Origin of the sequence: Carnimonas bestiolae (genome assembly GCF_051251145.1) — a bacterium.
GTDB lineage: Bacteria > Pseudomonadota > Gammaproteobacteria > Pseudomonadales > Halomonadaceae > Carnimonas > Carnimonas bestiolae.
Genome location: NZ_JBPCZK010000010.1, coordinates 1 through 93,996 on the forward strand (window position 1 = coordinate 1; position 93,996 = coordinate 93,996).

Here is a 93,996-nt window from a genome sequence, read left to right on the forward strand (position 1 = left end):
GCCCACGCCCACGCCCACGCCCACGCCCACGCCCACGCCCACGCCCACGCCCACGCCCACGCCCACGCCCACGCCCACGCCCACGCCCACGCCCACGCCCACGCCCACGCCTACGCCCACGCCCACGCCCACGCCCACGCCCACGCCTACGCCCACGCCTACGCCCACGCCTACGCCCACGCCTACGCCCACGCACACCTTTGAGCGTGGCGGTGGGGAGCGTATCTACCTGAACTCTATTTGCTGCGTCGCCTCGATAGTTGGAGCCGGCATATCGAGCCAGATTTACGTCATCCCAAATTTAAAAATTTTTCGGTACGGAGGGAGTTTCCTGCCGTTTTTTTATGTATGCGTTTCTCTCGTTTTCCGGAAAAAATCGCTGCTCAGTTGAGCGATGGGACGAGAACAGGCCCAAATACTAATATTACGTAACATATTATGCGTTGTTATGATTAATTACACGTTTGCTATTAGCGGGTAAGTATGATGAGCTGGTAGTGTGATTGGCTATTTTTTGACCAGTAGAGATTGAGTGAATTTCCTTGGTATCTTGAGAATATCAGTGACAAAAGTGATGTTGTTGCGTTCTTCGCTATAAATGCCGCTATTTGGCGCTATTTCTACTGCTATTTCAGGTGTTTTTGTAGGGCGGTTTCGTCTGGGCGTGATTTTTACCCTGATTTTTAGGCTGTATTTTGATCATTTTTTGATCGCCATTCGGTTTTCCTCCGGCTATTTTAGACGGATTTTTGACGAAATTTACTGTTCAAATATTAACCTGTAGATATTCAATACATAATATTACGTATCATTGACGTAATTTGAGTATTTCCCCGTAATGATGTGCCACGCGGGCGTGCATTCCGTGGTGGGAATGGCTAAAAGCAAAGGCGAGCGGGTTCTTCCGTGCCGAGATGACGTCTTCTCTGAGCGTCTCCTGCGAATGCCGTGGGTGATCGCGGTTGTTGGCAGAAATATCGGGCCGGTTAGCCCGCTTCGCCGTTAGCGCGTTTCAGCGGTAAATGGCGGAGGGTTCGCGTGCTGCCCGATAGCGGCGGTACTATCACAGTGGGTTTCTCTGGCGACCAGCGGGAATCCGGGGCAAGGTGAGCAAGCGCAGGCGTCGATCAGCACAAAACGTGGAAATACCGCTGATGCCGTCCAACGTCATCCTTCTGGCTGCAAAAGGTGTTAACAGTAGTGCGGCTTTATTTGGGGAAGGGGGCGCGTGACGCTGCAATCGAACGTGCAGAGCCCAGAGAGAAGAGTGTGCATGACGAGCACGTGGGAGTGCGGGTGGCGAGAGTGCGTATTAGGAGTCAGCGTGGCGCGTTGTTCCGCTCAGTGCTAGCAACTTAGCAACGCTGGTGGGGTGAACGATACGCCGTTAACCGTTCGGGTATCGACTAAAACGCCCCATGCGCTTTCCGTACAGGTTGGAAAAGCATCGGGCGTATAGTGCCCACAACAACGGGCTTTCAGTCAGTAGTTAGTGCTTACTTTGACTTGCGCAGGAAGTCCGCCACTACACTGATATCCTTTTCACCCAGGCCATCGTCGGTAGCTTGTTGCCATACCTCTGCTACGCGCTTCAGGCTAGGCAACTGGTCGGCGTTTGCTTCATCGAGCGCTAATAGGGCATCTTTCAGCCCCCACTCCAACGCCATTTCGGTGGAATAGTCATCGCTACCAATTTTCGCGAGCTTCGGCTTCATATAAGGCACCGCCAGCGGGCCGCCTTCCAGCACTGACCAAAGATCGTCGTTCGAGAAGCCAAAATGATCGGCCAAAATGGATGATTCGTTAATCGCTTGCATCAGCATAATCAGCCACGCGTTAACTACCAGCTTCATGCGGCTGCCTGCACCGATTGGCCCTAGCCATTTGGTGCCTTTGCCAATCGCGTCGAATGCCGGCTGGGCGACCTTGCCACGTTCTTCATCGCCGCTGGCCAAAACCAGTACCTGTGCTTTTTCAGCGGGTACCTTACTGCCAGATACCGGCGCGTCGAGCCATACCACCGCTGGGTATTCCTGCTTGGCTTTCTCGGCCAGACGCAGCGTTGCCTCTTCGCCGATAGTGCCCATCTGTGCCAATACGGCGTTTTGCTGCATGGCCGCCAGTGCGCCCTGATCGCCGAATAGTACCGCTTCGGTGACTTCTGGCGTGGACAGCATGCTGATCACCACTTCGGCAGAAGCGACTGCGGCGGCAGGAGAGTCTGCGCGCGTCGCGCCTTGCGCTACCAGATCCTCGTCTTTGCCTGGGGAGCGATTCCATACATGAACATCGAAACCCTTGGCGACCAGGTTCGCTGCAAACGGATGGCCCATCGTGCCGAGACCAAGTACCGCGACTGTTTGTGAAGTGGACATAAGACGGCTCTCTCTACGTAAGTAAGTATTTGCTAACCACGCCGCTGCAGGAGCGTAGCGGCTTGTCTGCTGGGATAGCGATGCGCATGGCGAGCAGAACATTAGGCTGCTGTAGGATAGATTGACGAGCCTGCGCGTGTTATCTCTGTTATAGGAACCTTTGCGTCGAATGGAAGGGCTTTCAAGTCCAGAGAGAAAATTTCCTCTGCTGGTGCAAGGGAGCGATCACTAGACCCGCCTATGAGGAGCGGGGTGGGAAGCAACGCAAGGTAATAAGAAGAAGCAATGACATCGACCGGCTAGCGCATCCATGAATGCTGACCTCTCTACCAATGGGTAGAGGCGGCCGCCTGTATTGATTAGCTTGCCGTTAATAACATCTGCTATAACAACGTAGCGTATAAATTCCAAAAAATATGGAGGGCCCGTGAGCGATAACCTCAACGACCCAAGTAGCACATCAGCTGAATCTTCGAGAGACGCATCTTCATTTGGTGCAGAAGTCTACCTGCTCAGCACCGCAGGAATTGCAGCAATCGCCGGTTTTCTTTACGGCTATGACACCGGCATCATTTCGGGTGCGCTGCTGCAAATCTCCAATGAATTCAATCTTTCTCATAACGTCCAAGAGATGGTCACCAGCGCGATTCTGGTCGGTGCCGTTGTCGGCGCGCTGGGTAGCGGTAAGCTGGCCGGCATTGTTGGACGCCGCTACACCATCATGGCAGTCGCCGTTATTTTCGTGGCCGGTGTGCTGTGCTGCGGATTTTCGGTATCGGCATTCTGGCTAGGCATGTCACGCCTGCTGCTGGGGGCCGCGGTGGGCGGTGCCTCGCAGATAGTGCCGGTATATATCGCTGAATTGGCGCCGCCCGAAAAGCGTGGTCGTCTGGTGACCTACTTCAATATATCGATTGGGGTTGGCATTTTAGCGGCAGGTTTGGTTGGCGCCTTCCTGCAAGATGTATGGAGCTGGCGCACCATGATTATGGTGGCGGCTATCCCGGCGGCGATTCTGGCAGTCGGCATGATCAAACTGCCGGAAAGTCCGCGTTGGTTGGTGGGGCAAAAGCGTATTAAAGATGCCCGTCGCGCGCTGGGACTGGTGCGAGAATCCAACCGTGAGGTCATGAGTGAGCTGCGCTCAATAGAGAAAACGCGTAAGGCTTCCTCCAAGGCGCAGCGCGCAGGCTGGAGTGAAGTGCGCAAGCCGTGGGTGCGGCCTGCATTGGTGGCCGGGCTTGGGGTGGCGGCATTCACTCAGCTTTCCGGTATCGAAATGATGATTTATTACACCCCCACGTTTTTGTCGGATGCGGGCTTCAGCCACACGGCCGCGCTCTACTCTGCGTTGGGTGTTGCGGTGATTTATCTGGTAATGACGATTCTCGGCAAATTGATTGTTGACCACGTAGGTCGCCGCAAGCTGGCGCTTATCATGATGCCCCCTGCGGCACTGTCGCTATTTGGACTGGGCGCTGTATGGCTTTCAGGCATGGATGGCCCCAGTACCTCATGGCTGATCGTTGGCTTCCTGTTCGCCTTCATGGTGTTCAACGCGGGCGGCATTCAGGTCATCGGCTGGCTGATGGGCTCCGAGCTCTATCCAGTGGCCATTCGTGAGAAGGCAACCAGTCTTCACGCGGCTACGCTGTGGGGTTCCAACTTGATTCTGACCGGCACAGCGCTCTCGATGGTGCACCTGCTGACGATTGGCGGGGCTATGTGGTTCTACGCGCTGCTGAACGTGCTGGGCTTCCTGTTTATTCTGTTTCTGGTGCCTGAAACCAAAGGCAAAAGTCTCGAGCAGATTGAAGCTGATCTTCAGGAAGGCAACTTTACGCCACTACAGAAAAAGCGCCACGCAGCTAGCGGTAACTGAATGTGGCCGGCTGAAGGTGAGCAGCACGACGCGCTGTGTAGCACTGGTGTCGTGCTGGCAATCTTAATGCGAGGCGTCGTTAGCACTATCGGTACGCGTTGGGTGCTTCGCCTGTCAGCCGCTTGTTGACGCTTGCTGAATGGCAGGCCGCCGCCCGACCACGCTGTGTCAGCGGCCTCTCGAACAGCAACACGCAAAAAACTGCCCCCGACGATTGGAGCATATCCGGTCGTCGGGGGCAGTTTTTTTAGCGCAGCACAGTAGCGCTTAGCGCTGTAGCATTACTCTGGACGTTTACGCAGCGTCGTCGTCAGAGTAGAGCACTCGGGTGCGCAATGTCGCATCGACTTCGCGCAGTGCTGCTAGCGCTTCGCGTCCGTAGGCTTTATCGACATCAATAACGACATAGCCGACATCTGCGTTGGTTTGCAGGTATTGGCCTGAGATATTGATGTTGTGCTCGCCCAGCACGCGGTTGATCTCCGACATTACGCCCGGCACGTTCTTGTGAATGTGCAGTAGACGGTGCTTGTTGGGGTGCGACGGCAGCTGTACTTCGGGGAAGTTGACCGAAGTGATGGTGGTGCCGTTGTCGGAATAGGTGATCAGCTTGTCAGCAACTTCAATACCGATGTTCTGCTGGGCTTCTTCGGTAGAGCCCCCAACATGTGGCGTCAGGATCACGTTATCCAGGCCGCGCAGCGGTGATTCGAACTCTTCACCATTGCCTTTCGGCTCTTTCGGGAACACGTCGATAGCAGCGCCGCGCAGATGGCCGTCTTCCATCGCTTCGGCAAGATCGTCGATACGCACGACGTTGCCGCGCGACGCATTGATCAAAATCGCGTCTTCTTTCATCAACGCGATCTGCTCGCCGCCAATCATCCACTCGGTCGAAGGCAGCTGCGGCACGTGCAGGCTGACGATGTCTGCAGTGGTGAGCAACTCATCGAGCGAGTTGGCCTGATGGGCGTTACCCATGTCGAGTTTGGTGACGACGTCGTAGTAAATAACGCGCATGCCGAGACTTTCAGCAAGTACCGACAGCTGCTTGCCAATGTTGCCGTAGCCTACGATACCGAGTGTTTTACCGCGTACTTCGTTGGCACCTGCGGCTGTTTTCGACCATCCGCCTTGATGCGCACTGCGGCTCTTCTCGGGAATGCGGCGCATCAGCATGATGATTTCGCCGATCACCAGCTCTGCTACCGAGCGAGTGTTGGAGTAGGGCGCGTTGAACACTGGAATGCCGCGCGCTAGCGCTGCGTTGAGGTCTACCTGGTTGGTACCGATGCAGAAACACCCAACGGCGGTCAGCTTCTCGGCCGCCTCGAAAACGCGCTCGGTCAACTGAGTGCGCGAACGAATGCCAATGAAGTGAACATCTTTGATTTTTTCGACCAACTCGTCTTCGGACAGCGAGGTCTTGAGACGCTCGATGTTGGTGTAGCCGGACGCTAACAGATGATCAACAGCGGTTTGGTGAATGCCCTCAAGCAGCAAAATCTTGATCTTGCTCTTGTCCAGGGACGTTTTTGCCATCGTTGCCATAACCTCACGAGATGAGTGGGCGCGTCGGGGTTGTTGCCGGGGCAGTGCAGCACCAAGTACCGGAAAGGCGCTTGATAGCACCAATGCCATGGCTGAACCGGCCACCAGCAAGGGCGGTTGCACGCTTCCGACGCCAAGAGAATTGTCGCCACCAATCCTACCATAGGGTGAAGGCAATCGGCGCGGCTAGCGTGTTCAGGCTGATGGTGAATCTCGCTCAATCAGAGCGCTGGCTGGGGACGGCATTGTCAGCTGTGCCATAATAGGGGCTTAGGGCTGCCTCCCGCGTTCACTAAAGGGTTTCAACGTATGGCTGATCACCACTCCGATGCGCCGAATCAACGTGCGCCGCAGGACGATACTTCGCAAAACTTCGGCACCAAGCTCAAGCAGCTTGAAGCCATCGTCGAACGGCTGGAAGGCGGCGATCTTGAGCTTGAGGAGTCGCTGGCTTCTTTCGAGCAAGGAGTGCGTTTAACGCGCGAAGCACGCAGTCGTCTCGATGCCGCGGAGTTGAAAATCAAGACCTTGCTGGAGCGCGATGATAACGCCTCCACAGCGCCCGATAACGGAGCCAGCAATGAGTGAGCAGACGCTGGTTAACGCAGCGCAGCAGCGCGTCAATGCGGAGCTGGAGCGCGCATTTTCTGCTGCCCCGGGGGCTGAAGCGACACTCGATGAAGCCATGCGCTACGCGGTAATGGGCGGCGGCAAGCGGCTGCGCCCAACGCTCGCCTATGCGACCGGCAAGGTGCTGGGTATCGACGCACAGCGCATTGATGCTGGGGCGGCTGCCGTCGAGCTGATTCACGCTTATTCGCTGGTGCATGACGACCTGCCGGCAATGGACGATGATGATTTGCGCCGCGGCCGTCCGACCGTGCATTGCGCCTTCGATGAAGCAACGGCGGTATTGGCGGGCGATGCGCTGCAAACGCTGGCCTTCGAGCTGCTGGCAACGTCGCCGGAGCCGCGGGCGGTGGCGCAGGTTGCCGCTTTGGCAAAGGCTTCTGGGCAGCGCGGCATGGCGGGCGGTCAGGCGCTTGACCTGGCGGCAGTGGGGCAGTCCATCTCGCTCGAGCAACTCATGCGCATTCATCGCCATAAAACGGGTTCCTTGATTATCGCGGCGATCGAAATGGCGGCCTTGCTTGAGCTTCAGGAAGGTGATGAGCGGTTGGATGCGTTGCGTCGCTATGGTGCCGCTATCGGCCTTGCGTTCCAGATTCACGACGATGTGCTCGATGTCGTTGGTGATACCAGCGTGATAGGCAAGCATCAGGGCGCTGATGCCGAGCATAACAAGCCCACCTATCCCGTGCTGCTGGGGCTTGAGCAAGCCTCTGAGCGAGCCGCGTCATTGGTAGATGAAGCGTGTGAAGCGGTGTCGATTTTCGGCAGCGCCGCCGAACCGCTGCAAACATTGGCTCGCTACATGGTAAGCCGCGACCATTAATGCGCTGGCCCCGCGCCTCGAGTGGCAAGGTAAGCCTCCTGCAACTCTTCCCGCCGCAAATGCACTTATCGCTCGCAGTGAAACGGGTGCTGTCGGGGGAAGGTGTTTCGATACAGTGTTGGCACGCAATTCCGCCCAAACGCGACGAGGGGCGTCGGTGCCGAAGCCTTGCCTCTGCGCTTGGTGCGATGCCTGCAGCGAGTGCTTACCGTAAGACTAATGGCAAGCAGGGCCGGTAGCATGGCGCACAAGCGATGTTAGGCGTACTCTGGGGGCCTTAGAAGAAGCGTCCCGCCTTCTTGTGCGGCGTCGGGCCAGCGTTTGCTGCGTGCGCAGCCGCTCGATGTCCTCCTCCTTCCGCGATTCGAGTTGTGGTATGCAACACTTTTCTCAATTTCCCGAGCAGGCTCCTGCCACGCCACTATTGGACGGTATTGACTCGCCGGTTGCATTGCGTCGCCTCGCACCTTCCCAGTTGGAGCCGTTGGCCGATCAGCTGCGGGCGCAGCTGCTGTTCGATATTGGGCGTCACGGTGGTCATTTGGGCGCTGGGCTTGGCGTCATCGAGCTGACGCTGGCCCTGCACTTCGTTCTCGACACGCCTCACGATCGGCTGGTGTGGGATGTTGGGCATCAGGCGTATCCGCACAAGATACTGACCGGCCGCCGAGCCGCACTCGCTAGCATTCGTCATCTCAATGGTCTGGCCCCGTTCCCCACGCGGAGTGAGTCCGAGTGGGACTGTTTCGGCGTTGGGCACGCGGGTACGGCAATCTCTGCGGCGACCGGTATGGCTTTGGCAGCGCAGCGTCAGGGGCAGACCAGGCAAGTGTGCGCAGTGGTCGGCGACGGCGCACTGAGCAGTGGGATGAGCCTCGAGGCGCTGGCGCACGCCGGTGGTGCGAACGCTAATCTGCTGGTGGTGCTGAACGACAACGGCATGTCGATTTCTCCCCATGTGGGCGCGCTGGCGGACCGTTTTCCCAGCGCAGCGCAGCCACTCGCGGCGAATATTGCCGAATTCTTCGAAACCTTTGGTTTCCGCTACACGGGGCCGATTGATGGGCATGATCTGCCCAGTTTAGTGGCAGCGCTAAGCGAGTCGAGCCAGCAATCAGGCCCCAGGCTTTTGCATGTCGTTACGCGCAAGGGCGCGGGCTTCATTCCTGCAGAGGCAGATGCGTTAAGCCGCGGCCATGCTCACTCTCCCGCTTCTGCTCCGGCAAAAAAGGCTGCGCCGGCCTGTCATCGGGTGTTCGGTGAATGGGCCTGCAATACCGCGGCGAAGGACCCACAGCTGATGGCGGTTACTCCTGCCATGCGTGAAGGCTCCGGACTCACGCAGTTTGCCGAACACTGGCCCGAGCGTTTTTTCGATGTCGGTATTGCCGAACAGCATGCCGTAACCCTGGCGGCCGGCATGGCCTGCGAGGGCGCACGTCCGGTGGTGGCGCTCTATTCGACCTTTTTACAGCGCGCGGTTGACCAAATTATTCATGATGTTGCGGTGCAGCGGTTGCCGGTAACGCTGGCTGTGGATAGAGCGGGGCTGGTCGGCGAGGATGGCGTTACGCATCACGGTATTTTCGATATCGCATTGTTGCGCTCCATTCCTGATGCGGTGCTGATGGCGCCATCGACTGAACCAGAGCTTAAGGAGATGTTAGACGCTGCGTATCGTTATCCGGGCTTGGCAGCGGTACGCTATCCTCGCGGCTCGCTAGCTTCTGAGCCATCGGGCGCGCCGAAGGTTGAGTGGGGCCGCGGGCGCTGGCTGCGGCGCGGCAATAGCGGGGTGGCGCTGTTAAACGTCGGTGCATTGCTCGACGCGGTATTGAGCGCTGCTGAACAGTTGGATGCGTCAGTCATTGATCTGCGCTTCGTAAAGCCGCTGGATAGCGCGCTGGTGTTGAAGGCAGCGGCGGACCATCGCTGGCTGGTCTCGATCGAGGATCACGCGGTGGAAGGCGGTGCGGGAAGTGCCGTCGCGGAGTTGCTGGCGCAGCAGCGCATGGACGTGCCGCTATTGCGGCTGGGAGTGCCCGATCACTTTGTCGAGCATGGTCAGCGCGGGGAATTGCTAGCGCTGTGTGAGCTCGATGCGGCGGGCATAACACGTCAGGTTGAGACATTCGTCGCAGAGCGCTGAGCCCGCGGATACCCAATACTATATGCATAAGTATCCAGCGGTAAGCGCTATCAAGAAGCTGCACGCACCGCTTTTTCAGGGAATACAAGTGTGACCATTATCCATTTCTTCATTGATTTCATTCTGCATATCGACACCCATTTGGCGCAGCTAGTGGCCGATTATGGGAACTGGGTGTATGCCTTTCTGTTTGTGATCGTGTTTTGTGAAACCGGACTGGTTGTTACGCCGTTTTTACCCGGCGACTCAATGCTGTTCGTGGGTGGAGCGCTAGCGGCGCTGCCAAGCAACAGCCTGAATGTGCATCTGTTTGCGTTACTGCTGACGGTGGCCGCCATATTGGGCGATGCGGTCAACTATTCCATTGGCAGGCTATTTGGCGAAGCGCTATTTGCTAATCCTCGCTCCCGGTTGTTTCGACGCAGCTACCTCGACAAAACCCATCAGTTTTTCGACCGGCACGGCGGTAAAGCCATCGTGCTGGCGCGTTTTATTCCGATTATTCGCACCTTTGCGCCCTTTGTTGCCGGTGCGGCGAAAATGCCATACCGCCAGTTTGGATTATTCAACGTGCTGGGTGCAGTGCTGTGGGTGGTGCTGTTTACCTATGCCGGCTTTATCTTTGGGGATCTGCCGGTCGTTAAAGAGAATCTGAAATTGCTGATCCTGGCGATCATCGTGATCTCTATTCTCCCGCCCGTGATCGAGCTACTGCGCCATCGTTGGCGTCGCAAGGAAGAGCAGTAAGCATCCTGTGCTGCGGGGCAGGTAATGTAAAAAGGCGAGGCCGGCGTTGGCCTCGCCTTTTTTGCGTGCGGTTAGCCCTTGATGTCGGGCTCTTCGTTGGTGGGGCTGTCATGGCGCAGCGTCGCGCCAAGAAAGAAGGCCGGCGCACTTAGCTGAGACATCAGCATCAGTGCTAATCCCAGCAGCGAGATGAAGAACGCGATCACGAATACCAGGCCGATTCCCGCCACTTCTGAGCCACTGCCGAAGTCAGGGTTCCAGCTATCGACAGCGGTCTGAATGAAGATCACCGTCAGTACCACACCCCCCACAAAGGGGCAGACGCCGCGCAGAATCAGGTGTCTGATGCTGGTGAAGAGCGACGCGCGGAAATACCAAACGCAGGCAAAGGCCGTCAGCGAATAGTAAAAGCAAATCATCATGCCCAGCGCGGTAATGGTGTCGTTAAGCACATTGTCGCTGAGCACGCGCATTACCGCGTAAAAAATACCTGCCGCGACCCCAGCGCTGATGGTCGCAAAGCGTGGCGTACGATGGTGCGGATGAATATCCGCAAAGCGTTTGGGCACGGCCCCGTAGTAGCCCATCGCCAGCAGCGTGCGCGCAGGCGAAACAAAGGTTGATTGCAGTGAGGCAGCGGTGCTCGCAAGAACGGCGATCGACATCGTAATGGCTAGCGGCCCCATCACCGGCCCTGCCAGTTGCGCGAAGACGTTGGATTGCACGGCGCTGCTGCCAAGGCCGTAGCCGTTAGTACCGATGCCCGCGAAACACAGCGTAGCGACGGCGGTAAACAGATACAGCGCCAGAATGATCAGTACCGTCAGGGTGGCCGCGATGCCGGGCGTGCGGTCGCTGCCCACCGACTCCTCATTCACCGTCAGGCAGACGTCCCATCCCCAGAAGATAAAAATGGAAAGCGATAGTCCGGCGGTAAATGCTGAGAAGCTGCTAACCCCAAACGGATTGAACCATTCGAGGCTGAAATTCGCCGTGGGGGCCAGCGAGGCCTTATGGAAGGCGGTCACTGCGAAGGCAATCAGTACCACCAATTGGAGCGCTACCAATACGTACTGCACGCTTTTGGTGGTGGTAATTCCCCGACAGCACATCCACACCGCAATGGCGATAAAGCACAGGCAGGTAATGATGTTCACCGTCAGGTTACTGCTCAGCGCTTCTATCTCAGGGTGGCCGCTTACCTGGGCTATAAAAAGGTAGAAAAAGTCTACCGCCACGCCAGCCAGGTTGGAGAGTACGACGGTGGTGGCGGTAACTAACCCCCAGCCGCCAATCCAGCCGATTTTGGGGCCGAAGGCGCGTGTTGACCAGGTAAAGGATGTGCCGCTGTCAGGAACGTGCGAGTTGAGCTCACGATAGCCAAAGGCCACCAACAGCATGGGAATGAAGCCGACGATAAAAATGGCCGGCAAGTGAACACCCACTTCGCGCACGGTGGGCCCCAGTGCGCCAGTTAGCGTATACACGGGAGCAATGCAGGAGATGCCCAGCACAATGCAGCCCAGCAGAGTCATTCGGCCTTTGGCCAAGCCTTTGTCTGACGTGGATTCAGGCTGGGTATCGGAGCCGCTGGAATCGGAGTGGTTCATAGGCGTATGTCATCTTGTGGGTTGTAATCGACATGTGGTGCGGTACCCGTGCGTGTCGAGAGCAGTAGCGTGCCCTCCGCACGTGCGCGTGATGAACCATAAGGTGAGTGGTTATATTCATATGGCTCAGTAGTTTGGAATATATATCTTACAAATAACGTCCGTCCAAGGTTTTGTTACCCCCTCTTTGGTTGTATGGCTCTCGCTTGTTTTTGTGTGTGAATGTGTGCTTCTATCTCATTTAATCAGCAAAATGCAGGCAAAGGCGGATAATAATAATGGAAGAAATTTCAGCCGTTCCCCTTATCGGTGTCGTCGCGGACAGTGGCCTTCATGGCGGACAGCATAGCCAAAATGTGAAGGATAAGTATCTTCATGCGCTAGCGTTGGCAGGCGCTGCCCCTGTCATCCTGCCACAGGGGTTAATCGCCGCGCCGGAACAGTTGGACCGCGCGCTCAGCGTTCTGGATGGAATTTTTCTGACCGGCAGCGCCAGTAATATCGAGCCCCATCATTATCTCAGCGCAGAGCAGGGTGAGGATCTATCGCCCGAAGCTCACCCCGATGCCGGTCGCGATCAACTCGCTTTCGCCTTGATTGATCATGCACTCGAGCGTTCGATGCCGCTGCTGACCGTGTGTCGCGGTACTCAGGAATTGGTGGTTCGAACCGGTGGCAAGCTGTTTCGGCGGCTATGGGAGCAGCCCGGTTTGATTGAGCATCGCGAAGACACCAGTGCCGATCTGGCTACCCAATACGCACCTGCGCACGGTTTTTCCATTGCAGCGGGTCACCACTTGAGCGAGTTAATGGGCGACACCACCGAGTGGCGCGTTAATTCCCTACATGGTCAGGGGATCGCGACGCTAGGTGATCGTCTCGATGTCGAGGGGCGTGCTGAGGACGGCTTGATTGAGGCTGTCTCTGTTGCAGGGCATCCCTTCGCGCTAGGGGTGCAATGGCATCCCGAGTGGAATAGCCGCGACGACGCGCTATCTTGTCGGTTATTCGATGCCTTCATCGCGCAGGCCCAACGCTTTCATGCACGCACTCACTCCAATGGAGAAGCAGTATGACCTCATCTTCTTATCCCTCGCAGTATGTCTCCAGTTATTACGCGGCCAGCGCAAATCAGCATACCCCGTTTACCGAGCTGGATGAGTCGGTCAGCTGCGATGTGTGTGTGGTGGGAGGAGGCTTTACCGGGCTTTCCAGCGCACTGTTTTTGAGTGAAGCAGGCTACGACGTGGTGCTGTTGGAAGGATCGCGTATCGGTTACGGTGCCAGCGGCCGCAATGGTGGTCAGTTGGTGAATTCATACAGCCGTGACGTTGACGTTATCGAAAAACAGTACGGCACTGATACCGCCAATATGCTGGGCAGCATGATTTTCGAAGGCGGTCAGATTATTCGCGATCGTATCAAGCAGTACGATATCAAATGCGACCTTCGCGACGGCGGTGTGTTCGCGGCGCTTAATGCCCGCCAGCAGAAAGCGCTGGAAGAGCAGCAGCAGTTGTGGGAGCGGTTAGGCAATCAGCAGCTCGAGCTATTGGATAAGCAGCGCATCGCTGAGGAAGTCGGTAGCGACCGCTATGTGGGCGGCCTACTCGATCGCAGCGGTGGTCATATCCACCCGCTCAATATGGCGTTGGGAGAAGCCGACGCGATTCGCCGTAACGGTGGGCGAGTATTCGAGCAATCGCCCGCGCTCTCGATTCGTCACAGTGATCCCGCGGTGGTGAAAACGCCCAAGGGGCAAGTGACTGCGCGCTATGTGCTGGTGGCGGGCAATGCGTACCTGAACGACGTCGAACCTGAGCTGAAGAAGCGCAGCATGCCGTGCGGCACTCAAATTATCACCACTGAGCCGCTCAGCGATGAGCAGCGAGCAACGCTGTTGAAAAGCAATTTCTGTGTCGAGGACTGTAATTATCTGCTCGATTATTTCCGCCTGACCGGCGATAACCGACTGCTTTATGGCGGCGGTGTGGTGTACGGTGCACGCGATCCAGCGGACGTGAAGTCGCTGATTTTGCCGAAGCTTGTGAAAACCTTCCCGCAATTGAAGGGTATCAATATTGACTTCAGCTGGACCGGTAACTTCCTGATGACGCTGTCACGCTTGCCGCAGTTCGGGCGGCTAGAGAACAACGTCTATTATATGCAGGGGTACAGCGGGCACGGTGTTACCACTACGCACTTGGCAGGCAAGCTGTTCGCTGAAGTTATCAAGGGGCAGTCGGAACGCTTCGATGCCTTCGCGAAGCTGCCGCACACGCCAATGCCTGGCGGTCGTCGCTTCGCCGCGCCGCTGTCAGCGATAGGCGCCTCTTACTATTCACTGCGTGACCGGCTGGGCATTTAACACACGAGGGAAACCTGTGGCGTGGGGCTTCTTCAATCGCGCAGTGGTTATCCTTTAGCGCCATTTGGCGTATTGGTCACAACTCTATCAGTCGCCGGGCGGGCGCTCTCATGAGGGCTCGCTACGTTCGCTTCCAAGCGGCCTGGTCGCGGGATACGACGAAAGCGACATATTGCATCATTTGTCAGGTGCTGTAGGTTGAAAGAAGTCGTTGAAGCTTTCTGACCGCTTTCACCTAATGGAGGGTGCTATGGCAGCCCGACGAGCCGTTGCGATTTTCCTACTGACCGTTGCTTCCTTCAGCAGTGCCTGCGCAGCAGAGAGCATTAACGCGGGACACCTCGACGCTAGCGACTCACTTCCCTTTGATATCAAACCTCTTGCCGACTTCGATACGCCTTGGGCGCTGGCCTTCCTGCCGAATGGCAGCGCGCTGATTACCGAGAAGCCTGGGCATATGTGGTTAGTCGACCAGCAAGGCCACAAGCAGGCCGTTAGCGGTGTGCCTGATGTCGCCACTGGTGGTCAGAATGGCCTGCTGGATATTGCGCTGGCGCCCGATTTCAAGGCTTCGAAGCGGGTGTATTTCAGCTATAACGCGCCCGCCGAAGGCGGCAGCAAGGTCACGTTGATGACAGCGACGCTGGCCGATCAGGGGGAATCGCTAGCGCTCACCGATAAAAAAGTGGTGTGGCAACAGTCGGTGGCAGCGACCGGTGGGCAGCCGGGCGGCATCATTGCGTTCTCGCCCGATCACCGCTACCTGTTCTTCACCGTCGGCGATCGTATGGCGCCGGATTCCGCTCAGGACCCCGAGCATCCTTCCGGTAAAATCTTCAGGCTCACGCTTGCAGGCGAAACGCCCGATTCAAATCCTCATGCCGAGCAAGGCGGGGTGCGTGCCCAAACCTGGTCGATCGGGCATCGCACGCCTTACGGCTTGGCCTTTTCGTCCAACGGCACCCTATGGGAAACCGAGATGGGGCCAATGGGCGGTGACGAACTGAACCTGATCAAAGCCGACGGCAACTATGGCTGGGGAGATGTCTCCAATGGCGACAACTATGATGGTTCGCCGATTCCCGATCACGCCACACGCCCTGATTACGACGCGCCCGCCGTTTATTGGACGCCGGTCATTTCCCCGGGTGGCATTGCGGTGTACAACGGCAGCGAATTTCCGGGCTGGAAAGAAAGCCTGCTGATCAATTCGCTGAGCGGGCAGGGATTAGTACGCGTGGGCATCAAACACGACAATCGGATAGGCAAGATCGAACGCTGGAATCTGAACAAGCGGATTCGCGAGGTCGCCGTCGCGCCGGACGGTTCGATCTGGCTGCTCGAAGACGCCAACCCCGGTCAACTGCTGCGTTTAACGCCGAAGGCGTCGTGATAGGGCTACCTTGCAGAGAGGCTTCAGCCGGGGGCGTGAGCGCCTTTAGCGGGAGATGTCAGCGCTCTGGCATTAGCGTCGGAAGGGCTAGGCGACGCGTCGAACGTGCCCTTTAGCGATAAAGCCTAGCGTTTGCTGCGGTGCTTTCCGCTGGCTGTCGGCGGCGCGTCGTTGTAGAGCTTAATGATGCGCAGTTTCCATCAGTGCGCTAGCGGGGCAATCTTACAGGGTGAGCGGGGTGTGGGCGCTAATGAGTCGCGCAGACACATCGCCTTTGTTGGAGAAGGTGTGGGGGATCGCATTATCAATAATGTAGCTTTGTCCTGCGTTCACCGTGTAGGTCTCGCCGCCGTAGCTAATCTCGATGCTGCCCTCCAGTACGGTGCCAACTTCCTCACCACTGTGGCTTAGCCGATCACCGGTGGAGCTGCCAGGCGCATAGGTTTCGATCAGCATGCCGAGCGTGGCCCCTTCCTGCTTGCCGTGTATCAGTTCCAGCGACACGCCTTGTGAGCCCAGCTGTATACGTTCTGAGGGTTCGATCACGATAGAGGGGTGTGCGGGCGCTGCTTCCTGTTCAGCGAAAAATTCAGCCAACGAAAGGCCATAAACGCCCAGCAGTTTATGCAGGGTACTGATCGACGGCGACACCTTGTTCTGCTCAACCGTGCTGACGGCGCTATGCGTCAGGCCGGCTAATTCCGCCACTTTGCGCTGGGAGTACTGGTGTTGCTTGCGCAGTTCGGCCAGACGCTCCCCGATTGCATTCCAATCCGCTCTGCTCATCGACTGCCCCTCTCAACGTCGTGGTCGCCGCATGGTACGCGCGGCGCTAAAAAGGCCGCTATGATGGAGCCTATCCGTCGCGGCGTCTATCATGGTCAGCGTAAAAAGCTGCAGTGGCCTGTTGCTTGCCAGGATTCGGCAAGTAAAAGTTACCTGCAGCGCGATGCCTACAATCAAAACACTAACGTGCATATATGAGGAAGGTAATGCAGAAGCTGATACCAGAATGGCCGCTTTTAACGAGCATTATTGCTGTTGTGGCAGGGTACTCGCTCGAACATCTGTGGCTGGGCAATGGCCAACTGCTGGCTGGATTAGTTACCGTTGCGCTGGTGCTCATCATTATTGGAGCCGCCATGCGCGTCGCCAATCATGCTGAAGTGCTGGCAGAGAAAGTCGGCGACCCCTACGGCACGATGATATTAACGCTGTCGGCGGTGCTGGTTGAGGTGATGATTCTAATCATCATGATGAACAACGAACACTCACCCACCCTGGGGCGCGATACCATCTATTCGGCGGTAATGCTCGATATGAACGGTATTATCGGGCTAGCGGCACTGCTGGGCGGTTTCAAGCACGGCGAACAGGTCTACAACGACGACTCCAGCAAAAGCTATGTGGTAATGATCCTTACCGCGATGGGCGTCACCATGGTATTGCCACGGATGCTTCCCGAAACCAATTGGGTGGAGTTTTCGATATTCAATATCGCAGCGATGGTGGTGCTTTACGGCGTATTCCTGCGCATGCAAACCGGCCCGCATAGCTACTTCTTCGCCTATAACTATCCTGACAAGCGCAAACCGAAACAGAAGAAACTCGATCAGCAGGGCGGCGCAGCAGGCGCAGAGCCTCACCATCAAGCGCCCGCCAACCTGTGGTGGTCGATTATCGTATTGATAGTCGGCGTGGTACTGACGGGGCTGTTGGCTGAAGTGATGTCGACGGGGATGTCAGTTTCCACCAAAGGCTTGCCGCTACCGCCGCTGTTCGTGGCCGTTGTCGTGGCGCTCATCTCTGCCAGCCCGGAAATACTGACCGCACTGCGAGCCGCCTTGGCTAACCGCATGCAATCGGTTATCAACATTGCGCTGGGTGCCTCGCTTTCTACGGTGGTGTTGACGGTGCCGGTCATCGAGCTTATCTCGTTGATTCAAGGCGAGCGCATCGTCATGGCGCTGGATCCGCTCCAAATGACGATGGTCGGGCTAACGCTGATAGTCGCCGCCATCAACCTGAACGATGGTGAGACCAACGCCATAGAAGGCATGACGCACTTCGTGCTCTTCGCCACCTTTGTGATGCTTGCAGTAATGGGCGTCTAGCTTCTGGAAGTGATAGGACGCAGGTGACTGCTGCTTCACCGTTCCTCGGTTATGCAAACGGCCTTGCTCTATAAGGGAGCAAGGCCGTTTTGGCGGGTAAATAGCCGTAAAAGACACCGTGGGATACTGCCCGCTAAGTATTGGGGCATCTACCCGAGCATAGCGCTACTAAATGGCAGTACCGAGAAGTAGATGGCGAGGAAGTGGCAGGTGCTGCCGCCAATCACGAATAGGTGCCAAATGGCGTGGTTGAACGGCAGCTTTTCGACAGCGTAAAAGAGCACCCCAACGGTGTAGGTAATGCCCCCTGCCAGCAGCAGGTCGCGTGCTATGGGCGACAGTTTGGCGACCATCTCTCCCGGGAACAGCACCATCAGCCAGCCCATCACGATATAGATGCACACGTGCAGCGCGTGGAAGCGTTGAGGCCACAGCAGTTTGCTGCCAATCCCGAGAATGGCCAGCGACCACGTCAGTCCGAATAGTATCCAGCCAACTTCCCCCCTCATGTTCACCAACACAAAAGGTGTGTAAGTGCCCGCTATCAGCAGGAAGATGGCGCAGTGGTCCAACTGCTGCAAAAGCCTGCGGCGGGAGAAGTTGCGTGAAGCATGATACAGGCACGAGACGAGATAAAGCGTCGTCAGGCAGGCGCCATACACACTAACGCTAGCAATTTTCCACGGATCCACCGCAAGGCTGGCCAACACAATCAGCAGTGTCATGCCGGCTACGCTGAGTACGGCACCCAACCCATGACTGGCGCTATTAAACCACTCCTCTACAGCCGCTCGCCCACGAAAAAACAGCGTGTCGTGGTGAAGCTCAATAGCGGGTGCAATAGCTGACATGCTCGGCCTCCTTTACCGTGGCATCGACTGTTTTATCGGGGTTCGAATGGGCGGCACTGAAGGGAGTGTTAGTGGCTCTCGCTGGGTGCCTCGGCGCGTGTCACCCAGTGAAAACCGCTGAGTAGCACGCACCACCCTATGGTATCAGAGTGGTGCAGTCGGAAAATGGTTCCCGCATTAAGACAGGCAGCCTTAATGCTCGTCCAAGGGAGTGTAATCGCTGAGGCGCATCATATGGCCGAGCTTGCTGGCCTTGGTGGATAGATAGCGCTCATTGTAGGCATTCAGGCCGGTAGTGAGCGGCTGGCGTTCTACCACTTCAACGCCTACTTGCGTTAATGCGTCCACCTTGCGCGGATTATTGGTCATCAGCTTGAGCGCCTTGATACCCAGATGTTCAAGCATGGGTGCGCACATCTCGTAGGTGCGCAGATCCGCAGCAAATCCAAGCTGATGATTGGCCTCTACCGTGTCGAGACCTTGGTCCTGTAATTGGTACGCCTTGATTTTGTTGATCAGGCCTATGCCGCGTCCTTCCTGGCGTAGATACAGGAGTACGCCGCGTCCTTCCGCAGCAATTCGCTTTAGTGCTTCTTCAAGCTGAAAGCCGCAGTCACAGCGACGCGAAAACAGCGCATCACCCGTCAAGCATTCGGAGTGCACGCGTCCTAGTACAGGATCGCCGTTAGCGATATCGCCGAGCGTCAGCGCGATATGCTGCTGTCCGGTTTCATCATCCTCGAAGCCATGCATGGTAAATTCAGCAATCGCATTAGGCAGCAGGCAGTGGGATACGTAGCGCAGTGTCACAGGTTCCTCGCAGTGGGGTAGCGGCCGCTATCTGCGGCATGGCGCGCCCCCTTCCTTAGTAAATTTAATTGGTAGGCACTTTAGCACCGGTCGATGCCAACGTCTTATAAACGCTGGTTATATATTGCATTGGAAAACGGCGATGATCGTGCTCGTTGACGTCTCAGTCAGATGCATCGGCATCCAGCGATATATCCGCTAGAATGTTTTCCACCGCACCAAGCGTGAGCTTCCTGATGAAGCGCATTTTGCCATCCGCATGAGAATCTCCGATGACCTTGAAAAACGACCGTTTCCTTCGCGCGCTTACTCGGCAAGCCGTCGATCGCACACCCGTCTGGATGATGCGTCAGGCGGGGCGATATCTGCCTGAATATCGAGAAACACGTGCTCAGGCAGGGGATTTCATGTCGCTGTGTCGCAACACTCAGCTTGCCTGTGAAGTAACGCTGCAGCCGCTGCGTCGCTACGCGCTGGATGCCGCGATACTGTTTTCCGACATTCTTACCATTCCTGATGCAATGGGGCTGGGGCTGCACTTTGTGCCTGGCGAAGGGCCGCATTTCTCGCACCCTGTGCGCGACCGAGAAGCGATAGCGAAGCTTGCAAAGCCCGACGTGAAGCGTGATCTGCGCTATGTAACGGATGCGGTCAGTGTGATTCGTCGCGAGCTCAACGATAGCGTGCCGCTGATCGGATTCTCCGGTAGCCCATGGACACTTGCGACCTATATGGTCGAAGGCGGCCCGAGCAAAGACTTCCGCCATATCAAGGCATTGATGTATTCCGATCCCGAGGCGCTACACGCGCTGCTGGCGCTGCTTGCGGATGCCGTCACCGAATACTTGAATGCACAAATTCTTGCTGGGGCGCAGGCGGTGCAGATCTTCGACACCTGGGGCGGAGTGCTCACCACGCCGGCCTACTCGGCTTTCTCGCTCGATTATATGCAGCGTATCGTTAGCGGCCTGATTCGAGAGCACGATGGTCGCCAAGTGCCGGTTATCCTGTTTACCAAACAAGGCGGTCAGTGGCTTGAAAGTATCGCTGATAGTGGCTGCGATGCCGTGGGGCTCGATTGGGGCATAGAGCTTGGAAATGCACGCGCTCGCATTGGTGAGCGCGTTGCACTGCAAGGAAATCTGGATCCCAATGTACTGTTTGGTTCGGCCGACACGATCCGTCAGGAGGTAGCTCGCACGCTTGAATCATTTGGGCAGGGCGAAGGGCATATTTTCAATCTGGGGCATGGTATTTCCCAATATACGCCGGCAGATAATGTAAACATCATGCTCAACGCCCTTCACGAGTTGAGCCCGCGGTACCACCTGTAATAAAGCCTTGTGGTACAAGCGAAAAGCCAGACATGATGTCTGGCTTTGTCTTTTTAGTGGCTGCCGCGTTAAACCATAATAATGTCGTTCGCGATGTCGACTTGCCCAACGACGTTGATAAGCATGGAGGTTTGGTCATCTACATCCACGGTGACCCTGGTAAAATTGTTACCCTCGTCGTAAACGGAATTAACGACCCCATCGCACTTGATCGCAATGCCGCTCAAATCGATTTTATCCACATGGGTTTGGAAGTCGAGAATGCAATCAGGTGCATCAGGCGTTGAGTCGGAAAGCTGTGTATAAACGAACACATTGTGCCCCGGCCCACCTTCCAATACGTCTGCTCCCCGGCCGCCGTAGATAATATCGTTGCCTGCACCGCCCGAAATGTAGTTGCTGTTATCGTTTCCGATCAATATGTCGTTTCCAGATCCCGATATAATGTTATCGACGGTTGCACCGTAAGCGATGGAGACGTTCATCTTGAGGCCCCCAACGTTCGAGAATGACCCGGGCTGGAGATTGATAAGCTGATCGTTCGAATACTGGCTGAAGTTAAAGGTGTTTTCACCGCTACTGTTCCAAACCGTGAAAACAGGCTTGTCCTGGTCAGACGTTAGGGTATAGCGTTCCCTGTCGGTGTTTGAATCGAACCCGTAGATGGTATCGCCGAGAAAGGATGAAGTATTAGGGCCATATAGTGTCTGAATGGCGGTAATATCGTCGATCATCGGCCCAGTAAGGTTTTGTCCTTCGAAATCTGCCCCGACGTTGTTTTCTGTCCAATAGCTCATGATAGTGTAAGGAGTTGCGTCCTCGAGATATGCTGCGTTTCGCGCATAGCTAAGATTAAAGATGTCACCCTCTTGTGCGTCGTAGTCACCGGGATGCGCAAGCCCAAGAGCATGCCCGATCTCGTGAGTCAGAGCCTGATATTCGTAGTTGCCGGGGGAAGGGGCGTTAGGAAACGGTTTCATCCATACGTGAGCTCGCACCAGATCTCGGTCAGAGACGGAGTATGGCCACGTAATACCGCTGGACTCATCATTGTTTGTTCCAATGGCGAACATGATGTCTGCGCTACCGTCAGTCTCGAAAAACTGAATATTGGCCACATCGCTCCAGGATTGCAGGGCAGTGCGCGCGCTAGCCTTCTGTGGCTCTGAAAACTCTTGGAAGGTGGTAAATCCTGGGTCGAACCCTGGAAAGTTATCTCGATTCATGAACGAATAAGTGATCGTATTAGGAGAATATATTTTCTCAGGCCACCGATAGTCGATTCGCAGCAATGCAGCTGCTGCGTCGTTGGTAGTAAAGGATGGTAGTCCATTGAAACAAAAGTCACCGCGCTGATTGTCGCGTAGAATTTGCTCGACAGTATTATAATATGTTGACATTTTTAATGTGCCTTAGCGATTAATGTGGTGTGTAAGATAATTACTCTGCGAATATCGATACTGGCGAACTAACGGAACATTGGTTATTGGTAAATAATGTCGTTAAGAGGATCGACTTCCCCAACAACGTTGATAACAAAATCTTGGCCGTCGGCAGTGATCGACGATAGCTTGGAGCGATTGAACTGCTCGTCGTAGGCAACTTGAATGGGCGTTATAAGCGAATCTGCCATGGCGCTTATATCGATCTGGTCGATGCCCGTCTTAAAACCGAGAATGCAGTCTGGTTCTGCACGGGTAGATTCGGAGGGATCAAGATAGACAAAAACGTCGTGGCCACTTCCCCCGCGGAGCGTATCCGAGCCTCCGCCGCCATAGAAGATGTTGTCGCCGTCGCCGCCGTCAATGCTGTTGTTGCCGGCATTGCCGATGAGGATATCGTTGCCAGATCCGGAGATGAGGTTCTCGATGTTGGTGCCCAACGCGATCGAGATATTGTGCGAATAGCCGCCGACGCTTGAAAATGCGCCTTGGTTGAGATTGATGATTTGATCGTGGGGATAGCCGCTAAAATCAAACGTATCTTCGCCACCGGCGTCCCACACGGAGAAAACGATGCGGTCCGACGGTGCCGATACGCTGAACATTTGCCGATCCGTATTGGAGTCGAAACCGTAGATGGTATTGCCCGCGAAGGCGGTTGGGTTGTAGCCGTAAATCTGCTGAACTGCGTAGATGTCATCCAGCATCGGGCCACTTTCATAAGTGCCGTAAAAGTCGCCGTTGGTTTCGTGCTCGGCCCAGTAGCTCATCACGGAGTACATACGTGAGTCTTCAACGTAGGGCGCATTCGCCGCGTAGTTAATGCTGTCTCCTTGTATGGCGTCGTAGTCGCCTGGATGCTCCAGGCCCAGCGCATGGCCAATTTCGTGAACAAGCGTTTCAAACTCGTAGGACTCGAAGGTGGGGTCAGGCATGCCAGCTTTTACCCACACATTTGCGGCGGCCAGATGTTCGCCATTGTGGGCGGCACTGGTGATACCACCGTCATCAAGACCTTTTCCAACGTTACCAAAGCGGATATCTCCCAACATGTCGGGCTGCTCCACAAACTTTATGTTGGCTACATCCGACCAGGAGCGCAGCGCGAGCCGAGTCGCTTCTTTTTGGCCAAGCGAGAACTCGGAGAATTCATCCATCTGGTCGTTGTAGCCAGGAAACAGCTCGTTAGTCATGAACGTGTAGGTAATGACGGTCGGGCCGGAGTCGCTTACTGGCCAGAAATACCCACCTCGTAACAGCTGCTCAGATGCTTGCTCTACGCTGTAGGAGGGCTTACCGGAAATACTGTTGTCGCCCCGTTCACTATCCATTAACTGAAACCTGATAATATCTGAATATGCAGACATGACATTGCTCTCGGTGATCTAATAATTCGGCTAATTAATAATTATTAGTAAAGCAGGTCAATTATTTTTTAATATCTTCAGAATATAAATGGTATGTTTGTTAGAGTGCTTATATTTTCGCTAGAGACGTGGCGTAATAATCAATGTTTTTTAAAAAATTAGGAATTTAGACTGAATTTTTAGGATGTGCGATTTATCGATGTATCGAATTCCTCATTCTCGCACTGAAATTGATATTCCATCTCATTTGTGGTCTAGTTGCAGGTTGAAAATACGCTTAAGGCAAGGGGCGGCGACTCACCGCTGAAAGGTGCGTCACGCCGCTGTCTGGGAGAGATCAACATGCCGGTTTCTATCTGCTCGCGGGCCTTCGTTCGGGCTCTATTAGTGCTGGGAGCATGCATTGCGCTGATGGTAAGCGTGGTGAATGTAAGCCACGCGCAATCTCAGCGCAGCGTGGCGACCGCACATGGCGATATTGCGGTGCCCGAGCATCCGAAACGTGTCGTCACGCTTTACGAAGCGGCCCTCGATACCTCTATCGCGGTGGGCGTCAAGCCGTTGGGAGCCGTGTATACGCGCGGTGGCTCCAGCGTAGCTGATTACATCAAGGACCAGGCGCAAGGGGTCGATATCGTCGGCGGTCCGCGCGATGTTAATTTCGAGAAGGTACTGAGCGAGCGCCCTGACCTGATTCTGGCGAGCCCGTTCACGCCTGATTCGGTGTATCAGCGCCTGAGCCAGATTGCGCCGACCATCGTTCCCAAGCACGACCGACAGAACCCTTTCCCCGAAAATTATTGGCAGAATGAAAGCCGGCTGTTCGCTCAGGCGCTGGGCAAAGAGCAGGAAATCAACGGCGTGTACGCCAAGCTCGATAAACGCATCGATCAGATCGGTAAAGCCATCAATCCCAAGCGCGACCAGCACTTGGCATTGGTGCGCTGGAACCCGCAAGGCCCAATCGTGATGTCCGAGCGGGTCTTCGCTGACGACCTGCTGCGGCGTTTAGGATTTATCGCCCCGAAGATTTCCAGTCAGTTGACCAAGCGCCCGCACTCGGACGTGCTGAGCCTTGAAAATCTCGATCAGATTGACGGCGATTGGCTGCTACTGGCAACGCTGAATGGCGAGGGCCGCGAGGCGCTGGCGGCGGCAGAAAAACAGCCGGCCTTCCAGCGGTTGAAGGTAGCGCAAAACAAACGCGTGATTGCAGTCGACGGCTCGCTGTGGACCAGTGCCGCTGGCCCCATTGCAGCGAACCAGGTGCTTGATCAAATAGAGCAGAAGCTAAAGGCCGCTCACCCGTAGATAGGCTAGTGCATTGATGAATGCTGTATCCCCCCGCGCACGCTTTGTGCGCGGTTTCGTGTTGTCGATACTGGCGCTTGGAATTGCTCTGAGCGCCAGCCTTTTATTGGGCGCAGGCGATGTCTCCGCTGTGCAGGCTGCCAAGGCGCTGTTTGGCAATGATGATTCGCATGCTTGGTTCGTGGTTTCGGAACTAAGATTCCCGCGAACCTGTGTCGGTATTGTCGTCGGCGCGCTGTTGGGAATTGCCGGTAACCTGCTGCAAACGGTGACGCGCAATCCGTTGGCCGAGCCGGATTTGCTGGGCATCAGTGCTTCTGCCACTGCAGCGGTCGCGATAGCGCTGCTCATGGGCGCCGACCTGGTGGCGATCCAAGTGTGGGTGGCGGTTGCCGGCGCGCTGTGTGGATGCGCACTGGTATTGGCAGCAGCGCGCATCAAGGGCGTGGGCAATGATCCGGTGCGGCTAGTGCTGGCAGGGGCGGCGCTCAAAGGTCTGCTGGTATCGTTGGTGTCACTGATTCTGCTGATTGATCAACGTACCGCTGATGAAATTCGCTTTTGGACGATTGGCGCCCTGGCAGGGCGTGGCTTCGATCAACTGGCGAGCGTGCAGGTGCCGCTGCTGTTGGGGCTGGTGCTCACCGTCATCATCGCCAAGCCGCTGGCAACACTGGCGCTGGGAGAAAGCGTGGCGAGCTCGTTGGGACAGCGTCCGCGCTTGACTCGCTGGCTAACGCTTATCGCGGTGGCACTGCTATCGGGAGTGGCGGTCGCGCTGGCGGGTCCGGTTGCCTTCCTCGGGCTAATCGTACCAACGCTGGCGCGCGGCATGGTCGGGCCAGATATCAGGCGCTCGCTGCCGCTGTGTGCACTGCTGGGCCCCGCGATTATCCTGCTATCCGATGTTATTGCGCGCTTGGTCGTTCCTCCTTCAGAGCTGCCGCTCGGGGTGGTTACTGCCTTCATGGGCGCCCCCATTCTGGTCGCGGTAGTGCGCTTGCGACGCACTCCATCCGGACAGGCGAAAGGTTGAGTCAATGAATAGCCGCATGAAAGGGAATAATGCGACCGCGCTAAACGCTCCCCGCGACACCTTGGTGTGGCGCTGGCAGACGTTCAGCGTCACCTTTCCCAAGCGTTCGCTGAAAGGGGGCGCGGTGCTTGCTGGTGCGCTGGTGGTGGCCGTGATTTTATCGCTGGGTATCGGTACCATCATGCTGTCGCCGGCGCAGGTGATAACCGCGCTACTGGGCAACGGTGACCCCATCAATGTGTATCTGATCTATCAACTGCGGCTCGAGCGTGTCGGGGCGGCGTTGGCCAGCGGGGCAGGGTTCGCATTGGCCGGATGTTTGCTGCAAACCCTTACCCGTAACCGCTTGGCGATGCCCGATATCATCGGTATCAACAATGGCGCCACTGGGCTTGCTGTTGCCTCTATTGTGGCGCTACCGATGGGGCTGGCACCGCCGCTATGGGCGCTGGTGGGCGCAGTTACAGCAACGGCGCTGACGTTCGCCTTGGCGGGTGGTGTCGGCACGCGTGGCTACCGTTTTATCATCGTTGGGGTGGGGGTAGGGGCGCTGTTCGGTGCGCTGACCAATCTGATGCTGGCGCGTAGCAGTCTTGATGAAGCCAACGCAGCCTTCGCCTGGACCGTTGGCTCGCTTAACAGCACTGGCAGCGGTGCTCAGTGGATGATGTGGCTAGGATTGCTGGTGTGCCTGCCAGCGGCCTTGTGCTGCGCGCGCCAGTTCTCGGGGCTGCGTTTCGCGGAAGCAGTGGCGCAAGGATGGGGGCTTCGCCCGGTTAGATTGCGCGTGCTGGCACTGGCATTGGCGGTCGTCTGCGCAGCGTTGGCAGTGGCGCTGGCGGGCCCTGTCGGCATGATCGCATTAGCGGGGCCTGAGTGCGCGCGCTGGCTATCCAGCAAGCGCAGTGTGCCGGTGGTGAATTCTGCAATGGCTGGGGCCGTACTGATGGCGCTGGCCGATCTGTTGGGACGGACGCTGTTTTCACCGGTCGAAATTCCCGTTGGTATCGTGACATCGTTGTTGGGCAGCCCGCTGTTGATCTGGATGCTGCTGCGCGGACGTATTTCCACCACGCTCTAACGCCCGTTACCGTCTACAAGCGAGCATCTACGCCGGCACCGAAACGATGCTCTGATTCAAGTTCACTACGCACACGCTGCGGCAGGTTGAGGTATGGACGAACTTTTACACGCAGCTCATCGTTCTGCGCAGTTGAGCGCGCATAATGTCGTGCTGGGGTATGGTAATCGCACGGTTATCGATGGGCTCAGCGTAGCGCTGCCAGAAGGCAAGATCACCGCTATTGTGGGGCCTAATGGCTGCGGAAAATCGACGCTGCTATCAGCGCTGGCGCGACTGCTTCCACCGCGTTCTGGTGAAGTACGCCTGAACCAACGGTCGGTGTATTCAATGGCGCCGCGCGAAGTGGCAACGCTGCTGGCGCTGCTGCCGCAGCAGGCCACTGCGCCTGAAGGGCTGACGGTCTCCGAACTGGTACAGTTTGGTCGCCAGCCGCATCAAAGCTGGTTTCAGCAATGGTCACGTGACGATCAGCGTATTTTAGAGGCTGCCTTGCAGGCCGCTGATCTCGACGCGCTGGCTGATCGACCGCTGGAGTCGATGTCGGGTGGGCAGCGTCAGCGTGCCTGGCTGGCGATGACCATCGCTCAGGCGACGCCTTTACTGCTGCTTGATGAGCCCACCTCAGCGTTGGATTTAGGTCATCAAATCGAAGTGTTTGAGCTTATTCGCTGGCTGTCGGTAGAAGGAGGCAAAACCATCGCGATGGTGGTGCACGATCTGGTGAGCGCGTGTCGCTATGCTGATCATCTGATAGCGATGAAGGACGGTGCTATCGTGGCAGAAGGCGTGCCTTCCGAGATTGTGACGCGTGATTTGGTGCGGGAGCTTTACAACATTGAGTGTGAATTGATTATCGATCCGCTTTCCAACAGTCCGGTGTTAACGCAAATTCGCCGCGCCCAGTAGCGGTCTGCAAGGTTGGCTAGCGGGGTAAAGAATGCCCCAGCGTGCCGCCGTCCGATGCTTCAACGGCTGTATGAAGAGGGCACGCATTGCGTCGGCGAGTAGATTGCTCGCACAAACACTTTTCAGGCAGAGTCTGATGACGGCACCAGCGTAGTACGCCACCGAACTCTGTTATTCATCGAATGGCTCGAGAGGCTTCCAAGTGAGTAAGTTTTCAAGCGAAGAAGTGCTGACCGTCAAGCACTGGAACGACACGTTATTCAGCTTCACATGCACAAGAGAGCGCGGCCTACGCTTCAAGAATGGTCAATTCGTCATGATTGGGCTAGAAGTCGAAGGTCGGCCGCTGGTAAGAGCGTATTCCATCGCTAGCCCCAACTATGCCGATGAGCTTGAGTTCTTCTCGATCAAGGTGCCAGACGGCCCATTAACATCGCGGTTACAGCATCTCAAAGTGGGCGACAAGGTGCTGGTGAGTCGCAAACCTACCGGTACGCTGGTGCTCGACGATTTGCGGGAAGGACGCCATCTGTATTTGCTATCCACTGGTACCGGATTAGCGCCGTTCATTAGCCTGATTCAGGACCCTGAAACCTACGAGCGATTCGAACGCATCGTGTTAGTACACGGCGTACGCTGGACCAGCGAACTGGCCTATCGTGAATTTATTTCCAGTGAGTTGCTTGAGCACGAGTACCTGGCTGAAGAAGTACGTGAGAAGCTGATCTACTACCCCACGGTGACACGGGATGAGTTCGCCACCCAAGGGCGCCTGACCGATCATATCCGGAGCGGCAAGTTGGCTAACGACATTGGTCTGCCGCAGCTGGACCCCGCTGTCGACCGCGCGATGATTTGCGGTGGCCCGGCAATGCTGGAAGAAACGTCGCAGGTGCTTGATGAGCTTGGCTTCAAGGTGTCGCCGCGGATGGGAGAAGCGGGCGACTACGTGATTGAACGCGCCTTCGTCGAGAAATAGGCGCGTACGTCATCTACTTGCTATCCACAACGGCGCTCAATTGAGCGCCGTTGTGGTTATACCGCGTCCGGGCCTGTTTCGCCGGTACGGATGCGGATCACCTGCTCAAGCGGGGCAACAAAAATCTTGCCGTCGCCAATCTTGCCGGTATTGGCAACAGACGTAATGGCTTCGATCACCTGATCGACCATGGCATCATCAACTGCCGCTTCCAGCTTCACTTTCGGCAGAAAATCGACCACGTATTCAGCGCCGCGATACAGCTCGGTGTGGCCCTTCTGGCGTCCGAATCCTTTTACTTCAGTGACGGTAATGCCCTGTATGCCGATTTCCGAGAGTGCTTCGCGCACATCGTCCAGCTTGAACGGTTTGATGATGGCGGATACCAGTTTCATTGTCAGTTTTCCTTGGTTATGCAGTTGTCGGTCGCGTTGTTAGGAGTATGACGCCATAACGTGCGGCCGTCGTCGAGTGTCGGCACAGGTGCTTTTAGCATAAATCAATTTGGCGTTTTTTCATCCTGTTCGCCATTGGCGAATCGGGCAATCTATTGATCAGTAACCGTTATCCCTTGCGGAATAAACGCCCGTCCCACGTTCGTCAAAACGTTGCGATCCGTGCATTAAAACGCTGCAATTCGTGCATTGATTGACGCTTCGACCGCTCCTTTTGAAGGGATGCCGTGTTCCTCTGCGTCTTTCGATATGCTGCCGCGCCCGGTTGTATGATTGTCTGACGTTAATAATTAACGGCAGACATCGTGCCATTCCTGATAATTGATCATTAAAATCATTGAGTTATCGCATGGTTTCGGCGTGTGCCTGGGCCTTGGTAAGCGCTGTCTAGAGCCGGCAATCGTTCAGTGCGCCATAATGGTGCGGCAGCGTGCAATGCATTTCTGCTTTGCACTGTTTCGCTTCACGCGGCGCTATAGTTGCTGGTGGACGGTTCGGCAGCGGTATGCGGATGGTGCAGCGACGCGATTGGCACTGGAATTTCCGGTCAATAGTGTGGAAGATGTGTGGTTAACGGTGCATTGCACCAGCAAGAGCGTTATTCGACGCTCTCTCGCGTTTCAGGCAAGGAGTAGGACACTATGTCCAATAACGATATTTTCGGTCGCATCGCGCAGAATATTGGCGATAAGCTTTCCAATGTTTCGCAAGGCCCGGAAGAGTTACAGCGCACCGTGCAAGGCGCTATGAAAAGTGCCTTCGACCGACTCGATCTAGTGTCGCGAGAAGACTTCGACATCATGATGGACGTGCTGACTCGCACTCGCTCTCGTGTGGAATCACTCGAGTCTCGCCTCGCCGAGCTGGAGTCCCAACTGGCTGCTGGTCAGCCGTCTGCGAGCAGTGAGTCCGGCTCGGCCGACCATTCGAACGACGAATAGTAATAAATTGCGTACGTGCTAACGTGCGCTTTAATGCTGTCGTCTGCGTGGCTTCCCGCTTTTTGCGAAGGCATCCTCTGCCGGTAGCGGGCCTCCACAGCGCACCAGCCGACGGCAGCTCGCTTTTGAGTCAATGGCGATGAGCGCTGGCGTACCAGTAAAGCGCCGATGCCTTCCGACCACTGGCTACGCGCGGCTAGCGGGGCATCTCGCTAGCCGCGGCCTCAGTGTAGTAGATGCGCTGACCAGTCGAAGTAATCCTATAAATATACAAGAAAGCCTCACATTGAAGGGGCGAATAGCTGTGGAGCTTGAATGTCTTCCTCACCCTCACCTGTAGAACTGACGCTTAGAGGTGTCATCCTCGGGGCCGTCATCACGCTGCTGTTCACAGCGGCCAATATATATCTGGGGCTAAAGGTCGGGCTGACCTTCGCTTCCTCGATTCCCGCTGCCGTTATTTCGATGGCAGTTCTGCGCTGTTTCAAGAGCTCCAGTATTCTTGAAAATAATATGGTGCAAACGCAGGCGTCTGCCGCCGGCACGCTCTCCTCCGTCATTTTTATTTTGCCCGGCCTGCTGATGATGGGCTATTGGAGCGGCTTCCCGTTTTGGCAGACCTCCGCGATCTGCGCCATCGGTGGCGTTCTCGGGGTGCTGTTTACCATTCCGCTGCGGCGGGTAATGGTGGTGCACAGCACCTTGCCGTATCCCGAGGGAGTGGCGGCGGCAGAAATCCTGCGCGTCGGTAGCCCTGGTGAGGATTATGCTGAAGCGCCCGTCGCACGGCCCAAGGTGGTTGAGGATGGGCGTGCAGCGCCCGGTGGGCGCGAGCTGCTAATCGGCAGCGTTATCTCAGCCTTGTTTGCGCTCTGTACCACTGGATTCAAGGTGCTGGCTGACTCCGCAACGCTATGGCTGAACGCCGGCCGAAGCGCCTTCCTGATACAGCCCGGTTTCTCCCTGGCGATGGTGGGGGCGGGTTACCTGATGGGCGTTAGCGGTGGTATCGCGCTCTTCATTGGTATCGCGCTGTGTTGGGGCGTGTTCGTGCCGCTGGGCATGCTGTGGGCGGATCATCCTGCCGGTGTTGCCTTGGGCGATATCGGGATGAACGTGTGGTCGTCCCAAGTACGCTTTCTGGGGGCTGGGGTTATCGGGGTCGCAGCGGTGTGGACACTGATTACCTTGCTGAAGCCAATGGTGAAGGGGGTGATGGCCTCGCTGCGTGAAGCAGGCCACTTCGCCGCCGAGAAGGATCGGCGCGATCGTGACATTCCGATCAGCATCCAACTGCTGCTTAGTGGCCTGATGCTAGTGGCACTGCTGGTGGTGTTCTATCAGTTCCTGCATTCAGCGGCTCCGATGCTTTCCGCGGGAGCACTGTGGGCAGCCATTATCGGGTGCTCGCTGTTTTCGTTTATTTTTGGCTTTTTGGTCGCGGCGGCGTGCGGTTACATGGCGGGCCTGATTGGCTCTTCCAGCAGCCCCATTTCCGGTATCGGTATTATCGCGGTGGTGCTGGTATCGCTGCTTATTGTTGCCCTTGAAAGTGTGGTGGGCGGGCTGACAAGCCACGGTGGGCAGTTGGCGATTGCGCTGACGCTATTCACTGCCTCGATCGTTATCGCCATGGCTGCCATTTCTAATGACAACCTGCAGGATTTGAAGGCAGGGCTAATGGTTGGTGCCACTCCCTACAAGCAGCAGGTGGCGCTGATTATTGGCTGCGTGGTGGGGGCGCTGATCATACCGCCCGTACTGGAGCTTTTGTACCACGCCTATGGTTTTGCGGGCGCACTGCCGCGGCCGGGCATGGATGAAACGCAGGCGCTGGGCGCGCCGCAGGCAACCCTGATGACGGCGATTGCCCAAGGCGTGTTCAAGCACCAGTTGGACTGGTCGATGCTGCTTTCCGGCGTGGGTGTCGGCATCGTACTGATCGTTATCGACACTGTGCTGCGCCGCACCACGCGCTCGCTCAGCATGCCGGTGATCGCGGTAGGAATGGGCATCTACCTTCCTTCCAGCGTTAACGGGGCACTGATTTTCGGCGCTATCGTATGCTGGTTCGTTAATCGCTATTTCTCGCGTCGTGCACAACTTAGCGGCAACACGCTCGAGGCCGAGCTTGATCGCCCTAGGCGTCGCGGAGTATTGCTGGCGTCAGGGCTTATTGTGGGCGAAAGCTTGATTGGTATCCTGGTGGCGGCGCTGATCGGTGCCACCGGCAACGATACGCCGTTGGCGCTGGTGGGCAGTGATTTCGCGAACATCGCACAATGGCTATCGCTCGCTGCATTTATCGCCTTTTGCGTGTGGTTCTACCGCTATTTGATCAAACAGCGCCGCTCAATCTAACGAAAATGACAAAAAGCGCGTAAACGGCGCGCTTTTATTGCCGATATGACAGTCACTTGGCCATTATGCTGGAGGGCAGTCATGTCGTTTTCGGTAGTTCGCAGTCGCGCACTGGTGGGGCTCGATGCTCTGCCGGTGCAGGTAGAAGTGCATATTTCTAGCGGATTGCCGGGCCTTGCCATCGTGGGTATGCCGGAAACCGGCGTGCGCGAGAGTCGCGAGCGGGTGCGCAGCGCATTAATCAATGCCGGTGCTGATTATCCCAGCCGCCGCACAACGCTGAATCTTGCCCCGGCCGATTTGCCCAAGGAAGGCGGGCGTTTCGATCTGCCCATTGCGCTGGCGATTATGGTGGCCTCGGGGCAAATCGATGCTTCGTCGCTGGAAGGCGTCGAGTGTGTTGGTGAACTGGCGCTCGATGGTTCTTTACGATCAGTTGGGGCCATCTTGCCGGTCGCACTGGCCGCACGCGACTATGGCGCTGCGCTCATTGTTGCCGCGGGCGATGCCAGCGAAGCCGCGCTGGTCGATGGTCTTAAGGTGTATGCCGCCGCTCATTTGCGTGATGTTATTGCTCATTTGAGAAACGAGCAGCGCATTGAGTGCGTTGGGCATATGCAGCCCGCTGAATACAAAAATGAATTACCTGACCTTGCTGATGTCAGAGGACAGTATCAGGCACGACGTGCGCTAGAGATCGCTGCAGCCGGTGGGCACAACGTACTGTTAGCGGGGCCTCCCGGCTCGGGTAAAACCATGTTGGCCGAGCGTCTGCCCGGGCTTTTACCACCGCTTGACTGGGAGCAGCGGCTAGCCGTCGCGACCATTCGCTCTCGCAGTGGTTATCCGCCATTGGCGAATTGGGGGCGTAGGCCCTTTCGGCTGCCGCACCATGGCGCCAGCCCCGGGGCATTGATTGGCGGTGGTAATCCGCCAATCCCGGGCGAAATTACCTTGGCTCATCACGGTGTTCTGTTCCTGGATGAGCTGCCAGAGTTTGATCGCCGCGCGCTGGAAGGGCTGCGCGAGCCGCTCGAATCGGGCGTAGTGTCGATTTCGCGGGTAGGGCGCCAAGCGGTGTTTCCGGCGGCCTTCCAACTGATAGCGGCAATGAATCCTTGCCCTTGCGGTTATTTGGGGGATGCTCGCCGGCAGTGCCGTTGCAGTGTGGCTCAAGTTCAGCGTTACCGGTCGCGTATTTCTGGCCCATTATTGGATCGCATTGATCTACAGGTAGAGGTTAATGCGGTGTCCACCGACGAGCTGGCTCAGCAAAGCTGCGGTGAGTCTTCTCATCAGGTGAGGGCAAGAGTGGCCAAGGCGCGAGAGCGTCAGGCGCAGCGCGGCGCGCTGAATGCAAGGCTGCCGGTAGCTCAGTTGGAGGCGGCGTGCAGTCTGCATGAGTCGGAGCGTAGTTGGTTCGCCCATGCGCTCGATCGACTAGGGTATTCGGCCCGTAGCTATCACCGAGTGCTGCGTGTTGCTCTGTCCATCGCCGACTTGGAACAAAGCTCTACCTTAACGCGTCACCATTTGATGGAAGCAGTCGGATATCGTCAACTTGATCGAATGTTGCGTGGAGAAGCGCGTTAGTTCTTGTATAAATTGCAATAGTGTCTTATCTCTTTACATACGGTTACCCATTTTTCTTTCGTTTATCGCCAGCTTATGAAAACACCATTCGTCATCGCCGTTTCTTTGTTCGCTATGTTGGTGTCGCTGACTCAAGTAAGCGCTGCTGTTTATCCACCTTTTCAACGTGTCCAGGAAAGCCCTGGCGCCAGTCCTTCGCCGCGAGTAACTGCCAAAGAACTGGCGCGTACGGCACCGGGAGCCGACCCTGAAGTCATTGCGATGGGATTGGCTGCAATGCGCTGCGCGCAGGCCAATGGGCAAGGGGTAGATGCCACCCGTTTGGGTATCATTGATTACAGCATGTCTTCTCGTACCCCGCGTTTGTGGGTGTTTGATCTTCCTCACCGGCGTTTGCTTTTTCATGAACTGGTCGCTCATGGTTCAGGCTCGGGCGGTGATGTCCCCACGCGCTTTTCGAACCTGAATAACACCCACGCTTCCAGTATCGGTCTCTATCTCACGCAGCAAACCTACCAGGGTGCCAACGGCTACTCCCTGCGCATGGCGGGGCTCGATAAAGGATTCAACGATGCCGCCATGGATCGAGCCATCGTGCTGCACGGTGCCACGTACGTGAACAACGACATCGGCAAGCAGCTTGGTCGTCTGGGCCGTAGCTGGGGATGTCCGGCATTGCCCAAGAGCAAAAGCAGGCCAATCATCAATGTGATGAAAGATGGACAGTTTCTGTTTGCGTACTATCCCGATAAGCGTTGGCTTACGCAGTCCTCGCTGGCGCAGTGCGCAGTGGCGCGTTTGGGCAATGCTAATGCGGTAAAAAATCTGGCCAGCGCGCGTTAGTCGAAGCGGCAGGCAGGCTTTGTAAGCAGCGCTATTTGAAAATACCCTGAAGGTGGGAGAAATATCCCACCTTCAGGGTATTTTCGTATCAAAGGTAGCGCGATAGCTGACCGCACATATGGCGTGCAGCGATGGGGACTATTCGGCTGCGCCAATAACGTCGAAAAGTGCGTCCAGCCTGCCTGGCTGTAACGCATCAGCGACAGTAGTAATGCGCAGTATATGGCCCAACGCGGGATGCGGTGGGCGATGAACGATAACGTCCTGGTCCAGCAGCGCTTGCTGAGCAGCGGCGGCCTGAGCGGCGTTTTCCAGTCTGAGCGCCACGAAGTTAGTAACGCTGGGGAAGACGGTCAGGCCTTTTGAGCTCAATAGCTGTGTGAGCTTCTCACGCTGCGCCACTACCTGATCGATATGTGTCTGAACTTCTTGCTGTTGGGTCAGCAGGAATTCGGCTGCCGCCAGCGATACCGATGCCACCGCGTAATGAATGCGTGCCTTCAGCATCACCTCAATCAGATCTTTTTCGGCGATTGCGTAGCCTACCCGCAAGCCCGCCAGCCCGTAGGCCTTCGAAAAGGTACGTAGCCGTATCACGCCTTCCAATGGCTGGCTGTCTTCTTCGGCGCTGAATTCGTAATAGGCTTCGTCGAGCAACAGCGAGCACTGCTCAGGAAGGCTGTCGCGCAACGTGACGATATCGGCGTGAGAATAGGTGTATCCACTGGGATTGTCTGGGTTGGCAAGATAAACCAAACGCGCGTGATGAAGGTGCGCAGCCTCGTTTAGCGCTGCGAGATCTGGCGCCAGCGTGTCGTGTGTATCGATATAGCGTGGCTCGATCAATCGACAGCCGTTGCTTTGCGCAAAGTAGCTGAAGGTGGGATAGGTGCCAGCGCTGCAGACCACCGTGGTGCCTGGCTCGCAAAGAGCGCGTAGCGATAGCGCGAGGAGGCTGTCAGCGCCTGCATCGACGACAATTTCATCGTTGTCGATGTTGAGGTGAGCAGCCAGCAGCCTGCGCAATTCGTAGCACTCTGCATCGGAATAACGGCGCGCCAACGCCGCGACCTGATCACCAAACTGGGCTTGTAACGCATGATGCGCCATATCAAGCCCTTCGTTCGAGCCTAACTGGTGATGCAGTTTGCGGCCGGTTTTTCGCTCTGCCGCGGCAAGGCCCGGAAAGGGATTATTAGGTCCTTCGCGACGAAGGTGAGCAGCGATGGTGCGCATTCAAGCCTCCAAAATGCGTCGAGAATTCAGTAAAGGGCGGATTGATCGAAGTAAGCGATGGCCCTATATACGCGCGGTAGCGCTGGTTTTGGGTAGTGAAACGCTCAGGGATGCGCGCTTTTGGGCACCGACGTTCCGTCGAAGGCGCCCTGGGTAACCATCGAAAGAGGGCGCTTGTCGTTATGCCCAATCCGCAGCTCGAGGCGGTAAGGGTAGAGCGTTCGGTCGCTTAACGGCAGCGGCGTGCTATTGAGCAATCGTGCATCGAGTATCCATAGTGAGTCAGGCAACTCACCCGTTGATGACGGGGCCCAGGACACTACGCGGGGCGGATTCTTGAGGCTGAGTAGCCCTCTGGTGAGCGCGTCGCGCAGTTCGCGCGGTGTCACGTGAAGCACGTCCTGGTTGTTTTCTTCGCTGTACACCGCGGGCTGGCTGATTAGGATGATCTGTTGCGGAGTGCGATCGTTCCAGTGTGCCTCTTTCACCAGGAATTCGGCGGCATCCCTGCCAAGACGCGAGACCGCATTTTTTTGCTGCTGTTGTGGGCTGACCTGATTGCTGCCACACCCTGACAGCACTGTCGCGGTCACAGCGACCGCGATTAAATGCCTAGCGATGCGCAGCATAGCGCCACCCCGCAATTGCCAAGGCTAGCCAGCCAATAATGAGCAACGTTCCGCCGATGGGGGTAACAAAGGCGACGGGTGTTAGCCCCGAGATCGCCAATATATAAAGTGAGCCTGAAAACAGTACAGTGCCGCCTATCCAGCAGTAGAGCGTTACGCGGGGAAGAGAGGTTCGCCAGCCGCCTAGCAGCGCCATCAGCGCGATGGTGTGCCACATCTGGTAGGTAACGCCGGTATGAAAGGCGTCGAGCATTCTGGGCGACAGGTAGTGGCTGAGCGAGTGAGCACCGAAAGCGCCCAGTGCGATAGTAAGCGCACCGCTGGCGGCACAAACAACCCATAAGCGTTGGTGAAAGGTGGTGGACACATCAACCTCGGTTAGCTGCTCTCGCCGTGGCGAGGATCGAATCAGAGTCAATATAGCGGTATCATAGCGGTTTTCGAAGATGGAGCCGAATGCTCCGTGCGTTGGCAGGACACTCATCATGCAGCTCTATTTGAATGGCGAAGCGCAAGAGTTCAACGTAACCACCGTTGCTGAGCTAGTCGCTGCGCTAAAGCTTACCGGAAAGCGTATTGCCGTCGAGCGCAACGAACAGATCGTTCCGCGTTCCCGCCATGCTGAAACAGCACTTGCCGAGTTTGATCGTATCGAGATCGTGCATGCGATAGGTGGCGGCTAGACGCATCTCGCCCGTTTTCAGCGCCATGCGCGTTTTTTCCCTATTCAGGAGATGTTCATGACTTCAGCTCAAGCCTCCGCGTCATCAGTAGACCAGGCGTGGCAAATTGCCGGTCGCACCTTTCATTCGCGGCTGCTGGTAGGCACCGGCAAGTACAAGGATTTCACCGAGACTGGCGAGGCCATCCAGGCCAGCGGTGCCGAGATTGTTACCTTCGCAGTGCGCCGTGCCAACATCGGCCAAAACGCTGATGCGCCCAACTTGTTGGACGTAGTTAGCCCCGACCGTTATACGCTGTTGCCGAACACCGCGGGCTGCTACAACGCACGCGATGCGGTGCGCACCTGCCAACTGGCACGTGAACTTCTTGATGGCCATTCGCTGGTCAAGCTTGAGGTGCTGGGTGACGAAAGCACTCTTTATCCCAACGTGGTCGAAACGCTGAAGGCGGCACGCGAGCTGATCGACGACGGTTTCGATGTGATGGTCTATACCAGCGATGACCCGATCGTTGCGGCCGAGCTCGAGTCGATGGGGGCCTGTGCGGTAATGCCACTTGGCTCTTTGATTGGCTCGGGGCACGGCATTCTCAATCCATACAACCTCAGCCTGATTGTTGAAAACGCGAAGGTGCCGGTACTGGTGGACGCTGGCATTGGCACCGCGTCGGACGCAGCGCTTGCCATGGAAATGGGCTGTGCCGGTGTGCTGATGAATTCGGCGATTGCCCACGCTCGTCAGCCGGTGCTGATGGCGCAGGCCATGCGCAAGGCCATTGAGGCAGGGCGCGAAGCCTTTTTGGCGGGCCGCATGCCGCGCAAACTGCAAGGCGAGGCTTCCTCTCCCAACGAAGGACGAATTCAAGCGTGACCAGTAGTAGCGACGATACCTCAACGGTAGACGCCCAAGCGGCGGATAACAGCGACACCGCCCACCATCGCGCGGTACGCAGCTATGTATTGCGTGCTGGAAGAATGACGCAAGCGCAGTCCCGCGGGCTCGAGGAAGTATTCCCGCGCCTGGGTCTAACGCTCGATCAGGGGCGTCTTGATCTCGACCAAGTGTTTGGGCGCAAGGCCCCGCGTGTTGTCGAAATTGGGTTCGGTATGGGCGGTTCCTTGCTCGAGCAGGCGCGTAGTCAGCCGGAGGTCGATTTCATTGGCATCGAAGTGCACCCTCCCGGTGTTGGCAAGTTGCTCGATGAGCTCGATAAAGCCGGCCTGACCAACGTGCGCGTCTTCCGCGAAGACGCCATCAAGGTGCTCGACGATTCTCTTCCTGAGCAGTCGCTGTCGTTGCTACAGCTGTTCTTCCCTGATCCTTGGCCGAAGAAGAAGCATCATAAACGCCGCATCGTACAGGCTGATTTTGTGCAGCGCGTGGCGCGTGTGCTCGAGCAAGGCGGCAAGCTGCACATGGCTACCGATTGGGAGGCTTACGCTGAGCATATGGTCGAGGTGATGGAGCAGCAGCAGGCGCTGTTTGAAAACACCGCCTCATCAGGCGCCTATGTGCCGCGTCCCGAAGCTAGACCGCTCACCAAATTCGAAGCGCGTGGTGAGCGTTTGGGGCACGGTGTGTGGGATCTGGTTTACCGACGCCGGTAGACGATTCAGCGGCGGCCACCCGCTCGCGTCCGGCTGAATATCGGTCGGTCGCCACGCGGTGGCGCTTTCGCAGAAGCTTTCAAGGAGATCAAGATGCCCGAGGTATCCGCTGAAACCGAAGTGGATGCGCGGCCGCCCTTGCTTAATTGGCTGATCGTGGTAACGCTGGTCACGATTGTGGCGTCCTGCCTGTATCTTGGTAACTACTACCTTGGGGAAACCCCTAGCAGCAAACCTGTGTGGTATTCGTTGCCGCTGTTCTGTTCGCCGCTCGCTGAGTCGTGCTCAACGCGCACGAGTGCGGGTGCTTCCATTGGTATGCGCCTTGAGTCGGGCGAGAAAGGCACGCTGCTGGCGACGCCACGTATTTCTGGTATGGCGCCTTCGCGCATCATGTTTCGTGTGATCAATCTTGATGATCGGGGAACGCAGCGACGGGACGTGGTTGCTACTCGCTCAGCGGCCCCTGTCCAGCTGAATACCCGCACTGAGTCTTGTTCCAGTTCGCGCAACAATTGGCGCATCGAGCTGGTTGTGACAACGCCATCTCGAACGCAAGGAACGTGGAGCGATGTATCGCTGCCATGCGTGCAGGCACAGCTCGCTCAGCCGAACTAACGTCTTAAAACAGGGCAACTTCTGCGCTGAAAGTCGCCGGGCTTATACGAATGTCCACAGTTGACATAAATTCTTCTTATTAAGGTGTGAATAAATTTGGTCGCTGTGAAGCGATCCCTAGTGCCTGCGTTCAAAAAATAAAAACATATATTTTTCATACAGTTGAGTATTTTGTGCGCTTCTTTACCAAAAACTGTATGAATCATCAGTTGATTTTTTTCGTAGTGGCTATTCGTGATGAACGTGCATCGTGTGAAAGTGTCCACCAAGTTATCCACAGGTGGCTGTGACTATTCTGTCAGTTAGCGTGTGAATAACTTTTATCGCCGTTAACCTTGCCGTAACAAAAAAGCCGACGCTGCATGCGTCGGCTTTCTCATTTCCAATCCAACGACCTGTTGTTACTTGTCGGAAGGATTGATATCCATCAGGTTAACTTTGAAGATCAAGGTTGCGTTGGGACCGATGGGACCAACGCCTGCCGGGCCATAGGCGAGTTTGGCAGGAATATAGACTTCCCACTCGTCGCCGGGCTGCATGAGTTTAAGCGCTTCCTGCCAGCCAGGAATCACTTCTTTTACCTTGAAGGTGACCGGCTCGCCCTTTTCATAGGAGCTGTCGAACACTTTGCCGTCGAGCTGTTTGCCTTCGTAGTTTACGCGAACAGTATCGTTGGCTTCAGGATGCTGACCGCCTTTACCGCTCTTAAGCACTTTGTACTGAAGACCGGAAGCGGTGGTTTTAACGCCATCCTTTTTAGCGTTGTCCTTCAGGAAGGCGTCGCCTTGCTTGGCGTTGTCCTTGCCTTCCTGCTCCTGCTCATTTTTCTGCTTCTCAAGCTGCTGCTTCTGGAAGTTCATCAGGATTTGCTGAGCGTCTTCCTGAGACAGCTTGGGATCGCGATCGGAGTAAACATCGTCGAGCGCTTCCTTGAAAGAACTAAGCTTCAGCTCAGGATCAATCTGCTTAAGGCTTTGCGCAACGTTCATGCCGATGCTGTAGGCCACTTTCTGTTCGTCGGACTGGGGACCCTTGCCGTTATCGCCGTTGTCGTCCGACGAATTCGAGCAGCCCGCCAGGGCAATTACTACGGCGCCTACTGTAGCGGCGCTCACTAGCTTGTTCATGAAAACTCCTTGAGTGAAGAACGGCCCCGCGAGGCCGCCGCAAAATGTCCGAAGCGCAATGTATCAGATGCGCAGGGGGTTATTCGAGGGTAATACGTTGGGCCGCCTGGCGAACCTTCAAGATGATGGCGCCATGATGTGCAGTTATTTTTCCGTGCCACAGCTGCCACGCTTGCTCGCTGGGAGCATTCTCATCGCGCTCGAGAAGTGCCAGACGGCGCAGCGTTTCGCGCTCAGACTCAAGCTCGGCGCTCTTGATCGCATTGCGCATGGTGGCTAGCGGCGGAGAGCGTTCAAGCAGCGGCTTCAGCTCTCTGCGCATTAAGCGCAACGGCACGGTAAAGCGCTGCTGCCAGCGACGAATTTCCTCAAGCTGAGCGGGCGTCCTCAAATGCTCGTGGCGACGCTCCAGCCAGCAGTAAAACAGCAGCTCTGGGATATCGATACCAGCATTATCCTGAAGCTCAAGCATCTGTTGTTCCTGACCGGGAAGGGCGTGCAACGCGACCGCAAATGTCCATAGCGAGTGCGTCGCGTGTTGCTGAATATCGATCAAGGCGAAACTCCGCTGTGCAATGAAGAATGAGGCAAGCAAGTGATAGAATGCGCGCATTCTGTCTTGTTTCTCAAGAAGGCGCAGCCGCCTTCTTCCATCACGCTGGCGGCTCAACGATCGCTGGTTAAGAGGTAACCCATGATTGCATTCCGCCAGCTTGCGCTCGTGCGCGGTGGTGAGCCTTTGATCGAACCCTCCGATCTGATCATCAATGATGGTGAGAAAGTGGGGATTGTTGGGACTAACGGCGCGGGTAAGTCCAGCCTGTTTGCCCTGATGCTGGGCGAACTGGCCGCTGATCGCGGTGAGCTTGCCATTACCAATGGTGCGCGTATCGCGCACATGGCGCAGGAAATCGATGCGCGCGATCGTACCATCACCGATTATGTGCTGGATGGCGATCATGCGCTGCGAGCGGTTGAACATCAGATCGATGCAGCACAGCAGGCCGGTGATGATATGCGCTACGCCGAGCTCCTCGGCGAACTTGAGCATCACGACGGCTATACGGCGCGACCGCGTGCCGAGCAACTGCTGGTGGGGCTTGGCTTCGCTCAGCACGAACTCGACCAACCGCTGAGTGCCTTCTCCGGTGGATGGCGGATGCGTGCCAACCTTGCCCGCACGCTGTTTACGCCTTCCGACATTTTGCTGCTCGATGAGCCCACCAACCACCTGGATCTGGACGCGCTGTTCTGGCTGGAGCAGTGGCTGGTGCGCTACCCCGGAACGCTGTTGCTGATTTCCCACGACCGCGACTTTCTCGACGGCGTGTGCAACCGCATTCTGCATTTCGATCAGCGTCAGTTGGTGCTATACACCGCTAATTACTCTTCGTTTGAGCGGATGCGTGCCGAGCGACTGGCGAGCCGAGAGGCTGAACGTGTGAAGCAAGAGGCGCGGCGCGCCGAGCTCGAGGACTTCGTGCGGCGCTTTCGCGCCAAGGCGACCAAGGCTCGGCAGGCGCAAAGTCGCCTGAAAATGCTCGAGCGTATGGGGGAGATCGCCCCGCTGCGCGCCGAGTCGCCTTTCACCTTTTCTATCGAGGCGTGGGACAAGATTTCCTTCCCGCTGCTCTCTCTCGATCAAGCCAATATTGGCTATGCTGAGCCGCCCGTGCTTAAACATGTGCGCTTATCGTTAGCGCCGGGTGATCGTATCGGCTTGCTGGGGCCCAACGGCGCCGGTAAATCAACGCTGATCAAAGCGCTAACCGGCGATTTGCCCCTGCTGAGCGGTGAGCGGGTTGAAGGTGAGCACTTGAAGCTCGGCTATTTTGCGCAGCATCAGGTAGATGCGCTCGACCTGGATGCTTCTGCCTATCTGCATATCCAGCGCATGTCGCCGCAAAGCTCCGAGCAGGAGATTCGCAACTTTCTGGGCGGCTTCGATTTTCGCGGCGATGATGCCTTCGCCGCGGTAGGGCAGTTTTCCGGTGGCGAGAAAGCGCGTGTCGCCTTGGCGTTGATTGCATGGCAGAAGCCGAACCTGCTGCTGCTCGATGAGCCGACCAACCACCTTGATCTCGAAATGCGAGAGGCGCTTACCGACGCGCTGGCACGTTTTGAGGGCGCGGTGGTGATCGTCTCGCACGACCGTCACCTGATGCGCGCCAGTGTCGATCGCTTTTGGTGTGTTGCCGACGGTCAGGTGGCACCTTTCGACGGTGATCTCGACGATTATCAACGCTGGCTTAAGGAGCGCGGTACGTCATCGGGCAAAGCAAAGGTTGCGCCGGAAATTGAGCAAAGCGCTGCCGAGCCTGAGGTCGAGAGCCCCGCCAGTACGCAAGCAGACAAGCGCCAGCAGCGGAAGCAGTCGGCCGCCCAGCGCGAACAGCTTAAACCGTTGAAGAAAGCGCGCGATGCGGCAGAGAAAAAAATGTCGTCATTGCAGAAAGAGATGGCGGTAATCGAAGAGCGACTGGGCGATCAAACGCTTTACAGCGATGAAAACAAGGCAAAACTGCTACAGTTGACTCAGCAACGCGGCGAACTTGGCACGGCGTTGGAAGATGCCGAGCAGCAGTGGTTGGAAGCCGAAGAAGCGCTTGAGGCCGCACAGCGATAATGCGCTGCGAAAGCTCCGGCGGTTAATGAGTCTCTTACGGTAGGAGGTTGCATGAACAAGATAACGATCCCGCTAGGCGTGGTGTTGGCCTGTGCCTTAGGGGTTGTGGGATGCTCGAAAGCGGAGCACGACGGCAACCATGAAAACGCTCAGCCTTCAGCGCAGCAGCTGAGTGCGTGTTCGCCGGGGCAACTGGAAGTAGCGGAAGCCGGAGGCGACGCCGGGGCGGGCTCTGTCTATTTAAGCTACACCTTCACCAATACGGGGGACGCGGCCTGTACGCTCAATGGCACTCCCGGGGTGCAGCGTATCAGTGCCGACCATGGCGAGATTCCGCCAACGGTAGCGCCACAGGCGGGCGAGCACAGCATCACGCTTAAGCCTCACGATCACGCTTATCTCTCGATCGGCCTCACTAATATGGGACGTGACGGTTCGCCGTACGATACCGATGAGTGCAAGCCGGTAGCGCTGCAAGGATTAGCGATAACGCTGGATAAAGGCGTGCAGCCGATCAAGGTGGCTCACCAAGGCTACGGCTGCTCAACGGGCATCGATAAGCTGGAAGTGCAGCCATTCTCGGCCACTGATCCGGGCGCTTCATAACGCACGTTCGCATTAGCGGCGGTGTAGCGCTCGCAGGTACTTCTCTATTTCATTGGGGAAGGTGTACAGCAACGCGATAAGCGCTATCGCCGCACCGCTTGGGCGACGATAGCGATGCTCCCAGTCACGAATGTCCTCTGGTGTCACGCGCATTAGCGTGGCCATGTCGTCCATGCCCAACCCCAATTTGATCCGCGCGATCTTGAGCTGATTGGTTGTATCGACCGATACCAGCCGCTTGATGGATGTCCAGTCATCGACATCATGTGCCGGTGGTGTTGCCCTCAAGCTAGTGTCCATAGCGTTGTTCCTCGTTGTCAGTGGCCTTGCGCACCGCAAGAGCGCGAATGGTATCCGCGTGCGTGCGCCAAACGGCTACATGTAACTGCTGGCCAACATAACCGAAAGTAACCAGGTGCTCTTCACCCTGTTGTGAGGCTGCGCACTGGAAAGAGCAGCGCTCGTGCTCGATGATTTCAAGCGTGAGCCACAGCGGTAGATGGTAGCGATCCATATTGATGGCATTGCTGATTGGATCGATTTCAAAATGGTAAGGCATGATAACTATCCGCAGATATGAAGGCTGAGTCGGTCAGCTATGCTGAGCTTCCCTTTGGGATGTTTTGCAGAATAGCAACGCATCCTGGTGGTTATCGGCGGGCAGCGGAGAGAATTTAGCGCGGAATTTTAAGCGCCGCGCTGGGGGCAATCAGAAAGGCAAAGGTGCGCGCAGTTACACTTCTAGCATGAAGGTGACGGGGCCGTCGTTAACCAGCGCTATCTGCATATCGGCCCCAAATTGGCCGCTTTGGGTCGCTGGCAATCGCTGCCTCGCGGCATCGAGCAAACGATCAAATATGGCGCGACCGTGTTCGGGCGATGCACCCTGAGAGAAGCCCGGACGCAGCCCTTTCGCGGTGTCTGCCACCAGCGTAAATTGTGATACCAGCAGCAACTCTCCACCGCTTGCCTCAAGCCCCAGATTCATCTTGCCGTTGTCATCGGAGAAAATGCGGTAGTTAAGCAATTTATGCAGCATCTTCTCTATCTGCGCGTCGCCATCTTCCTTCTCAACGCCAATTAACGCGAGCAACCCCGGACCAATCTGGCCGATGGTGTGATTGTCCACGGTAACGGATGCCTGGGTAACTCGCTGGATAAGGGCTTTCATGGGGTGGCTCTTGGATTGTCTGAAGGTCGTATGGATGCTTTGCCGTTGGCGCTGCTGGCGCGGTCGTTCGAAAAGGTTACCACCATTGCCAAAAATGATGCGCGGGGCCGTTGCCTTTACCCACGTTGAGTCGCGAGGATTCTTCCAGTGCGCGGGTCATGTAGTGCTTGGCTTCGTGCACTGCTGCTGAGAGCGAGGCACGTTGGGGAAGCAGGGCGGTAATCGCGGAGGCGAGGGTGCAGCCGCTGCCATGCAGGTTGCGGGTATCGATGCGCGGGGCGTCGAGTTGTTCGATAGCGCCGTTGTGATACAGCAGGTCGGCGCTATGCGGGGCATCAAGGTGGCCGCCTTTCAATAAGATGGCCGAAGGGCCGAGAGCGCTCAGTGCGGGAAGCAGTTGCTGCATATCATCGAGCGAAGCGGGCAGCGGGCAATCCAGCAGTGCGGCGGCTTCGGGTAAATTGGGCGTAATGACATCAGCAATGGGTACTAACACGTCGCGTACGGCTGCGATGCCAGCGCTATCGACAAGCGTATCGCCGCTTTTGGCGACCATCACCGGGTCGAGCACGACGTAGCGTGGGCGGTAATGCTCGATCGCGCGGCGCAGGGTAACGGCGGTGGCGCGATCGGCCACCATCCCTATCTTGACCGCATCTATAGTGATATCGCTGAAGACGCTATGCAGCTGTTGCTCAATAAGCTCGATGGGCATCGGCAGCACCTGCTGAACGCCCTGCGTATTCTGTGCCAGCACCGCCGTGATAACGCTAGTGCCGAAACCGCCCAATGCCGAGAAGGTTTTAATATCGGCCATTTGTCCGGCGCCGCCGCTAGGGTCAGTGCCAGCGATGCTCAGCAGGTGGGGAGGTGTCATACGTTTCTCGCTGCAATGCTGTCGGTCAGTGGTACAGGGTGTAAGTAGCCTGCACAGTAGGGCATGACCAGCCACTAAAGGTAAAGTGAGCGACATCACTTCCCACGCTGATTTATCAAATCATTAGCCCGCGAAGGTTTGATAACTCGATTGTATTGGTGATTGACCAAGAGTAGGCGTATAAGGTGTGTGGTCTTTACAACGTCGCGGTGAATAAGCGCCCCCAGGCGCGATACGCAAAATTCCTCCGCGGCCTGTAGCAGCATGCCCTCGCCGGTGTTCAACGATTTTGTTGGCTGGCACTGCATCGTTCAAAAATGTAGGAAAATTAGGAAAGTTTTTTCCAGACATTCGGGTTTGCGGTACACTTTAGGGTGTGACATTTCGCCGCGCTTAATAGATTTCAACATCACGCGGTCGATAACGGCGGGTAACACCGCTTTGGCAATATCGATAATTAGGCAATTAGCGGGCTGTCGGTATATCCGATTCAGCGCGCGCAAGGTCGAACATACGACCATAGGTACACGGCAAGTACCTCGACTTGATGAGTGAACAACGATGATAGCGCAATACTGGGCAGTGACTGTCTTTGTACTCGCAACTCTCGCGCTGCTGGCCTTCATGGTCGGTGCTGCCAGCGTTCTAGGTGGACGCGCTTGGGGACACGAGAAAAACATTCCTTTCGAATCCGGCATCCTGGGTGCTGGTTCCGCTCACGTTCGGTTTTCGGCGAAATTTTATCTGGTCGCCATGCTGTTCGTTATCTTTGATATCGAAGCCCTCTACATGTTTGCCTGGGCTGTGTCGGTACGTGAAGTGGGCTGGACTGGTCTCATCGGCGCCGCCGTCTTCATCTTCATTCTTCTTGCAGGTCTTGTGTTTGATGCGCGCATGGGCGCCCTAGACTGGGTGCCGAAAAAACGCGAGCACACCGCAGAACAGGCACGACACGAATCCTTTTAAATTCGCAGCATCCATTTCGATGGGTGCTGCGTTTTGCGTTTATTCAACGTCTGCGGCAGTTGCGCTGCCGCGACAGATCCAAGCTCTACGAGGCGATCTCCATGTCGTACAAGTTGACGCGCATCGACCCGAACACCCCTACCAATGCTAAATATCCCATTGGCAATCAGGGCGAAGTCGGCGATCCGATGGAGCAGCAGGCTCACAAGAATATTTTCATGGGCAAGCTTGAAGATGTACTGAGCTCGGCAGTGAACTGGGGCCGTAGCAACTCCTTGTGGCCATACAACTTTGGCCTCTCCTGCTGTTACGTGGAAATGACCACGGCCTTCACCGCGCCTCACGACGTGGCGCGCTTCGGCTCTGAGGTGCTGCGTGCTTCGCCGCGTCAGGCCGACTTCATGGTGGTGGCAGGTACCTGTTTTATCAAAATGGCACCGGTTATCCAGCAGCTCTATGACCAGATGCTCGAGCCGAAATGGGTTATCTCGATGGGGTCCTGTGCTAACTCGGGCGGCATGTACGACATCTACTCAGTGGTGCAGGGCGTCGATAAGTTTCTGCCGGTAGATGTCTACATTCCCGGCTGTCCGCCGCGCCCTGAAGCGTTCTTGCAGGGGCTTCAGCTGTTGCAGGAGTCGGTGCGTGAAGAGCGTCGTCCGTTGTCGTGGGTGGTGGGCGATCAAGGGGTTTATCGCAAGGAGATGCCGTCGCAGAAAGAGAAGCTTCGCGACCAGCGTATTGCGGTAACCGAACTGCGTACACCTGACGAAGTTTAAGTCCCGGCGGAAGACGACATTCAATGAGCGAACATCCTTTCTCTACTTCCCGCGGGCCTGATATGCCAACCGGCCTGGATCAGGCACCCGTCGTACAGGCGCTGTACAAGGCCTTTGGCGCGGACCGCTTTCATTTCCAGAACACCCTTACCGGCATGCCGGTGCTTTGGGTTGCGCGGGAAGACCTGCTCGACGTAATGAAGTTTTTGCGTCAGGGCGATAATGCGTTCGAAATGCTGTACGACCTGCATGGCGTCGATGAACGCCTGCGTGCTCACCGCGAAGGTCTGCCGGACGCTGAATTTACCGTATTTTATATTCTTGCCGACCTGTCCGGTGGCAAGGATCTAATGATTAAGGTGCCGCTGTTCGAAAACGACCTGCGGCTGCCGACGGTTACCTCTATTTGGCCTGTCGCCGATTGGTACGAGCGCGAAACCTGGGACATGTTCGGCATTGAGTTTGTCGGCCACCCGAATCTCAAGCGCATTCTTATGCCGCCTACCTGGCGCGGCCATCCGCTGCGCAAGGACTACAACGCGCGCGCTACCGAATACGATCCCTACACCATGACCATGGAAGACCAGGATCGTGAGCAGGAAGCGCTCGAGTTTGTGCCGGAGGAATGGGGCATGACGCGCGGCAAGGACGACCGCGATTACATGTTCCTGAACTTTGGCCCTAACCACCCGGCGGCGCACGGTGCCTTCCGTATCGTGCTGCAGCTCGATGGCGAGGAAGTGGTCGATTGCGTGCCTGATATCGGCTATCACCATCGCGGCGCTGAAAAGATGGGCGAGCGCCAGTCCTGGCACAGCTATATTCCTTACACCGACCGCATCGATTACTGCGGCGGAGTAATGAATAACCTGCCCTACGTGCTGGCGGTCGAAAAGCTGGCGGGCATCAAGGTGCCGGCGCGTGCTGAAACCATTCGCGTGATGATGGCGGAGTTCTTCCGCATCACCTCTCACCTGCTGTTCCTCGGTACTTATTATCAGGATATCGGCGCCATGACGCCGGTATTCTTCACCTTTACCGATCGTCAGAAGGCCTACGAAGTTATCGAGGCCATTACCGGCTTCCGTATGCACCCTGCCTGGTATCGCATTGGCGGTACAGCGCACGACCTGCCCAAGGGGTGGGATGGTCTGGTCAGGAAATTCCTCGACTGGATGCCCAAGCGGTTGCGCGAGTACGAGAAGTGCATGCACGAAAATGCGGTGTTCCGCGACCGTACCAAGGGTGTGGCTGCCTACGACACCAAGGAAGCGTTGGAGTGGGGCATTTCCGGCCCGAACCTTAGGGCGACCGGCTTCAACTTCGATGCACGTAAGCAGCGTCCCTACTCAGGCTATGAAAACTTCGACTTCGAAGTACCGCTGTGTGCCAACGGCGACATCTTTGACCGCGGCACCATGCGTATCGAAGAGATGCGTCAAAGCCTGCGCATTATCGAACAGTGCCTGAACAACATGCCGGCCGGCGACTTCAAGGCGGATCACCCGCTCACCACGCCACCGCCGCGCGAGCGTATGAAAGAGCACATCGAAACGCTGATCACCCACTTCCTGCAAGTGTCGTGGGGGCCGGTGCTCAAGCCTAACGAATCGTTCCAGATGATCGAGGCAACCAAAGGCCTGAACAGCTATTACCTGACCTCGGACGGCAGCACCATGAGCTACCGCACCCGTATTCGCACGCCGAGCTATCCGCATTTGCAGCATATTCCCACGCTGATGCGCGGCGGTTTCGTTCCTGATTTGATTGCCCACGTAGCCAGTATCGACTTCGTGATGGCCGATGTGGACCGTTAAGGGAAGGAGCTACGCATCATGAGCAGTCTTTACTCTGACCTGATTACCAGTGATCGCGCTGAAGCGCTCAAGTATGAGCTAACAGAAGAAGAGCGCACCGAAATCATTGACGAAATCGGCCATTACGAAAATCCGCGTGCGGCCTCCATCGAAGCGCTGAAAATCGTTCAGAAACGCCAGGGCTGGGTACCGGATGAAGCGATTCCTGCAATCGCCGAGGTGCTGGGCATTCCTGCCAGCGATGTAGAAGGCGTCGCGACGTTTTACAGCCAGATATTCCGGCAGCCGGTAGGTCGTCACATCATTCGTCTGTGCGACAACATGGTGTGTTTTATCAATGGTTACGAAACGCTGCGCGGCAAGATCAAAAGCGAACTGGGCATCGATGTAGGTCAGACCACCTCTGACGATCGCTTCACCCTTATTCCTGTGGTGTGTTTGGGTAACTGCGACAAATCACCGGCGATGATGGTGGATGACGATACCTACAGCAATGTCAGCCCTGACAACCTGATGAGCGTGCTGGAGGCGTACAAATGAGTTCGATTACTCCTGTGACCAGCGGCCTTACGTCGCTGGGTACCTGCAACAGCACGCCGCGGGCGGCTGAAACTCATCCGTTGACCTGGCGCATGAACGACGACGCCAGCCCGGTGTTCCTTGACGAGTATCGTGCCAAAGACGGCTACGCGGGCGCCAAGCGCGCGCTCACCGAGCTGACGCCTGATCAGGTAGCGGCCGAAGTCAAGGAAGCGGGTATCAAGGGTCGTGGCGGTGCGGGCTTCCCGGCGGGTGTAAAGTGGAGCCTGACCATGAAAGGTGAGGGCATTCCTCGCGGCTACCTGCTGTGCAACGCCGACGAAATGGAGCCCAACACCTACAAGGACCGCATGCTGATGGAGCAGCAGCCACACCTGCTGATCGAAGGCATGATCATTGCGGCCTACGCCAATAACTCCTATCGCGGCTATATCTTCCTGCGCGGTGAATATGTGCACGCGGCGGCCAACTTGCGTTACGCGGTCGAAGAAGCGCGCGCAGCGGGGCTGCTGGGCAAGGATATTTTCGGCACTGGGTTCGATTTCGAGCTGTTCGTCCACACCGGGGCCGGTCGCTATATCTGCGGTGAAGAAACCGCACTGATCAATTCGCTGGAAGGCAAACGTGCCAACCCGCGCGCCAAACCGCCGTTCCCGGGGCAGTCCGGGGCGTGGGGCAAGCCGACCGTTGTTAACAACGTTGAAACGCTGTGTAACGTGCCCGCCGTGATGGCGAACGGCGTCGAATGGTTCCACGGCCTGTGCCGCGAAGGTTCGGAAGACCACGGCACCAAGCTGATGGGCTTTACCGGCAAGGTTAGAAATCCCGGATTATGGGAGCTGCCCTTCGGCATTACCGCGCGGGAAGTGCTGGAAGACTACGCCGGCGGCATGCGTGACGGCCTGAAGCTGAAAGCCTTCCAGCCGGGCGGAGCGGGCACCGACTTCCTCCCTGCCAGCAACATCGATATCCAAATGTGCTCCAACGGCTTCGGTGCCATAGGTTCACGTATGGGAACGGCGCTGGCGCTGGCGATGGACGAAACCTGCAGCATCGTGTCGGTTATTCGCAATATCGAAGAGTTCATGGCGCATGAGTCGTGTGGCTGGTGTACACCGTGCCGCGACGGCTTGCCGTGGTCAGTGAAGCTGCTGCGCGCCATTGAAGCCGGTGAAGGAAGGCCGGGAGATATCGAACTGCTAGAAGATATCGTGCACAACGCAGGCCCTGGCAACACCTTCTGTGCGCTGGCGCCCGGTGCAATCAGCCCGCTTGGCAGCGCCATTCGATACTTCCGTGACGAATTCGAGGCAGGTCTTCGCTCTTCGTCGGTTCAGGCCTCGCCTGCAGCGGCTCAACCCTCGTTGGGTACCGCCTGAACCTAGCAGCATGTATTTCAGGGGTCGCAGGGTGAAGCCCACGACCACAGGTTTATAAAAGATTCGGCGCGATTGTTAAGGCTGAATCAGGACCGGAAAGACTAGCCCATGGCCACTATCCATATAGACGGCAAGGAATATGAAGTTGACGGCGCTGACAACCTGCTTCAGGCATGTTTGTCGCTAGGGCTTGATGTTCCCTATTTCTGCTGGCATCCGTCGCTCGGCAGCGTCGGTTCATGTCGCCAGTGCGCGGTCAAGCAATTCAAGGACAAGGACGACACCCGTGGTCGTTTGGTGATGTCCTGCATGACCGGTATTCAGGACGACAGCTACATCTCGATCGAAGATGACGAGGCGGTAAAATTCCGCGCCAGCATCGTCGAATTTCTGATGCGTAACCACCCACACGACTGCCCGGTGTGTGCGGAAGGCGGCCATTGCCATCTGCAGGACATGACGGTAATGACCGGCCACAGCAAGCGCCGCTACCGTCAGGAAAAGCGTACCCACCAAAACCAGTATCTCGGGCCGTTCGTCAAACACGAGATGAATCGCTGTATCGCGTGCTATCGCTGCGTTCGCTTCTACAAGGATTACGCTGGCGGCACCGATCTGGGCGTTTACGGCGCGCACGACAACGTCTATTTCGGACGTGCCAAGGATGGTGTGCTGGAGAGCGAATTTTCAGGCAATCTCACCGAGGTGTGCCCGACCGGCGTGTTTACCGACAAAACGCATGGCGATCACTACACCCGTAAATGGGACTTGCAGTTTGCGCCGAGTATTTGTCAAGGCTGCTCCAGCGGTTGTAATACCAGCCCGGGCGAGCGTTATGGTGAAGTGCGTCGCATCGAGAATCGCTACAACGGTCAGGTAAACCAATACTTCTTGTGTGACCGCGGTCGTTTTGGCTATGGCTACGTTAACAACGCTGATCGCCCGCGTTTAGCGCTGCTACGTGATGCCAATGCAGAAGACGTCGATATCACACTGAGTGTTGACTCCGCGCTTGATCGCACCGCCGATCGTCTGAAACGCGCTCGTCGTGTGATTGGGATTGGCTCTCCGCGTGCCAGCCTTGAAAGCAACTTCGCCTTGCGCGAGCTGGTGGGAGCCGAAAACTTCTCGACCGGTATCGAAGCGGGCGAGCTTGAGCGCCTGCACCTGATGCAGCGCATGCTGCGTGAAAGTGGTCTGCCAACACCCTCGCAGCGCGAGATCGAACACCACGACGCCGTTATCGTGCTCGGTGAAGACCTCACCCAAACTGCTGCGCGCATCGCGCTGTCGCTGCGTCAGACCGCTCGCGGTGGTGCTGTCGAACTGGCGGGTGAGTACAAGATTCCCGAGTGGAACGCGGCCGCCATCGATAACTACGCGCAGGGCTATAAACACCCTGTATTCATGGCGACCGTTACCGAAACCAAACTGGATGATATTGCACGCGATACCTATCACGGCTCGCCTGAAGAAATCGCTCGTTTCGGCTTCGGTATTGCGGCTGCGCTCGATGAAAGCGCTCCCTCGGTAGGCGATCTTGATGACGACGTACAGCGTCAGGTCGCGGATATCGTGGACGTGCTGAAAAATGCCAAGCGTCCGCTGATTATTGCCGGTGAGTCGCTGCGCTCAAACGCAGTGCTGAAGGCAGCATTCAATATCGCTAAGGCGTTCAAGAGCGCCGGCCTTAACGGCTCACTGACCCTGGTGCCAAGTGAAGCCAACAGCATGGGACTTGCCATGCTCGGCGGCGAGTCGCTCGATTGGGCCATCAAGGAGTTTGCGCGCCAGGACGCTGATGCAGCGGTGGTGCTGGAAAACGATCTGTACCGTCGCTTGCCGGCCAAACGTGTCGACGAAGCGCTCGATAACCTCGACACGCTACTGGTGGTCGATCACACGCCGACACCTACCTGTCTGCGCGCCGACATCGTGCTGCCCGCGGCTACCTTCGCCGAAGGTGATGGCACGCTGGTGAGCCAGGAAGGTCGCGCCCAGCGCTTCTTCCAGGTTTACGATCCTTCTTACTACCGCCCCGACGACCAGACGCACGAAGCGTGGCGCTGGCTGCATGCGCTGCACACTACCATCGAAGATCGCAAGGTCGATTGGACCCAGCTTGATCAGGTGACGCAGGAAGTGGCCAACGCAGTGCCGGCGCTTGCCGCTATTGTCGACGCCGCGCCGAATGCTTCGTTCCGTATCAAGGGGCAGAAGATTGCTCGCTCCCCGCACCGCTCCAGTGGACGTACGGCGATGCGCGCTAACCTTAGCGTGGTAGAGCCGCGTCAGCCGCAGGACAAGGATTCGATGCTGGCCTTCTCAATGGAGGGCTATAACGGCACTCACGAGCCGCGTCAGCAGATTCCGTTTGCCTGGTCGCCGGGTTGGAACTCGCCGCAGGCCTGGAATAAATTCCAGGACGAAGTGGGCGGCAGCCTGCGCGCTGGCGATCCCGGCATCCGTTTGATTGAGCCCGATACTGATAGCGACTCGCGCGGTCTGGGCTACTTCAGCGATATTCCAAGTGCCTTCCAGCTCTATCACGACCGTTGGCAAGTAGTGCCGCTTTATCACCTGCACGGCAGTGAGGAAACCAGCTCACGCTCCAAGCCGGTTCAGGAGCGTATTCCCGATGCGTACATCGCACTGGGTGCTGCGGACGTTGAAACGCTGGGCCTCGATCGCGCCAGCAAGGTGCGGGTGCGCGTAGGCAAGCACGAACTGCTGCTGCCGCTGCGCATTTCCAGCCGTTTGCGTCGCGGCGTCATTGGCATTCCGCGCGGGTTCGAGAATATTCCGGTCGACATCTTTGGTGAGTGGGCTCGCCTTGAGCAGGAGGTACGGGCATGAGTTGGCTTACTGGAGAGGTGATCGACGTTATCGTCGCGGTCATCCAGGCAGTGGTAATCATGCTGGTGGCTGTGGTTATCGGCGCGCTGATGAGTTTCATCGAGCGTCGTGCTCTGAGTATCTGGCAGGATCGTTACGGGCCCAACCGTGTTGGCCCATTCGGCTCGCTGCAGCTTGCGGCCGACATGCTGAAGATGTTCTTCAAGGAAGACTGGATTCCGCCATTTGCAGACAAACGGCTGTTCATTCTGGCGCCGATGGTGTCGATGGGCACCATCATTCTCGCCTTCATGGTGATTCCGATCTCCCCTTCCTGGGGCGTCTTCGACAACATGAGCGTGGGCCTGCTGTTCTTCATGGCAATGGCCGGGCTTAACGTCTACGCGGTGCTGTTTGCTGGCTACGCCAGTGTGAACAAGTACGCACTGATCGGCGCCATGCGTGCGTCGGCGCAAACCATTTCCTACGAAGTGTTCCTTGGCTTATCGCTGATGGGCATCGTGGCTCAGGTCGGCAGCTTTAGCCTCAGGGATATCGTCGAGTATCAGAGCCACTTATGGAACGTAGTGCCTCAGTTCTTTGGCTTCGTTACCTTCCTGATTGCGGCGATTGCGGTAGTTCACCGCCATCCCTTCGATCAGCCCGAAGCCGAGCAGGAGATCGCCGACGGCTTCCATATCGAATACTCCGGTATGAAATGGGGCATGTTCTTTGTGGGTGAATATGTGGGCATCACGCTGGTGTCCGCACTGCTGGTGGTGCTGTTCTTCGGTGGCTGGAACGGTCCGCTGCTGCCGCCGTTCATCTGGTTTGCGATCAAAACCGCCTTCTTCATGATGTTCTTCATTCTGATCAGGGCATCGCTGCCGCGTCCGCGCTACGACCGCGTGATGAGCTTTGGCTGGAAGGTATGTTTGCCGCTGACGCTTTTGAATTTGCTGGCCACGGGTGTCGTGGTGCTGCTCAACGCACCGGCTCAGTGAGGTAGGGATCATGATCATAAAATTGCTGCATGGCACCTGGACGATGATTCGTACCGTCCTAATGGTCGCCAGTCATACGTTCAGAAAACGTGAAACGCTGCTTTATCCTGAGCAAAAGGTACCGCTGCCGCCGCGCTATCGTGGCCGCATCGTGCTTACCCGCGACCCTGACGGCGAAGAGCGTTGCGTTGCGTGCAACCTGTGTGCGGTTGCTTGCCCTGTTGGCTGTATCTCGCTGCAGAAAGGCGAAAAGGACGACGGGCGTTGGTATCCCGAGTTCTTCCGTATCAACTTCTCGCGCTGCATCTTTTGCGGCCTCTGTGAAGAGGCCTGCCCCACGTCGGCTATCCAGCTTACGCCGGATTTCGAACTAGGTGAGTTCAAGCGTCAGGATTTGGTATTCGAGAAGAAAGACCTGCTGATTTCCGGCCCCGGCAAGGATCACGATTACAACTTCTATCGTGTCTCCGGGCTGTCGATTGCAGGCAAGGATAAGGGGGAGGCACAGAACGAAGCCGAACCGATTAACGTCAAGTCGTTGCTGCCGTAAGCCACAAGAGGTCCTGATCGTGGAATTCGCGTTTTATTTATCTGCAGCAGTCGCCGTCGCCGCTACCTTCTGCGTGGTGACTGGTGTTAACGCCGTGCACGCGCTGCTGAACCTGGTGGTGTCGCTGATTGCCATTGCGATGGTGTATTTCTCCATCGGTGCGCCTTCAGCGGCGATACTGGAAATTATCGTTTACGCCGGTGCCATCATGGTGCTGTTCGTCTTCGTGGTCATGATGCTGAACCTTGGCCAAGCGGCGGTAGAGCAAGAGAAGGCATGGCTCAGGCCGGGTATTTGGCTGTGGCCATCCATTATGGCGGCGCTGTTGCTGGCGGTGCTGGTTATCACGCTGTTCATGGATAGCCGAGGCTATGGTGTAGGTGGCGTGTCGCAAACACCCAAGCAAATCGGTATGGCGCTGTTTGGTCCTTATATCGTGCTGGTTGAGTTGGCGGCCTTCCTGCTGTTGGGAGCGCTGGTAGCAGCCACTCACGTGGGCCGCGACGAGGGCCATTCAGATCAAGCCGATGAGCGTCCGGAGGGGCTGAAATGAATAACGCAATCTCTTCCGTGCCGTTGGAACACGGCCTGATTCTTGCGCTGATCCTGTTCGTGATCGGGGCTGCAGGTTTGCTGGTCCGCCGTAACGCGCTGTTTGTGCTTATGTGTCTTGAAATCATGATGAACGCAGCAGCACTGGCATTTGTGGTGGCCGGTTCGGCATGGGGCAAGGCCGATGGCCAGGTGATGTTTGTCTTTATCATTACCCTGGCGGCGGCCGAAGCCAGTATTGGTCTCGCCTTCCTGATTCAGCTTCATCGTCGATTCAAGACTGTTGATATCGACGCCGTCAGTGGGATGAAAGGATGAACTATTTATTTCTGGTCACACTCTTTCCGCTGATAGGTGCTGTTTTACTCGCCGTATTCCGCCGCATGCCGGTGAATCTGGCGGCCACCATCGGCGTTGGCTCGATCGGTCTTGCAGCGCTGACCACGCTGTCGCTGGGGCTACAGTTCTTTGGCAACGATCAAACCGCGTTTGTTCAGCATCTATGGAACTGGATATCGGTAGGGGCCTTTGAGGTTGGCTTCGATTATCGCCTCGATGGTCTATCGCTCACCATGCTAGGCGTTATTACCGGCGTCGGCTTCTTGATCCACCTGTTCGCCTCCTGGTACATGCGTGAGGATCTGAAGGATCAAACCGGCTACCTCTATACCCGTTTCTTCTGCTACATGAATCTGTTCGTGTTCAGCATGCTGATTCTGGTGTTGGGAAATAACCTGCTGCTGATGTTCCTCGGCTGGGAAGGTGTGGGCCTTTGCTCCTATCTGCTGATCGGCTACTACTATCGCGGTGAAGCCAACGCCTGGGCGGCCTTCAAGGCGTTTATCATCACCCGTGTGGGCGACGTGTTCCTGGCAATCGGCATGTTCCTGATCTGGGTACAGTTCGGTACGCTGGATATCCAAACCGTGATCGCGCAAGCGCCCGACGTCATGGCGGAAGGTTCGCTGCTGACCGAGCTAACGGCACTGATGCTGCTAGGCGGCGCGGTAGGTAAATCTGCCCAGCTGCCGCTGCAAACCTGGCTGGCGGATGCGATGGCGGGTCCGACGCCGGTATCGGCGCTGATTCACGCGGCTACCATGGTAACGGCCGGTGTTTACCTGATTGCGCGTACCCATGTCGTATTCGAACTGGCGCCGTTCACCGATGAACTGGTGGGCGTGCTGGGGCTGCTTACGCTTTTGATTGCTGGCTTCTCGGCGCTGGCCCAGACCGATATCAAGCGCGTACTGGCCTATTCGACCATGAGTCAGATTGGCTACATGTTCCTGGCGCTTGGGGTGCATGCGTACGACGCTGCCATCTTCCACCTGATGATTCACGCGTTCTTCAAGGCGCTGCTGTTCCTGGCATCGGGGTCGGTCATTATCTCCTGCCACCACGAGCAGAACATTTTCAAAATGGGCGGACTGCGTAAGAAGATTCCGCTGGCCTATGCGTGTTTCGTGGTCGGTGGTGCGGCACTGTCAGCACTGCCCATCGTGACTTCTGGCTTCTATTCGAAGGATGAGATCCTGTGGTTGTCGTTCGCTAACGGTCACACCGTTCTATGGCTGGGTGGTTTGTTGGGTGCCTTCCTGACCTCGATCTACACCTTCCGCATGATCTTTATCGTGTTCCATGGCAAACCCACTAGCCATGCCAGCGAACATGCTCATGCACCGCACGGTATCGCTCATCACCTGCCGCTGCTGGTGCTGATTGTGCTATCGACCTTCGTGGGCGCATTCATTACGCCGCCGCTTTCCAATGTGCTTCCTGAAACAGAAGTTACTGCGAGCCACGCGCTGCAAATTTCGCTTGAAGTGCTGTCGTCGGTGATTGCAATCGTCGGTCTGGGAATCGCCGCCGCGCTGTTCCTCGGTCGTCGTCGCTTCGTCAAAGGGCTGGCGGAAAGCGATGAAGGTGCCAAGTTGTGGCAGTTCTTCCACTCAGCCTTTGCGTTCGATGCGAGTTACGACCGTTTGTTCGTCAAGCCTTACCTGGCGATTGCACGGCTGCATCGCTGTGACTGGATTGACAAGCTGGCGGGAGTTTTCCCGGGGCTGGTGAAACTGGGCAACAGCGCCATGTCGGCGTCCCAAAATGGTCAGCTGCGCAGCTACGCGGCAACCTTCGTGCTAGGTGCCTTGGTAATCGTTGCGGCGCTTTTAGTTAGTTGATGACGTTAGGCGCGCGTTGGCCCAGCAGATGGCTGGCTAACGCGACGCCACTTTTTAAGGAAAAGGAATCGAGACGCTCATGATTCTTCCATGGCTCATACTGATCCCCTTTATTGGCGGCCTGCTGTGCTGGCTGACCGGTAATGTGGGCCAAAAGGTGCCCCGCGTCATCGCGCTGGTAAGCACTGTGGTGCTGGCGGCACTATCGCTGTCGCTGTTGGCAGATGGTTCTTTTCAACTCGGAAGCATCTCGGCATCTCCCCAGTGGGTGAGCGAGTTCCAGGCTGACTGGATAGGTCGCTTCGGTATTTCCATTCATCTGGCGGTGGATGGTCTGTCGGTGGTGATGCTGCTGTTGACCTCCGTGATTGGACTGCTCGCAGTGTTGGCGGCATGGAATGACGTTGAACGCCGTAGCGGTGGCTTCTATCTCAACCTGATGTGGCTGCTGGCGGCGATCGTTGGCATTTTCACCGCGGTCGATCTGTTCCTGTTCTTCGTGTTCTGGGAAGCAATGCTGATCCCGATGTTCTTCCTGATTGCGCTGTGGGGCTTCCAGGGGTCGGAGCGTGCTGAACACGTAAAAGCGGCGGTCAAGTTCTTCATTTATACCCAGGCATCGGGTCTGCTGATGCTGCTCGCCATTCTGGGGCTGGTATTCTTCAACTTTTACCAGAGCGGCACGCTCACCTTCGACTTCACCGAGCTGCTTGGCACTTCCATTGAGGGGCCGCTGGGCATGGTGCTGATGCTGGGCTTCTTCATTGCGTTTGCAGTGAAGCTCCCGCTGGTACCGTTTCATGTCTGGATGCCCGACACGCATGCGCAGGGCCCGAGCGCTGGTTCTCTCGATCTCGCCGGTATCCTGATCAAAACGGCCGGCTTTGGTCTGCTGCGCTTTGTGCTGCCGCTGTTCCCCGACCAATCAGCTGCCTTTGCTCCCATCGCGATGGCGCTAGGCCTGATCAGTATTTACTACGGCGCGGTAATGGCGTTCTCGCAGCGCGACATCAAGCGACTACTGGCGTACTCGACCATCTCGCACATGGGCTTTGTGGTAATCGCCATCTACTCCGGTAGCCGCCTGGCGCTGCAAGGGTCGGTGGTACTGATGGTGGCGTCGGCATTGTCAGGATCGGCGCTCTTTATCGTATCGGGTCTTCTGTACCGTCGATTGGGCACCCGCGACATGAGCCAAATGGGCGGTCTGTTCGGGCGTGTTGGTGCGCTGCCAGGTTTCTCGCTGGCCTTTGCCATGGCGTCGCTGGGTATTCCCGGAACGGCCAACTTTGTCGGTGAGTTTCTGATCCTGTTCGGCAGCTTTGAAAGCTGGCCGATTGTGACCATTATTGCCGCTATAGCGCTGGTGCTGGCGTCGGTTTACGCGCTAATGCTGCTGCACCGCGTTTATTATGGCGAACCCAAAAACGCTACCACCTACGAAGGCCTTGGCCTGCGTGAGGCATTCATGCTTGGGCTGGTACTGGTGCTGTTGCTGCTGTTCGGTTTCTTCCCGCAGTTGATCCTCGACATCTCGTTGCAATCGATGACTGAGGTAGCACAGTGGTTTCTGAATCCTTCCTTGCTTCAATAGACTGAGCCGCCATGAATCTGACACTGACACATTTATTCGCGATCCTGCCGCTGATTATCGTCGGCATTACGGTCGTAGTGGTCATGCTCTCGGTGGCCTTCAGAAGGAATCACTTCCTTAATGCTACCCTGAGCGGTATTGGCCTGATCCTCGCGCTGCTCTCCGTTTTCTGGGTGCAGTGCAGCGATCATGGGAGCCAGCTCCCGACGCTGGTAAGCCCGATGATAGTGGTTGATAGCTACTCGCTGTTCTATATCGGGCTGATTGCGGTGGCTGCGCTGGCATGCACCGTGTTCGCCTATGCCTATCTCGATAGGCTGAAGGTGCACCGCGAGGAATTTTACCTGCTGCTGCTGTGCTCGACGTTGGGGGCCATGGTGCTGGTTTCCGCAGTGCATATGGCGTCGCTGTTCGTCGGTCTTGAACTGATGTCAGTGCCGCTTTACGGCATGGCCGCGTACACCTTCCGGCGCCAGCAGTCTCTTGAGGCGGGCATCAAGTATCTGGTGCTGTCGGCAGTTGCGTCAGCGTTCCTGCTGTTCGGTATGGCGCTGCTATTTGCTGCATACGGTGAGCTTGGCTTTGCAGGGCTTGGCCTCAAGCTGGTATCGGTCGATTATCTCGATACTTGGACGATCATCGGCGTTGGCATGATGGTCATCGGACTGGCGTTCAAGCTATCGATAGCGCCGTTCCACATGTGGACGTCTGACGTATACGAAGGGGCACCTGCGCCAGTTTCCGCTTTCCTGGCAACGGCCAGCAAAGTGGCCGTATTTGCAGTGCTGGTGCGCTTCCTGATTCTGGCGCCCACCTTCTCGGTGAAGCTGTATACGGTGATTGCCGTGCTGGCAGTGCTCTCAATGCTGGCAGGTAACCTGCTGGCGCTGCGTAGCCGCAACATCAAGCGTCTGCTGGGCTACTCGTCAATTGCTCATCTTGGCTATCTGCTGACGGCAGTGGTCGCACTGCGCAGTGGTGTTTCCGACGGTGCCGGCGAGTTGAGCGTGAGCGGGCAGTTGGTCCTCGAAACCACAGGTGTCTACCTGGTTGCTTATGTACTGACATCGCTGGGCACCTTCGGTGTGGTGGCGCTAGCTACGCACACTAATAGCGAAGATCGTGATACATCCGAACTACGCGGACTCTTCTATCAGCGTCCGGTATTGGCGGTGTGCATGGCGTTTATGCTGCTGTCGTTGGCGGGCATTCCGCTGACCGCGGGCTTCATCGGCAAGTTCTACGTGCTGGCGCTGTCGGTCAACGATGAGCTGTGGTGGTTGGCCGCGTTTGTGATTGTCGGTAGTGCTATCGGGCTCTATTACTATTTGCGCACCATGGCGCAGTTGTTCCTGCCATCCGCAGACGACACCGTGACTGCGGCCAGTGGCCGTGGGCAAGCGCTGGGTGCACTGGTTGTCGTTATCGCAGCTGCTCTCACGCTGTGGATTGGTATTTGCCCGAGCCCCGTTATCCATATCGTAAGCAGCGCGCTGCCGGTAGGGCTGTAACGGGCGCTGCCAGCGATCGCTTGGCATGTAAAAGCCGAGGCGGAGGTTACTCCGGCTCGGCTTTTTTCTTTCCATAAAGCTTCATTAGTCGCACGTGGCTCACCCAATCCCACCGATATGTGGTAGTTTAATGCGCCTCTGGTGCGTTCGGTGACAATTGGATCGCACGCTTCGTAACGTTAATGCCAGCCAAGATTTCTGCTATGACCGCTACTTCCACTGCTTCCTGTTCCGGTGACGATGCGCAAGTGAACGCCAACAAGCTGGATCGTTCCGACATGCATTGGATACTGGGGTTATACGGCACCGCCATTGGCGCGGGAACGCTGTTTCTACCAATCAACGCAGGTATTGGTGGCGTATGGCCACTGATAATGATCGCGCTGTTGGCGTTTCCTGCCACCTACTTCTCGCATCGCGGTCTGATGCGCTTCGTGTTGAGTGGTGCGAAAGAGGGCGACCGCGATATGACGGTCACCTTCAAGCGGCACTTCGGGCGGACAGCAGGTTCGCTTCTCACGGTATTTTACTTCTTCGCGGTATTCCCGCTGCTGTTGGTATATAGCGTTGCGTTAACCAACACCGTGCAGAGCCTGCTAATCCACCAGTTTGGCTGGTCCCCCATTCCCCGCGGCTGGTTGTCGCTGCTGTTGATGGGGGCATTGGTGTTAATCGCTCGAGGAGGCCAGCAGCGCATCCTGAAGACCATGAGCCTGCTGGTGTATCCCTTCATCATTGCGTTGGTCGCGCTGGGCTTGTTTCTGATTCCCCAGTGGAAGGGGGAGTTTCTGGCCACGGCCTCCGCACCGATCAACTGGCACCACATGACCTACACCCTGTGGCTAGCCATCCCCGTTATGGTGTTCTCGTTCAACCACTCCCCGATGATTTCGGCTTTCTCCGTCGCCCAATATCGTCGCTATGGTGATCGTGCCGATCAGAAGGGCTCTCGCATGCTGGCGATATCTCACCTGTTGATGGTGATAACGGTGATGTTCTTCGTATTCAGCTGCGTGATGACGGTATCCCCGAGCAATCTTGCTGAAGCGCGCGATCAAAACGTCACCATTCTGTCGTACCTTGCCAACTATCTGGGTACGCCGGTTATTGCCTACGCTGCGCCCATTATCGCGCTGGTAGCAATCAGCAAATCCTTTCTTGGTCACTATATCGGTGCAGAAGAGGGCGCTCGTGGACTGCTGGGAAATCGCGGTCGAGGCGTCGATGTGCTGGTGTCGATCATGATTTTCGTAGCGTGCTGGATGACCGCTACCCTCGATCCCAGCATTCTCGATTTGATTGAAAACCTTGGCGGTCCCGTTATTGCTGTGCTGCTGTTTTTGGTGCCGATGGCGGCCGTCTATTCGGTGCCAGCGCTGGCCAAATACAAACGGGCGCCTTCCAACCTGCTGGTGATCGTCGTGGGCCTTATCGCGGTATCCGGCATGCTGTACAAGTTTCTGAGTTAAAAAATGCCGCTGGTAGCCACCAGCGGCGTTTGTTGGGTGACACCGCAATATCCCATCGCATTGGCTCGGGGACAGGGCAGTGGCGTGGCGGCTAGCGTGGATGTATTTCAAGCCTGCTCGGCGGCTGACTACCGAGCGCTCGTTGACGCATGCTGCTGGCGCTTCCTGTTCGTTACCCTCTGTTGATATCGCATCGCAGCCGTTAGCAACCTCTACGGCTGTGCTTGCCCTCTATTGCAGTGGGCCAGCGTGTAACGCGCTATCCGGATGGTGCACGTGCACGATGGTACAAGCGATCTTGCTGGCGCACCTCACTGATGTTCAGCAACCCATGGAAGCCCATTTCTCTATCCAGCTCGGTGCTTAGCAACTGCAAGGCGTGAGCGAGGCCGCGCTGACCGCCAAGAATGGTGGCGTAAAACAGCGGACGGCCGATCATCACGCCATCAGCGCCTAGCGCGATAGCCTTCAACGCATCCCCAGCACGCCGCACGCCACCATCGAGCAGAACCGTTAGCTCAGGGCAGGCTGCGCGAATGCTCGGTAGGGCTTCAAGCGGTGCGATAGCGGCATCGCTTAACCGCGCGCCGTGGTTCGACACGATAACGCCATCGACGCCAATCTCCTGCGCCATTACGGCATCGCGGTCGGAAAGAATACCTTTCAGCAGTAGTTTGCCAGGCCACTGTGCCCGGATAGCGCGAATGTTGTCCCAATTGAAGTTGGCCGCTCCCCCTACTGATCCTGCGCTGGAGGCAAAGATGCTGGGGCCGCGCTGATGAGTAACGTTTTCAATGTGCGGAATGCCACGTCTAAGTAGCGTGCGGCCGAAGCGGCTAAGCACCCAGCGAGGATGGCACAGCATATCCAGCCCCAGCCGTGCTGACGCCTTGAACGGCATGGCATAGCCTGCACGGGTTTCTGGCTCGCGGCGGGCAGCCACTGGCACGTCGACGGTAATCACTAGTGTTTTGAAGCCCGCGCTTTTAACGCGTTCGACAACGTTACTGATAAGCGTTGCGTCGTCGGGTAGATAAGCAGCGAACCACGCCTCGGGATTCACCTTGATGACCTCCTCCATGGGCGTAATGGAGTTGGCGCTCAACTGGTAAGGCACCTTCGCGCTGTAAGCGGCAGCGGCCATTGCGATATCGGCGTTGTAGCCCAGCACTGCTGCTGCGCCGAAGGCTGATACGCCAATCGGCATATCGAAGTGCTGCCCAAGCAGTTGAGTGGTGGCGCTGCGTGATCCCACACCGCGTAGCTGGCGCGGTACCAGCGCCCACTGTTTGAAGGCATCACGGTTGGCGGCCAGCGCTGTGCCGTCGCCTGCCGAGCCCGAAACATAGGCATACAGCGCCCGTGGCAACAGGCGTCTCGCGGCGGCGCTGTAGTCGTCCAGATTCAAATAGCGCTGTTGGTCACGTCGGCGCGGCGTTAGCGAACTGCTCATGGTGATGCTCTTGTTCGTTCAGAAGGAAGAAAATGCTGACTACACCACGAGGCCCAGCAGCAGTACGAATACCAGGCCAAACACCGAGATAAGCGTTTCCAGCACTGACCAGGTCGCAAAGGTTTGTTTGATCGACAGACCGAAGGATTCCTTGATCAACCAGAAACCGGTGTCGTTGACATGGGAAAGGAACACGCTGCCAGCGCCCGTTGCTAGCACCATCAGCGCAGGATCGACCTGGCTTGCTTCCATCAACGGCAGCACCATTGCTGAAGTGCTAAGCGCTGCCACCGTTGCTGAGCCTTGCGCGGCTCGAATCATCGCGGCAATCAGCCACGCCAGTAGCAGCGGAGAAACGTCGCTGTGCTCGAACAGTGCTTTTACGTAGTCGCCCACGCCGCCTTGCAGCAGCACTTCCTTGAAGGAGCCGCTAATGCCGAGAATCATCACCAGCATAGCGATAGAGCGCACGGCGGTTTCCATCGAAGCGGTTAGCTCTTTCATCGAGCGCTGGCGCATGACGCCCATGCTGAAGATGGCAAACAGCACCGAGATCAGCATTACCATGGTGGGCTTGCCGATCATCTCGATAGCTTCGAACCAGCCATTATTCTCGATCTGCCATGCGTCCTGCACAAACTTGATTACCGTCGCCAGTAGCATCAGCAGCACTGGTAGCGCAGCGGTAATCGCACTAATGCTGAAGCTGGGCAGTTGGGCGCGCTCGAGCTCCTTCACCTCGCCCAACGCGGTGACATCGCCCACCGATTTGATTTCCAGAAACTGCGGTGCGGTGCGTTTCAGCAGCCATACAAACAGCGGGCCTGCCAGCAGCAGCGTAGGAATGGCCACGATCACTCCATAAATGAGCACCATGCCCATGCTGGCCTGATATTCAGAGGCAATAACGGTCGGCCCTGGATGCGGCGGCAGAAACGCGTGGGTGACCGACAGCGCGGCGATCATCGGCAGCGCAAGATAAAGCAGCGGTTTCTGCGTTTGGCGATGAATCTGGTAAACGATTGGAATCAGCAGCACCAGTCCCACTTCGAAAAACAGCGCAATGCCCAGCACGAAGGCGGTTACCATCACCGATAGCTGAACCCGGCTCTCACCGAAACGCTCGATCAGGGTGGTCGAGATTTGCTGCGCACCGCCCGCATCGGCCAGCAGTTTGCCCAGAATGGCCCCGAATACGAAAATCAGCCCCACGCCACCAAGGGTGGCCCCGAAGCCTTTTTCGATGGCCGGAACCACAGCATCCAAGGGCATTCCCAGTGCGAAGGCTAGCAGGCACGACACGATCGCCAGCGCGATCAGCGTTTGTACCCGCAGTTTCATGATCAGCACCAAGAGCACCACAATTCCCAGCGCGGTGATAATAAGAGGCATATGAGCAGTTCGCTTTATAAGTGGATATGCCGCCCCTTATATCAGAATGACGGGGTGCGCGAGGCCGAATAGCGACCTATGTCTAAGGGAAAAAATGTCGGCTGTGATCTTCGTCGGATCGACGGGAAGAGGGCGCTGTTCGAAAAAGCGCGGAGGGTGTTGGCGGACTAGATCAGTACTTTCTTCTGAGGTCGTTTGCCGCTTTCGGTCTGCTCGATGTTTTTGATGCATTCCAGCGGTAGCCGAATACGTGCGGCAACCGGAAGATGGTCGGAGAAGAGCTGATCGAGCACGTGATATTCCTGCACCTGCAGACTTTTCGAGATGAGGATGTGGTCGAGCGCGCGTTTGGGCTGCCACGCGGGGTAGCTGTCCAAGGCTTCGATAGGCGTTAGATCAACCGCATCGAAGAAGCGCGGGTGAGCCCCCAATTGGCTGCTGGTGGCGTTCAGGTCGCCCATGAACACAACATTGTTGAGCGGTGCGATAAGCTTGCTTAGGTAATCAAGCTGCTTGTGCTGCGTTTTTGTTCCCAGCGCAAGGTGAGCGACAAAAATATGCAGCGCATCTTCGCCATTACCAAAACGCGCATGCATGGCGCCGCGCCCGGGTGGGCCGGGTAGCTTGTGGTTGACCACTTCTGTAGCGGGAAAACGGCTAAGCAGTCCATTGCTGTGCTGGGCAAAGCGCCCCAGGTCACGGTTCAACTGCTGGAAGGAGTAAGGAATATTCGCCTTGTCGGCAAGGTAATCAATCTGATTGACGTTGCCCGAGCGAAAGCTGCCGCCATCGACTTCCTGTAGCCCGATAATGTCGTAGCCTTTCAATAGCTCGGCAATCAAGGTGAGGCGTCGGTTGCGTTTGGCATTGGGCAGCAGGTGTTGCCAGCTGTGGGTCAGGTACTGATAAAACGCTTGGGTACTGATGCCGACCTGTAGATTGAAGGTCATCAGCCTGATGTCCCGCGGCACTTCGTAATGCCTGGGTGTTTTAGCTTCGTGCCTGGCGTTGCTGTTCAACTGCGGCGTGCTCCATTGAACGCTGCTGGTGGAAAAGCGCCCAACGCGTGAGAAGCGTTGAGCGCGGAGGGTGCTTACTTCGACGAGCCTTCGGCGCGTACTTTTTCGATCAGCTGATCGGTAACGTTCAGCATGTTGTCGAGGCCGCCGGCCGTCTGCGGGGTTACCACGTATTTGCCGTTAACAACGATCGCGGGCGTGCCCATGATCTTGTAGGCCAGCAGCTCTGAATGAGCGCGATTTACCTGGCTCTTCAGGCCGAAAGAGTTAAGCGTATCGATGACTTTCTCTTTGCTGACACCGTAGTTGGAGTAAAAATCAGCAATGTCGTTGGGATCCGTCAGGCGGCGATGCTGCTGATGAATCGCTTTGAAGAAGTCTTCGTGGGTCTTGTCGATGATGCCAAGGTCCTGTGCGGCATAGAAGGCGCGCGCGTGATCGGTCCAGGTTTTGCCCATGGTGGCGGGCAGCACTTCAACATCAACATCGCTGGGAGCCTTGTCGCGCCAGGATTTGAAGCTCGACTCAAGGTCGTAGCAGTGCGGGCAGCCGTACCAGAACACTTCCTGTACCAGAATCTTGCCACCGGTATCGTGGCTTACCGGTTCGCTCAAGGTTTGGTAGCTGTCGTCTGCCTGAGCGCTTGAAAGGCATGCAATCGCAGCAACGCTAGCAATCGCGAGCAGTGCCAGTCGTTTCAACATCGTGATCTTTCTCCTGAATCGGTAGGGATGGCGGACAACCACCGTTAGGTTTTGTCTGAAAACTGCTTGCAGTTGGCCACGCTGCGTTAAAAATTAGCTCAAACTGCTCATCTGCATTAAACGAATCCGGTTTTATCGCCGATTTTTGCCTTGCCTGACCTTCGCTCACTGACATTCAGACAGAACCTGAGGTCTTGGAACTTAAAAAACGATTAATGTTCCGCTGTTCGTGCAAGCATCGCTCGCGCGTCTGTAGGTAATCGTTAGTCTGACATTTATTTTTTTCGGCGTCAGCCCGCCATGAGCGCCTTGGCGGCTCGCGGTAAGCCAGCGTACGAAGCAGACACCGCTGTATCGTCGGCGTATTGGCCGCATTGAGGCGCTGTGCCATGGCCTAACATAGGTGTTGGAGCATCGACGCTTAACGTATACGGCTTCGCTGCTATTCTTTACACTAGCCGCTTGGTTGCTCAAGTGCATACATTTGCCAGATGTTTGCCTGCAGCGGCCCGCCCATCAACGGAGTTATTGCCCAAGATTCGGCGGCAATCCATCGCTCCCCGTGTAATTTCCGCAAGAGTTTTCGATCATGACGTCACCGCAAACGCTCAACTACCGCAAGGCGCAGTTTCTGACCAGCGCGCCTACCTTGGCTGCCTGTCCTGAAGACAGCGGCGCTGAGGTGGCGTTTGCGGGGCGCTCGAATGCGGGGAAGTCGAGCGCCATTAACACGCTCACCAATCAGAAAGCGCTGGCGCGCACCTCCAAAACGCCGGGGCGTACTCAGCTCATCAACTTCTTCTCGCTGGACGACACCTATCGTCTGGTCGATCTGCCCGGCTATGGCTTTGCCAAGGTGCCCGAAAAGGTCAAGCTAGAGTGGCAGCGCCATCTTTCGGACTATCTGCAAAACCGCAGCGCGCTGCGTGGTCTGGTGCTGCTGATGGACGTGCGTCATCCGCTGACTGAATTTGATCGAACCATGATCGGCTGGGCCGATGAGTCTGAGCTGCCGCTGCAGCTGTTGCTAACCAAGGCCGACAAACTAAAGCGCGGCGCGGCCATGAATACGCTGCAAAAGGTCAAGCGCGAGCTGGCCGCCTTCTCAGGTGATGTTCAGGTGCAGCTGTTTTCTTCCTTGCAGCGTCAAGGCGTTACCGAGCTCGAACAACGTCTCAACGAGCTGCTGCTGGGAGAGTAGCCGGTTAATCGCGGCGTGGCGGTGGTGCGGGGCAGTGGCTGGCTGCGGTTGAGGGGGCGCTATTCAGCCGCTGAAAGCACTGCTCGCTCTTATCACTAGCCGCGCAGGCACCTTGCGCAGCATGGATTGATCGCTTGAGCGATAGTGCTTAAGAATGGCGAGCGTTTCGTTCGCCATGGCATCGATATCCTGATCGAACGAGCTTAATTGGTAAGCGCCCCAGCCGCTGGCATCGATATTGTCGTAGCCCACCACTGCCACGTCCTCGGGGATCCTGACGCCCAGTGTTTGACGCAGGGTATCCATTGCGCCCAGCGCCATTAGATCGTTGGCGCAAAACACGCCCTCAGGGCCCATGCCTGTCCGCCATAGACGTGCCACAGCCTCGGCACCGCTTTGATAGCTGAAGTCGCCGTGCGCGGTGGCAATGTCGCTGATCCCACGCTTCGCTAAATAGCCTGAGAATCCCTGCCAGCGCTGCTGCGCTGCGGGGCTGTCCGATGGGCCATGAATGAAGCCGAGACGCTGGCACTTTTGTGCCAGCAAATGAGCGGCCGCCTGCCTTCCTGCCGATTCGTTATCTGAATTCACCGAACTGATACCGGGCGCGTTTTGTACGTTGTTGAACGCCACTACCGGAATACCCGTGCGTGAAAAGCTTGCCGCTGCGGCCGGTGTTATCACGGCGAGCGCACTGACGATGGCGTCTACCCGATAGCGCATCGATTGATTCAGCGCGGCGTCGAGCGCGTGATCGCTGTCGACACAGGACACCAGCACTTGCTGACCGTGCTGCTGAAGTGTGTTGGTGAGCGCTTGCAGTACGCGTGCATAAAACGGGTTATGCATTCTGCCGGTGACCAGCGCAATCATCTGCGAGCGTTGCCCTTGCATGATCGCAGGCAGGGCATTGGGGCGGTAACCAAGCCGATCGGCAGCGGCCAGCACCTTCGCGCGGGTAGCTGGTGAGACGCTGCCGCGGCGTGAAAAGGTGCGTGAAACAGCGGACTGCGACACCCCTGCCAGCTGTGCAACGTCGGTCGACGTTGGTAATCGATGGATATTTTTCACGGCGTTGCTCTGTGTGTTGTTCGACTATCAGCCTATTGATGCAGGTCGAGTATCGCTCCTATTTTGAAACGGTGTGCATAGCTATGCAATTCCTTCGATAACAGATCAGGAGCTGTTGATGGCCAAGCGTGGAGTACTCGATACCTTCAATCTGGCGGGCAAAACTGCGCTGGTGACCGGTGGTTACAGAGGCATCGGTAATGCTATTGGTTGGGCATTGGCGGAAGCAGGAGCCGCGCTGATTATTGCCGCGCGTAGCCTGGATAAGGCGGAGCAGGCCGTGGCCGAGTTTAAGGAAGCCGGGCACAGCGCTGTTGCGCTCAAGGTGGATGTCGCTGATTACCAGAGTGTTCAGCGGGCCATCGCGCAGATTGAGGGCAATATCGATGTGCTGGTGAACAACGCGGGCATTTGCTACCACGAAGCTGCGGTAGACATTGCCCCTGAGCGCTTCACCGAGGTGATCAACGTTAATCTCAACGGCGTGTGGTTTTGCTCGCAGGCGGTAGGCAAACGAATGATCGCGCAGGGCGGCGGCACCATTATCAACATTGGCTCGATGTCGGGTGACATTGTTAACCGCCCGCAAATGCAGCCTGCCTACAACGCCTCGAAGGCCGCCGTACACCACCTGACACGCTCGCTGGCGGCGGAGTGGGCGCCTCACCATATTCGCGTTAATGCCATTGCGCCCGGCTATATCAACACCGATATGTCGCCGGTCGATGAGCCGCGTTTTAAGCGCTATTGGATTGAGGACGCGCCACAGCAGCGAGCGGGGCACCCCACCGAGTTGGGGCCGCTTGCGGTGCTGCTAGCGAGCGATGCGTCTTCCTTCATGACTGGTGAAATCATCACCGCTGACGGTGGCTATACCCTCTACTAGCGCCGGTTGTTGAATTTTTGAGACAGGAATCAAGCCATGGGTATGTCACAACGCTTTCGCGATAAAACGGTACTGATTACCGGCGGCGGTGGCGATATTGGGCGGGTAATCGCAGCGCGTCTGGCGCAGGAAGGGGCCACCATTGCGCTGCTGGATATCGATCAGAACAAGCTGGATAGCGCGGTTGCCTGGCTGAGCGATCAGGGGGCCGAGGTGGCTGGCTTCAGTGCTGATATCACCGATGTGAAGGCGGTGGAGCAGGCGTTAGCCAAGGTGATCGAGCGCTTTGGCAGTGTTGAGCTGTTGTTCAATAACGCGGGCTATCAGGGTGCTTTTCAGCCGCTGCATCACTATCCCGCCGATGACTTCGCGCGCGTCATCAATATCAACGTCGTGGGCGCCTTCAACGTATTGAGGGTGGTCAGCCAGCACATGGTGGAAAGGCAATTTGGGCGCATTGTGAATACCGCCAGCATGGCGGGCGTATCGGGCACGCCCAATATGGCCGGGTATTCAGCGTCGAAGTTTGCGGTAGTCGGACTTACCGAAACGGCCGCAAAGGATCTTGCTCCCTATAACATTCGCGTTAATGCCATTAGCCCAGGTTTCATGGGCCCCGGTTTTATGTGGGAGCGCCAGGTAGAGCTGCAGGCCAAGGCGGATTCCCAGTACTACTCGACGGACCCCGACGAGGTAGCCAAGCAAATGATCAACAGCACGCCGATGCGTCGCTACGGTGCGCTGGAGGAGATCGCTGGTTCGGTGGCTTTTCTGATGAGCGACGATGCCAGCTATATCACCGGTATCAATATCCCTATTGCCGGCGGCTAGCAGTGGCGCCGTTTCGTCGTGGTTTTCTTGCATTTGGATCAGCCGAAATGAATACAGAGCATGCGCAGGTAGAACCGTCCGCTAGACGCATTATTCTCGCCATCATTCTGATAGCAGCGCTAGGCGGCATGCTATACGGCTACGATACCGGGATTATCTCGTCCGCACTGCTGTCGATCAGCGACGACTTCCAACTAACCGATTTCGGTAAGGAAGCGGTCACCAGCGCCATTTTGGTCGGCGGCATTGTAGGGGCGTTTGTTAGCGGCCCGATATCCGACCGCATTGGGCGAAAGCGTACGATATTGCTGGTGGCGCTGCTGTTCTGCGCTGGCGGCGTGTTAACCAGTATCGTGACCGATACGCTGTCGATGATTCTGGCACGCTTCTTTTTAGGGCTAGCGGTGGGCGCGATTACCCAAATCATGCCGGTCTATATTGCCGAACTGTCGCCAGCCGCTATCCGCGGCGGCTCGGTGGTGCTGTTTCAGGTAATGATTGCGGTAGGGCAGTTGCTCTCCTACGTGATCGGCTACCTGATTGCAGGGCACTGGCGAATCATGTTTCTGCTGGCGATTATTCCCGGTCTAGCGCTGTTTATTGGCATGTTGCGCTTGCCCGAAAGCCCGCGCTGGCTGGTATCGGGAGGCAACAAGCAGGCTGCGCTGAAGATCTTGCAGCGTGTGCGTGGCAACGACACCCTCGCTCAGCAGGAGCTAGACACCATCAGCCAGGTGAATCACAACGAGCAGGGCAGTTGGCGCGATTTGCGCACCCCTTGGGTGAGACCAGCGCTGGTGGCGGCGATTGGCATCGCGATTCTATGTCAGTTGACCGGTATTAATGCGGTTATCTATTACGCGCCCACCATTCTGCGTGATGCAGGCTTCACCACCAACGCATCGCTGCTCGCCACTATCGGCGTGGGCGTGGTGTTGACGGTGGTTACGCTGCTGGGGTCTTGGCTGGTCGACAAGATCGGTCGGCGCAAGCTGATGGTGCTGTTTATTCCGGTCTCGATTGTCGCGCTGGTGGTGCTGGGCGCCTGCTTTGTCGGCGGCAACCCTGAGGGATCCGAGAAGTGGATAGCGGTAGCCGCCATGCTGGCCTATATCGCCTTCAATGGCGGTAGCTTGTCGGTGATTATCTGGCTGATTAACTCGGAGGTCATCCCGCTGTTCGTGCGCGGCAAGGGCACTGGACTGGCATCGGTATCGCTGTGGACCGCCGATCTGCTGGTAACGCTCTCGACGCTCAGCCTGATAAGCACCTTTGGCGCAGCCGCCACCTTCTGGGGTTACGCCGTTATCTCGCTGTTTGCCTTCATCTTCGTGCTGCTATGCGTGCCGGAAACCAAAGGCAGAACCTTGGAAGAAATCGAAGCCTCGCTGCGCAATGGTACGTTCAGGCCGACTCAGCGGGGTGGTTAGAAGGTTTCGCGTTGGTTAAGAAGGGCAGGCGAAGCCTGCCCTTTATTTGTCAGAGCACGCGGCGTCTCAACTTGGCGCTGCTATCTTTCCGCAAGGCAGGACGGTAATGCGGAGTGCGCATCGCGGGGCAGCATGTATGTTTGTCGAAGGGAGCAGCGCTACGTTAACTACTCATCCACACGGCGCTGCGTTAGGCGAGCCGCGGCCTCCTCAAACTCAACTTCCAGCGCACTGACAATCTCGCCAAGCGGTTGGCATTGCTGAATGCTGCCGACGCCCTGACCCGCGCCCAGTACGTCTTTCCATACTTTTACGCCGCTATCGCCGAGACTTAGCGACTCAGGTGCTTGGTCGGGCAACGCATCCGGATCGAGTCCGCTGTCGCGAATGCTGGCGGCAAGATAGTTGCCGGGCACGCCCGTGAATAGCGGGGTATACACAATGTCGGCGGCCTGCGCCTCTATTAGCATGCGTCGATAGCGCTCGTCGGTGTGCGCTTCATTGGCCGCTAAGAAGCGGGTGCCCATATAGGCAAAGTCGGCGCCCATGGCTTGCGCGGCGACGATATCGCCGCCATGGGAAATGGCGCCGGCAAGCGCCAGAGGCCCGGAATAGAAGGTGCGCACTTCATTCACTAGCGCGAAGGGACTGAGGCGTCCGCCGTGGCCGCCCGCGCCCGCGCTCACCAGAATCAGCCCATCGACACCCGCCTTGATAGCGCGCTGCGCGTGGCGCACGGTCGTCACGTCATGCAGTACGCTACCGCCGTAACTATGGACGGCTTCGACGACCTTATCCGGAGCGTGCAGGCTGGTGATCACCAAGCGTACGCGGTGGCGCACCAGCGTGGCGAGATCGGCTTCGAGCCGTTGATTGGACGGATGAACAATCAGATTGACCGCGAAGGGCGCGACTTGCTGATCGGGATGGCGCTGCTGATAGTCCGCTAAAGCGGCCTGAATATCGCTAAGCCACTGATCCAGCTGCTCGGCGGGGCGGGCATTCAGGGCGGGGAAGCTGCCCACGATACCGCTGGTGCACTGGGCGATCACCAGCGCTGGCTGCGACACGATAAACATGGGAGCGCTGATAACGGGTAAACGCAGTTGATCACGAAGTTGCTGCAGCGACATGGCAGACGCCCTTTGCGATGGCCAGAGTCTGAGTTTAGTAACAGATGCTGGAACGCGCGCTTAGACCAAAGCCCGACGCCGCTGATATCGGTGCGCGTGAGTCACCTTGCGGCATGATATGGCCACGTAAAACTTGCCCGCACCCGCACCCGCACCCGCACCCGCACCCGCACCCTCCGTTAACGCGCGGGCTACCTACCCAAAAGCAGTGAACTGCACTGCCGTCCGGCGCTATGCACATCCCAGCGTGCGCAGTACCTGCGGTAGCTCGCGCACATGCTTGATGCGGTGAATGTTGTCAGCCAGCGTGCGCGGTTCGTCGAATAGATCAATCCATACCGCTTGCATGCCGAGGGCGGCGGCGGGCTCTACGTCGCTGGTCCATGAGTCGCCGACGTGCATGGCATGTTCCGGCGCGATATCGCCTAGCGCTTTCAAGGCATGCAAGAAGATGCCGTGATCGGGCTTGGGCATGCCCAGTTCGCCTGCCTTGAACATCACGTCGAAATGTTTGGCGAGCGGCAATCGATTAACGTCAACGTTGCCGTTAGTGATCACGGCCAACCGATAGTGTGGCGCTAGCGTCGCCAATAGCCCCTCTACTTCAGGGTAGGGAGTCACCAGGTGGCGCAGCTCCAGCATTTGTTCCGTGGCGCGTTGGGCGAGCTGGGCTGCTTCGGCGTCATTCAGGCCGTGCTCCTTCAGTACCTGATAGATCACCTGCTCGCGCACATAGGTCACGTCACCACGGCGCGGCGTATTCATTAGTTCAGCACCTAGCTGCTGGCGTCGCTGCTGCATTTCGGCGATTCCGGTCTGAAGTGGTCGCCCCACTTCACGCTCTAGCCATAGCGCCATCTCACGCTCGAGATGCTCCATAACCGGCACGTTGTCCCACAGGGTATCGTCGATATCGAAGGTAATGGCGTCGAGTCGCATGGGCGCTCCATAGAGAGAAGATAATGATGGTATCGCGGCAAAGCGCGATCACAGCGACGGTGTTGAGCCGTAAGCGAAGGCGTTGGGATTATGCCGCGCGCTACTGAAGCGGTGCAGTTGATGTCGTTGTGCGGCTAACAGCGCTACTTCTTGCGCGCCTTCACGCGGCCATCACCGGGACGCAGTTGCAGGAAAATCAGCGCCGCCAGCATGGCCATGCCGCCAACGCAGATAAAGGTGGCGGCGAATGCGCTTAACGTCTGCTGCGCATCGTCGTGGGTAAACACGTTCAACAGCGCCGCAGAACTGCTTACGCCCATACCGATCGACATCTGCATCACCACGGCCAGCAAGCCGTTGCCACTGGCCGCATTGTCGCCCTGTAGATCAATCAGCGTCAGGGTATTCATCGCGGTGAACTGCAGCGAATTCACCACGCCCAACACGAACAGATGCCCCATAATTAGCCAGTGTGGCGTTGCAGGGCTGAGCAGCGCCAGACTCATGATCAGCAGGCCTAGCAGCAGCGTGTTGATGACCAGCGTGCGCTTGTAGCCTAGCCGCACCAACGTGGGTTGGGCCAGCGGCTTGGCGACAATCGCGCCCAGCGTAACGCCGATCATCAGCATGCCTGCGGTAGCAGGCGACAGCGATAGCCCCACCTGAAGCACCAGCGGTATCAGAAAAGGCAGTGCGCCATTGCCCAGTCTGGCAAAAATGTTGCCGAGAATGCCCACGCTGAAGGTGCGAATGGCGAACAGCGACGGGGCAAACAGCGGCGCCTCGACCTTCATCGAACGCACCCAGTAGGTGATCAGGCTGGCAACTCCGAGCACGAGGATCAGTAGTACCGTAGTGATGCTCAGGTGCAGGTCGGAGAGCCCTTCCAAACTAAGCGAAATGGCCAGCATCGAGAACGAAAACAGCAGGAATCCGAGGGTGTCGAAGCGCTGAGGATGCTCACGCTGGAAATCAGGCACCATCCTCCATGCGACGATCGCTCCGACAATCCCGACCGGAAGATTGATCAGAAATATCCAGTGCCACGACAGCGCTTCGACCAGCCAGCCGCCCAGGGTAGGGCCGATCAGCGGGCCGACCAGTGCCGGCATGGTGACGAAACTTAGCACCCGCACGAGTTGAGCGCGCGGGTAGGCGCGCAGAACCACCAAGCGTCCTACCGGCACCATCAGCGCGCCGCCTATGCCTTGCACGATGCGTGAGATAACCAGCAGGGTTAGCGTCGGTGATAGTGCGCAAAGCAGTGACCCTAACGTGAACAGTGCAATCGCCAAGGGGAAGATGTGCCGTGCACCAAAGCGGTCCGATACCCATCCAGACACCGGAATTAATGCGGCCACGGTAAGCAGATACGCAATGACCACGGCCTGCATTTGCAGTGGGTGCTGGTGCAGATCGACAGCCATTTGCGGCAGTGCCACATTGACGATGGTGCCATCCAGCCCCTGCATGAAGAAGGCGGAAGCAATCAGCCACGGTAGTAGTTTCGCCAAGCGTGGGCTCAGCGTGGGCTGCGCTGTACTGTTAAGCGGGGCCACGTGAGATTACTCGCGATGGCGCCGATGGGCGCGGGGGTGGGCGTTGTCGTAGGTTTCAGCCAAATGCTGCCAGTCGAGGCGGGTATAGATTTGGGTGGTGCTCAAGTGCGCGTGGCCGAGCAACTCCTGTACCGCGCGCAGATCGTGGCTTGATTCCAGCAGATGGCTGGCGAACGAGTGGCGCAGTCGGTGTGGATGCAGATGCTCGGGCAGGCCTCGCTCGCTGGCACTTTTGGCAAGCCGCAGCTCCACTGCCCGCGCTCCCAGCCGGCCTCCACGCAAACCCACGAAAAGGGCACTATCGGAAGGTGCAGCCAGTTCGGGGCGGCTTTTTAGCCACTCGGCAAGCGCTGCCTGGGCACGTCTGCCGACCGGCAGCTGCCGTGGCTTGTTGCCTTTCCCGATTACCCGCACGCGCTGCCCATCGTAGTCTTGCAGGTCAAGACCGGTCAGCTCGCTCAAGCGCAGGCCCGACGAGTACAGCAGTTCGAGCATCGCTTGATCGCGAATGCCGAGCGGCGAGCCATCGTGGGGTTGGTCGAGAAAGCGCGCCACCATATCGACATCAATCGGGCGCGGCAGATGGCGGCTGGGCTTGGGTGTATCCACCAGCTTGGCGGGGTTGCTGGTAATGTGACCCTGTTCGAGCAGCCAGTCGCCAAAGCGACGCAGCGCCGCCTGCCGTCGCGCGATGGTGCGGCCGGCAAGCCCGCGTGCGCGCTCGTTACCCAGATAGCGGCGCACCACCGCAATAGAGAACCACTGCCAGCCATTCTCTTCGACATCGCCCTGCTGCTCGACAAAATCGATGAAGGTTGCCAAGTCACGACGATAGGCATCGACCGTCGCGGCACTGTGGCGCTGGGCCAGTCGTGTGACGAAGCGGTCGATATCGGCGCGCTGGTGATGGAGCGCTAAGGGCTGGCTCATCTCGTTCTCCAAAAGACGCTATCGCTGTGGGCGCTTAGCAACGGGCGGAAGCTGCGAGCTTAGCCCTGGCCGCTGTGCTAACGGGGGCTACAGCCCTGGCTATTGCTCAATCGAGGTGCCGGAGCTAACGGCCGCGGGAGAAGTGCGGTGCTGGGTGCGCTGAATGGCATGCAGCAAGCGACCGACAACTTCGCCTAGATAATCGATGAACAGTGTATCTTGGGTGGCGCTGAAGCGCTCGGGCTGCGAGGACGCCAGCACCAGATAGCCGCTGTGATGACCGATAGCGAGTCGCGTGATCGCGGCTGATCCCTGGTGCTGGGAAGGCGCTTCGATGGTCGGCAGCAGGCTGGCCCAATGTGCTTGGCTAAGCGGTTTGCAGCGGCAGTGGCGTCCTTCCAGCAAACGCGACAGTAAATTGGTGCGCGGTTCGTCGAGCCGGTACTGGGGAGGCTGCGGCTGGGCGTCTTCTTCGAAGGTGCGCCATAGCGCTAGACCGGCTATATCGAAGCGCTCTGATAGCTGGTCGGCCAGCGTTTGCAGCAGCGCATCCTCGCTGTGCTCGCCTTCTAACAGTGCGAGTATCAGTTGGCGCAGCTGACGATATTGCGCTTCGGTATCACGCGCCGCGCTGAGCAGTCCGCGCAGACGCTCCTCGACACTGGTACAGCGTTGACGCGCGACCGCCAGCTGTCGCTCCAACAGCGACACTGCGCCTCGGCTAGCGTCGGGATGCGGCACCTTGAGCTTCTCTAGCAGTTCGTCGCGACCGACAAAAAACTCGGGATTCGCCAACAGCCATGCGGCGATATTTTCTTCGTTCAATGCGGAGGAAGAATCTGATTGGCTCATAGCTCAAGCTTACCTTCGAAGACAGTGACAGCCGGGCCTGTCATGTACAGGTGGTGTCCCTCGCCGGCCCATTCGATACGCAGAGGGCCGCCGCGTAGTTCGACCTTAACGCGCTGGTCGAGCAGCCCGCGCTGAATGCCAGACACCACTGCGGCGCAGGCGCCAGTACCACAGGCCTGGGTTTCGCCCACGCCGCGCTCAAAGACGCGCAAGCGAATGTGAGTACGGTTGTTGACTTGCATGAACCCAACATTGACCCGCTGAGGGAAGCTGGGGTGCCGCTCCAGCGCTGGCCCAATCTGCTCCACCGCTGCGCTATCGACGTCTTTTACTTGCAGCACCGCGTGCGGATTACCCATCGAGACGACGCCAAATTCAACATTGGCGAGCGCTTCGGGCAGTGCCTCGAGATGCAGCTGATGCAGCGGTTGGCGCTCACCGCTGGTGCTATTAAACGGCACCCGCGATGCGTCGAGAATCGGCTCGCCCATATCGACCCTAATATTGCCGTCGTCAGCGATATGCAGCGCTAATGGCCCCGCGCCCGTTTCAACGTGAATGTCGTGTTTGGCGATAAGCTGCTGATCGCGCACAAAGCGGGCGAAGCAGCGCGCGCCGTTACCGCAGTTTTCCACTTCGCCGCCGTCAGCGTTAAAAATGCGGTAGCGAAAATCCATATCGGGCTTGGTGGGGGGCTCGACCAGCAGCAGTTGATCGAAGCCAACGCCTTCATGACGATTGGCGAGCTGGCGAATCTGCTCATGACTCAAGCGCGCGCGCTGAGTAACCAGATCGATCACCATAAAGTCGTTGCCAAGACCGTGCATTTTGCTGAAGCGGAGCTGCATAAGTTATTGGGCCTCTCCGTCAGGGAGCAAGTGTTCACCGGCCCACAGCTGGGCAAGCGGCTCGCGCTCGCGGATCACATGCAGGCGATCGCCGTCGACCATGATTTCTGGCGGGCGTGGGCGCGTGTTGTAGTTCGACGCCATGGTGAAGGAGTAAGCCCCCGCTGAGCCGACCGCCAGCAAGTCCTGCGCCGCCAGCGCAAGCTCACGATCCTTGCCGAGGAAGTCGCCGGATTCGCACACTGGGCCAACAATATCGTAGCTAGCGTGCTGACGTGGCTCGCCGTTATCGCGCTCATCGACTCGCTCAATTCGCATCCAGGCGCCGTACAGCGAAGGGCGAATCAGATCGTTCATGGCGGCATCCACCAGCGCGAAATGCTTGTCTTCGGTAGGCTTGAGGAATTCCACGCGCGTCAGCAGCACCCCCGCATTCGCCGCAATCGAGCGCCCCGGTTCGACAATCAGCTCAAGCGTCGCCGCCTTGGGATACTGCGCTAAATGCTGGCGTACGGCAGCAATATAGTGCTGCGGTGAAGGCGGTGTTTCACCCTGGTAATCGACGCCCAGGCCGCCGCCTAAATCGAGGTGATGAAGCGTAATGCCATGCTCGCCTAGTTGGTCGATCAACGCGACCACGCGATCCAACGCATCGAGGAAGGGCGCGATATCGGTGAGCTGAGAGCCGATGTGGCAATCGACGCCGACAATGTTCAGGTGCTCGGCGCTGTTGGCCCATAAGTAGGCTTCCAATGCCTCATCGATGGCAATGCCGAACTTGTTTTCCTTCAGCCCAGTGGAGATGTAGGGATGGGTACCCGCATCGACATCCGGATTGACGCGAATCGAAACAGGGGCCTGTACGCCTAGCGATCCGGCAATGCGATCAAGCGCTGCCAGCTCTGCCAGTGATTCGACGTTGAAGCATTTGATGCCTACCTGCAGCGCGCGAACCAGTTCGGCTTCGCTCTTGGCAACGCCAGAAAAGACCACCTTGGCAGGATCACCGCCCGCTGCCAGTACGCGCTCGAGCTCGCCTCCCGATACGATATCGAAGCCTGCGCCCAGCCTGGACAGCAGGTCGATGACCGCGAGATTCGAGTTGCTCTTCAGCGCGAAGCACACCAAGTGCGGGTGATCCGCCAGCGCGTCTTGATAGGCCAGGAAATGGCTGCTGAACGCCGCCTTGGAATAGACGTAGCAGGGCGTGCCGAAGCGCGCCGCTGCGTCAGTCAGCGGTACGTCCTCGGCATGCAGAACGCCATCACGGCGAGTAAAAAACGGCTGCATTAATCACTTCCTGCGGCGTTATCGGGTGAAGCAGGCGCGGTCGGTGCGGTACCGCCAGTGTTGGCGCGATACGGCGTAAACTGCACGTTGTTCCAGCGCGCGCCACCGCGGTTGGTGGCTGGTTGAGCCGGCGCAGGCTGCGGTGCTGGCGCGGCTGATTCGCTGGCATCGGGCTGGGCGGCAGGCTGTGGCTGTGCAGCAGGCTGGGCCGGGCGCGGTTTGGGCTGCGCTGGCGTGGTTTGAGGTTTCTCCTCGCTTGCAGCGCTCGCCGCTGCGCCACCCGCTGCTGCCGCACCGCTTGCTGCAGCAGGCGCGGCGGCAGTGTTGGAGTGCGCGTTTGCAGTAGCGGCGGCATCAGCTTCGTGCTGCTGCTCGTCGGCAGACTGGTTGAGGGCCTGGCGCTGTTCCGGCGTTAGATTTTTTAGCGATTTGTCTGCCCCCAGCGACTGCTCGGGCGCTGAGTTGTCGTCGCTGGACTGTTCGTCGTCGGGCTCCGGCGTAATCGGCGGCGCTGCTCCAGCGGTGTCACTGTTGCCGTCATCGTCGGGCAGTGCAGCGCTTGAGCTGCTGCCATTATCGCTGGCAGGCGAGCCAATCGGCGTGGGGCCGCTGTCGCTCTCATCGCTGGGGCGCGGCTGTTCCGCACTGGATGATTGGGGCTGTTCCGCACTGGACTGCTGCGGTTGCGACTGGTCGTCGGAAGGCGAGGACTCAGCATTCTGCTGCTGGTTGTCCTTGTCGTCCAAACCATACGCATTGCCTGGATCGTAGCGCTCGCGGGCCGCTTGATCGTCGGGCATATACAGCGGGCCGGTTTGGCCACAGCCTGCCAGCAGGGTGAGTAATGCGGCGGCGGCGAGTCGAGTGTTGCGGGCGCTCATGCAGAAGTCTCCGTGCGATGGGCAGACTGAAGGGTTTTCAAGGCGTCGCGGGCACGCTGGACCGCTGCACGCACCTGATCGGGTGCCGTGCCGCCAATATGGTTTCGTGCAGCGACTGAGCCTTCAAGGCTAAGCACATCGAAGACGTCCTGCTCAATTACATCGGAAAACTGCTGAAGTTCATCGAGGCGCAGCTCCGACAGATCGCGCTGCTGCTCGATGCCATAGGCAACCGATTTACCGACGATTTCATGGGCGTCGCGGAAAGCAACGCCTTTGCATACCAGATAATCCGCTAGATCGGTAGCGGTGGAGTAGCCACGGCGTGCAGCCTCAAACATGTTGTCGCGCTTGGCCTCAATGGCCGGCACCATATCGGCGAAGGCGCGCAGGCAGCCCTTTACGGTATCAATGGTATCGAACAGCGGTTCCTTGTCTTCCTGATTGTCCTTGTTGTAGGCCAACGGCTGCGATTTCATCAGCGTTAGCAGGCTCATCAGGTGACCATAGACGCGGCCGGTCTTGCCACGCACCAGTTCAGGCACGTCGGGGTTTTTCTTCTGCGGCATAATCGAAGAGCCGGTGCAGAAACGGTCGGGCAACTCGACGAAATCGAACTGCGAACTGGCCCACAGCACCAGTTCCTCGCTCATGCGTGATAAATGCATGCCCAACAGGCTGGCGAAGGCGGTAAATTCGATCGCGAAATCGCGGTCGCTGACCGAATCAAGCGAGTTTTCGGTAGGACGTTCGAATTCCAGCAGCTCAGCCACCAGATGGCGGTCGATCGGGTAAGTAGTGCCCGCCAGTGCGGCGGCGCCAAGCGGAAGCACGTTGACGCGTTTGCGGCAGTCGGCCAGACGCTCCTGATCGCGCGCGACCATCTCCTGCCACGCTAATAGATGATGGCCAAAGGTGACCGGCTGCGCTGCCTGAAGGTGAGTGAAGCCAGGCATGATGGTGTCGGCTTCCTGATAGGCTAGCTCAACCAGCCCCTGCCGAAGCCGCGTGAGCTCAGCATTAATGACATCGATCTCGTCGCGCACGTACAGACGGATGTCGGTGGCAATCTGATCGTTGCGTGAACGTCCGGTGTGCAGCTTCTTGCCGACATTACCGATGCGTTCAATCAGGCGCGCTTCAACGTTCATGTGGATATCTTCAAGCGCTACCGACCATTCGATGTTTCCGCGCCCAATATCTTCCCGAATCGCTTCGAGGCCATCGATAATGGCGCTCTTTTCTGCATCGGTCAGCACGCCAACGCGGTTGAGCATGGTGGCGTGAGCAATCGAGCCGCGAATGTCCTGCTGATAGAGCCGCTTGTCGAAATCGATCGAAGCGGTGAAGGCCGCTACAAAAGCATCGGTAGGCTCACTAAAGCGTCCACCCCACGATTGGTTGGTGGTAGTGGCAGAGCTGTTATTAGAGGTATCGGGTGATGACATCTGTTAATTGGGCCCCTGAATAAACGCGTCGAATGTGCCGAATGGTGGCTGATGAATGGATGTTAACGCATGCGTTGAAACACCAGTTTGTCGCGAGTGTACCAGACTCGCAGCGCCATTGCCGTGTCGCCGTTGGGATGCGCAAAGCGGGCGTTGCTTGATGGCACATTCCTCGCTATCTCGAGAAGCAAGGGCCGCTGTGGCGCTCTGATCGACACGATAAGCCTTCCCAATCAGTTGATGCGTCGGAAGCTGCTGTCAACAATGATATAATCCCTTCTATTATGCTCAACAGAAAGGCTCGGTAGGGGTACTCCGAGTGCTAACAAGGGTGGATTTACCGTGTCTGGAAGCCGAGACGTGTTACGTATTGCAACGCGACGCAGCCCGCTGGCCATGTGGCAGGCTGAGCACGTCAAAGCGCGTTTGGAAGCGTTGCACGGTGTGACCGTGGAGCTCGTGTCGATGACGACACGGGGTGATCGTATTCTCGATGCGCCGCTGGCGAAGGTGGGGGGCAAAGGGCTCTTCGTTAAAGAGCTGGAGCAAGCGCTATTGGATGGGCGCGCCGATCTGGCGGTTCACTCAATGAAAGATGTGCCCATGCACTTTCCCGAGGGGCTGGGGCTCGAGGCCATTCTTGAGCGCGCATCGCCCACCGATGCTTTTGTTTCCAATCATTTCAACTCGCTGGCCGAGCTGCCGCGTGGAGCTCATGTAGGCACCTCCAGCTTGCGCCGCCAACTGCAGTTGCTTGAGCTGCGTCCCGACCTGATTATCAGCAGCTTGCGGGGCAGCGTTCAAACACGCCTGGGCAAGCTTGATAGCGGCCATTTCGATGCCATTGTGCTGGCCACCTCTGGGCTAACCCGCCTGGGCATGGCCGAGCGTATTGCCGAACGTGTTGCCCCTGAATTAATGCTGCCTGCCTGCGGACAGGGCGCGCTGGGTATCGAGTGTCGTCAAGACGACGATCGCGTGCTGGCAATGATCAAGCCCTTGATCGATTTCACTTCAGATGCCTGCGTGCGCGCGGAGCGTGCCATGAACACGCGCCTGGAAGGCGGCTGTCAGGTGCCCATCGGCGGTTATGCGGTGCTCGAGGATGGCGGCAGTACGCTGTGGCTGCGGGCGCTGGTAGGGTCGCCCGACGGTGCAACGGTGCTGCGTCAGGAAGCGCGCGGCCCTGCCAGTAACCCGCAAGCGCTGGGCGTTCAGGTGGCGGAAGGTTTATTGGCGCAAGGCGCGGGCGAAATCCTTGCCAGCGTCTATAGTGAAGACCAGTAAGGGAGCGCAGCAATGCACGCCGGCGTGCCGAAGCGAGTGCTGATTGCGCGCCCCGGTGCCCGCCAGCAGGCGTTGCAACGGGCATTGGAGCGCTATGGCCTGCTTCCTTGCGATCTGAATATCATGCGGCTCGAGCCACTGCCGATTGATCGCGCGCAGCGTCAGGCACTATATATGATGCCGGTAGATGCGTTACTCTGCGTGAGTCCGTTTACCGTTGAGTGTCTGCGTCGCTGGCTGGCGCCGCTGCCCGAGTGGGGCGCATCGGCGACATTGATTGCCACCGGGGCCAGCACCCAGCAAACGTTGGCGCAGGCGTTTGCGCAGCCCGTTGAGCGCGTTCTAGCGCCTCAAGCCAGTGCCAAGGCTGCCAGCGAGGGCGTGCTAGCGTTGGACGCGCTGCGCGAAATACGGGATAAGCGTATTGTGTTGGCACGCGGTGAAGGGGGAAGGCGCTTGATTAGCACCACCTTACGCGAGCGTGGTGCGCACCTGATAGAGTTGCCACTTTACCGGCGACTGCTCGATGCGCCATCCGCTGAGTTACAGCAGGTGCTGAGCGGTGGCGATTATCTGGCGCTGGTGATTACCAGCAACGAACAGCTTGATCATATAGTGCAATGGTGTAGTACCAAATCGTTCGGGCAAGCTGTAGTGGTGTCGAGCGAAAGACTAATGAATAAAGCCATTGCCGCAGGATTTCAGCGGGTTTTGCGCGCGCAGGACGCGACCCCGGTTTCTTTGGCGCAGTGCTGCGCCAGCGTAATAAATAACAGTAATATGCATGGTGGGCACAGGACGCCCTGACACCTTGGTTTCGGGAGAAGGCAAGCGACTTATGAGTAAAAAAGAAGAGCATAATAAGGGTTCCGGGGTTGAGCTTCCCTCCTCATCAGCCGAAACATCGGCGAATGCGGATAACAGTTCCTCTGAGCCAAAAGATGCGCACGATCAAAGTCACGTGAAGTCATCTTCTACCGGTGATTCAGAAAAAGGCGCCAAAGGCGGGCGCGACAGTACCTCTGCGTCTTCGGCAGCAACGGCTGACGATAGCAAGGACAGCGTCAAAGCAGACAAGCCCGCGCCGTCTACATCGACAACCTCAAGCGCAAGCAGCGCCTCCACCGCGAAAGGGGCCGATGCTGCTACGTCCAAGGGTGCCGCTTCTACGCCTGCCGGAGCTGCTGCTGCCGCTGCATCCAAGAGTGATAACGCATCGGCGTCCAAAAGCACGTCGACTTCCGCGTCGAGTAATAGCAGCACCAAGACATCCAGCGGTGGCGCCGACAAGCGCGGCGGCGGCGCTCAACCGCCGAAGAAGAGAGGCGGTACACCGCAATGGCTGATTGTGCTGCTGGCGGTATTGCTGGTGCTAGTGTTGGTTGGCCTCGGCTGGAACTTGCAGCGCATCAACGATCAGCACGATCGCGTCGATCAGCTGTCTCAGCAGGTCAAGTCGCTAAGTGGCGAAGGTCAGCAGCGTATTCAGCAAGCCTTGAGCGATAGCCAGCAGAGCACCGACTCGCTGGATCAGCGCCTGGGTGAGAACGAACAGACCATCAAGCACGTGCTGGATGAGCTGAATCGTCATCAGCAAACTGATTCTCGCGAGTGGACTTACGCAGAAGTGGAATACCTGCTGCGTATTGCCAATCAGCGTCTGGGGCTTGAGCGCGACATCGATGGCGCTCAGAAGCTGCTGCATACTGCTGACGAACGTTTGGCTTCGACGGGCAATCCGGCGTTTGTTCCGGTGCGCCGCGCCATCAGCGATGAGCTGAGCGAATTGGACAGCGTGGCTAACGTTGATCGCGAGGGCATCTACCTGCAGTTGGCATCCGCGCAGCAGCAGTTCGATAAGCTGCCGCTGGCGCAGGACACCGAAGCGCTCAAGGCCAAGGCTGAAAGCAGCGACGAATTCTCGGGTAACTGGCGTCAGCAGTTGGGTCGCCTTGGCGATCAGCTGAAGGATCTGGTGACCGTACGTCATCACGACCAGCCGCTTGAAGCGCTGATTACGCCCCAGCAGGAAGGCTATCTGCGCGAGAACGTTCGGTTGCAGCTTGAGCAGGCGCAGTTGGCGCTATTGCGTCAGGATCCGAAAATCTTCAAGAGCAGTCTTGAGCAGGCCGCCTCGCTGGTCGACAAGTACTATCGCAGCGACGACAGCGGTGTGCAGAAAGCGCTGCAACACCTGAAAGAGCTTTCTGAGGTGCAGGTTCGCCCCGACATTCCTGATATCAGCGGTTCGCTTGAGCAACTGCGGGAAACCCTCTCTCGTCGAAGCTCTGCGGCCGACGCTGAACAGGGGGAGTGATCCATGCGCAAACTGATCCTCTTTATTGTCATCGCACTGGCGGTTGGTGCGCTGTTCGGTCAATTGATGATCTCGGTGCCCGGCTATTGGCTGGTGCGCGTCGGCGACACCTCGATCCAAACCTCGTTCTGGTTTGGTCTGGTGATCATCATCGTGGCGACGCTGGTGCTCTACTTCCTGCTGCGATTGCTGTGGAGCATGCGCAGGCCGTTTCAGCGCATCAAGTCGTGGAACCGCCGCACTCGCCATCGCCAGGCGCTAAAAAGAACCGTTAGCGGGCTGGTAGAGCTAGCCGAAGGGCGCTGGCGTCATGCAGAGAAGGTGCTGACGCGGGCGGCTGACGATTCTTCAGTGCCGCTGGTGAACTACCTGTCCGCTGCCATTGCAGCGCACTATCAGGGGCGCTTCGATCAAGCCGATGAGCTGCTGCGCGATGCCCGCGTAAGCACCGACGGCGCCGATAGTGCCATTGGTCTGATTGAAGCTCAGCTGCTGCTGGATCGTGGCAAGCGTGAGCAGGCTCTGGCGGTGCTGTCGCGGCTAGAGAAAGAAACGCCGGATCATCCGCAGGTACTTCGACTGCTCAAGCGTGGCTACGTCGATGTGCGCGATTGGGAAGGGGTTCGTACCATTCTGCCGCGCCTCAAGCGCTTCGCGCTGATCGATGAGCAGGAAACGCTCGAGCTTGAGAAAACCGTCTACCGCGAGCTGTTCAAGCAAGCGCCGGCATTCGGTGCCAGTACCGAGATCAGCAGTATCAGCAATCGCACCGTGTCGGAGCTCGAGCGTGTCGAAGAGCTTTGGCGTGATATGCCGGACTATCTGCGCAGCGATCCCGATATGCTGCTGCTGTACTCGTCCGCGCTGGAGCACAACGAGCGCGCCGAACAAGCGGAGCAGCTGTTGCGCAAGACGCTCGACCATCATTGGCATGCTGGGCTGGTGCTGCGCTACGGGCTGCTCGATGTCAATGCGCAGAAGCAGCTCAAGCACGCCGAGCAGTGGCTGTCACAGCATCCCAACGATGCCGACTTGCAGCTAACGCTGGGGCGCTTATCGCTGCGCAACAATTACTGGGGCAAGGCTCAGCAGTATTTCGAGAGCAGTAATACCCAGCGTCCTAGTGGTACTGCCAGCGCCGAGTTGGCACGCTTGTATGCCAGCATGGGCGAAACCAACAAAAGCCAGCTGTTCTACAAGCGTAGTGCCGAGCTGCTTGATCGCGCGCTGCCTGAGCTGCCGCAGCCTTCGCAGGCGCGCTGATCAGCGGGTGCAAAGTGAACAAGCCGCTTCCATCGGAAGCGGCTTTTTTATGGCTGCGGCCAGTATGACGGCGTGTTCCCTAAGCTCTGCGCGTTAGCGCCAACGCGGAGGCCATTTCGCAAGGCACCGTTGGCTGCACGCCATCATTGCCGTTTGGCTCGCGTCGCTGCGTTGTTCTCTGGATAATGGTGGGTGCTCCGGCAAATAGTCACGTTGCTGCACTGCGGTGCCGGATGGTCATCGTCATTTCGAGGGTGATTGGTTTATCGCGTGAGAATAGCCAGTTCCGCGCAATTTACAGGCTGGGCGCGGCTGCGTCTTTCTTCTTCTCGCCAGCAAGAGGCTCTATACATGCGTTTTTCTAAAGCGTTATCGCGCATCAAACCATCCGCCAGTATTGCCGCTAGCCAGCGCGCCCGCGAGCTTAGGGCGGAAGGGCGCGACATTATCGCGCTGTCGGCGGGAGAGCCTGATTTCGATACGCCTGATCACATCAAACAGGCGGCCGAACGCGCGATGGCGGAAGGCAAGACCAAGTATCCGCCAGTGTCGGGAATTGCCGAATTGCGTGAAGCCATTGTTGCCAAGTTCAAACGCGATAACCATTTGGACTACAGCACTCGCGAGGTGATGGTATCGAACGGCGGCAAGCAAGTGATTGTGAATGCGCTGCTTGCCACCGTGGATGAAGGCGATGAAGTCATCATTCCGGCACCTTACTGGGTGTCGTATCCCGAGATGGTGAATTTGTGCGGTGGCACGCCGGTCATCGTCAAAAGCAGCGCCGAGAATGGCTTCAAGCTTACCGGTGAGCAGCTCGAGGCCGCCATCACGCCCAACACCAAGTGGCTGATGTTCAATTCGCCCTGTAATCCTTCCGGCGCGGTGTATTCACGTGAGGAAATCAAGGCGCTGACCGACGTGCTGCTAGCACATCCGCAGGTCGGCATTATCAGCGACGATATCTACGAGCACCTGGTATACGGCGACACACGGTTTGCCACGCCTGTCGAGGTCGAGCCACGCTTGAGAGAGCGCGTGCTGGTGGTCAATGGGCTGTCGAAGGCCTATGCCATGACCGGCTGGCGCGTCGGGTTCGCGGCCGGCCCTGAAGCGCTGATCAAAGCGATGGACAAGATTCAGGGGCAGGTTACCTCAGGTGTGAATACCATTGCGCAGTGGGCGGCGGTTGAAGCGCTGAACGGACCGCAGCAATTTATTGGCGAATGGCAGCAGATATTCCAGCAGCGGCGCGAGTTGGTGGTCAGCATGCTAAACGATGCGGAAGGTATCGAGTGTCAGGTACCCGAGGGCGCCTTCTACGCCTATCCCAGCTGTGCGGCGCTGATAGGCCGTACAACGGCGCAAGGGCAGCGCATCGAGACGGACGAAGATTTCACCCGTGCACTGCTTGAGCAGGAAGGTGTCGCGCTGGTGCATGGCGGTGCCTTTGGATTGTCGCCCAACTTTCGCGTCTCCTACGCCGCCTCAGAGGACGATCTGCGCCATGCTTGCGAGCGCATTCAGCGTTTTTGTGCATCGCTGTCGTGATGACATCCAGGTGACGATGGCGTGGATCGATACATCGAACGTAGAAAATAATGCGCATATGTTTTAGCGTGCATATCGCGATGACTATACTCGCGTTATCTGCTGAACGGCTGTTCAGCGCTGTGTTGGCGGTTTAGCACGACGCAGTGTGCATTTCAGACAATAAAGAGCCTGGTTGGCATACGGCCGGCGACGGTGTGCGCTTGCAGGGCATGTCGCTGCGAGCTGTGTGCTGTGTTGCAGAGCGTGGCCGACGATTCCATCAGGTCACAACAAACGCTGCTGTTTTGGACGTTTGCGCGCTCAAGATAGCCCGTGCATAACAATGTTGAGGAGCTTGCGATGTCCTTGCCGCTTTTGGCGCTGGCAATGGCCGCGTTTGGGATTGGCACGACCGAACTGGTCATTATGGGGCTACTGACCGACGTAGCGAATAACCTGTCAGTCAGTGTTCCCGCAGCAGGCATGCTGATCTCAGGGTATGCCATGGGCGTGGTAGTGGGCGGTCCGATTCTGGCGCTGATTACTTCGCGCTGGCAGCGCAAACGGACGCTGATTCTGCTGATGTCGATCTTCCTGATCGGCAACATCGCTTGTGCCATCTCAGAAAGCTATACCCAACTGATGATTGCGCGCGTGATTACCGCACTTTCCCATGGTGCCTTCTTCGGCATTGCGTCGGTGACGGCCGCTGGTATGGTGCCGCCTGAAAAGCGCGGGCAGGCCATTGCGATGGTGTTTGCCGGGCTGACCATTGCCAACGTGCTGGGCGTGCCGATGGGTACCGCCATTGGTCAGGCACTGGGCTGGCGCATGGCGTTCTGGGGCGTGGCGCTGCTGGGCGTGGTCGCGCTGGTAGGACTGTGGCGCTGGATGCCTTCGCGTTTGCCGCTATCAAAAGGCTCGATGCTGTCGGAATTTGTGGTGCTCAAGCAGCCGCAGGTAAGCATTGGGCTTGGCATGAGCGTGCTCGCGTCCACGGCGATGTTTATCACGCTGGCCTACTTCACGCCGATTCTTGAGAAGTTTACCGGCGTGCATGGCGTGGGTATCACGCTGATGTTCCTGCTGTATGGGGTGGGAATGACCATCGGCAGTTGGCTGGGTGGCAAGCTGGGGTCGCATCCGCTGGTGCCCACGCTAATCAAGCTGATGATCGCTAACTTTATCGTGCTGCTGGTGCTGACGTTCTGCCTGCACTCGATATGGACCATGGTGCCGGCGGTTATTCTGTGGGGCGCGATTACCTTCTCGCCGAATCCGCTGTTTCAGCTGCTGGTGGTGGATCGTGCCGCTGATGCGCCTAACCTGGCCTCCACGCTGAACCAGAGCGCGTTCAATCTGGGTAACGCGCTGGGGGCATGGCTGGGCGGTGTAGTCATTAGCGTTGGCGTGCGGGAAGACTTCCTGCCCTTGGCGAGCCTTGCCATCATGGCAATTCTGTTTGTGGTAGCGCTGGCATCGCGCCGCCTGTTCGCCGATGTGACCGATATCGCGCCTGCTGAAGAAGCGCCAGCTCCGCCGCCGGCTGATATACCGATTGCGGTCGATAACGGCGTCGTGCGCAATGCCCACAAGGGTGAGCATCCCAGCGATCTGGAGCAATCGGCACCGGCTGACATGACCTTCGATCCGAAAACGCTGATCGCGATGCTGCGAGGGCCGCAGATTGCCGCTAACGCTGACACCATCGACGACGATGCGTCATCGCCCGACCAGGGCAGTGGTGAGCCTCGACACAATAGCGAAGAGCATGACGATAAGGGCGACGACGAGCGCTAGCCGAGCGACTTTTTTCGCCGTACTCACTAAAACGGGAAGCCTTGCGGCTTCCCGTTTTGTATTGCAGACGATGCGCTAGGGCTGATAGTCAAACGTAAGCGTTTGGGTATCTTCTACGTGGGCGCCAATATGCAGCTCGAAGCGGCCTGCTTCACAGCGCCAGCGAAGATCGCTGCCGATGAATCCTAGTTGCTCGGCGCGGATAACGAAGCTGATGCGCTCACGCGCACCGGCGGCAATCTCGATTCGTTGAAAATCGATCAGTTCGCGTATCGGGCGGCTGATGCTCGCAACCGGATCGCGCAGGTAGAGCTGGACCACTTCCACACCGTCGCGCTCGCCGGTATTGGTTAGCTCGATACTCAGGGTCAGCTGATCGTCAGGGCCAGTAAGCGTTGGCTTATCAAGCTGCGGCGTTGCGTAATCGACGTGGGTATAGCTCAAGCCGTAGCCGAAGGGATAGAGCGGCGTATTGGGGCTATCGATATATTTCGACGAATAGCGTGGATCGGGATTCTCTCTAAACACCGGTCGACCGGTGGGCAATTGCCCGTAGTAGAGCGGCAGCTGGCCTTCGTTGCGCGGGAAGCTCATCGGTAATCGCGCACAGGGAGAAACGTCGCCGAGCAGCAGATCCACCAGTGCCTCGGCGCCCTCACTGCCAGGCCACCAGCCGTGCAGCAGCGCTGCCGATTGACCGGTCAGAGCGGCGGTAAGCTCGCTGAGCACTAACGGGCGGCCGCTTAGCGTTACCACCACCGTGGGCGTGCCGCTGGCGAGAATCGCCAGGGCCAATGCCAACTGCTGCCCCGGTAGGCCTAAATCGGTGCGACTGGCCGCTTCACCGCTCATGGGTTCTTTCTCGCCAACGACCACTACCGCGACGTCAGCCTGCTGCGCCGTGGTCACAGCCTCCGCTATTTCACGCTGTCGCGACGCGGTGTCGTCGATATCGATCGGCACGCCTGCGTGATAGCAAACCTTAGCACCGCTCAGGCGATCTTGTAGCGCTGCAAGAAGGGTACGGGCATCCTGTGCCTGCCCATTGCCATGCCACGGGCCAAGCAGATCGGCACGGCTGTCGGCCAATTCGCCTATCACGGCAAGGCGCTGGGGAGCGGGGGAAAGCGGCAGCAGATCGTTGTTTTCAAGCAGCACCATCGATTGCTGCGCCATTTCGCGTGCCTTGCGGCGATGCGCGGGGGCCAGCAGCGCGGCCGCTTCGCGTGCTTCATCGCAATAGCGGTAGGGGTCCTCGAACAGCCCCAGCACATCCTTCAGCATCAGAACGCGCAGCGTGGCTTCATCGATACGTGCCGCGCTAACGTCATCGGCTTCTACCAATTCGGCTAGATGGTCGAGGAAATAGCCGTCTTGCATATCCATGTCGACACCCGCGTTTACCGCTAGACGGGCGGCATCGCGCGGGTCGGCGGCCACGCCGTGCTCAAGCAGCTCCATAATGGCGGTGTAGTCGGTCACGACAAGACCGCGGAACTGCCACTCGTCGCGCAGAATCTGGCGCAGCAGCAGGGCATTGCAGCTGGCAGGCACACCATCGACGGTGTTGAACGATGTCATTACCGACGCCACCCCAGCGTTCACCGCGGCCTGATGGGGCGGTAGGTGCACGCTGCGCATGACACGCTCGGAGAGTTCGACGCTGTTGTAATCGCGCCCGGCTTCCGCCGCGCCATAGCCGGCGTAGTGCTTGACGCACGCTGCCACGCTGTCGAGCGCCCTGGGATCGTGGCCCTGATAGCCGCGCACCTGAGCGCTGGCCATGCGACTGCTTAGCAGCGGATCTTCGCCAGCACCTTCCATCACACGCCCCCAGCGCGCATCGCGGGAGACATCCACCATCGGCGCAAAGGCCCAATGAATACCAGCGGCGGCCGCTTCTGTGGCAGCGACCCGCGCCGCTGCTTCTACGCCCTCAGGATGCCAGCTCGACGCCATCGCTAGGGGAATCGGGAAGATGGTGCGAAAGCCGTGCACCACGTCATAGCCAAACAACAGCGGAATGCCCAAGCGGCTTTCGTTTACCGCAAGGGACTGTAACTGACGCGTGAAGTCGGCATCGAAGGCGTTGAAGATTGAGCCGACACGCCCCTCGCGAATATCGTCTTGATAGCCTTCGCGGATGGAAGGCCCCGTGGTATCGCGGTCGCTGGTGAATTGCGACATCTGGCCGACTTTTTCGGCCAGCGTCATGCGTGCCAGCAGCGCACGGCAGCGCTGTTCAGCCGCAGCGTAGTCGCGTTCGTCGAGATTGAAAAAGCGAGCGGGAGTAGCGGAAGGAGAAGCCATTGATAGCGCCTATGCAGTGAATACGATGTCCGCAAAGAGCGGTAGCAGAGCCGGCTTGGCAGCGCGCGAGGGCTTTGTGTCTGCAAGCCATGTAAAGCGGTGTGTTCGTTGTGCGCGTTGGACAGCAATATGCCCAGTAATGATCGAGCGAATCTGGTTGTCTAAAACGGTGCCAAAGGAGCTACGATATTGCCTGCCGCCTGCCGCCTGCCGCCTGCCGCCTGCCGCCTGCCGCCTGCCGCCTGCCGCCTGCCGCCTGCCGCCTGCCGCCTGCCGCCTGCCGCCTGCCGCCTGCCGCCTGC

General features: G+C 57.5%; 83 protein-coding genes. 49 read left to right on the forward strand and 34 right to left on the reverse strand.

All coding sequences use genetic code 11. The features are described 5' to 3' along the window. Positions 1-180, reverse strand: a 180-nt coding sequence (locus R84865_RS11245; RefSeq protein ID WP_435639717.1) for a hypothetical protein, incomplete at its 3' end; no start/stop codon positions are given. Between the two features lie 1,316 nt (positions 181-1,496). After that, complete coding sequence (locus tag R84865_RS11250; protein ID WP_435639718.1) at positions 1,497-2,375, reverse strand: NAD(P)-dependent oxidoreductase; 879 nt, start codon at positions 2,373-2,375, stop codon at positions 1,497-1,499. Positions 2,376-2,802: 427 nt separating this feature from the next. Here R84865_RS11250 and R84865_RS11255 point away from each other — a divergent pair, with 427 nt between their 5' ends. Further along, complete coding sequence (locus R84865_RS11255) at positions 2,803-4,257, forward strand: sugar porter family MFS transporter (RefSeq protein WP_435639719.1); 1,455 nt, start codon at positions 2,803-2,805, stop codon at positions 4,255-4,257. A 294-nt stretch (positions 4,258-4,551) separates the two neighbouring features. On the opposite strand, the gene serA is transcribed toward R84865_RS11255, so the two are convergent. After that, on the reverse strand, positions 4,552-5,799 hold the full coding sequence (serA, locus tag R84865_RS11260) for a phosphoglycerate dehydrogenase (RefSeq protein WP_435639720.1): 1,248 nt from the start codon (positions 5,797-5,799) through the stop codon (positions 4,552-4,554). A gap of 318 nt (positions 5,800-6,117) precedes the next feature. On the opposite strand from serA, the gene R84865_RS11265 reads away from it, so the two are divergent. The 4 genes from R84865_RS11265 (at position 6,118) to R84865_RS11280 (ending at position 10,160) form a co-directional block, all read left to right on the forward strand. Then, the gene (locus R84865_RS11265) at positions 6,118-6,396 is read left to right on the forward strand and encodes an exodeoxyribonuclease VII small subunit (RefSeq protein ID WP_435633207.1); all 279 of its coding nucleotides are present in this window, start codon (positions 6,118-6,120) and stop codon (positions 6,394-6,396) included. Then, the gene (ispA, locus tag R84865_RS11270; RefSeq protein WP_435639721.1) at positions 6,389-7,264 is read left to right on the forward strand and encodes a (2E,6E)-farnesyl diphosphate synthase; all 876 of its coding nucleotides are present in this window, start codon (positions 6,389-6,391) and stop codon (positions 7,262-7,264) included. The genes R84865_RS11265 and ispA overlap by 8 nt, the downstream gene beginning before the upstream one ends. A 376-nt stretch (positions 7,265-7,640) precedes the next feature. Next, positions 7,641-9,413 (forward strand): 1-deoxy-D-xylulose-5-phosphate synthase, encoded by a 1,773-nt coding sequence (locus R84865_RS11275; RefSeq protein ID WP_435639722.1) that lies wholly within the window; start codon positions 7,641-7,643, stop codon positions 9,411-9,413. A 90-nt stretch (positions 9,414-9,503) separates the two neighbouring features. Next, entirely contained in the window at positions 9,504-10,160 is a 657-nt protein-coding gene (locus tag R84865_RS11280; RefSeq protein ID WP_435633204.1) for a DedA family protein, read from the forward strand. Between the two features lie 71 nt (positions 10,161-10,231). Here the strand turns inward: R84865_RS11280 and R84865_RS11285 are convergent, their stop codons facing one another. Continuing rightward, the gene (locus R84865_RS11285; RefSeq protein WP_435639723.1) at positions 10,232-11,770 is read right to left on the reverse strand and encodes an APC family permease; all 1,539 of its coding nucleotides are present in this window, start codon (positions 11,768-11,770) and stop codon (positions 10,232-10,234) included. Positions 11,771-12,048: 278 nt separating this feature from the next. Here R84865_RS11285 and puuD point away from each other — a divergent pair, with 278 nt between their 5' ends. From puuD to R84865_RS11300, 3 genes are all read left to right on the forward strand, one after another. Beyond that, positions 12,049-12,846, forward strand: coding sequence for a gamma-glutamyl-gamma-aminobutyrate hydrolase (puuD, locus tag R84865_RS11290; RefSeq protein WP_435639724.1), 798 nt, complete (start codon positions 12,049-12,051; stop codon positions 12,844-12,846). Continuing rightward, a complete protein-coding gene (locus R84865_RS11295) occupies positions 12,843-14,138 on the forward strand; it encodes an NAD(P)/FAD-dependent oxidoreductase (protein ID WP_435633201.1) in 1,296 nt (431 codons plus the stop codon). Before puuD ends, R84865_RS11295 begins: the two co-directional genes overlap by 4 nt. A 250-nt stretch (positions 14,139-14,388) precedes the next feature. Continuing rightward, positions 14,389-15,531, forward strand: a complete 1,143-nt coding sequence (locus tag R84865_RS11300) for a PQQ-dependent sugar dehydrogenase (RefSeq protein ID WP_435639725.1) — start codon at positions 14,389-14,391, stop codon at positions 15,529-15,531. A gap of 222 nt (positions 15,532-15,753) precedes the next feature. On the opposite strand, the gene puuR is transcribed toward R84865_RS11300, so the two are convergent. After that, entirely contained in the window at positions 15,754-16,317 is a 564-nt protein-coding gene (gene puuR / locus R84865_RS11305) for an HTH-type transcriptional regulator PuuR (RefSeq protein WP_435633199.1), read from the reverse strand. A gap of 206 nt (positions 16,318-16,523) precedes the next feature. Here puuR and R84865_RS11310 point away from each other — a divergent pair, with 206 nt between their 5' ends. After that, on the forward strand, positions 16,524-17,645 hold the full coding sequence (locus tag R84865_RS11310) for a calcium:cation antiporter (protein WP_435633198.1): 1,122 nt from the start codon (positions 16,524-16,526) through the stop codon (positions 17,643-17,645). 149 nt (positions 17,646-17,794) lie between these two features. On the opposite strand, the gene trhA is transcribed toward R84865_RS11310, so the two are convergent. Then, complete coding sequence (gene trhA, locus R84865_RS11315) at positions 17,795-18,496, reverse strand: PAQR family membrane homeostasis protein TrhA (protein ID WP_435639726.1); 702 nt, start codon at positions 18,494-18,496, stop codon at positions 17,795-17,797. Positions 18,497-18,688: 192 nt separating this feature from the next. Next, entirely contained in the window at positions 18,689-19,306 is a 618-nt protein-coding gene (ribA, locus tag R84865_RS11320; protein WP_435633196.1) for a GTP cyclohydrolase II, read from the reverse strand. Between the two features lie 272 nt (positions 19,307-19,578). On the opposite strand from ribA, the gene hemE reads away from it, so the two are divergent. Continuing rightward, positions 19,579-20,640: a uroporphyrinogen decarboxylase gene (hemE, locus tag R84865_RS11325; protein WP_435638013.1), complete on the forward strand. Its 1,062-nt coding sequence runs from the start codon at positions 19,579-19,581 to the stop codon at positions 20,638-20,640. A gap of 68 nt (positions 20,641-20,708) precedes the next feature. Here hemE and R84865_RS11330 read toward each other — a convergent pair whose 3' ends face one another. After that, positions 20,709-22,040 carry a M10 family metallopeptidase C-terminal domain-containing protein gene (locus R84865_RS11330; protein WP_435633194.1) on the reverse strand — a complete coding sequence of 444 codons (1,332 nt, stop codon included), beginning with the start codon at positions 22,038-22,040 and terminating at the stop codon, positions 20,709-20,711. 83 nt (positions 22,041-22,123) lie between these two features. After that, a complete protein-coding gene (locus R84865_RS11335; RefSeq protein WP_435639727.1) occupies positions 22,124-23,449 on the reverse strand; it encodes a M10 family metallopeptidase C-terminal domain-containing protein in 1,326 nt (441 codons plus the stop codon). A 342-nt stretch (positions 23,450-23,791) separates the two neighbouring features. Here R84865_RS11335 and R84865_RS11340 point away from each other — a divergent pair, with 342 nt between their 5' ends. The 5 genes from R84865_RS11340 to R84865_RS11360 all read left to right on the forward strand — a co-directional run bounded on the left by R84865_RS11340 (position 23,792) and on the right by R84865_RS11360 (position 28,765). Beyond that, positions 23,792-24,760, forward strand: a complete 969-nt coding sequence (locus R84865_RS11340; protein ID WP_435639728.1) for an ABC transporter substrate-binding protein — start codon at positions 23,792-23,794, stop codon at positions 24,758-24,760. Positions 24,761-24,776: 16 nt separating this feature from the next. Continuing rightward, the gene (locus tag R84865_RS11345; protein ID WP_435639729.1) at positions 24,777-25,796 is read left to right on the forward strand and encodes a FecCD family ABC transporter permease; all 1,020 of its coding nucleotides are present in this window, start codon (positions 24,777-24,779) and stop codon (positions 25,794-25,796) included. A gap of 16 nt (positions 25,797-25,812) precedes the next feature. Beyond that, positions 25,813-26,877: a FecCD family ABC transporter permease gene (locus R84865_RS11350; RefSeq protein WP_435633190.1), complete on the forward strand. Its 1,065-nt coding sequence runs from the start codon at positions 25,813-25,815 to the stop codon at positions 26,875-26,877. Between the two features lie 93 nt (positions 26,878-26,970). Further along, on the forward strand, positions 26,971-27,786 hold the full coding sequence (locus tag R84865_RS11355; protein ID WP_435639730.1) for an ABC transporter ATP-binding protein: 816 nt from the start codon (positions 26,971-26,973) through the stop codon (positions 27,784-27,786). 202 nt (positions 27,787-27,988) lie between these two features. After that, positions 27,989-28,765, forward strand: a complete 777-nt coding sequence (locus R84865_RS11360) for a ferredoxin--NADP reductase (RefSeq protein ID WP_435633188.1) — start codon at positions 27,989-27,991, stop codon at positions 28,763-28,765. A gap of 56 nt (positions 28,766-28,821) precedes the next feature. On the opposite strand, the gene glnK is transcribed toward R84865_RS11360, so the two are convergent. Then, positions 28,822-29,160, reverse strand: a complete 339-nt coding sequence (gene glnK, locus R84865_RS11365) for a P-II family nitrogen regulator (RefSeq protein WP_025733563.1) — start codon at positions 29,158-29,160, stop codon at positions 28,822-28,824. Positions 29,161-29,861: 701 nt separating this feature from the next. Between glnK and R84865_RS11370 the strand changes: the two genes are divergently transcribed. The 4 genes from R84865_RS11370 (at position 29,862) to R84865_RS11385 (ending at position 34,958) form a co-directional block, all read left to right on the forward strand. Beyond that, a complete protein-coding gene (locus R84865_RS11370) occupies positions 29,862-30,161 on the forward strand; it encodes an accessory factor UbiK family protein (RefSeq protein WP_435633187.1) in 300 nt (99 codons plus the stop codon). Positions 30,162-30,476: 315 nt separating this feature from the next. Further along, positions 30,477-32,522, forward strand: coding sequence for an OPT family oligopeptide transporter (locus R84865_RS11375; RefSeq protein ID WP_435639731.1), 2,046 nt, complete (start codon positions 30,477-30,479; stop codon positions 32,520-32,522). Between the two features lie 81 nt (positions 32,523-32,603). After that, positions 32,604-34,115: a YifB family Mg chelatase-like AAA ATPase gene (locus R84865_RS11380; RefSeq protein ID WP_435639732.1), complete on the forward strand. Its 1,512-nt coding sequence runs from the start codon at positions 32,604-32,606 to the stop codon at positions 34,113-34,115. A 75-nt stretch (positions 34,116-34,190) separates the two neighbouring features. Further along, the gene (locus R84865_RS11385) at positions 34,191-34,958 is read left to right on the forward strand and encodes a murein L,D-transpeptidase catalytic domain family protein (RefSeq protein ID WP_435633184.1); all 768 of its coding nucleotides are present in this window, start codon (positions 34,191-34,193) and stop codon (positions 34,956-34,958) included. 138 nt (positions 34,959-35,096) lie between these two features. Here the strand turns inward: R84865_RS11385 and R84865_RS11390 are convergent, their stop codons facing one another. From R84865_RS11390 to R84865_RS11400, 3 genes are all read right to left on the reverse strand, one after another. Further along, entirely contained in the window at positions 35,097-36,194 is a 1,098-nt protein-coding gene (locus tag R84865_RS11390) for an aminotransferase class I/II-fold pyridoxal phosphate-dependent enzyme (protein ID WP_435639733.1), read from the reverse strand. Between the two features lie 104 nt (positions 36,195-36,298). Then, entirely contained in the window at positions 36,299-36,787 is a 489-nt protein-coding gene (locus R84865_RS11395) for a hypothetical protein (RefSeq protein ID WP_435633182.1), read from the reverse strand. Between the two features lie 19 nt (positions 36,788-36,806). Further along, positions 36,807-37,241 carry a DUF423 domain-containing protein gene (locus R84865_RS11400; RefSeq protein WP_435639734.1) on the reverse strand — a complete coding sequence of 145 codons (435 nt, stop codon included), beginning with the start codon at positions 37,239-37,241 and terminating at the stop codon, positions 36,807-36,809. Between the two features lie 67 nt (positions 37,242-37,308). On the opposite strand from R84865_RS11400, the gene thiS reads away from it, so the two are divergent. From thiS to R84865_RS11420, 4 genes are all read left to right on the forward strand, one after another. Beyond that, a complete protein-coding gene (gene thiS / locus R84865_RS11405) occupies positions 37,309-37,506 on the forward strand; it encodes a sulfur carrier protein ThiS (RefSeq protein ID WP_435633180.1) in 198 nt (65 codons plus the stop codon). 57 nt (positions 37,507-37,563) lie between these two features. Further along, positions 37,564-38,376 (forward strand): thiazole synthase, encoded by an 813-nt coding sequence (locus R84865_RS11410; RefSeq protein ID WP_435638001.1) that lies wholly within the window; start codon positions 37,564-37,566, stop codon positions 38,374-38,376. Next, positions 38,373-39,113, forward strand: a complete 741-nt coding sequence (gene trmB, locus R84865_RS11415) for a tRNA (guanosine(46)-N7)-methyltransferase TrmB (protein WP_435633178.1) — start codon at positions 38,373-38,375, stop codon at positions 39,111-39,113. Before R84865_RS11410 ends, trmB begins: the two co-directional genes overlap by 4 nt. A gap of 93 nt (positions 39,114-39,206) precedes the next feature. Then, the gene (locus R84865_RS11420; RefSeq protein WP_435639735.1) at positions 39,207-39,731 is read left to right on the forward strand and encodes a hypothetical protein; all 525 of its coding nucleotides are present in this window, start codon (positions 39,207-39,209) and stop codon (positions 39,729-39,731) included. Between the two features lie 401 nt (positions 39,732-40,132). Here the strand turns inward: R84865_RS11420 and bamJ are convergent, their stop codons facing one another. Continuing rightward, positions 40,133-40,858 (reverse strand): BamJ family beta-barrel-assembly machinery protein, encoded by a 726-nt coding sequence (bamJ, locus tag R84865_RS11425; protein WP_435633176.1) that lies wholly within the window; start codon positions 40,856-40,858, stop codon positions 40,133-40,135. Positions 40,859-40,937: 79 nt separating this feature from the next. Next, a complete protein-coding gene (locus R84865_RS11430) occupies positions 40,938-41,471 on the reverse strand; it encodes a TIGR02444 family protein (protein WP_435639736.1) in 534 nt (177 codons plus the stop codon). 81 nt (positions 41,472-41,552) lie between these two features. Between R84865_RS11430 and R84865_RS11435 the strand changes: the two genes are divergently transcribed. Together R84865_RS11435 and R84865_RS11440 are read left to right on the forward strand one after the other, a co-directional pair. Beyond that, positions 41,553-43,484, forward strand: coding sequence for an ABC-F family ATP-binding cassette domain-containing protein (locus tag R84865_RS11435; protein WP_435639737.1), 1,932 nt, complete (start codon positions 41,553-41,555; stop codon positions 43,482-43,484). Positions 43,485-43,535: 51 nt separating this feature from the next. Continuing rightward, a complete protein-coding gene (locus tag R84865_RS11440; RefSeq protein ID WP_435639738.1) occupies positions 43,536-44,090 on the forward strand; it encodes a DUF4232 domain-containing protein in 555 nt (184 codons plus the stop codon). 12 nt (positions 44,091-44,102) lie between these two features. On the opposite strand, the gene R84865_RS11445 is transcribed toward R84865_RS11440, so the two are convergent. From R84865_RS11445 to thiD, 4 genes are all read right to left on the reverse strand, one after another. Further along, positions 44,103-44,390: a helix-turn-helix domain-containing protein gene (locus R84865_RS11445; protein WP_435639739.1), complete on the reverse strand. Its 288-nt coding sequence runs from the start codon at positions 44,388-44,390 to the stop codon at positions 44,103-44,105. Further along, positions 44,380-44,649, reverse strand: coding sequence for a BrnT family toxin (locus R84865_RS11450; RefSeq protein WP_435639740.1), 270 nt, complete (start codon positions 44,647-44,649; stop codon positions 44,380-44,382). Before R84865_RS11450 ends, R84865_RS11445 begins: the two co-directional genes overlap by 11 nt. A 174-nt stretch (positions 44,650-44,823) precedes the next feature. After that, the gene (gene dtd, locus R84865_RS11455) at positions 44,824-45,261 is read right to left on the reverse strand and encodes a D-aminoacyl-tRNA deacylase (RefSeq protein WP_435639741.1); all 438 of its coding nucleotides are present in this window, start codon (positions 45,259-45,261) and stop codon (positions 44,824-44,826) included. A 76-nt stretch (positions 45,262-45,337) separates the two neighbouring features. Beyond that, a complete protein-coding gene (gene thiD / locus R84865_RS11460) occupies positions 45,338-46,138 on the reverse strand; it encodes a bifunctional hydroxymethylpyrimidine kinase/phosphomethylpyrimidine kinase (RefSeq protein ID WP_435639742.1) in 801 nt (266 codons plus the stop codon). 561 nt (positions 46,139-46,699) lie between these two features. Here thiD and ndhC point away from each other — a divergent pair. The 14 genes from ndhC to R84865_RS11530 all read left to right on the forward strand — a co-directional run bounded on the left by ndhC (position 46,700) and on the right by R84865_RS11530 (position 63,317). Next, positions 46,700-47,104, forward strand: a complete 405-nt coding sequence (gene ndhC / locus R84865_RS11465; protein ID WP_435633166.1) for an NADH-quinone oxidoreductase subunit A — start codon at positions 46,700-46,702, stop codon at positions 47,102-47,104. 101 nt (positions 47,105-47,205) lie between these two features. Next, positions 47,206-47,883, forward strand: coding sequence for a NuoB/complex I 20 kDa subunit family protein (locus R84865_RS11470; protein ID WP_435633165.1), 678 nt, complete (start codon positions 47,206-47,208; stop codon positions 47,881-47,883). A gap of 23 nt (positions 47,884-47,906) precedes the next feature. Beyond that, positions 47,907-49,700 carry an NADH-quinone oxidoreductase subunit C/D gene (gene nuoC, locus R84865_RS11475; protein WP_435639743.1) on the forward strand — a complete coding sequence of 598 codons (1,794 nt, stop codon included), beginning with the start codon at positions 47,907-47,909 and terminating at the stop codon, positions 49,698-49,700. Positions 49,701-49,718: 18 nt separating this feature from the next. Beyond that, entirely contained in the window at positions 49,719-50,240 is a 522-nt protein-coding gene (gene nuoE, locus R84865_RS11480; protein ID WP_435633163.1) for an NADH-quinone oxidoreductase subunit NuoE, read from the forward strand. Continuing rightward, positions 50,237-51,619 carry an NADH-quinone oxidoreductase subunit NuoF gene (gene nuoF / locus R84865_RS11485; RefSeq protein WP_435639744.1) on the forward strand — a complete coding sequence of 461 codons (1,383 nt, stop codon included), beginning with the start codon at positions 50,237-50,239 and terminating at the stop codon, positions 51,617-51,619. Before nuoE ends, nuoF begins: the two co-directional genes overlap by 4 nt. A gap of 108 nt (positions 51,620-51,727) precedes the next feature. Further along, a complete protein-coding gene (gene nuoG, locus R84865_RS11490; RefSeq protein WP_435637989.1) occupies positions 51,728-54,475 on the forward strand; it encodes an NADH-quinone oxidoreductase subunit NuoG in 2,748 nt (915 codons plus the stop codon). Beyond that, positions 54,472-55,458 carry an NADH-quinone oxidoreductase subunit NuoH gene (nuoH, locus tag R84865_RS11495; RefSeq protein WP_435633160.1) on the forward strand — a complete coding sequence of 329 codons (987 nt, stop codon included), beginning with the start codon at positions 54,472-54,474 and terminating at the stop codon, positions 55,456-55,458. The genes nuoG and nuoH overlap by 4 nt, the downstream gene beginning before the upstream one ends. Before the next feature lie 10 nt (positions 55,459-55,468). Further along, the gene (gene nuoI / locus R84865_RS11500) at positions 55,469-56,008 is read left to right on the forward strand and encodes an NADH-quinone oxidoreductase subunit NuoI (protein WP_025733590.1); all 540 of its coding nucleotides are present in this window, start codon (positions 55,469-55,471) and stop codon (positions 56,006-56,008) included. Between the two features lie 19 nt (positions 56,009-56,027). Beyond that, positions 56,028-56,561 (forward strand): NADH-quinone oxidoreductase subunit J, encoded by a 534-nt coding sequence (nuoJ, locus tag R84865_RS11505; protein ID WP_435633159.1) that lies wholly within the window; start codon positions 56,028-56,030, stop codon positions 56,559-56,561. Then, a complete protein-coding gene (gene nuoK / locus R84865_RS11510) occupies positions 56,558-56,878 on the forward strand; it encodes an NADH-quinone oxidoreductase subunit NuoK (protein ID WP_435633158.1) in 321 nt (106 codons plus the stop codon). Before nuoJ ends, nuoK begins: the two co-directional genes overlap by 4 nt. Continuing rightward, positions 56,875-58,743 carry an NADH-quinone oxidoreductase subunit L gene (nuoL, locus tag R84865_RS11515; protein WP_435639745.1) on the forward strand — a complete coding sequence of 623 codons (1,869 nt, stop codon included), beginning with the start codon at positions 56,875-56,877 and terminating at the stop codon, positions 58,741-58,743. The genes nuoK and nuoL overlap by 4 nt, the downstream gene beginning before the upstream one ends. A gap of 79 nt (positions 58,744-58,822) precedes the next feature. Beyond that, positions 58,823-60,337 carry an NADH-quinone oxidoreductase subunit M gene (gene nuoM / locus R84865_RS11520; protein ID WP_435639746.1) on the forward strand — a complete coding sequence of 505 codons (1,515 nt, stop codon included), beginning with the start codon at positions 58,823-58,825 and terminating at the stop codon, positions 60,335-60,337. An 11-nt stretch (positions 60,338-60,348) separates the two neighbouring features. Beyond that, the gene (gene nuoN, locus R84865_RS11525; RefSeq protein WP_435639747.1) at positions 60,349-61,848 is read left to right on the forward strand and encodes an NADH-quinone oxidoreductase subunit NuoN; all 1,500 of its coding nucleotides are present in this window, start codon (positions 60,349-60,351) and stop codon (positions 61,846-61,848) included. Positions 61,849-62,051: 203 nt separating this feature from the next. Beyond that, positions 62,052-63,317: an SLC5/6 family protein gene (locus R84865_RS11530; protein ID WP_435639748.1), complete on the forward strand. Its 1,266-nt coding sequence runs from the start codon at positions 62,052-62,054 to the stop codon at positions 63,315-63,317. Positions 63,318-63,576: 259 nt separating this feature from the next. Here the strand turns inward: R84865_RS11530 and R84865_RS11535 are convergent, their stop codons facing one another. From R84865_RS11535 to R84865_RS11550, 4 genes are all read right to left on the reverse strand, one after another. After that, complete coding sequence (locus tag R84865_RS11535) at positions 63,577-64,770, reverse strand: alpha-hydroxy acid oxidase (protein ID WP_435639749.1); 1,194 nt, start codon at positions 64,768-64,770, stop codon at positions 63,577-63,579. A gap of 39 nt (positions 64,771-64,809) precedes the next feature. Continuing rightward, the gene (locus R84865_RS11540) at positions 64,810-66,162 is read right to left on the reverse strand and encodes a gluconate:H+ symporter (RefSeq protein WP_435633152.1); all 1,353 of its coding nucleotides are present in this window, start codon (positions 66,160-66,162) and stop codon (positions 64,810-64,812) included. A gap of 167 nt (positions 66,163-66,329) precedes the next feature. Continuing rightward, the gene (locus R84865_RS11545) at positions 66,330-67,112 is read right to left on the reverse strand and encodes an endonuclease/exonuclease/phosphatase family protein (protein WP_435633151.1); all 783 of its coding nucleotides are present in this window, start codon (positions 67,110-67,112) and stop codon (positions 66,330-66,332) included. A gap of 143 nt (positions 67,113-67,255) precedes the next feature. Next, a complete protein-coding gene (locus R84865_RS11550) occupies positions 67,256-67,885 on the reverse strand; it encodes a thiol:disulfide interchange protein DsbA/DsbL (protein WP_435633150.1) in 630 nt (209 codons plus the stop codon). A gap of 589 nt (positions 67,886-68,474) precedes the next feature. On the opposite strand from R84865_RS11550, the gene yihA reads away from it, so the two are divergent. Further along, positions 68,475-69,086: a ribosome biogenesis GTP-binding protein YihA/YsxC gene (gene yihA / locus R84865_RS11555; protein WP_435633149.1), complete on the forward strand. Its 612-nt coding sequence runs from the start codon at positions 68,475-68,477 to the stop codon at positions 69,084-69,086. A 63-nt stretch (positions 69,087-69,149) separates the two neighbouring features. Here the strand turns inward: yihA and R84865_RS11560 are convergent, their stop codons facing one another. After that, the gene (locus R84865_RS11560; protein WP_435639750.1) at positions 69,150-70,157 is read right to left on the reverse strand and encodes a LacI family DNA-binding transcriptional regulator; all 1,008 of its coding nucleotides are present in this window, start codon (positions 70,155-70,157) and stop codon (positions 69,150-69,152) included. Positions 70,158-70,275: 118 nt separating this feature from the next. On the opposite strand from R84865_RS11560, the gene R84865_RS11565 reads away from it, so the two are divergent. The 3 genes from R84865_RS11565 to R84865_RS11575 are packed head-to-tail and all read left to right on the forward strand — an operon-like array spanning position 70,276 to position 73,304. Further along, entirely contained in the window at positions 70,276-71,043 is a 768-nt protein-coding gene (locus R84865_RS11565) for an SDR family oxidoreductase (RefSeq protein WP_435639751.1), read from the forward strand. A gap of 36 nt (positions 71,044-71,079) precedes the next feature. Next, a complete protein-coding gene (locus R84865_RS11570) occupies positions 71,080-71,874 on the forward strand; it encodes an SDR family NAD(P)-dependent oxidoreductase (RefSeq protein ID WP_435639752.1) in 795 nt (264 codons plus the stop codon). A 47-nt stretch (positions 71,875-71,921) separates the two neighbouring features. Beyond that, complete coding sequence (locus R84865_RS11575) at positions 71,922-73,304, forward strand: sugar porter family MFS transporter (protein ID WP_435639753.1); 1,383 nt, start codon at positions 71,922-71,924, stop codon at positions 73,302-73,304. A gap of 167 nt (positions 73,305-73,471) precedes the next feature. On the opposite strand, the gene R84865_RS11580 is transcribed toward R84865_RS11575, so the two are convergent. The 9 genes from R84865_RS11580 to argH all read right to left on the reverse strand — a co-directional run bounded on the left by R84865_RS11580 (position 73,472) and on the right by argH (position 83,184). Continuing rightward, positions 73,472-74,437, reverse strand: coding sequence for an NAD(P)H-dependent flavin oxidoreductase (locus tag R84865_RS11580; protein ID WP_435639754.1), 966 nt, complete (start codon positions 74,435-74,437; stop codon positions 73,472-73,474). 231 nt (positions 74,438-74,668) lie between these two features. Then, positions 74,669-75,376, reverse strand: a complete 708-nt coding sequence (locus R84865_RS11585) for an HAD family hydrolase (protein ID WP_435639755.1) — start codon at positions 75,374-75,376, stop codon at positions 74,669-74,671. Positions 75,377-75,519: 143 nt separating this feature from the next. Then, the gene (gene mdtD, locus R84865_RS11590; protein ID WP_435639756.1) at positions 75,520-76,890 is read right to left on the reverse strand and encodes a multidrug transporter subunit MdtD; all 1,371 of its coding nucleotides are present in this window, start codon (positions 76,888-76,890) and stop codon (positions 75,520-75,522) included. Positions 76,891-76,941: 51 nt separating this feature from the next. Continuing rightward, positions 76,942-77,865, reverse strand: coding sequence for a tyrosine recombinase XerC (locus R84865_RS11595; RefSeq protein WP_435639757.1), 924 nt, complete (start codon positions 77,863-77,865; stop codon positions 76,942-76,944). Between the two features lie 99 nt (positions 77,866-77,964). Further along, on the reverse strand, positions 77,965-78,717 hold the full coding sequence (locus R84865_RS11600; RefSeq protein ID WP_435637975.1) for a DUF484 family protein: 753 nt from the start codon (positions 78,715-78,717) through the stop codon (positions 77,965-77,967). After that, positions 78,714-79,565, reverse strand: coding sequence for a diaminopimelate epimerase (gene dapF / locus R84865_RS11605; RefSeq protein ID WP_435639758.1), 852 nt, complete (start codon positions 79,563-79,565; stop codon positions 78,714-78,716). The genes R84865_RS11600 and dapF overlap by 4 nt, the downstream gene beginning before the upstream one ends. Positions 79,566-79,568: 3 nt before the next feature. Continuing rightward, entirely contained in the window at positions 79,569-80,855 is a 1,287-nt protein-coding gene (lysA, locus tag R84865_RS11610; RefSeq protein ID WP_435639759.1) for a diaminopimelate decarboxylase, read from the reverse strand. Further along, positions 80,855-81,736: an LPS translocon maturation chaperone LptM gene (gene lptM, locus R84865_RS11615; protein ID WP_435639760.1), complete on the reverse strand. Its 882-nt coding sequence runs from the start codon at positions 81,734-81,736 to the stop codon at positions 80,855-80,857. The genes lysA and lptM overlap by 1 nt, the downstream gene beginning before the upstream one ends. Then, entirely contained in the window at positions 81,733-83,184 is a 1,452-nt protein-coding gene (gene argH, locus R84865_RS11620; RefSeq protein ID WP_435639761.1) for an argininosuccinate lyase, read from the reverse strand. Before argH ends, lptM begins: the two co-directional genes overlap by 4 nt. 342 nt (positions 83,185-83,526) lie before the next feature. Between argH and hemC the strand changes: the two genes are divergently transcribed. The 6 genes from hemC to R84865_RS11650 all read left to right on the forward strand — a co-directional run bounded on the left by hemC (position 83,527) and on the right by R84865_RS11650 (position 91,384). Next, positions 83,527-84,471: a hydroxymethylbilane synthase gene (hemC, locus tag R84865_RS11625; RefSeq protein ID WP_435639762.1), complete on the forward strand. Its 945-nt coding sequence runs from the start codon at positions 83,527-83,529 to the stop codon at positions 84,469-84,471. Between the two features lie 12 nt (positions 84,472-84,483). After that, a complete protein-coding gene (locus R84865_RS11630; protein ID WP_435633134.1) occupies positions 84,484-85,278 on the forward strand; it encodes a uroporphyrinogen-III synthase in 795 nt (264 codons plus the stop codon). A 31-nt stretch (positions 85,279-85,309) separates the two neighbouring features. Further along, on the forward strand, positions 85,310-86,788 hold the full coding sequence (locus tag R84865_RS11635; RefSeq protein ID WP_435639763.1) for a uroporphyrinogen-III C-methyltransferase: 1,479 nt from the start codon (positions 85,310-85,312) through the stop codon (positions 86,786-86,788). A gap of 3 nt (positions 86,789-86,791) precedes the next feature. Beyond that, positions 86,792-88,051: a heme biosynthesis HemY N-terminal domain-containing protein gene (locus R84865_RS11640; protein WP_435633132.1), complete on the forward strand. Its 1,260-nt coding sequence runs from the start codon at positions 86,792-86,794 to the stop codon at positions 88,049-88,051. Between the two features lie 351 nt (positions 88,052-88,402). Next, positions 88,403-89,602 (forward strand): pyridoxal phosphate-dependent aminotransferase, encoded by a 1,200-nt coding sequence (locus R84865_RS11645; protein ID WP_435633131.1) that lies wholly within the window; start codon positions 88,403-88,405, stop codon positions 89,600-89,602. A 342-nt stretch (positions 89,603-89,944) separates the two neighbouring features. Continuing rightward, positions 89,945-91,384, forward strand: coding sequence for an MFS transporter (locus tag R84865_RS11650; protein ID WP_435633130.1), 1,440 nt, complete (start codon positions 89,945-89,947; stop codon positions 91,382-91,384). Positions 91,385-91,459: 75 nt separating this feature from the next. On the opposite strand, the gene bglX is transcribed toward R84865_RS11650, so the two are convergent. Next, a complete protein-coding gene (gene bglX, locus R84865_RS11655) occupies positions 91,460-93,694 on the reverse strand; it encodes a beta-glucosidase BglX (protein ID WP_435639764.1) in 2,235 nt (744 codons plus the stop codon). Positions 93,695-93,996: the final 302 nt, after the last annotated feature.

Bases quoted from the DNA above. Each gene is read 5' to 3' on its own strand.
- serA (WP_435639720.1), bottom strand. From the start codon at position 5,799: ATGGCAAAAACGTCCCTGGACAAGAGCAAGATCAAGATTTTGCTGCTT.
- yihA (WP_435633149.1), top strand. From the start codon at position 68,475: ATGACGTCACCGCAAACGCTCAACTACCGCAAGGCGCAGTTTCTGACC.
- R84865_RS11450 (WP_435639740.1), bottom strand. From the start codon at position 44,649: ATGCCTTACCATTTTGAAATCGATCCAATCAGCAATGCCATCAATATG.
- R84865_RS11295 (WP_435633201.1), top strand. From the start codon at position 12,843: ATGACCTCATCTTCTTATCCCTCGCAGTATGTCTCCAGTTATTACGCG.
- nuoI (WP_025733590.1), top strand. From the start codon at position 55,469: ATGATCATAAAATTGCTGCATGGCACCTGGACGATGATTCGTACCGTC.
- R84865_RS11370 (WP_435633187.1), top strand. From the start codon at position 29,862: ATGTCCAATAACGATATTTTCGGTCGCATCGCGCAGAATATTGGCGAT.
- R84865_RS11345 (WP_435639729.1), top strand. From the start codon at position 24,777: ATGAATGCTGTATCCCCCCGCGCACGCTTTGTGCGCGGTTTCGTGTTG.
- R84865_RS11440 (WP_435639738.1), top strand. From the start codon at position 43,536: ATGAACAAGATAACGATCCCGCTAGGCGTGGTGTTGGCCTGTGCCTTA.
- R84865_RS11445 (WP_435639739.1), bottom strand. From the start codon at position 44,390: ATGGACACTAGCTTGAGGGCAACACCACCGGCACATGATGTCGATGAC.
- R84865_RS11420 (WP_435639735.1), top strand. From the start codon at position 39,207: ATGCCCGAGGTATCCGCTGAAACCGAAGTGGATGCGCGGCCGCCCTTG.
- R84865_RS11410 (WP_435638001.1), top strand. From the start codon at position 37,564: ATGACTTCAGCTCAAGCCTCCGCGTCATCAGTAGACCAGGCGTGGCAA.
- R84865_RS11550 (WP_435633150.1), bottom strand. From the start codon at position 67,885: ATGTTGAAACGACTGGCACTGCTCGCGATTGCTAGCGTTGCTGCGATT.
- R84865_RS11330 (WP_435633194.1), bottom strand. From the start codon at position 22,040: ATGTCAACATATTATAATACTGTCGAGCAAATTCTACGCGACAATCAG.
- lptM (WP_435639760.1), bottom strand. From the start codon at position 81,736: ATGAGCGCCCGCAACACTCGACTCGCCGCCGCCGCATTACTCACCCTG.
- thiS (WP_435633180.1), top strand. From the start codon at position 37,309: ATGCAGCTCTATTTGAATGGCGAAGCGCAAGAGTTCAACGTAACCACC.
- R84865_RS11595 (WP_435639757.1), bottom strand. From the start codon at position 77,865: ATGAGCCAGCCCTTAGCGCTCCATCACCAGCGCGCCGATATCGACCGC.
- nuoC (WP_435639743.1), top strand. From the start codon at position 47,907: ATGAGCGAACATCCTTTCTCTACTTCCCGCGGGCCTGATATGCCAACC.
- R84865_RS11350 (WP_435633190.1), top strand. From the start codon at position 25,813: ATGAAAGGGAATAATGCGACCGCGCTAAACGCTCCCCGCGACACCTTG.
- R84865_RS11470 (WP_435633165.1), top strand. From the start codon at position 47,206: ATGTCGTACAAGTTGACGCGCATCGACCCGAACACCCCTACCAATGCT.
- nuoL (WP_435639745.1), top strand. From the start codon at position 56,875: ATGAACTATTTATTTCTGGTCACACTCTTTCCGCTGATAGGTGCTGTT.
- R84865_RS11540 (WP_435633152.1), bottom strand. From the start codon at position 66,162: ATGCCTCTTATTATCACCGCGCTGGGAATTGTGGTGCTCTTGGTGCTG.
- R84865_RS11650 (WP_435633130.1), top strand. From the start codon at position 89,945: ATGTCCTTGCCGCTTTTGGCGCTGGCAATGGCCGCGTTTGGGATTGGC.
- glnK (WP_025733563.1), bottom strand. From the start codon at position 29,160: ATGAAACTGGTATCCGCCATCATCAAACCGTTCAAGCTGGACGATGTG.
- R84865_RS11545 (WP_435633151.1), bottom strand. From the start codon at position 67,112: ATGACCTTCAATCTACAGGTCGGCATCAGTACCCAAGCGTTTTATCAG.
- hemE (WP_435638013.1), top strand. From the start codon at position 19,579: ATGACCTTGAAAAACGACCGTTTCCTTCGCGCGCTTACTCGGCAAGCC.
- R84865_RS11375 (WP_435639731.1), top strand. From the start codon at position 30,477: ATGTCTTCCTCACCCTCACCTGTAGAACTGACGCTTAGAGGTGTCATC.
- puuD (WP_435639724.1), top strand. From the start codon at position 12,049: ATGGAAGAAATTTCAGCCGTTCCCCTTATCGGTGTCGTCGCGGACAGT.
- R84865_RS11580 (WP_435639754.1), bottom strand. From the start codon at position 74,437: ATGTCGCTGCAGCAACTTCGTGATCAACTGCGTTTACCCGTTATCAGC.
- R84865_RS11340 (WP_435639728.1), top strand. From the start codon at position 23,792: ATGCCGGTTTCTATCTGCTCGCGGGCCTTCGTTCGGGCTCTATTAGTG.
- R84865_RS11275 (WP_435639722.1), top strand. From the start codon at position 7,641: ATGCAACACTTTTCTCAATTTCCCGAGCAGGCTCCTGCCACGCCACTA.
- nuoM (WP_435639746.1), top strand. From the start codon at position 58,823: ATGATTCTTCCATGGCTCATACTGATCCCCTTTATTGGCGGCCTGCTG.
- argH (WP_435639761.1), bottom strand. From the start codon at position 83,184: ATGTCATCACCCGATACCTCTAATAACAGCTCTGCCACTACCACCAAC.
- nuoG (WP_435637989.1), top strand. From the start codon at position 51,728: ATGGCCACTATCCATATAGACGGCAAGGAATATGAAGTTGACGGCGCT.
- trhA (WP_435639726.1), bottom strand. From the start codon at position 18,496: ATGTCAGCTATTGCACCCGCTATTGAGCTTCACCACGACACGCTGTTT.
- R84865_RS11300 (WP_435639725.1), top strand. From the start codon at position 14,389: ATGGCAGCCCGACGAGCCGTTGCGATTTTCCTACTGACCGTTGCTTCC.
- ispA (WP_435639721.1), top strand. From the start codon at position 6,389: ATGAGTGAGCAGACGCTGGTTAACGCAGCGCAGCAGCGCGTCAATGCG.
- R84865_RS11250 (WP_435639718.1), bottom strand. From the start codon at position 2,375: ATGTCCACTTCACAAACAGTCGCGGTACTTGGTCTCGGCACGATGGGC.
- R84865_RS11575 (WP_435639753.1), top strand. From the start codon at position 71,922: ATGAATACAGAGCATGCGCAGGTAGAACCGTCCGCTAGACGCATTATT.
- R84865_RS11535 (WP_435639749.1), bottom strand. From the start codon at position 64,770: ATGAGCAGTTCGCTAACGCCGCGCCGACGTGACCAACAGCGCTATTTG.
- R84865_RS11355 (WP_435639730.1), top strand. From the start codon at position 26,971: ATGGACGAACTTTTACACGCAGCTCATCGTTCTGCGCAGTTGAGCGCG.
- R84865_RS11380 (WP_435639732.1), top strand. From the start codon at position 32,604: ATGTCGTTTTCGGTAGTTCGCAGTCGCGCACTGGTGGGGCTCGATGCT.
- nuoE (WP_435633163.1), top strand. From the start codon at position 49,719: ATGAGCAGTCTTTACTCTGACCTGATTACCAGTGATCGCGCTGAAGCG.
- R84865_RS11265 (WP_435633207.1), top strand. From the start codon at position 6,118: ATGGCTGATCACCACTCCGATGCGCCGAATCAACGTGCGCCGCAGGAC.
- R84865_RS11635 (WP_435639763.1), top strand. From the start codon at position 85,310: ATGAGTAAAAAAGAAGAGCATAATAAGGGTTCCGGGGTTGAGCTTCCC.
- R84865_RS11310 (WP_435633198.1), top strand. From the start codon at position 16,524: ATGCAGAAGCTGATACCAGAATGGCCGCTTTTAACGAGCATTATTGCT.
- nuoK (WP_435633158.1), top strand. From the start codon at position 56,558: ATGAATAACGCAATCTCTTCCGTGCCGTTGGAACACGGCCTGATTCTT.
- bamJ (WP_435633176.1), bottom strand. From the start codon at position 40,858: ATGAACAAGCTAGTGAGCGCCGCTACAGTAGGCGCCGTAGTAATTGCC.
- R84865_RS11385 (WP_435633184.1), top strand. From the start codon at position 34,191: ATGAAAACACCATTCGTCATCGCCGTTTCTTTGTTCGCTATGTTGGTG.
- R84865_RS11390 (WP_435639733.1), bottom strand. From the start codon at position 36,194: ATGCGCACCATCGCTGCTCACCTTCGTCGCGAAGGACCTAATAATCCC.
- R84865_RS11585 (WP_435639755.1), bottom strand. From the start codon at position 75,376: ATGCGACTCGACGCCATTACCTTCGATATCGACGATACCCTGTGGGAC.
- R84865_RS11570 (WP_435639752.1), top strand. From the start codon at position 71,080: ATGGGTATGTCACAACGCTTTCGCGATAAAACGGTACTGATTACCGGC.
- R84865_RS11435 (WP_435639737.1), top strand. From the start codon at position 41,553: ATGATTGCATTCCGCCAGCTTGCGCTCGTGCGCGGTGGTGAGCCTTTG.
- nuoN (WP_435639747.1), top strand. From the start codon at position 60,349: ATGAATCTGACACTGACACATTTATTCGCGATCCTGCCGCTGATTATC.
- R84865_RS11630 (WP_435633134.1), top strand. From the start codon at position 84,484: ATGCACGCCGGCGTGCCGAAGCGAGTGCTGATTGCGCGCCCCGGTGCC.
- R84865_RS11335 (WP_435639727.1), bottom strand. From the start codon at position 23,449: ATGTCTGCATATTCAGATATTATCAGGTTTCAGTTAATGGATAGTGAA.
- dapF (WP_435639758.1), bottom strand. From the start codon at position 79,565: ATGCAGCTCCGCTTCAGCAAAATGCACGGTCTTGGCAACGACTTTATG.
- lysA (WP_435639759.1), bottom strand. From the start codon at position 80,855: ATGCAGCCGTTTTTTACTCGCCGTGATGGCGTTCTGCATGCCGAGGAC.
- R84865_RS11430 (WP_435639736.1), bottom strand. From the start codon at position 41,471: ATGCGCGCATTCTATCACTTGCTTGCCTCATTCTTCATTGCACAGCGG.
- ndhC (WP_435633166.1), top strand. From the start codon at position 46,700: ATGATAGCGCAATACTGGGCAGTGACTGTCTTTGTACTCGCAACTCTC.
- R84865_RS11645 (WP_435633131.1), top strand. From the start codon at position 88,403: ATGCGTTTTTCTAAAGCGTTATCGCGCATCAAACCATCCGCCAGTATT.
- nuoH (WP_435633160.1), top strand. From the start codon at position 54,472: ATGAGTTGGCTTACTGGAGAGGTGATCGACGTTATCGTCGCGGTCATC.
- R84865_RS11285 (WP_435639723.1), bottom strand. From the start codon at position 11,770: ATGAACCACTCCGATTCCAGCGGCTCCGATACCCAGCCTGAATCCACG.
- R84865_RS11640 (WP_435633132.1), top strand. From the start codon at position 86,792: ATGCGCAAACTGATCCTCTTTATTGTCATCGCACTGGCGGTTGGTGCG.
- bglX (WP_435639764.1), bottom strand. From the start codon at position 93,694: ATGGCTTCTCCTTCCGCTACTCCCGCTCGCTTTTTCAATCTCGACGAA.
- nuoF (WP_435639744.1), top strand. From the start codon at position 50,237: ATGAGTTCGATTACTCCTGTGACCAGCGGCCTTACGTCGCTGGGTACC.
- dtd (WP_435639741.1), bottom strand. From the start codon at position 45,261: ATGAAAGCCCTTATCCAGCGAGTTACCCAGGCATCCGTTACCGTGGAC.
- R84865_RS11530 (WP_435639748.1), top strand. From the start codon at position 62,052: ATGACCGCTACTTCCACTGCTTCCTGTTCCGGTGACGATGCGCAAGTG.
- thiD (WP_435639742.1), bottom strand. From the start codon at position 46,138: ATGACACCTCCCCACCTGCTGAGCATCGCTGGCACTGACCCTAGCGGC.
- R84865_RS11600 (WP_435637975.1), bottom strand. From the start codon at position 78,717: ATGAGCCAATCAGATTCTTCCTCCGCATTGAACGAAGAAAATATCGCC.
- puuR (WP_435633199.1), bottom strand. From the start codon at position 16,317: ATGAGCAGAGCGGATTGGAATGCAATCGGGGAGCGTCTGGCCGAACTG.
- R84865_RS11565 (WP_435639751.1), top strand. From the start codon at position 70,276: ATGGCCAAGCGTGGAGTACTCGATACCTTCAATCTGGCGGGCAAAACT.